We start from the raw sequence: 113,691 nt of genomic DNA, 5'->3' as shown, positions 1-113,691 counted from the left end.
GAGCGTTTCCAGTTCGGCTACTGGCACCTGGAGCCCATGGTGCTGTTGATCGAGGGCAGTTTCCTGCTGTTGATTGCCATCTACGCGTTTCTCAACGGTGTGTTCGGCATTATCAATGGTGGTCGCGAAATCGAATTGGGCCTGGTGATTATCTATGCGGCGGTATTTACCGTGGTTGAATTTGCCTACTTCTTCTATGTGCGCTACCGCAATCGTACGCTGAAGTCATCGCTGATTCAGTTCGACAACATCAGTTGGCTGGTGGACGCGATGCTCTCGGTCGGCTTGCTGATCAGCTTTCTCGCCGCGCTGTTGCTCAAGTCCCAGGGCTATGGCGAGTGGGCGGTGTATGTCGACCCGCTGATCCTGATTCTGCTGGCCCTGAGCATGCTGGCGCCGGCCTTCAAGATTCTGCGTCCGGCGCTGCGTGATGTGTTGGGGATTGCCCCGGATCAGTTGGCTGACAAGGTGCGTGAAGTGATGGATGCGGCCCAGGCCAAACATGGCTTCGAGGATTATATGTCCTACGTGCAAAAACACGGACGGGCGCGGTTTATCGAGATTCATGTGGTATTGCCGGCGGATTACCCGGTGGATAACGTCGCGCGTCTCGACGGACTGCGGGAAGAGATATCCACAGGCCTGGGTAAAGCCGATGCGGCGCGCTGGCTGACGATCAGCTTTACCGGTGACAGGAAGTGGATTGCCTGAAGGGCAGTTAGATCGAGGTGAGGCTATCGCGAGCAAGCCCGCTCCCCCACTTGAGCGCATTGCAACGTTGGAACTCGGTCGAATGTGGGAGCGGGCTTGCTCGCGATAGGGCCCTTGAGATCAGCCGAAATAATCCAGCAAACCCCGATAGCACGTCGCCAGGTGATACGGCGTGGTCGAGGGCATGTCCCACCGACTGACCTGGCCGCTGGCATCCAGGCACTCATTCCAGCCCTTGGCATGCAGGAAGCGCTGCTGCAACGCCAGCAATTGGCGTTGCAGCAGCGCTTCACTGCCAGGTCGCAAAGTCAACGCCCGCAGGTATTCGGCCTGGGCCCAGATTCGCTGGGTGCCGTCACGCACGACACCGTTCAGCGCCAACATGCCGCTGACCGCGCCACTGGTGTTATCCACACCCGTTTGTTCGGCGTAGGCAAATGCCCGGTTCAATGAGGCATGCAGCGGCGTGCCGCGCAGCACTGGCGACGACTCCAGCAAAAAGAACCATTCGAATTGGTGGCCTGGCTCGAACCAGTTATCCACGGCGCCCACGGGTTTTTCCATCATCACGCCATGCTGGCGGTCGATGAAGCGTTGCTGCATGACCGTCGCCAACGCCAGCAACGCCTGTTGCACGGCGGCGTCTGCGCGCACCGCGAGGGTGGCGAGGAAGCCTTCGGCCAGGTGCATCAACGGGTTTTGCAGCGGGCCTGACTTGAGGGATGACCAGTCGCGCTCCAACACCGCTTCATACAAACCGTCATCCGTGGCAAAACGCTTGGCGACCACCTCCAGGGCCGCATTCAACACGGATTCCACCAGCGGCTCGCGGACCTTGGCCCAGTAATGGGCGCAGGCGAAGATGATGAAGGCGTGGGTGTAGAGGTCTTTGCGTTTATCCAGCGGCTTGCCGTGAGGGTCGATGCTGTAGAACCAGCCTCCGTACTCGGCATCGTGGAAATGCTGCTGCAACGAGCGAAACAGCGCGGCCGCGCGTGCGTCGGCGAAGGCCTGGCCGGGTTCGCCGATCAGGCTGGCAAACAGGTACAACTGCCGCGCGCAGGCCATGGCGCGGTAGCGTTGCGGCGCCAGTGGCTGGTGATTGGCGTCCAGCGCCTCGTAAGGCAGCGCCAACTCGGCGTTCCACCCCGGGCCCTGCCAGAGCGGCACGACCAGGTCGTTGAAGTGCGTGAGCACAGCATTCAATTGAGGCTTGAGGGCAGAACTTGGAGCGATGGGCATCGGCTGGCGTCGTCACGGCAGGAGTGTTTGCCGCGCATGGTAGCAGATGAAGGGCCGTCACAAGTTGCAAGCTACAAGCGGCAAGTAAGAGCGATTGGGCTTTAACGTGCGGCTTGTAGCTTGCCGCTTTCAGCTGGCGAGCAACCACGCACCGGTCGCCGCCGAGGCGGCGCCGGCGATACGCACCAACGGCGCCGCGGCCGTCGGCAAGCATCGCACCACGGCATAACCCGTTGCGTGCAAGGCTGCGGTGGCGCCGACAAAACCGATGGCATACGTCCAGGGGCTGGACATGTCCGGGAGCTCCAGGCCATGCGCGACGCCATGGCACAGTGCAAACACGGCGGTTGCCGCCACAGCCAGCGCGACCGGTGGACGAATGGCCAAGGCTACCGCCAGGCCCAGGGCGAGTACCGACGCCGCAATCGCGCTTTCCAGGGCCGGCAATCCGAGGCCTTCAAAACCCAGCAAGCCGCCGATCAACATGCTGCCGACAAAGGTGCAGGGCAGGGCCCAGCGTGCCGCGCCTTGTTGCTGGGCGGCCCACAAGCCGACGGCAAGCATCGCCAGCAGGTGATCGAGACCGCCGAGCGGGTGACCGATGCCGGCCAGCAGGCCGTTGTCGCCGTGGCCCGGATGGGCAAAGGCCAGGGCCGGGGCGAGTAGCAGGGCGAGGGCGGCAAGCAGTTTGTTGAGGCTCATGAACAGGCTCCTTGAGGGTTGATCAGGCTGCGGTCAGCAGGCCTTGGCGTTCGATAAAGGCGACGATAGCGTCGAGACCGACCCCGGTTTTCTGGTTGCTGAAGACAAAAGGCTTGTCGCCGCGCATGCGTTGAGTGTCGCTGTTCATCAAGGCCAGCGAAGCGCCGACCAGCGGCGCGAGGTCGATCTTGTTGATCACCAGCAAATCGGATTTGCAGATCCCCGGCCCGCCCTTGCGTGGCAGCTTGTCGCCGGCCGACACATCGATCACATAGATCGTCAGGTCAGACAGCTCGGGGCTGAACGTGGCGGAAAGATTGTCACCCCCCGACTCCACCAGAATCAGGTCCAGGCCGGGAAAGCGTCGGTTCAGTTGATCCACCGCCTCCAGGTTGATGGACGCGTCCTCGCGAATCGCGGTGTGGGGGCAGCCTCCGGTTTCGACACCGATGATGCGTTCGGGCGCGAGGGCCTGGTTGCGTACCAGGAAGTCGGCATCTTCGCGGGTATAAATGTCGTTGGTGACCACCGCCAGGTTGTAGCGATCACGCAGGGCCAGGCACAGGGCCAGGGTCAGGGCGGTCTTGCCGGAGCCAACCGGCCCGCCGATGCCGACGCGCAAGGGTTGTGTGTTCATGGGTTTCTCCTAGGAACGAAACAGGCGGCTGTACTGGCGCTCATGGGCCATGCATGCCAGGGACAGGCCGAACGCGGCACTGCCGTAATGGTCGGGAGCGTGTTGGCCGGCTTGCCGCTGGGCTTGCTGGAGCACCGGCAACAACTCGCTGGTCAGGCGCTGGGCGGCTTGTTGCCCAAGGGGCAGGGTCTTCATCAGCACGGCCAATTGGTTTTCCAGCCAGCTCCAGAGCCAGGCGGCCAACGCATCGCCTGGGGTGATCGCCCAGGCGCGGGCGGCGAGCGCCCAGCCCAGGGCCAGATGCGGCTCGCTCACCTGTTCGAGAAATCCGCGGGCCGGCGCGTCGAGTTCCGGCAAGCCGTTGAGCAGTTGCTGCAGGGAATAGCCCATTTGCCGGCTTTCCTGAAACAGCTCGCGGGTCTCGCGGCTGGCGCGGTGTTCTTCACACAATAGGCGCAGGCGCGACCAGTCCTGATCGGCAGCGGCCTGGCAATGGGCGAGCAACTGCGGCGCTTCGAAACGCGCCAGATTGAGCAGCAATTGATCGCTGATCCAGCGTCGGGCGCTGGCCGGGTCACAAACACGCGCCTGTTCCACGGCCATCTCCAAGCCTTGGGAATAGCTGTAGCCGCCAATCGGCAATTGCGGACTGGCCAGCCGCAACAGCGCCCAGGCCGGGTTCACGGGCGCACGCCGAACTGGTGCAGTTTGGGTGGATAGTTGAAGTCTTCGTCGCCATGGCGCGAATGGTGATGACCACCACCGTAGGCGCCGTGTTCCGGCTGGAAGGGGGCTTCGATGGTTTCGGTGTGGGCGCCCAACTGCTCGAGCATGGCCTTGAGCACGTAGTCATCGAGCAGACGCAGCCAGCCGTCACCCACTTGCAGGGCGACATGCCGGTTACCCAAGTGATAGGCGGCGCGGGTCAATTCAAAGGCGCTGCTGCAAGTGACGTGCAGCAGGTGTTCAGGACGCGCACGGACCCGTACCACACGTCCGTCTTCGGCCTGCAGGAACTCACCATCGTGCAGCGGCGGCTGGCCGCGCTCCAGAAACAGACCAACGTCTTCACCCTCAGCACTGAAACAGCGCAGACGGCTTTTGCTGCGGGCTTCGAAATTCAGCAGCAGTTCAGCAGCCCAGAGGGTTTGAGGGGCGATTCGGCGGTGGATCACCAGCATCAGGAAGCTTCCAGCTATGAGCGATGGGCAAGCTAGAGCAAGGGGCTTGCCAATCACGCGTGGCGTAGGAAAAACCTGTAGGCAAACGTGCTGCGCCATCAAACGGGGCGCGTTGCTCTTCGACGATGATTCATATTGGTGCGCAAGACGGCCGACAAGCACCTTAATTGGGCGATTTTGCCCAGTGCGGCCAACGGTTTGCGTGAGGCGTCTGTCGGGTTTTTGCTGGGCGCTGGTTTAAAGATTTTCCCTACATGTATTAAAGATTTGGCGTTCATCTCGTTACATGCCGTTTCTCTAGGATTTCGCTCCGTGTTTAACCCGTTGCGATATCCATCATGCTCAAGTCATTTTTATCTTTACTCATTGTCAGCCTGTCGTTGATCACCCCTTCGAGTTGGGCCAACGTCATCCAGCGTCACTCGTCACTGACGCCCTTCAATGCGTCGTTGCAGGCGGTTCCCCAGCCGTCCATCGATAACGTCATCGACCGCGCTCACGCCTTGCTCGGCACGCCGTACCGCTGGGGCGGAACCTCGGTGGAGCAGGGTTTCGATTGCAGCGGCTTTCTGGTGTACCTGTTCAAGACCGAAGCCAATATCCTGATACCGCGCACCACGGCGGCGATGCACCGCTCAACCGCCGCGACGATCAAGCGCGACGCGCTGAAACCCGGCGATGCAGTGTTTTTCAAGGGCAATGGGCGCGGTCGGATCAACCATGTCGGCCTGTATATCGGCGAAGGCAAGTTCATTCATTCGCCGCGCACCGGCAAGAACATCCGCATCGATTCGTTGGCCAACAGCTACTGGAAAAAACACTACACCACCGCCAAGCGTTTTCACGCGGTGCGTTGAGTGCCTTACTCGGTACTGCCCAGGCCTTGCCAGTGTTTGAGGCCGATAAAGATGAACCGCAGTTGCTGGGTGATCTTCGCCTGAGGCGTGAGGTGCGGTGGCAAAGCTTCGGCGGGCGGGTCGATGATGTCGGGCAGGGTGGCGAACACGCTCTTGACGATCAGGTCCGCCATCACATGCAAGCCTTTGGCATCCAGATGCTGGAGCTTGGGCATCAAGGTCAGGTCGGCGGCGAGGTCCGAGGTGATGTTCTCGCGCAAGGTGGCGATGGCTTGGCGTACGGCCAGGCAGCCGCCGTATTGCTCGCGGGCCAGGAACAGGAATTGCGAACGGTTGGCGGCCACTACATCCAGAAAGATGCGTACCGAGGCGTCGATGATGCCGCCCATGACGAACTCATTGTGGCGTACCAGACGGATCGTGGCCCGGAAGGTCTGACCGACTTCACTGACCAGTGCCAGGCCCAGTTGATCCATATCGGCGAAGTGCCGGTAGAACCCGGTGGGTACAATGCCGGCGGTCTTGGCCACTTCGCGCAGGCTCAGGCTGCCAAACCCTCGGCCACACTCCATCAGATGGCGGGCTGCATCCATCAAGGCGAGGCGGGTCTGTTGCTTCTGTTCAGCGCGGGGCAGCATGGGCGGCGGGCTTTGTGGACAAGGACAGCGATGCACTCTAGCAAATCAGCTTTGTCGGCGTCGAACCTGAGACGCAGGCAGGAGTATTACGGATTACCCAAAGTCAAAGCCCGATCTCTGGGGATCGGGCTTTTTTTGGGCCAGCACAGGCTCAGCTCGCTGCTTGATGCATTTCATTCAGGCGGTCGGAACCCCCTTCGGCTACAGCATTGCGTTCCAGCAGACGGTCAGCACCACCTTCGGCTACGGCATTGCGTTCCAGCAAGCGGTCAGCACCGCCTTCGGCTACGGCATTACGTTCCAACAAACGGTCGGCACCGCCTTCAACCAGACCTTTCTGTTCCAGGCGATCGCGACCGCCTTCGGCGACGGCATTGCGTTCCAGCAGACGATCAGCACCGCCTTCAACCAGGCCTTTCTGTTCCAGGCGATCACGGCCACCTTCGGCAACCGTCTGGCTGGTGTGCGCAGCGTCAAACTTGACTTGGGGAATGGCCTGTTCGGACGCTGGCACGGCAAAAGCGCTGGTGGTCAGGACCGAAAGTGCAACACTGAGAAGTAATTGGCGTTTCATGATAGTTGCTCCTTGGGAGGGCGATAAAGTGGGTACGAAGCTAATGCTACTCTCGATATCTCGATATAAAAGTTCATAAACACAATGGTAATAATCAACAGAATTGATTGTTTGCCGCGAAGGCTCTAGCGCGAGGCTCTCAAGCACGCGCTTTTGCACCGTGGTGGGTATTTTCGCCACAGTTGTGGGTAACATCGGTGCGTCACACCGCAGGTAAATTGTCTGTCTGGTCAGGAAAATCGGATTTTCGCGGCTAATTCGGTATCGCGGTTAAACCCCCGGTGCGTTTGCCAGTCGTAGCCCTATAAGCTTTAGTTCTCAGATGTGTCGCCATGGGCGCGCATCGTCGTAATCAGGAGCCTCGTGCAATGACGCGCACCCGCAAAATTCTCGCCTGGAGCTGCGCCAGCTTCGCTCTGCTCATTGCTGTGGTGGTGCTGGTTCTGGTGTTTTTCGATTGGAATCGGATCAAGCCGCCGCTCAATGCCAAAGTCTCCGAAGAGCTGCATCGCCCGTTTGCCATCAATGGCGATTTGTCGGTGGCTTGGCAGCGCGAGCCTGAGGAGGGCGGGTGGCGAGCCTGGATTCCCTGGCCCCATGTGGTGGCCGAAGACCTGACCCTGGGCAACCCCGAGTGGTCGAAAAAGCCGCAGATGGTCACGCTCAAGCGCGTCGAATTGCGGATTTCCCCCTTGGCATTACTGGCCCAGCGTGTGGTGATCCCGCGTATCGACCTCACCGAACCACGTGCCGAACTGCAGCGCCTGGCCGACGGCCGCGCCAACTGGACCTTCCAGTTCGATCCGAAGGATCCGAACGCCGAACCGTCCAATTGGGCGGTGGACATCGGCGCCATCGGCTTTGACAAGGGCCACGTCACCCTTGACGACCAAACCCTCAAAACTCGTCTCGACGTCGTGATCGACCCGTTGGGCAAGCCGATTCCCTTTAATGAAATCGTTGGCGAAAGTGATGCCAAGAAGGCGCTGGAGAAGGGCTCGGTACCTCAGGATTACGCGTTCGATCTTAACGTCAGCGGCCAATACCACGGCCAGAAACTCGCCGGCAGCGGCAAGATCGGTGGGCTGCTGGCGCTGCAGGACGCCGCCAAACCCTTTCCGGTGCAAGCCCAGGTCAAGATTGCCGATACCCGCATCGCGGTAGCGGGCACTCTGACCGACCCCTTGAACCTCGGGGCCCTGGATGTGCGCCTCAAGCTATCCGGCAATAGCCTGGGCAACCTGTACCCATTGACCGGCGTGACCCTGCCGGACTCGCCGGCCTATTCCACCAACGGTCACCTGACCGCCAAGCTCCACGAGCCCGGCGGCGCGTCGTTCCGCTATGAGAACTTCAACGGCAAGATTGGCAACAGCGACATTCATGGCGACCTGGCCTATGTCGCCAGTCAGCCACGGCCCAAACTCAGCGGTGCGCTGGTCTCCAACCAATTGTTGATGGCCGACCTGGCGCCGCTGATCGGCGCGGACTCCAACGCCAAGCAAAAAGCACGTGGCGGCATGAGCAAGCAGCCGGCGACCAAGGTGCTGCCGGTGGAGGAGTTCCGCACCGAGCGCTGGCGCGACATGGACGCGGATGTCGAGTTCACGGGCAAGCGGATCGTCCACAGCGCCGAACTGCCGTTCACTGACCTCTACACGCACCTGGTGCTCAACGACGGCCAGTTGAGCCTCGAACCCCTGCGCTTCGGCGTGGCCGGTGGCAAGCTCGATGCGCAGATTCGCCTCGACGGGCGCATCACCCCGCTGGAGGGCCGGGCGAAACTGACGGCGCGCAATTTCAAGCTCAAGCAACTGTTCCCGACCTTTGAACCGATGAAAACCAGCTTCGGTGAACTCAACGGGGATGCCGATATCGCCGGCCGCGGCAATTCGGTCGCGGCGTTGCTGGGCACCGCGAATGGTGATCTGAAGATGTTGGTCAACGACGGCGCGATCAGCCGTGGACTGATGGAAATCGCCGGGTTGAACGTGGGTAACTATGTCGTCGGCAAGATATTTGGTGACGAGGAAGTGAAGATCAACTGCGCCGCGGCGGACTTCGGCATCAAGCGCGGCCTGGCCACCACCCGCCTGTTTGTCTTCGATACCGAGAACGCAATCATCTATGTCGACGGCACGGCCAACATGGCCAGTGAGCAACTGGACCTGACGATTACCCCTGAGTCCAAAGGCTTCCGTCTGTTTTCCCTGCGTTCACCGTTGTACGTGAACGGGCCGTTTATCAAGCCGAACGCGGGGGTCAAGGCGGTGCCATTGATGTTGCGGGGGGCGGGGATGGTCGCGTTGGGCGTGATCGTCGGGCCGGCGGCGGGGTTGTTGGCGCTGGTGGCGCCGAGTGGCGATGTACCGAACCAGTGCGTACCGCTGTTGCAGCAGATGAAGGAAGGCAAGGCGCCGAAAACGGTGAAAGGCTGACGTTGGCAAACGTAAAAAAGGCGGAGCCGGTAAACCCGCTCCGCCTTTTTGAACGGCTGATTACAGGCTTTCGAGGATGTCGGCCATGTCGTCGGCGTGTTCTTCTTCCTGGGCGAGAATGTCTTCAAAGATCCGGCGTGTGGTGGGGTCTTTGTCGCCGATGTACTGAATGATCTCACGGTAGCTGTCGACTGCGATCCGCTCGGCTACCAGGTCTTCGTAGACCATTTCCTTCAGGCTGTTGCCCGCCACGTATTGGGCGTGGGAGTTTCTCGACAGCAGATCCGGGTTGAACTCCGGCTCGCCGCCCAACTGCACGATACGTTCGGCCAGTTTGTCTGCGTGTTCGGCTTCCTGGGTGGCGTGCTCGAGGAACTCCTGGGCGGCAACGGCGGCTTTTATCCCGCTGGCCATGAAATAGTGACGCTTGTAGCGCAGGACGCAGACCAGCTCGGTGGCCAGCGATGCGTTGAGCAAGCGGATGATTTCTTCGCGGTCAGCCTCGTAGCCTTCGGTCACGGCACCGTTTTCGACGTTCTGGCGGGCGCGTGTGCGCAAGGTCGCAACGTCGGTCAAATTTGCTTCAGTCATCTCAATCTCCTGGTGCTAATCCGGTTTTGCTCCACGCTCTAACGGCGCGGTCGCTCCAGGTTGTGAGTGCTGCGCGAGGCAAAAAGTTTTATCGGATTTTGCTGCTGTGGCCGGACAGTCGCGCCTCTTCCCGCAGCCATTGGAAAAATGCCCTGACCGGCGGATGACGCTCGCGGCCCGGCACACACAGCGCGCTGTAGCCGGCGCCGTCGACACTGACCTGGGGCTTGTACGGCACCAGCAACCCGCTGGCCACGCTTTCCGAGACCAGGATATTGCTGGCCAGCACCAGGCCTTGGCCGGCAATCGCCGCTTGCAGCGCGTAGTGCTCCTCGTCGTATTCGCGCATGGGCCGGGATGGCAATAACCACTGCTCGCCAGCGCGTTCGCACCAGGCTTGCCAGCCGAGGGCGTAGAGCTTGGAGTTATGCCAGCGCACGCTGATCAGGGTCGGCGCCTGGGTGCTGGCCAGGGCCACTTGCTCGGGGGAACCGTAGACCGCGAAACACTCGTCGAACAAGCACAGGTTGTGCAGGTTCAGGTAGTCCTCGAGGCTGTAGCGAATCACCAGGTCAATGCTGGCGTCCTGCTGCAGGTCCACCACCTCGCATTGGGTGTCAAGGCGCACATTGATGTCCGGATGGGCGGCATAGAAACGTCCGAGCCGGGGCACCAGCCACAGCGCGGCGAAGGCTGGCGTGGTGGAGACCGTGAGATGGCCGGCGCTGCGCTGCGGGCGCAGGCTGTCGACGCTGTGGGCAACGTCGAGCAGCGCGCCATGCAGGCTGTGGAACAAGCGTTCACCGCAAGCGGTGAGGCGGACCTGACGCGGCAGTCGCTCGAACAAGGGCACTCCCAGCCAGGTTTCCAGCGAACGAATCTGATGGGAGACCGCGGTCGGCGTGACCGACAACTCTCTGGCGGCCGCCTTGAAGCTGAGCAGGCGCGACGCCGATTCAAAGGCACGCAGGGCGGTGAGGGGCAGCGAGGCAAACATTCAGGGCTCCATGGATGAATTGATATCATCCAAAGTAACTTTTGCTCATTTGTCGGACGGCCTCCAGGGCTCTAGTTTCTTGCCAAGGAAAGCCGACCAGCCAGGTCGTCTTAGTCTAGCCGTTGAAGGTGCTACAGATGAATAAAATGCTTGCTATCCATGGCAGCCCGCGTGGCGAACGCTCGCATTCGCGGCGTTTGGCAGAAGCCTTTCTCGAGGTTTGGCAAACCGCCAATCCTGATGCGCAGCTGACCCGCCGGGAAGTCGGACGTGCGTTCATTCCGCATGTCAGCGAAGCCTTTGTCGCGGCGAATTTTTACCCCGAACCCCAGGCGCGTCCCTTGGCCATGCAGGCGGATTTGCAATTGAGCGATGAGTTGGTCGGTGAGCTGATCGAGCACGATCTGCTGGTGTTTTCCACGCCGATGTACAACTTCGGGTTGCCCAGCGGCCTGAAGGCCTGGATTGACCATATCGTACGCATGGGGCTGACCTTCGACGTCACTCAGGACAGTCAGGGCATTGCCCAATACCAGCGCTTGCTGCAAGGCAAGAAAGCGCTGATCGTCACCAGCCGTGGCGGCAGCGGTTTTGGCCCGGGCGGCGAGTACGCGGCGATGAACCACGCGGACCCGCATCTGCGTACGGCGTTGGAGTTTATCGGGATTGACGACATCACGGTGATTGCCGCCGAGGGCGAAGAATCCGTCCCCGAAGCGTTTCGTCGTTCCAGCGATGAGGCCGAGCGCCAGTTGCGCGATCTGGCGCGCATGTTCTGAGGGCGCGCGTCATCAGTTAGTCATCGGGGTGTCATGTCGGTTTGTGGGTGGCTGGTCTAGGATGCAGCTGTCGATTCACTTTCAAGGACGTTCGCCCCATGCCGCAGTCGTTGGCTACACGTTACCCTCTGGTGCTGGTGCCGGGGATGCTTGGGTTTGTGCGGCTGCTGCTCTACCCGTACTGGTATGGCATCGTCCCGGCGTTGCGCGCGGGTGGGGCGCAGGTGTTTGCGGTGCAGGTGGCGCCGCTCAACGCCAGTGAGGTGCGCGGCGAGCAATTGTTGGCGCAGATCGAACGGATTCGTCGCGAGAGCGGTGCCGAGAAGGTCAACCTGATCGGGCATAGCCAGGGTTCGCTGAGCGCACGTTATGCGGCGGCCAAGCGCCCGGACTGGGTCGCGTCCGTGACCTCGGTGGCCGGGCCCAATCACGGTTCGGAGCTGGCGGACCATATCCACACCCATTACCCGGCTGACAGCGCCAAGGGGCGGATCATGAGTGCGTTGCTGCGGTTGATCGGGATCGTCATGGGCGTGCTGGAAACGGGGTATCGCGGGCCACGTTTTGCGGTCGATATCCATGCCTCCCATCACTCGCTGACCAGCGAAGGCGTGGCGCTGTTCAATCGCCAATACCCGCAAGGGTTGCCCGCCACGTGGGGCGGGCAGGGCGCCGAAGAGGTTGACGGCGTACGTTATTACTCCTGGTCCGGTACCTTGCAGCCGGGCAAGACGGATCGCGGCCGCAACCTGCTGGATGGCAGCCACCGCAGTTGTCGGCTGTTTGCCCGGACGTTTGTGCGGGAAAAGGGTCAATGCGACGGCATGGTCGGGCGCTACAGTTCGCACCTGGGCATGGTGATCCGCGACGACTATGCGCTGGACCATTTCGATATCGTCAACCAGTCACTCGGGCTGGTGGGCAAGGGCGCCGAACCTGTGCGCCTGTTCGTCGAACACGCGCAAAGACTCAAGGCCGCTGGCCTCTAGTCGCCGTTGTCGAGGGCCTCAGGTGGGGCTGCTTTTTGTGCCAATCGGCGTCGTCCAGCGTTCCGATAAAATGACTCCACCCAATGTCAGTAAGCCGCCGATCAAGTGATACCAGGCCAACTGCTCCTTGAGCACCACCGCCGCAATCAACGCGGTGATCAATGGCAGCAGGTTGAAAAACAAGGTCGTCCGGCTCGGTCCCAGGTGCTTGACCGAATGCATCCAGGCCAAAGGCGCGAGCATCGAGGCCAGCAGGCAGGCATACAGCACCAGGGCAATATTCGAACTGCCGAGGCCGACCTTCTCCGAGCTCAAAAACAGCGGGAACAGCACCACCACCGCGACCAATACCTGCAAATACAGAAGCACCAGCGGTGGCACGCGCAGTTGCCACTTTTTCAGCAGGGTGCTGTAGATCGCGTAGGCCAATGTGGCGACCAGCATCATGCCGTCACCCAGATTCAGCCCATGTTGCAGCAGGGCGCCAAGACTGCCGGAGGACACCACCACCAGCACGCCGACGAACGACAGCACCGCGCCGGCCAGCGCGCCGGCGGTCAGGCGCTGACCGAGGCTGATGATGGCGGCGGCCAGGACCATCAATGGCATCAGCGACAAGATAATGCCCATGTTGGTGGCGGTGGTCAGGGTCGCGGCGTAATACGCCAGGCTCTGGTAAACCGCCATGCCCAGTACGCCGAGGATGAATATCTTGCCCAGGTTCGGGCGAATCAGCGGCCAATTGGCAATGACCGGCTTGAACATGAACGGGGTAAAGAAGACGGCCGCCAGCAACCAGCGGTAAAAGCCGATTTCGGCGGGAAAGATCGCGCCCACCGCCAGTTTGTTGATCACGGTATTGCCCGCCCAGATAAAAATCGCCAGCAGCGGATAAGCGTATTGCATCGAAAAGAACCAGAAGCGTGAATGAGCGTTGATTATCCTTTGTCTGGAGCGAAGCTCATACTTCGATCCGGTGGTATCCAGGAAAAATGCACAAGAAACCCGTCAACCTGCGGATTTTCCCAGGCTGCCGGCCTCGGTGTCTGTGCGCTGCTCGGCGTTTATCGCGCTATTCCCGCGTCAGGCGGCAGTATCGAGGGGCGAATAAACGTAGTAGGTGAAGGCGTAACAGGCTTTGTCTACACTGCGCGTGAGGCCGTGCCCGTCGGCGCGGTAACAGGGAGAAAACTCCATGAAGATGCTGCGTATTCCGTTGTTGATGGTTGGCTTGTTGCTCTGCTCCCAAGGATTTGCGGCCACGGCCCAGCAAAACAAAATGACCACCTGCAACGCCGAAGCCTCCACCAAGAGCTTGAAAGGTGATGAGCGCAAAGCGTTCATGAAGACTTGCCTATCGGCCCCTGCGGCCAACGATGCCAAGGCCCTGAGCCCACAGCAGCAGAAAATGAAGGACTGCAATGCGTCGGCGAAGACCCAGGCGCTGACCGGCGATGCACGCAAGACCTTCATGAGCACATGCCTGAAGAAATAATAGCCCCGGACTACAGAAGGCTGCGACACTCGCGCACCGCTCCTCTTGTAGGAGCGAGCTTGCTCGCGAAAAACGCAAGGGCGCCGCGTCTCAGTCAGGATGCATGCGTTATCGTTTACGTTCTTCGCGAGCAAGCTTGCTCCTACAGCGTCCTTTAACGCCGTTCGTTTAGAGGCTGTATGCCAACGTTTTCTCAGCGTCATGTGTTGCTGCTGGCCAGTTACATCATCATTTTCGGCGGGTTGCTGCTGGTTTTGCCGTTAAAACTGCTGCCCAGCCTGTTGGCCGGCCTGTTGGTCTTTGAGCTGGTCAACATGCTTACCCCGCAATTGCAGCGGCTGATCGAAGGTCGGCGCGCGCGCTGGCTGGCCGTAGCCTTGCTGGGGACCTTGATCGTCAGCGTGTTGGCGTTGCTTTTCGCCGGCGCTATCAGCTTCCTGCTGCACGAGGCGGAAAACCCCGGCGCTTCCCTGGATAAATTCATGGGCGTGGTCGACCGCGCTCGCGGCCAGTTGCCGCCGTTTCTCGATGCTTACCTGCCGGCCAGCGCCGCCGAGTTCCGCGTGGCCATCGGCCAATGGCTGGGCAAGCACCTGAGCGAATTGCAACTGGTGGGCAAGGACGCGGCACACATGTTCGTGACCTTGCTGATCGGCATGGTGCTGGGCGCCATCATGGCGCTGCAACGTGTGCCTGATCTCACCCAGCGCAAGCCCCTGGCCGCCGTGTTGTTCGATCGCCTGCACCTGTTGGTTCAGGCCTTTCGCAACATCGTCTTCGCACAGATCAAAATCGCTGCCCTCAATACCGTGTTCACCGCCGTCTTTCTCGCGGTGGTGCTGCCGCTGTGCGGGATTCATTTACCGCTGACCAAGACGTTGATCGTCCTGACCTTCCTGCTGGGCCTGCTGCCGGTGATCGGCAACCTGATCTCCAATACCCTGATCACCATCGTCGCCCTGTCGCTGTCGATCTGGGTCGCGGTGGCGGCGTTGGGTTATCTGATCGTGATCCACAAGGTCGAGTACTTCCTCAACGCGCGCATCGTCGGTGGGCAGATCAGCGCCAAGTCGTGGGAGCTGTTGTTGGCGATGCTGGTGTTTGAAGCCGCATTCGGTCTGCCGGGCGTGGTGGCCGGGCCGATTTATTATGCGTACTTGAAGAGTGAGTTGAAGCTGGCGGGGATGGTGTAGGAGCGGGCTTGCCCTGTGGCGAGGGGGCTTGTCCCCCGTTGGGCTGCGCAGCAGCCCCAGTCAGGGGAGACGCGGTACATCAGGCTGTTCGCGGCGCCTGGTTTTAGGGCTGCTGCGCAGCCCAACGGGGGACAAGCCCCCTCGCCACAAAAGCGGATCAATTCGCTTCAGGTTCTTGACTGAATGGGATTGTGGCAAGCCCGCTCCTACAGAGTGTGGTTTCAGTAGCCGTAGCGTTTGCTGGCTTCGATTGCCAGGCCGCTGCCGATGCTGCCGAAGATGTTCCCCTCGACATGCCGCGCATTCGGCAACATCGCCGAAACGCTGTGGCGCAGCGCTGGAATACCGCTGGAACCACCGGTAAAAAACACCGTGTCCACCTGGGCCACGTCCACCGAGGCATCGTTGAGCAGTTGCGTCACGCTGTTGCGCACCCGCTCCAGCAGGTTGTCGATGGCGGACTCGAACAGCGCCCGGCTCAACTCCACACTCAAGCCCGGTTCAACCCGATCCAGCGGCACATGGCGGCTGTCGTCGTGGGTCAGCTGGATCTTGGTCTCCTCGACCTCCATCGCCAGCCAGTGCCCGGCGCGTTGCTCGATCAGTTTGAACAGACGGTCGATACCGCCGGTGTCCTCGATGTCATAGCGCATGCTGCCCAGGGCCAGTTGGGATTTTTGCGAGTAGACCGAGTTGATGGTGTGCCAGGTGGCCAGGTTCATGTGGTGGCTGGTGGGCATGTAGGCACCGCTTTTCATGCGGCTGCCGTAGCCGAACAACGGCATCATGCCTTGCAGGCTGAGCTGCTTGTCGAAGTCGGTGCCGCCGATATGCACACCGCCGGTGGCGAGGATGTCGGCATGGCGGTTGGCATGGGTGCGACGCTCAGGCGACAGGCGCACCAACGAGAAATCGGAGGTACCCCCACCGATGTCGACGATCAGTACCAGCTCTTCTTTTTCAATCGTGGATTCGTAGTCGAAGGCTGCGGCAATCGGTTCGTACTGGAAGGAGACTTCCTTGAAGCCGATCTTGCGGGCCACGTCCACCAGCGTATCTTCGGCCTCTTTGTCGGCCATCGGGTCGTCGTCGACGAAAAACACTGGGCGACCCAGCACCACTTCCTCGAACTCGCGACCGGCATTGGCTTCGGCGCGGCTCTTGAGCTGACCGATAAACAGCGCCAGCAAATCGGTGAACGGCATGGCCGTGCCCAGGACGCTGGTGTCGTGCTTGATCAGCTTGGAACCCAGCAGACTCTTGAGCGAGCGCATCAGGCGGCCTTCATACCCTTCCAGGTACTCGTGCAGCGCCAGGCGGCCGTAGACCGGGCGGCGTTCTTCAAAGTTGAAGAACACCACCGACGGCAGCGTGATCTTGTCGTCCTCCAGCGCGATAAGCGTTTCCATGCCGGGACGGATCCAGCCGACAGTGGAGTTGGACGTGCCGAAGTCGATTCCGCAGGCACGGGCTGGGGATGGGTTTTTCATGTCTATCGGGTTCCGGTTGAAAAACGGCCGCGCAGTGTATGTCAGTCGCGAGCAGATGCGTAGGTCAACCATCTGTTAAATACAGCGTACTTGTTACCTTGAAAGGTCAGCCATCTGCCCCCAAATCTTGTGCATACGATTGGTGGCTGTCGAAAGGACCGCGTTTGTCCTACAAGCCACCGATAATTTTCTGACGCTCCCTCGACCAGGCCCCGCATGCGCAAGCACGCTGGGCCGAAGACGGATGCGATCTCGATAACGGATGGTGATACTCCGATGGATTTCAAAGACTACTACAAGATTCTGGGGGTCGAGCCGACGGCGGACGATAAGGAAATCAAGGCCGCCTACCGCAAGCTCGCGCGTAAATATCACCCGGATGTCAGCAAGGAAAAAGACGCCGAAGCCAAGTTCAAGGATGCGTCCGAAGCTTATGAAGCGTTGAAAAGTGCCGACAAACGCGCCGAATACGATGAGCTGCGCAAGTACGGCCAGCACGGCCAACCGTTCCAGGGGCCGCCAGGTTGGCAGAGCCGTGGCGGTTTTGGCGGTAACCCGGGCACCGAGGATTTTTCGGACTTTTTCAGTTCGATTTTCGGTAACCGTGGCGACGCCTTCAGCGGCGGCCAACGCCGTAGCGCCGGGCGCAAGGGCCAGGACGTGGAGATGCAGCTGTCGGTGTTTCTGGAAGAGACGCTGTCGAACGAGTCCAAGCAGATCAACTTCCAGGTGCCGCAATACAACGCGGCGGGGCAACACGTCAGCAACACCACCAAGAGCCTGAATGTGAAGATTCCGGCCGGTGTGGCCGATGGCGAACGCATCCGCCTGAAGGGGCAGGGCGCGCCCGGCATCGGCGGTGGCGCCAATGGCGACCTGTACCTGATCATCCGCTTTGCCCCGCATCCGAAGTTCGAGGTGGAAGGCGAAAACCTGGTGATCACCTTGCCGCTGGCCCCGTGGGAACTGGCATTGGGCACGGAAGTGGCAGTGCCGACCCTGACCGGCAAGATCAACCTGAAGGTGCCCGCCGGCAGCCAGAACGGCCAGCGCATGCGCGCCAAGGGCCACGGTTTGATGAACAAGGCCGGGCAGCGTGGCTATCTGTTTGTGCAGCTCAAGGCGGTGATGCCTAAACACGCGGACGACGAGACCATCGCGCTGTGGCAGGCATTGGCGAAGAAGGCCAACTTCAATCCGCGCGAAAATTTCTGATGCTGCTCGAATGAACAGCCAGGGTTAGCGCAAGCCCGCCAGCACTAGAACGTACGAGGCAGCACCACGGTAAACGTGGTGCCGTCCGCTTCGGTGGACGTCACCTCAATGCTGCCTCGATGGGCCAATACCACTTCCTTGACGATAAACAGCCCCAGGCCGAGGCTGGTGGAGGTGCTGCCCAGTCCGTCATTGTTGCTGCGCACCAGCGGGTCGAACACGGTGTTCAGTGCGGCTTGGGGAATCGGCGCGCCGTAGTTGTGCATGCTCAGCACCACGCTGTCAGGCGTACCGTTGAGGGTCAGGGTCACTGCTTTGCTGTTGAGGCCGTGCTGCAACGCATTGCCAATCAAGTTCTGCAGTAGCTGCTCAAGACGTCCACGGTCCCATTGACCCCACATGTCGCCGTGGATGTGCAAGGTCGGATGGCAATCGGGACGACCCGCGCAGGCTTCATCGATGGCCGATTGCGCCGCGTCGGCAAGGTTCATGGGCTTCGGTTCGATGGGCAGGCTGCTGCCCAGTCGGCTGCGGACGAATTCCAACAGGTCGCTGACCATCGCGCCCATGTGCCGCGTACCGTTTTTGATATTGCCCACCAGGTTCAAGCCCTGGGTATCCAGTTGGGCCTTGCGCAGCAACATCTCGGTCGACATGTTCACCGCCTGCAACGGGGCGCGCAGATCGTGACCGAGAATGGCGAGGAATATGTCCCGCGAGCGATTGACCTGCTCGGCGTAGGCTGCTGTGGACTCGGCCAAGGCTTCATCAATGGCTTCGTTGAAGCGAATCATGTCCTGGAAGTACGTCAGTTGCGGTGAATCCAGGCTGTTGGCCCACAGACGAATCACACAGGCCCGCAGGTGGCGAAACTCGGCGGTCATTTGCACCAGGTCAAAACCCACCGTGTGGCGCAGCTCGCCATGGCTGGCGGCGGCCTTATCCAGGCTGGGGTTTTTCTCGGGGCCTTCGCCCTTGGCCTTGGCCGCTTGTTCGCTGGCGCTCTGGCGGGTGTTCATGTCCCGCGCGGCGGCCACCAGCATCGAATGCGCGTGGTCGCGCAACTGCGTGCGGTTCAAGGTGTCGGCGGCCGGGGTCAGCGTCTCGGCAAAGCGCTCCCACTCATCGACGATCTGTTCGGCATTGGCTGTGATGAAGTCGGATAGGCGCATGGCCGGGGCTACCTTGCAGGGCGACGGTGAGGAGCTGTGGCGCATCTTAGCGTCACGCGCACGTTCCTTCACTGATGAGGCGAAAATAGGCCGATGAACGGTTGAAATAGGTGGTTTTGCGCTTCATGAGGGAACGGCGCTCAATGCGTGCTGGATCTGAGAGCGCACCGCGCGTGCCCGCCCGACATCAGGGGTGGGCACGCGCGCCTCTGACTCAGGTGCGGAAGCGGCCGGTCAGTTCCGCCAGGTTCTTCGACAGGCTGGAAAGCTGCTGGCTGGCGTGCATGCTCTGGGCCGAGTTCTCGGCCGCCTCGTTGGACAGGTCGCGGATGTCGGAGATATTGCGGGCTATCTCCTCGGTAACGCTGCTCTGCTCTTCACAGGCGTTGGCGATCTGTGCGGCCATGTCGTTGATCCGCTGTATTGAACCGCCGGTGCCGCTGAGCACCTGATCCACGCTTGCGGCGCGCTCGACGCTGTCGCGGGCCTTGGTGCTGCCGACATGCATGGCTTGCACGGCCTTGGCGACACCGGACTGCAAGCGCTCGATGCGCACCTGGATGTCCTTGGTCGAATCCTGGGTGCGTGCCGCCAGCGCCCTGACTTCGTCGGCCACCACGGCAAAACCGCGGCCTTGCTCACCCGCCCGCGCCGCCTCGATGGCAGCGTTGAGCGCCAGCAGGTTGGTTTGCTCGGCAATGCCCCGAATTACCTCCAGTACCGCGCCGATGCTAGAGGTTTCCTGGGCCAATGCCTCGATGGTCCCCGAGGCGCTTTCCACCTCGTGGGCCAGTTGGCGGATTGATTCGATGGTGCTGTTGACGACCTCCGCGCCATCGCGGGACTGGCTGGTGGCTTGTTGGGCGGCATCCGAGGCGTTCAGCGCGTTATGCGCCACCTCATGCACGGCGGCGCTCATTTGGGTCGCCGCGGTGCTGACTTGATCCAGCGCCGCATGTTCGCTGCTGATCAACTGGTCATTGGTCGCCGCCATGCTGGCCATGGCGCGTGCCGCCGCATCCACCTCCCCAGTCACCCGGCCCACCTCGGCAATCAGCGGTTGCAGTTTGTCGAGGAAGCGGTTGAAAGCGCTGCCAAGCTGGCCCAATTCGTCAGCTGAACGCACCTCAAGACGGATCTTCAAATCACCATCGCCCTCGGCAATTTGCTCGACGCGACTGAGCAATCGACGCATGGGACGCAGCACGACCAGCGGCAGGGCAACCACCACCAGAATACAGCCAAGCAGCCCGATCAACAGAATGGCGCCCTGATGCATCCCGACTTCCCTGCCATTGTCGATCGCCGCGTCCCCCTCGCGATGCGACGCCTGGTCTTCCAGCTCGCCAAGCTTGTCAATGGAATCGCGCATGCTCTCGAACAGACGCTCACTGTCACCGAAACTCAGGGTGCTGGCCGCCTCCATGTCACCCACCGACAGTTCCATGACCCGCCGCGAAACCTGCTTCCACTTTGCAAAGGCGTCATTGAACTGACTGACCAGCGCCAGCGCCTCGGGCCCCGGCTGCAGGGCGGCATATTCTTGCACGCGGTCATAAGCCTGCTTGGTATTCTCCTCATGACTGGCGCTCAGCGCCGTCAGATGCTCGTCCGCGTGACCATCAAGCAGGCTGCGCTCGGCAACAAAAGCCTGGTAGAGATCGCGGTCGGCGTTGAGCAGCAGGCTGATGGCCGGCAAATATCGCTTGGTCAGCTGTGTACTGGACTCAGTCACCTGGTCAATGCCACGCATGCCCGACCAGCCCATCAGCACCAACAGCAGTGCCAGGAAAGCTATTGGCAGGGTGATTTTCCAGCGGAAGCCGAGATCGGCAAAGAACCGCGACATGGAGGCACTCCTTCTATGGGGGTTAACTTACCTATCGGCAGGCATGTCTTGAGCTATAGACCATTAGCCGAATTGATACAAAGGAGTGGTCGGCTTTATTGCCGGGCTTTGGCCTAGAACAAAAGCAGTGTTGGGCCTTCGGCAGTACATCCGCCGGTTCGAACCACAGTAGTAGGCCGTCGGCCTTGACTCGATACGTCTGCGGGTCGACCTCGATCTGCGGCAACCTGGCATCTGCCGTCGCCTGGCTGATAAAGGTCAGGCTGATGGCGAGGCAGCAACTATCTATCGCTGAACCAACCGTCGGACATGGTGTGCTAGCGCTCCACTCTTCAAGGAGAAAGACCATGTCCGAAAGCCCCACTCCCATCATCCCGGCGGCGGTGGCCCAGACACCACCGGCATCGCTCAGCATCCACGGTCCGTTTCTCGAAAAGGCTATTCCCGATTGGCTCATCAAGACCACGCCGCAACGTCGCACGGAACTGAAAACCGCCGATACACCCATACCGGACTGGTATCTGCGCGCCTCACCCTCGCAACGTACTGCCCTTCACGACAGCTGTGCCGCCAGCGTCAACGCCCAGACCCTTCTGGACAAGGCCATGGCGGACCTCCAAGACATCGACACTTATGCCAAACCGTTGCTGGTCAGTGCCTTGAAGGACCAGTTCAATGTTGAGTTAGATGTCGACGAGACTTACCTGGTACTGAGGAAACCACTGGAAGCAGGTATTTTCTCTATAGAAATTACCAGTTTCGAAGCCTTGAAGCTGCCACTGCTGCAAGCTGCCCTGCATAACTTCGAGGCGTCGGAATGTGAGCCTGACGCTTTCCATGTGACTTCAGGGTTCTCAAAAAAAAACGCCACATTGGGTACATTCGAGACCATTACCCCGGCATTGACGGTGGCTCAGTTCACCCAACTGTGCCGTTCGCTGGACATTGGCGCGAAGTATCAGGTTTACCTCAAAAGTCATGTGCAACCCGGCAATGCCGGGGCACACGAAGTGCTTCGGCACACGTTCAAGAATGCCCAGCAAACGGCCATGCGCATGGCCGCCGAAGTCGCGCTGTTGAAGCAGGATATCGCGCCTGGGGATTACAGCATGGTGTTGTCGGTCATCAATGGAAATGTCCAGCCGCTCCTGGACGGTAAGCGCGTCAGCCTCTGTGAGTTTGGCTTGATGGGGCTTCAGATGACCGGCTGCGTATTGTTCTCGGTCGGTGATTTATATGGCCGTTCCGATGAGTTGATTCTCTATATTCCCAATGATCCTCAATACCCCCTGAAACGCTACACCAGGGCTGAGATGACGGACCTTTTCAAGCGGCGTTTCACCGCCCACGATGTGCCTTTGCCCGACGATGGCAGCCCGACGGCTTACCAGCGATTTTTCAGCCAGTTCGTGGCTTATGCCGATCGCCCGTACTACTTCAAGCAGTTCACCCAGGATGGGCCGGTGCTGACGGTTGACCAGGCCCTGGATCAGTATGCGCCGTTACTCATTGAGTTGAGCCGCATTGATCCCTACTCGCTGCTTTACCTGCCCAACGAACTGCCGCCCCCGCAGGTGCCAAACCCTGATCCTTATCTGGCGCCCGGCGCCATGCTACGCAAAGGGGCAGGTATCGGCACCCGTAACCTGTGGGATTACCTGTTTGAACAGCATCGCGACAAGCTCATTGCCGACGCCCGCGCTCACGCGGTGCCCTCGGCGGATGTCGATGCCAAGGCACGCTCGGAAAAACTCGCCCGCTTGTTGAATATCGGCCTGTTGGTGTTGACCGGCGTTTCAATGTTTGTACCGGCGTTGGGTCAACTCATGGTAGGGGCGATGGTGGCCCAATTGCTGGTAGAGACCTGTGAGGCCGCACACGAGTGGAGTATGGGCGACCGCCAGGCAGCCAAGGCACACCTGATTGATGTGGCGCAAAACCTGGCTTTCATGGCCGTAATGGTCGGGGGCGGCAAAGTGCTGGGCCGATTGACAGCAGTCAAGGCCGAACCGGTGATCGAGGCGTTGGAGCCGGTCACCCTGTCCAATGGCGAGACGCGTTTGTGGAAACCCGATCTGAGCGGCTATGAAAGCCCCGTCAGCCTGGACCGCAGTAGCGGCCCCAATGCCCTGGGCCAATATGAGCTGGACGGCAAGACGTACATTCGCCAGGACGGCAAGGCTTACCAGCAAACCTACGATGAGACCCTCAAGTGTTGGCGTATCGAGCACCCGAGCTATCCGTGGGCCTACAAACCTCGGTTGTCTCACAACGGCGCCGGGGTTTGGCGTCATACGCTGGAGCGCCCACTGACATGGGACCGGTTGACGCTGTTGCGGCGTATGGGGCATGTGACGCAGATATTCGCGGATGAGCAATTACTGAGAATCGCTGACATCAGCGGCGTCAGCGACAATGTTTTGCGCAAGATGCACATGGACAGTTTGCCACCGCCTCCGGAATTGACGAACACCCTGCGCTTGTTTGAGGCTGACCAAGGCGTGGGTGAGGTCATCAATCAGATAGAAGGTGAGCAAGCGGTCGATGGTCGCTATCTGTACGTCCTGCCTTTGGTTGTCGATCTGCCACGCTGGCCGCTGGGGCGTGGACTGGAGGTATTTGAAAAGGCGGATTTGACGGGAGGCTCGCTCAAGTACGGCTCTGAACGCCAATTTGCTCCAGGAGCGGTCAAAGCGCCGGTCAGGATTTGTCGGGCTGATGTCATGAGTGGTGCATTGCCCGCGCGTATTTTGCAGGGGCTCGACGAGGCGGAAATTATTCATCTGCTCGGCGGCGAGCCCGCGCGGGTTAAAGCAACAAGGCCGGAAAATTTTCGCAAACAGATCGTCGACTTCGTCAAGACTCGCCAACCGGACGTATTCGAAAGTCTCTATAAAGGATCGGAGCCCAAGGCGCGCTTCGTCGCGCAAATGCAGCGTGTGACGCCAGGGCTCAGCGAGGCGGCCGCGGACGCCGTGCTGGCCCAGGCCAATAGCGAGGAATTCGAGCGGCTGGCGAGGAATTCGAGCGTTCCCTTGCGAATGTTGGAGCATGCTCGCTGGTATGCGCAACGCGGGCGACTGAGCAACGCGTATGCCGGCTTGCACTTGGACAACATGGCCTCGGTCGACAGCAAGCGGCTGGCGCTGCATGCCTTGCAAAAGTTGCCGGGGTGGTCGGATAGCGTGCGCCTGGAAGTGCGTGACACCAGCGGGGTATTGATCCACGGCATTGGCAGCGAGACGGCGCCGGTTCCCAACTACCTGGTCAAGAAAGGTCCGGTATACCAAGCGTTCGATGAGCTGGGCACAGCACTCGATAGCAACCCGCTACCCGGTGATAATTTTTTCCCTTCCCTCATGCATGTCTTGCCCGATGAAGCCCGCCAGGCATTGGGTGTTCCCGATATTAGCCAGCATGCTGAACTGCGCAGGGCGATTATCGACTATGCCAGCGCTCATCCCGGTGAGATGAGGCAAGTGCTTGAACAGCACGCGGCCCAAAAAAACATGAACACGTTGCCGATAAGGTTGAAAGACAAGCGCGTGGGTTATTACGCCAGTGGTCGCGGCCCAGACATGGAGGCTCCACTGGCGGCCCGCGTGCGGGCCGTCTACCCGGGGTTGACCGATCAACAGGCCAATAGCTACATCCTTGAGCTGCGCCGGACAGGTCAAACCGATGTACAGGTGTATGCCTATTTACAAGCCCGGTTGAGCGAGTGGCAAACACTGGTATCGACACTTGAGGCGTGGGTGTCAGACCGATCCCCAGCGCTGCAAGCCCATATTTTCGTACGTCGGGAGATTATGGACAGTCTCAAGACGTCGTGGCGAAATGCGCCCTTGGCCGACCAGGAACTCCGTTTCAGCCAGCTGAGTCTAGTCTCTGTCGACCCCTTGCCTCTCATTACCGCCGATTTCTCCCATGTGCGGGATTTGAAGCTGAACGTGCCAAATGCCGAGGCTTTTTTAGAGCGTTGCGCTTCTGTGGAAACACTTGAAGTCCAGGTGATGCAGGACAACACCGACAGGGTGTTCGAGTCATTGAAAAACCTGCGCAAACTGCGCGATTTGAACCTCTATACGCCGATAGCTGCGCAGTTGGTATCCAAGCTTAAGGTGCTGTCCAACCTTGAAGCGCTTACCCTCACATCCCCCGTAGGAGGGGGATGGCGCAGCGAGAGCCCGGTGTTGGATATTCGTGGTTTTAGCCGTTTGCGAAGGCTGCAAGTGAGCGACAGTCAGACAAGGCAGTGGCCAACAGGTGTGCTTGAGTTACCGCTGCTTGAGCGCTTGAATCTGCGCGCAACGGGCATCGATACCCTGCCTGCAGACCTCTACCCTGGGCATGATCGACTGTTGGCCGGCCTGTCGCTGGATTGGTCGAAAGTAGCGCGTGAGGACTTTAAACCCATTTATGAATACGTGCGCAATCGGCCTCGGCACTTGATTGATACGAGTGAAATGGTGAGGGAGTACTGCAAGGGCGAGCTTTTTCGCCTGGCCGAAATAGACCCCCAGTATTTCAATGCGCTGCATACCAATGTTGCCGAGTTATGGCCAGAGCCTCAGGCCAGGTTTGACGCCGTGGAAGCCTTGAGCGTGCAGCGCAGTGAGCTTGATCGACGGCTTGAACAGTGGTTGCGCACAACGTCGCAGCGATCATCCGAGGGCCGTTCCATGAGTACGGTTGCGTCTACCTTGAAAGTAAGTTGGTGTAGCGAGTTGGTCCGCCAATACGTTCCCCCGACGGATTTACCGTTGCATGTTTACAGTCTCTCGGGGCTAACACGAGATCCCTCGATGTTTGTTTTGTTCGGCCTGCAGCTAGACTCGTTACCGGAGTTACCTGCCGGTGTCTTCGCCCATGTGAAAACCTTGATCCTGAAACAGATAGGCGTGCCGGATCAACACTTGCAGCGCTTTGTCCTTGCTTTCAACGACATTCGAACGCTGGACCTGAGCAATGGCGAGCTGACCGCTATGCGCTTCAAATCGGACGAGCTGCCGGCGCTTGAGCATTTGAACCTGAGCCATAACCCCTTGACCGAGCTGGACGTGAGCCCAATGAGTCGACTCCACTCCCTGAGCGTGCGCGGAACACGGATTAAGGCGTGGCCGGTGGGCGCGGAGCATTTGCCGGAACCGATCTGGCTGGACTTGCGCGACACCCCTATCTCAACCTTGCCGCAGTCGGCACTGGACCGGGATCAGGTGCTGATTAATACCCACCTGGGCGGCACGCCCCTCAGCGTGCAAGCCAGAGCCGAGCTGGCGGCGGCACGCCAGCGATTCGAACAGACCCGGGGCCTGTCACCAGGCACTTTGGCCCGTTTTGCCCAAGATCGTGTGTTGGTCATCTTTCCCCCGACCGAAAGCGACTGTTTGAATATTCACCATCTGCTGCCGTTACTGCCTGCCGAAGTGTCGCGGGGCGCGCAGTCGTTGCAAACCCGCATGCGTCGTTTGCTCCCCGTGCTCAATGAGCATGAGGCGCGCCAGTGGCTTGAAAGAATGTACGCGCTGGGAATCCCGGATTTGCAACTGCATGCGCTTATCGATGGCTGGAACCAGACCTTCGAAGCGCTGACCCGTCGCTTGAATGATTGGTTACTCATTCGAGCGTTCAGGGAGGGCAACTGGGTGGTGTCGTCGCAGACTCGGCAAGCGGCAGCACTGCGCATCCTTGAATGCTGGCGCGAAGGGCTATTGACGACCGGCAGCCAGGCCAGTGCCGAACTCAATCTCACTGGCCTGCGATTGGGTGATCTGCCTGAACTGTCAGGCGCCTTTACTCATGTCGCCACCTTGGGGTTGAGGGGCGTCAGGCTAACCGAGCAGGGTTCCAATGACTTCCTGCGTGCTTTTCCCAATGTGCGCACGCTGGACCTTGGCGGTAATGCGCTGGAGGAGGCATTGCCTGACGCTATCGCAGACATGACTCACTTGCAGCACCTTGATTTGTCCTATACCAGCCTCACCGCATCCGAGGCTCTGTACCGCTCGCTGAGAGGCCTGCAGCATCTGCAAAGGTTGAACCTGGCCAACTGTGACCTGGAAAGCTTCCGGCTCGACGGGTTCAGACGACTTCAGAGCCTGGATCTACAAAACAATTGGCTGACGCAGTGGCCCGAGGGCGTGTGGCAGTCCGAGTCCCTGCTAAGGCTGAATCTGTCGGGTAATGACCTTGCCTCGATTCCACCCCAGGCGTTGGACGGAAGCCACGATCTCCTGATGTCGAACACCAATTTGTTTGACAACCGTGAGCTGTCGCGGGACTCACTTGAGCGGCTCAGGGGGTACGCAAATGAGCGGCACCTCGATCCGGTATTAGGGTTTACGCGCTCAGAGCTTGATGAGCTGATTAATGACTTTGGCGGTGATGAGGGCAATGACACCGAAAGCACCTTCTCCGATGAGGTCGTACCCGAAGGGCAGGGCGGACGTGGACACCTGTCGTTATGGCTGGAAAGCCTTGCTCCAGAAGCGCAAGCAGCCAGTCGGGTGCTATGGGCGCAATTGGAGAGTGAGCCGGGTCATGAGGCGCTTTTTCATTTGCTGAGGCGTTTGCAGGACACCGCGGAGTTCAGTTTTTCCCGCGCGGACCTGACACGAAGGGTCTGGGACGTGTTGAAAGCAGCGGGAAGCGATAGTGAACTGAGGCAAGTGCTGTTCCGGTTGTCAGACACCCATGGCACCTGTGTGGACGGGCGTATCCTGACGTTCAGTGGATTAGAGGTCAAAGTATTCGAATATAACGCTCTGCTTGAAGTCAATCCTGCTCATCTGGACCAGAAGGGTCCGGCTTTGTTGAAATTGTCCCGGCAGTTGTTTCGTTTGGGCGAGGTCGAAAAGCTGGCCAACAAAGACATCAGCGCGCAGGGGCGTCACGCGGATCCCGCGGAGGTGCGTCTGGAGTATCGACTCGGTCTCCAGGGGCTGCTGGACTTGCCGGGTCAGCCCGGGTACATGATGTATGGCAAGCCCATTACCGGAGTGCCCCTTATCAATGCATTCAAGGCCGTGAAGAGCGCGGAAGCCACCGATGCATTTTATGAAGACCTGATTACACGTGACTACTGGGTGGATTACCTCAAGGAGAAATACCCAAAGGAATTTACTGCATTGGAGCAAAACGCGGCGCAAAAGCATGAAAAACTTGAAAGTGATCATGCAACCTTCAGCGAGGCCTATAGCGAGGCCACTACCGTGCTGGAGGTTGAACTGACGACTGAGCGAAATAGAAAACTCCTTGAGTTGTCTCGTCAAGAGACCTCGTCACCTCCGCTCTCTGAGCGTGATCCGGACCAGCCAGGTACGTCCAAGGACCTGATGGGCGGGCGGTCCGGCTGATCATTGCCTGACATTGAGCTAGAACAAAAAGTAGCGTTGGGCCATCGGCAGCACCTCCGCCGGTTCGCACCACAGCAGTACGCCGTCGGCCTTGACTTGATAGGTCTGTGGGTCGACTTCGATCTGCGGCAGGTAGTCGTTGTGAATCAGGTCGGTTTTCTGCACGTCGCGGCAACCCTTGACCACCGCGATCTGCTTCTTCAAGCCCAGTGCTTGCGGCAAGCCGGCATCTGCCGCCGCCTGGCTGATAAAGGTCAGGCTGGTGGCGTGCAACGAACTGCCGAAGCTGGCGAACATCGGGCGGTAGTGCACCGGCTGCGGTGTCGGGATCGACGCGTTGGCATCCCCCATCAGGCTGGAAGCAATGGCGCCGCCCTTGAGAATCAGGGACGGCTTGATCCCGAAAAACGCCGGACGCCAGAGCACCAGGTCAGCCCACTTGCCGACTTCGATGGAACCCACCTCGTGACTGATCCCATGGGTGATCGCCGGGTTGATGGTGTATTTGGCGATGTAGCGCTTGGCGCGCAGGTTGTCGTTGTCCGCGTCGTCGCCTGCCAGCGGCCCGCGCTGTTTTTTCATCTTGTCGGCGGTCTGCCAGGTGCGTGTGATGACTTCGCCCACGCGGCCCATGGCCTGGCTGTCGGAGCTGATCATCGAGAACGCGCCAAGGTCGTGGAGGATGTCTTCGGCGGCAATGGTCTCGCGGCGGATGCGACTTTCGGCGAAGGCCACGTCTTCGGCGATGCTCGGGTCGAGGTGATGGCAAACCATCAACATGTCCAAGTGTTCGTCGATGGTGTTGCGCGTGAACGGCCGCGTCGGGTTGGTCGAACTGGGCAACACGTTGGCAAAACCGCAGGCCTTGATAATGTCCGGCGCGTGGCCACCACCGGCGCCTTCGGTGTGATAGGTGTGGATGGTGCGGCCTTTGAGCGCCGCCAGGGTGGTTTCGACGAAGCCGGACTCGTTGAGCGTATCGCTGTGGATTGCCACCTGCACGTCGTACGCGTCGGCCACGCTCAAACAGTTGTCGATACTCGCCGGTGTCGTGCCCCAGTCCTCATGCAGTTTCAAACCGATGGCCCCGGCCTTGACCTGTTCGATCAACGGTTCGGGCAGACTGGCGTTGCCCTTGCCGGTAAAACCGAGGTTCATCGGGAACGAATCGGCGGCTTGCAGCATCCGCGCCAGGTGCCAGGGCCCGGGGGTGCAGGTGGTGGCATTGGTACCGGTGGCCGGGCCGGTGCCGCCACCGATCATGGTGGTGACGCCGCTGGTCAATGCCTCTTCGATTTGCTGCGGGCAAATGAAATGCACATGGGAGTCGATGCCGCCGGCGGTGAGGATCATGCCTTCGCCGGCGATCACTTCGGTGCCGGCGCCGACAGCAATCGTCACGCCGGGCTGCATGTCGGGATTGCCGGCCTTGCCGATGGCGGCGATCCGACCGTTCTTCAGGCCCACGTCGGCCTTGACGATGCCCCAGTGATCAATGATCAACGCGTTGGTGATCAGGGTGTCGACGACTTCGGCGGCCAGCAGTTGGCTCTGGCCCTGGCCGTCACGAATCACCTTGCCGCCGCCGAATTTCACTTCTTCGCCGTAGATGGTGAAGTCTTTTTCCACTTCGACGAACAGCTCGGTGTCGGCCAGGCGGACCTTGTCGCCGACGGTTGGGCCGTACATGTCGGCGTAGGCTTGGCGACTGATTTTCATGGGGTTACCTTGAGAATAATGGGGTGAATGTGATTGCGCTTTCGCGAGCAAGCCCGCTCCCACATTGGGCATGTATTCACCCATCAAAACGTGGGAGCGGGCTTGCTCGCGAAGGGGCCCTAAAGGTCGCCCATGACGCGTCCCGCAAAGCCGAAAACCCGGCGCAATCCAGCCAGTTCGACAAGCTCGACTTCGCGACTTTGTCCGGGCTCGAACCGCACCGCCGTACCCGCTGGAATATTCAGGCGCATGCCGCGGCTCAGGGCGCGATCAAAGGTCAACGCGTCGTTGGTCTCGAAAAAGTGGTAATGCGAGCCGACCTGGATCGGGCGGTCACCGCTGTTGGCCACGCTCAGGCTGAGGGTGCGACGGCCGGCATTGAGTTCGATCTCGCCAGGCTGGATCCGGTATTCGCCAGGAATCATGCAGGTTGCCCCAAGGTCTTGAAGTAGATGGCGGTCGGGCTGTAGCGGCCGTCCGGGCTTTGGCAGTAGTCGGGCAGTTCGCCGATCTTGGTGTAGTGCAGTGACTGGTAGAAGGCCTCGGCGCCAGAGCCGGCCTCGGTGTCCAGGTACAACAGGCCGCGCTTGTGCTGGCGTGCGGCGAGTTCCAGGGTGTGCATCAATTGCTGGCCCAGGCCATGGCGGCGCGCCGTGCTGTGCACCAGCAGTTTCTGCACCTCGGCGCGGTTCAGGCCATTGGCTTTTTGGCACAACGCCAGTTGTACGCTGGCCAGCACCTGTTCATCGCGCACCACCACCCATAACAGCAGGCTGGCGTCTTCGAGGGCGCTATGGACGGTGTCGAAATAGGCACGGGCCTGGACCCCGTCGAGGTCGGCCATGAACCCCACTGATGCGCCGTGCTTCACGGCGTCCAGCAGCAGCTCGATCAAGCCCTGGCGATAGTGGAGAAAACTTTCTGCATTCACTCGACGCAAATGGGCGGCGCTCATCGGCATCACTCCTGGTGGGCGGCGGGCGGCTGTTCGCCGGGGTTAAGCAGCAGTTGCATGAAGGTCAGGTCGAGCCAGCGGCCGAACTTGGTGCCCACCTGGGGCATCTGCCCGGTGATGCTGAAACCCTGGCGTTGATGCAGGCGAATCGATGCCTGGTTGCCGCTTTCGATGGCGGCGACCATGACGTGTTTGTCGCAAGCCCTGGCCCGCTCGATCAGCATCTGCATCAGTTGCGGGCCCAGGCCTTTGCCGCGCTGGTCATTGCGCACGTACACCGAATGTTCGACGGTATGACGAAAGCCGTCGAACGGCCGCCAGTCACCGAACGAGGCGTAGCCGACCACCTGTTCGCCATCGACCGCCACCAGGATCGGATAGGCCTGTGCCTGGCGGGCATTGAACCAGGTCTGGCGATTGTCCAGGTCCACGGGCTGGTCATTCCAGATCGCGGTGGTATTGAGCACGGCATCGTTGTAGATATCGCGGATTGCCGGCAGATCGCCGTGTAGTGCGTCACGAATCAGCAAGGACATGGTCGGGCCTCAGGCGATGGGTTGGTGGACGGTCACCAGTTTGGTGCCGTCGGGGAAGGTGGCTTCGACCTGAATATCCGGGATCATTTCAGGGATGCCTTGCATCACTTGTTCGCGACTGAGCAGGGTGGTGCCGTAATGCATCAGGTCGGCCACGGTGCGACCGTCGCGAGCACCTTCCATCAGCGCCGAGGAAATGTAGGCAATGGTCTCCGGGTAGTTGAGCTTCACCCCGCGCGCCAAGCGGCGCTCGGCCACCAGGCCGGCGGTGAAGATCAGCAGCTTGTCTTTTTCCCGTGGGGTCAGGTCCATGGTTCAAGGTCCTTCAAAAAACGTTCATAAAAACACTGGAGATCCAATGTGGGAGCGGGCTTGCTCGCGAAAGCTGTGTGTCAGGCGATGCATCGTATTCGCGAGCAAGCCCGCTCCCACATGTGGATCTTCATGTGCTCCAGATTCTCGGTGATAGCGCTTCCCGGCCCAGTACGGCCGGGCGCAACAGGCGCCACAGATCGATCAGCCAACCCCGCGCCAGCAGTGTTTCGCTGGCCAGGCAACGTGCCACCAGCAGACCGGGTAATTGGCTCAGGTCGCCGCGCACCGCGTGAGGCAGCGAGCGACATTTTTCGAGCAGTTCGCTGTCGATTTCACCGCTCATCAGCAACGTGGCAAACACCGGCTGTCCATCCAGGCCAATCGGCGAGTCGAGCAAACCGTCGTTGCCGATAACGCGTTGGCGCTCATGCCAGAGCAACTGGCCGTCACGGCGGATATCCAGATGAGACTGAAAGTGCCCCAGGTCGAAACGCTCGCCGCTGGCCGGCCGGCCGAGCGCGACGATGTCCCAGTAAAACAGCCGGGCGTCGCCTTCAAGCTCGATGCGCGTGGTGAGTTCGGCCTGGGCGGCACTGAACACGATGGTTTCCTGAGGCAACCATTCCAGGGTGGCGCCAGCCTTGACGGTCAACGTCACCTGCTGATAGGCCGGGCCTGCCGCGCGATACCACTTGGCGGCGCCCGGGCTGGTCAACTGGGCCCAGGCGCCCCGGTCGAGGTGCGCGCTGATGTCCAGCCGATCGCCGCCGGCAATTCCGCCGGGCGGGTGCACGATGATGTGCTGGCACACCTCGGGGCCTTCGGCGTACAGGTGTTTTTGCACCCGCAACGGGCCCTTGTGGCGGCGTAGGACCGGACGCGTGGTCGCGTCAAACCGCGCGTAGCCGAGCGCCAGCTCGGCGTGCCAACTGGGGGTGAACAGGGCAGGAGAAACGGGCAGGTTCATGTTGAGTGCTTATCGTCAGGACGCCACAGATTAGATCGTTACGAGGCCGCGTACACCCTCGGCCTGCATATTTTCACCGCGACCTTGCTGGACGATTTCACCCCGCGACATCACCAGGTAGTGGTCAGCCAGTTCGGCGGCAAAATCGTAGAACTGCTCCACCAGCAGAATCGCCATGTCGCCGCGGTCGGCGAGCTGCTTGATCACCGCGCCGATCTCCTTGATCACTGACGGCTGAATGCCTTCGGTGGGTTCATCGAGAATCAGCAGGCGCGGGCGACTGGCCAAGGCACGGCCGATGGCCAACTGTTGTTGCTGACCGCCCGACAAGTCGCCGCCCCGGCGCTGCTTCATTTGCAGCAGCACCGGGAACAGTTCGTAGATAAACGCCGGAACTTGCTTGGCCTCGGAGCCGGGGAAGCGGGACAGGCCCATCAGCAGGTTTTCTTCCACGCTCAGGCGGCCAAAAATCTCGCGACCCTGTGGCACATAGGCGATACCCGCCTGAACCCGCTGGTGCGGCTTGAAGCCGGTAATGGCCTTGCCCTCCCACTTCACCGCGCCTTCCTTGGCCGGCAGCAGGCCCATCAGGCATTTGAGCAATGTAGTCTTGCCCACGCCGTTGCGCCCCAGCAGGCAGGTGACTTCGCCGACTTTCACGTCGAACGACAGGCCCCGCAGGATGTGGCTACCGCCGTAGTACTGATGCAGCTTGTCGACTTGCAGCATGTTCAAAACCTCCTCAAACCCCTGTAGGCGCGAGCCTGCTCGCGAAGAACCCGAGAGCGCCGCTGCATTCAGGATGCCCGCGTCATCGTTGACGATCTTCGCGAGCAAGCTCGCTCCTACAGAAAAGCCAAGCCAGCTCAGCGACCGAGATAAACCTCGATGACGCGCTCGTTTTCCTGCACCTGCTCCAGCGAGCCTTCCGCCAGCACGCTGCCCTGGTGCAACACTGTCACATGGTCGGCAATCGAGCCGACAAACCCCATGTCATGCTCCACCACCATCAGCGAGTGCTTGCCCGCCAGGCGCTTGAACAGCTCGGCGGTGAACTCGGTCTCGGCGTCGGTCATGCCGGCCACCGGTTCATCCAGCAGCAACAGTTGCGGGTCCTGCATCAGCAACATGCCGATTTCCAGGAACTGCTTCTGGCCGTGGGACAGCAAACCCGCCGGGCGCTGCACTGCTTCGGTGAGGCGGATGGTGTCCAGTACTTCGTCGATACGCTCTCGCTGCTCCCCGCTCAGGCGCGCGCGCAGGCTGGCCCACACCGACTTGTCAGTGTGCTGCGCCAGCTCCAGGTTTTCGAACACACTCAAGGCTTCGAATACCGTGGGTTTCTGGAACTTGCGGCCAATGCCGGCCTGGGCGATTTGCACTTCGCTCATGCTGGTCAGGTCCAGGGTTTCGCCAAACCAGGCGTTGCCATGGCTGGGGCGGGTCTTGCCGGTGATCACGTCCATCAGCGTGGTCTTGCCCGCGCCGTTGGGGCCGATGATGCAGCGCAATTCGCCGACGCCGATGTACAGGTTCAGATCGTTGAGGGCCTTGAAACCGTCGAAGCTGACGCTGATGTCTTCCAGGGTCAGGATCGTGCCGTGGCGCGTATTGAGCCCTTTGCCGGCGGCCTGGCCGAGGCCGATCGCGTCGCGACTGGTGCCCTGGTCACGGTTCGGCTCGATGATCGGTTCGAGCATGAATTCAGCGGTTGCCGTGACTCTCATTGTTCGCCCCTTTTCTTCAGCAGGCCGATGATGCCCTTGGGCAGATACAGGGTGACGATGATGAACAGCGCCCCGAGAAAGAACAGCCAGTATTCCGGGAAGGCCACGGTGAACCAGCTCTTCATGCCATTCACCACCCCCGCGCCGAGCAGCGGGCCGATCAGCGTGCCACGACCGCCCAGAGCGACCCACACGGCGGCTTCGATGGAGTTGGTCGGGGACATTTCGCTGGGGTTGATGATGCCGACTTGCGGCACATACAGCGCGCCTGCCAAGCCGCACAACACCGCGCTCAAGACCCACACAAACAGCTTGAAGCCGCGCGGGTCGTAGCCGCAGAACATCAGGCGATTCTCGGCATCGCGCAATGCGGTCAGCACGCGGCCGAACTTGCTTTGCGCCAGGCGCCAGCCGATATACAGGCTGGTCATCAGCAACAGCAGCGTGGCGAAAAACAGCACCGCTCGCGTTCCCGGTTCGGTGATGCCAAAGCCCAGAATGCTGCGAAAGTTGGTAAAGCCGTTGTTGCCGCCAAACCCGGTCTCGTTGCGAAAGAACAGCAGCATCCCGGCGAAGGTCAGGGCCTGGGTCATGATCGAGAAGTACACGCCCTTGATCCTTGACCGGAAGGCAAAGAAACCGAATACCAATGCCAGTAATCCCGGCGCCAATACCACCAGGCACAGTGCCCAGAGAAAGTGATTGGTGCCAACCCAGTACCACGGCAGTTCGGTCCATGACAGAAAGGTCATGAACGCCGGCAGCTCATCGCCGGAGGCCTGGCGCATCAGGTACATGCCCATCGCATAACCGCCGAGGGCGAAAAACAGGCCATGCCCCAAAGACAACATCCCGGCGTAACCCCAGACCAGGTCCAGCGCCAGGGCGACGATGGCGTAGCACAGAATCTTGCCCACCAGCGTCAGGGTGTAGGCCGAGACATGCAACGCATGCTCGGGCGGCAAGAGTGACAACAGTGGCAAGGCCAGCAGCAGGATCAGGAGCACCGCACCCACGGCGATCGTCACTGTCGGGCCGGCTTTCTGCGTGGCCGTAAGCATCAATGGCTGGTTCATCAGTCGATCACCCGTCCTTTCAGTGCGAAGAGTCCTTGCGGGCGTTTCTGGATAAACAGAATGATCAGCGCGAGGATCAGGATCTTGCCCAGCACGGCACCGATCTGCGGTTCAAGAATCTTGTTGGTGATGCCCAGGCCGAAGGCGGCCATGACGCTGCCGGCCAACTGGCCGACACCGCCGAGTACCACCACCAGGAACGAGTCGATGATGTAGCTCTGCCCCAGGTCCGGACCGACGTTGCCGATCTGACTCAGGGCCACCCCGCCCAAACCGGCAATGCCCGAGCCGAGGCCAAATGCGAGCATGTCGACGCGCCCGGTGGGCACGCCGCAGCACGCCGCCATGTTGCGGTTCTGGGTGACCGCGCGCACGTTCAGGCCCAGGCGGGTCTTGTTCAGCAGCAGCCAGGTCAGCACCACGACAAACAAGGCGAAGGCGATGATCACGATGCGGTTGTAGGGCAATACCAGGTTCGGCAGCACTTGAATCCCGCCCGACAGCCAGGCCGGGTTGGCCACTTCCACGTTCTGCGCACCGAACAGCAAGCGCACCAGCTGGATCAGCATCAGGCTGATGCCCCAGGTGGCGAGCAGGGTTTCCAGCGGACGGCCGTAGAGGTGACGAATCACCGTGCGCTCCAGGGCCATGCCGATCGCGGCGGTGACAAAGAACGCCACCGGCAGTGCGATCAGCGGGTAGAACTCGATGGCGTGCGGGGCGTAGCGTTGCATCAACAGTTGCACCACATAAGTGGCGTAGGCGCCGAGCATCAGCATCTCGCCGTGGGCCATGTTGATCACCCCGAGCAAGCCGAAGGTGATCGCCAGACCGAGTGCCGCCAGCAGTAGGATCGACCCCAGGGACATGCCGCTGAAGGCCTGGCCGAGGATCTCGCCGAGCATCAGCTTGCGCTCGACCTGGGCCAGGCTGGTTTCGGCGGCGGTGTGCACGCTGGCGTCGGTTTCCACGCCCGGTGCGAGCAAGGCTTCCAGGCGGGTGCGGGCCAATGGGTCGCCGGTGCCGCCGAGCAAACGTACGGCCGCCAAACGCACCGCCGGATCGGGATCGACCAGTTGCAGGTTGGCCAGGGCCAGGCTCAAGGCGGTATGGACATCCTCGTCGGTTTCGCGGGCGAGTTGCTGGTCGAGGAATTTCAGTTGCGCCGGGGTGGCGCTTTTTTGCAGTTGCCGCGCGGCGCCGAGGCGCACCTTGGGATCGGCGGCGAGCAGTTGCTGGCTGGCTTGAAGGTTGTTGATCAAGCCGCGCAAACGGTTGTTCAGGCGTACGGTCCGGGTTTCACCGTTGACGCTGACCTGGCCGTGTTGCAGGGCATCCGCCAATTCGATGCGCGCCGGGTCGGGCTGCGCGGCCCAGGCCTGCAACAGTTTGGCCTGTTGCATCGGGTTGGCGTTGATGAACTCTTCGGCGTCGCTGGCGTGTGCGGCCAGGGGCAGCAGGAGCAGCGCGGCGAGGATGAAGCGGTGGAGGGCAGTGGGCATAAACAAAGGTCCTGGTCATGTGCGGACTAGGTTTCTGTGGGAGCGGGCTTGCTCGCGATAGCGGTGTGTCAGTCAAGGCATCTGTAGCTGATCCAGCGCTATCGCGAGCAAGCCCGCTCCCACATTCAGACCGAGGCGGGCTTTAGTTACTTTTCACCGCATGATCGGGCTTCTTGTCATTCCCCGGGATGTAAGGGCTCCACGGCTGGGCACGGATCGGCCCGTCGGTTTGCCAGACCACCGAGAACTGACCGTCGGACTGGATCTCGCCAATCATCACCGGCTTGTGCAGGTGGTGGTTGGTCTTGTCCATGGTCAAGGTGTAGCCCGACGGCGCGGCGAAGGTCTGGCCGCCGAGCGCTTCGCGCACCTTGTCGACATCCGTGGACTTGGCTTTTTGCGCCGCTTGCGCCCACATATGAATGCCGACGTAAGTGGCCTCCATCGGGTCGTTGGTCACCGCTTTGTCGGCGCCCGGCAAGTTGTGTTTCTTGGCGTAGGCTTTCCAGTCCGCGACGAACTTGGCGTTCACCGGGTTCTCCACCGACTGGAAATAGTTCCAGGCGGCCAGGTTGCCCACCAGTGGCTTGGTGTCGATCCCGCGCAATTCTTCTTCGCCCACCGAGAAGGCAACGACAGGCACGTCGGTGGCTTTCAGGCCCTGGTTCGCCAGTTCCTTATAGAACGGCACGTTGGAGTCGCCGTTGACGGTGGAGACCACCGCGGTCTTGCCACCCGCAGAGAACTTTTTGATGTTGGCGACGATGGTCTGGTAATCGCTATGCCCGAACGGGGTGTAGACCTCTTCGATGTCCTTGTCGGCCACGCCTTTGGAATGCAGGAACGCGCGCAGAATCTTGTTGGTGGTGCGTGGGTACACATAGTCAGTGCCCAGCAGGAAGAAGCGCTTGGCGCTACCGCCGTCTTCGCTCATCAGGTATTCGACGGCCGGGATCGCCTGTTGGTTGGGCGCCGCACCGGTATAGAACACGTTGGGCGACATCTCTTCGCCTTCGTATTGCACTGGGTAGAACAGCAGGCCGTTGAGTTCCTCGAACACCGGCAACACCGATTTGCGTGACACCGAGGTCCAGCAGCCGAACACCACCGCGACTTTGTCCTGGGTCAGCAACTGCCGGCCTTTCTCGGCAAACAGCGGCCAGTTGGATGCCGGATCGACGACCACCGGCTCGAGCATCTTGCCGTTCACGCCGCCCTTGGCGTTGATCTCGTCGATGGTCATCAGGGCCATGTCTTTGAGCGACGTTTCGGAGATGGCCATGGTCCCGGACAGCGAGTGCAGGATGCCGACCTTGATGGTCTCGGCGGCCTGGACGGTCCAGGTCAAACCCATGGCGGCAATGGATGCCGACACAGTGAAAGCCTTGATCAAGCTACGACGCTTCATGATGCGATCTCCGCGAACTCAACATTGTTATGAGGGGGCAAGTCGAGGAGGTGATTGCAAGCGCTGTGCCGAGTCGGCAAAAGGCATGAAATGGTCGTTTAGCCTGTGGTCGGGCGCCCGTTGTGCACCATGAGCTGGCAGCTCGGGACGGCTGGTGCGCCCGTGTGCGCCACAACGGGGCGGATCAGCGCTTGCGCATCAAGCCGATAAAGAACAGCCCGCCGATGGCGGCAGTGGCGACACCGATTGGCAGGTCTTCCGGAGCAATCAAGGTGCGCGCAGCGACATCCACCCACACCAGGAACAGGCTGCCCAGCAGCACGCACGCCGGTAGCAAGCGCCGGTGTTCGGCGCCCACCAGGCGCCGGGCAATGTGCGGCACCATCAAGCCGACAAAACCGATCGAGCCACTGATGGACACCAGCACGCCGGTCATCAACGAGGCGATCAGAAATACCTTCAGCCGCACATTGCGCGCATTCAGGCCCAGGGTGACGGCAGTCTGCTCGCCGGCCATCAAGGCATTCAGCGGGCGCGCCATGCCCAATAGCAGCGCGAGCCCGAGCAACACCGTGGCGGTGGGAATTGCCAGCAGTTCCCAGCGCGCCAGCCCCAGCCCGCCGAGCATCCAGAACATCACCGCCGACGCCGCGCGATGATCGCCCATGAACAGCAGCAGGTTGGCCACCGCCATCATCACGAATGACACCGCCACGCCGCACAGCAGCAAGCGATCGCTTTCCAGGCGACCGTTGCGGCTGGCCACGGCCAGTACCACCAGCATACTGAGCATTGCGCCGATAAAGGCGGCAATCGGCAGGGTCAGCAAACCAATGATTTCCCCGACATGCAGCACCACGATCACCGCGCCCAGGGTGGCGCCGGAGGTTACGCCCAGCAGGTGCGGGTCGGCCAGCGGATTGCGTGTCACTGCCTGCAACACCGCGCCGATCAGCGCCAGCCCGGCGCCGACCAAGGCACCGAGCAGCATGCGGGGTACCCGAATCAGCCAGACGATATGTTCCTGGCCGACGGGCCAATTCACCTCACCGATACCCAGCACCTTGTGCAACAGGATCCGCCACACTACGTCCACCGGCACGTGTGCCGAGCCGAATCCCAGCGAGACCACGCAGGAGACCAGCAACAGGCCGCCAAGGGCAATCAGCAGAAGGGCGTAGCGCCGGTTGATCATTCGCCGTGGAATCCTTTGGCCAGGGTTTCAACCGCCAGCACGTTGTCGATGCCCGGTGTGGCTTGCACATAAGGGATGACGATAAAGCGTCGGTTTTTGATCGCATCCACCGATTGCAGCGCGGGGTTGTCGAGCAGGAACTGTTGTTTCTGCGCGGCGGTGATTTCGCTGTAGTCGACGATCACGATCACCTGGGGATTGCGCTCCACCACGGTTTCCCAGTTGACCCGGGTCCAGCTGGCGTCCACGTCATCGAGGATGTTGCGTCCCCCGGCGGCATCGATCAGGGCTTGCGGCATGCCCAGGCGACCGGACGTCATGGCGCGGTCTTCGCCGCTGTCGTAGAGGAATACCCGGGGTTTTTCGGCGGGCAGGGTTTTTTGCACCTCGGCCACCTGTTCCTGCATGTGCGCGATCAGTGCGTTGGCGCGGTCCTGCACATCGAAGATCTTGCCCAGGTTGCGCAGGTCGTTATAGGTGTCTTCCAGCGTGGCCGCCGGTCGCTGCATGACGAAGGCGCATGACTCGGTCAATTCGTAGACGTTGATACCCAGCGGCTGCAGGGTTTGCGGCGTAAGGTCGCCACCGACGCGCATGCCGTAGTCCCAGCCGGCGAAGAAGAAGTCGACATTGGCATTGAGCAGGGTTTCCACCGACGGGTACTTGCTGGCCAGCTCCGGCAAACCTTCGAGGATCCGTGCCATGTGCGGGGTGACCGCTTTCCAGCCGGTCACTCCGCTGTAGCCGACCATGCGCGGCTTGAGGCCCAGGGCGAGCATCATCTGGGTCATGTTGATATCGTGGCTGACCGCGTGTCTGGGGGCTTGCTTGAAGGTCACCACGCGGTTGCAGCTGTGGATCTTCAGCGGGTAATGCGTGGCTTCGGCGAACGCCTGGGTCGCACCGAACAACAGGGAGAGGCACAGCAGGGAACGCAGGATCATGATTGGGTTATCCAGGTGATTCGGGGGTAGCCTGACAATGGGTGCGTGTCGATCAGCGCTTCGACACCAAACACGTCGCGCAGCAGTTCGGCGGTCAACACCTCGTGGGGCGTGCCGCTGGCGACGATGCGCCCGTGGTTGATCACGTACAGGCGATCACAGAAGGCGGCGGCCAGGTTCAGGTCGTGGATGCTGGCGAGGGTGCCGATTTTCAAGCGCTTGACCAGCTTCAAGAGTTCCAGCTGATAGCGTGGGTCGAGGTGGTTGGTCGGCTCATCGAGGATCAGCAGTCGTGGTTGCTGCGCCAGGGCGCGGGCGAGGATCACACGCTGTTTTTCACCGCCCGAAAGGGTCGCGAACGCGTGGTCTTCAAAACCCAGCAGGCCGACCGAGTCGAGGGCCTGTTGGATCAGTTGCCGGTCTTCGAGGCTGTCACTGTCGAACAAACCTTTATGGGGCGTGCGACCCATGGCAACCACTTCATCGACCCGCAGGCCGAAGGCGTCGGGAAACTCTTGCAATACCACGGCGATGCGTTGGGCGCACCAGCGTGAAGATTGTTTCCATAGGTTCTGATGTTCGAGCAGCACCTCACCGTGCTCCGGTTTGCTGAAACGGTAGGCGCAGCGCAACAGGCTGGTCTTGCCACTGCCATTGGGGCCGATCAATCCGACGAACTCTCCCGCACCCACTTGCAGGCTGGCGTCACGCAGTTGGAACTGGTGATGACAGTGGCCGTGACCCAAAGGGGACCAGGCGAGGTGGGTGAGGTTGAGTGAGGTCATGCAGCGCTCATCAGAAGGTGTAGTCGGCGGTGACAAAGAACGAGCGTGGCTCGCCCAGTATCCATTGTTGGCCGCCATTGTATTGGCTGACGGCGTAGGTCCGGTCGAACAGATTATTCAATTGCAGGCCGAATGTCGTGTTGCGCATGGCTTTCCATGACAGCGTGGCGTCAACCACGGTGTAGCTGGGCAACGGTTGCTGGTTGGCGATGTCGGCATAACGCGCATCGACGTAACGCACCCCGGCGCCGGCGCGGAGGTCATCGGTCACGGTTTTGCTCAGCCACAGGTTGGCGGTGCACCGGGGCACATCGGCGGGGCGCTTGCCGTTGCGGGAAACCCGCTGATTGTCGATCACCTGCGAGAAGTCGTCGTACTGTGCGCGCACAATCGCCGCGTTGGCGCGCAGTTGCCAGGCGTGCGGCAGTTGCAGGTCCAGGCTGGCTTCCAGGCCGTTGGAGGATTGCTGACCGACTTGTTCCTTGATCTGCGCGGTGCCCGGCACGTCGATCAGCAGTTTCTTTTTGACGATGTGATAGGCCGCCAATGTCCATTCGCCGCGCTGCTCCCAGAACGTTTGCTTGAGGCCGATCTCGGTCTGCCTGGCCGTCGCCAGGTCGAACTGCTGCTGGCTCGGGCTCAGGGAAATCAAACCGCCGACGCCGTCGGTGCTGGTGGCGTACTGAGCGTAGACTGACGTGTCCGGCGTCACGGCAAATACCAGGCCGGCTTTCCAGTTATTGCCAGTCAGGGTCTTGTCGGTCTGGCTGGCGTTGGTCAGGTCATCGCGGTCCACCTGCACATAGTCACGGCGGACGCCGGTGACCAGCGACAGTTGCTCGGTCAGTTGCAGGCGGTTTTCGGCGAAGGCCGAAAACTGTTTGCTGGTGGTCTGGAATTGCGCCCGGTAGGCGTTGGCGCTTTCAAAAGGCGCCGGCGCCGGGTGCTGCGGATCGACGGGTTGGCCGCCTGCAAGCACATCGTTGAACGGCGAGTTGCTGTTGAGCTGGAAACGGATGCGGTTGTATTCCATGCCGCTCACGGTCTGGCTGTCGAGGCCGAACAGCCTGTGCTGGAAGGTGAAGGTCTGGCGATCACCGAGCTGTTCCTGATTGTGCTTGATGCCGTAGAAACCGCTGCGGGTCAATTGTCCGCCGCTGAAGTTGTAGTTTTCGGCGTTCTGCCAGCGGCGCTGGGCCTTGAGGTAATACAGCTCGTTGGTGGCGCTGAGCTGGTCGTTGATCTGCCATTCACTGGTCAGGCGTGTCCACTGGTCGTTGTAGTGTTGGGTGTCATTGCTGACGTTGTAGTTTTTGTCCCGCAGGCCTTTGTGCAACTGGCCATTGATCAGCGGCGTGCCGAAGTAGTTTTGCGGGCGCTGGTCGCCATAATCATGGGCCAGGGTGAAACTCAGGTTATCCGCGGCCTGCCAGCGCAGGGCGGCGCTGACAAAGTCGCTGGCCGACTCGCCACGGTCGATAAAGCCGTTGCTGCGCAGGCGGTTGAGGTTGAGGCGATAACTCAGGGCGTCGGTCAGCGAGCCGCCGCTGTCCAGCGCCTGTTGCTGACGATCATCGGAGCCGTAGCCGAGGCGGATGTGGTTTTCGATCTCGCCGTCGAAGGGCTTTTTCGCGACGCTGTTGATCACCGCGCCGGTGGCGCCTTCGCCATACAACACCGAGGCCGGACCGCGCAGCACGTCCACGCGGTCGATGGCCCAGGTGTCGACTGGAAATGTCGAGGTGCTCATGCCGGTGTACAGGCGATTGCCGTCGTATAACTGCATCACCGAACCCTGGCCGGTAAAGCCCCGTGCTTGCAGCGAGGTGCCGCCATCGCCCGGCGTGCCGGTGCGGCTGATACCGGTGGCGCGGGAAATCGCGTCCTGCACGCTGACGTCGCCGCGTTCACGGATCTGCGCGCCGCTCTGGATTTCGACACTGCCCGGGGTTTGCAGGGCGCTAAGCTTCAGACGGGAGCCGGCCGTGGTCGGCGTCTTCAGGTCGATAGCGGTATCGACTTGCGGAGCCGTAACGGGGCTGGTGGGCAAGGTCAACGCTTGGGCGCTGTCATGCAGCGCGAGCAGGCACAGGCCGGACGCAAGGTAATGGTTCATCGCACGATCAATCGCTTATTCAAGAAGGTGCTCGCCGCAAACGCGGCGAACAGGAACTGCAACAAGTGTTATAAAATAACACTTGTTGCGCGGGACATGAAAGCCCGCGCAAGGTTACACAGTGCCTCTATGCAGGGCATCTCGACCGTCTCATGAGGAAGGTGAGGTGGATTCACGTTGGCCGAACAGTCGTGAAAGCACCAAACGATCCACTACCCACACCAGTACCAGCGACAAGCCCACCAACGGGAAAATGATCGCCAGGCCAAGCATGATCGCCATCGCGGTTTTCCACTTCGGCAGATCATGGCGCAGCGGTGGAACGCCCAGGCCGCCCTGTGGCCGGCGCTTCCACCAGATCACCACACCGCTGACGGCGCTCAGCAAAATCATCAGGCAGACCAGCAGCACGATGATCTGATTGATCACGCCGAACATCTTGCCTTCGTGCAACATCACTCCGGTCTCGGTGGCTCGGGCGAGGTTGTTGTAGTGCTCCCAGCGCACGTCGGCGAGGACCTTGCCGGTGTATTGGTCGACATGCAGCGTCGCGTCGTTGCGTGGGTCGTTGGCAAATACGGAGAGGGTAAATACCCCTTCGGCGGTGGTCGGGAAGGTGATGCTGTAGCCCGGTTCAACCTGGCGTGCGCTGGCCAGGTCCACCAGTTGTTGCAGGCTGACGCGCGGCGCGGCGGGGCCGTGGCTTTTGCCGCCGTGCTGCATGTGCTCGGCATGCGCGCCGGAGATGGGCATCGGCGTGTTCTCCATGGCCCAGGGCACGGTCTGTTGCGTGGCGCTGTTCAGGCTGCGTGCCTGTTGGTCGGATTGCGGCACGTCATTCCACATCGCTGCCGGAAAGCGGTTCCACAGGTCAGCGTATTGCTTGCCCCAGAAGCCGGTCCAGGTCATGCCGCTGAGCAGCATCAACAGCAGGAATGCGGCGCCCCAGAACCCGATGACGGCATGCAGGTCACGCCACAGCAGGCGCCCGCGGCTGCCCAGGCGTGGCCATAAAATGCCCGCCGCCGAGCGGCCGCGCGGCCACCACAGATACAGGCCCGACACTACCAGCATCACGCCCCAGCCCGCGGCCAGCTCTACCAGGCGATCACCGAGCGTGCCGATCATCAGTTCGCCGTGCAGCGCGCGGGCGATGGCCTGCAGGTTGTTTTTTGCATCCTGCTCGCCAAGCACGGTACCGCGATACGGGTCGACAAATACGCTCAGCTCGCTGCCCGCACTCTGCATGACAAATTGCGCGCTGCTGCTGGCGTCCACCGGCGGCAGGTATTTGCTGATCGTGCCCTCGGGGTAGGCGGCCTTGGCCCGTTGCAGCAGTTCGTCGGCGCTCAGTACCTGTGCGGCCGGCTGCACGGTGAGCAGGTCGCCGTACATCAGCGGGTCGAGTTGGGGCTTGAACAGGTAGATGATGCCGGTAACGGCCAGCAGCACCATGAAGGGGGCGACGAATAGCCCGGCGTAGAAATGCCAGCGCCAGGCCAGGTTGTAGAACGAAATCTTTTGAGTGCTCATTAGGTGGTCCGCAAGGCTTTAGTTTTTTGTGTCAGTCAGGCCGCCATCGGGAGCAAGCCCCCTCCCACATTTGACGGTGTTCACAAATCAAAATGTGGGCGGGGGCTTGCTCCCGATGCTTTAGAAACTCATGTCGACTTTGGTCCAGAGCGTGCGCCCCGGTTCGTTGATGGCTTGCGGGTCATTGGCCGGATAGCCGAACCCGGCGTTGCCGGCCAGGTTCAAGTGCTCGGCGTAGGCTTTGCCGAACAGGTTGTCGATGCCGGTACTGACCTTGAAGTGCTGGTTGATGCGGTACGCCGCGTTCAGGGAGAACACGCCGAAGCCGCCGCTCTTGTCGAAGTCCTTGCCGACCACGTTGCCCTTGTTCTGGTCGATGCGGTTTTGCGCCGTAACCACGCGCCACAAGGCGCCGGCGCTCCAGTCGTCTGCGCTGTAGCTCAGGCCGAACCGTGCATCCAGCGGCGGCATCTGTGGCAGGGCCTTGCCGTCGCTGCTGTTTTTGCCCCAGGCATAAGCCAGGGTGGCGTCGGCCTTCCAGTTGGGCGTCAGTTTGTAGGCCGCGCCCAGTTCGCCGCCCATGATCCGCGCGTCGATGTTCTGCGCCTGGGAGGTCATGCCCATCATGCCTGGGGTGTAATTGAACAAAATATAGTCACGGACCTGGCCCACATAACCCGAGGCCCAGGCCTCCAGTTCAGCGGTCTTGTATTGCACACCGAAATCCAGTTGAGTGGTTTTTTCTGGCTTTACCGAATCGAAGGCGTTCACCGAGCCCGCAGGGCCGTTCTTGGGGGAGAACAGTTCCCAGTAGTCGGGGAAACGCTGCGCGTGGCCGAGTCCGGCGTAGAGCGTGGTCGGGCTGTCGGCCAGGTCGTGTTCATATCGCACGAAGCCGGACGGCAAAGTGTCGGCGCGGGTGTTGCCGGCTGTGGGGTTGGCGCGGCTCATCATCCCGGAGCCGGTACGCGGGCGGAAATCCTTGGCCGAGGCGCGATCCAGGCGGGCGCCGGTGATCAGCCGGTGATTGTCGGCGGCGTACCAGGTCAGTTCGCCAAACACGCCGTAGTTATGAAAGTCGGCGTCCTTGTCGCGCGGCAGGTTTTTGTAAGTGTCGACGCCCGCGCTACTGCGCTGGCGATGTTCGTTGGTCTGCGCGTCGATGCCGCCGATCAGTTGCACATCGGCCCAGCGCCAGGTCGCCTTGAGCCGTGCGCCGAGGGTGCGGCGGTCGACGTTGGAGGCCATCGGCCCGGCCATCATCCCGCTGCCCGACGGCGTGCGCAGGCTGTAGTTGTCCATCACGTGGTCGGCGTAGTTGTAGTAGACCTGCGCCTCGACCTTGTCCAGCACTTCGCCGAGGTTGGATTTTTCAAAGCGCAGACCGAGGCTTTCGCGCAGGAATTGCGAACCGTCCATGCCGCGTCCGGCGTAGCGGGCTTCGCCGTCGCCACGGCCGGCAGTCAGTTCCAGCAGGGTGTCGGCGTCTGGCGTCCAACCGAGGGCGACGTCACCGTTCCATTTGTCGTAGCGCGAGGCGACGGTGTCATTGTTGCCATCCTTGTAGTCGTCGGCGTGGGCCTGGTTACCGATCACCCGGATGTAGCCCAGCGAACCGCCGGCTGCGGCGTCCAGCACTTTGTCGAAACGCCCGTTGGAGCCGGCCAGAAGGCTTGCGTTGAGCCGTGTGCCCAACTCGCCGAACTGCTCCGGCTCGCGGTCGAACAGCACCGTGCCGGCCGAGGCACCGGGGCCCCACAGCACGGTTTGCGGGCCTTTGATCACCGTCAGTTTGTCGTAGGTCTCCGGTGAAATGTACGACGTGGGCGCGTCCATGCGGCCAGGGCAGGCGCCGAGCATCATGCTGCCATTGGTGAGGATATTCAGCCGCGAGCCGAACATGCCGCGCAGCACCGGGTCGCCGTTGGTCCCGCCGTTGCGCACCAGGGCAAAGCCGGGAATGGTCTTGAGGTAATCGCCACCATCGCTGGCCGGCACCGGTTGGCGCGGGTCCTTGGGGTGGGTGACAACCGTCAGCGGAGAGCTGGGGGCGACGGCGGTGATCACCGTCGGACTCAGTTCATTGGTGTGTTCGGCGTGTTCGTCGGCGTGGACGTGGGGAGTCAACAGCGCGCCACACAAAACGGCGAGCACGGGGGTACATCCCATACGGGTGTCAGCAGGAAACCTGGACATGAAAAATTCCATCAATCAGTCGTAAACAACACGGCCAGCAGCCTGCGGCTGTCTGTTTTAAGTCGGCCGTGCGCAGTTGTTTTGATCAATTGCCTACGAAAGGACGGGTGGGGCGCGGCTGCGGGCGCCGGGGAAGATGCTCTGCCGGGCATGACCCAGGCGCGGTGCGGGGATCAGGGCCGTGGCCGGCGGCGGGGCGCCAAGGGCCACGAACGAAACGCTGCCGGGCAAGGCCGGGCAACTGAACAACAGACTGCAATAGCCGCATTTTTCCCACAGCACGTGGTCGGTGGCGGGGGCTTTCTGGTGTTCGACAGGGTGCCGGGACGCGCCATGGCAGGTCTCGTCCATGGACATTTGCATGGACATGCCGGCGTGATGATTCATCGGCATCGCTTGGGAAATCAGCGGACCGATAAAGATCATCAGCATGGCGAACAGGCTGATCCAACTGCCGTGGGCAAGCCTTAGGGGCGTGCGGCGACGTGTGGCTGAGCTGTTGGCTGGAGCACCCATGAGCGGGGCGTGGCGGCTTGGTTACTGGGCGTGCTGATGCTCGTGGGTGTTCATCGAGGGCGCTTTTTGTACCGACACCTTCACCTCGACCGGGCCAGCTTTTTCGAAGTTCAGGGTCAGTGGGAACTGTTGGCCATCCTTGAGCACAGTGCGGTCTTTAAGGCCCAGCAACATGACGTGGTAGGCCATGGGCGCGAAGGTCAGGTCGCCGCCGGCCGGAACAGTCACGCTAGGCACCTGCTGCATTTTCATCAGGTCGCCCTGCATCACGTGCTCATGCAACTCGGCTTTTTCCGCCACTGGCGTATCGACACTGAGCAGGCGGTCTGCTGTCTCGCCCTGGTTGTGAATCACAAAGTAGGCGGCAACCGTCGGCGCATTGGGCGGCAGTTCCTGTGACCAGGGATCGCTGACCAACAGGTCGCCGGCGGTGTAGTCATCGGCATTGGCGGCACTGAAAACGGGCAGCAGCAATGCCGCCAGAAGCAGGGAAGATTTGAACATGGCAGTTCTCCGGAACGATTCAGACGCAGGTCGATTGCGAAGTGATCAAACCATTGGAGAGGCGCGAGGATTAAGGCTTGGCCATTGCTGGCGCGGGGTGGGGGATTGCCGCGTGGGGGGCGGCAGGCCAGGCACGACGTCAAGGCGTGTGACATACAACTGCGGCACATGCCCCGGCAGCGCCACCAACGGCGCCGAACCCGAGCAGCACCAGCAATGCTGCATGTTGGAATGTTCGTCCTGTTGCGGTTCCGACAGGTCCAGCTTGGCCAGGGACATCGCCACCAGCGGACTGCCGTTGGACGAACAGAAACTGCCCCAGAGTAAGGGGTCAGCAAGGTTCTTGCCGTGCTGCATCGCCCCGGCCATCGGCATGGCAAACGCGTTGAACAGCACTGCAAGGCAGGCAATCCAGGCAAATGCAAAGCGTTGACGGGCCATGGCGGATAATCCGTAGGGTTAAACGATCAGGTGGGTATTTAGCCTGATCGAGGTGGAGAAGTAAAAAGTGCCGGTGTGGTTTGGTGTCGCAGTGCTTTCAGAGTGTCGTGGCGTGTCACTTCAGGCCAAGGGCTTTCATGACCTTCATGATAGTCGCGAACTCGGGATTGCCAGTACTGGATAGAGCTTTATATAGGCTTTCTCGTCCCAGGCCTGTGCTACGCGCCACTTGAGTCATGCCTTGGGCTCGAGCAATTTCCTCGAAACAGGCGTCCAGGCAGCCATTTCCAGGGGGCTTCAGATGCTCTGCTGCATCGAAACAAGTTAAGCGTCTTGTACCGCTTTTTGTGGCGAGGGGGCTTGTCCCCGTTGGGCTGCGCAGCAGCCCTCAAACCAGCCGCCGAGGAGTGCCCCGATACGCCGCATTCTTCTTTATTGGGGCTGCTGCGCAGCCCGACGGGGGACAAGCCCCCTCGCCACAGGATCGATTTCCATCCACAGCGATATCGAACGCCCAGCGCTGAAATGGCTTCCTTCGAAGAATCCCAACTGAGTGCTGTCAACGCTCGGACAGCGCATCCAGGATTGCCTTGACCGTCAAAAACTCCCGATCCACCTCCGGCAACACCGGCCGCTGCAAGACCAGCACCGGCAACCCACGCTCGCGGGCCACCTCAAGCTTGGGTTCGGTGGCGCTGCTGCCGCTGTTCTTGCTGATCAACACATCAATCCGGCGTTGCTCGAACAAGGCGCGCTCGTCTTCGAGCAAAAACGGCCCACGGGCGCCGATCACCTCGCAGCGGGCATTGCCGGGATAAACATCCAGGGCGCGCAAGGTCCAGAACTGCCCGACGGGGATGTCGTCGAGGTGGTGCAGAGGCTCGCGGCCAAGGGTGAACAGCGGACGCTTGAAGGGTTTCAGCGCCGCCATCAACCCGGCCCAGTCGCTGACTTCGCGCCAGTCATCCGCGGCCTGCGGCTGCCATGCCGGCCGCCGCAGCGCCCAGCAGGGGATCGCGCACAGCTGCGCCGCACGGGCCGCGTTGGCACTGATTTGTGCGGCGTAGGGATGAGTCGCGTCGAGCAACAGGTCGATGCCTTTGTCGCGGATAAATTGCGCCAGGCCCTCGGCACCACCGTAGCCGCCCACATGAACCTGGCAGGTCAGGTCGGTGGGCACGCGGCCGACGCCGGCCAGGCTGTAGATGTGTTGCGGGCCCAGGGTGCGGGCGATGGCCAGGGCTTCGGTGACGCCGCCCAGCAGCAGGATGCGTTTCATTCGGGCTTGATCACCTCAAGCAGGGTGATGGGCAATGCCTGGCGCCAGGTGTCGAACTCGCCCAGCGGCTGGGCCTGGGCGACATGGATGCGGGTCAGCTCGCCGCCATGCCGGGTGCGCCAGTCCATCAAGGTCATTTCGCTTTGCAGAGTCACCGCATTGGCCACCAGCCGGCCGCCCGGTCGCAGGTGTTGCCAGCAGGTATCGAGCACGCCGTCGCGGGTCACGCCGCCGCCGATAAAGATCGCGTCCGGGGCTTCAAGCCCTGCAAGGGCCTGGGGCGCACTGCCGCGAATCAATTGCAGGCCGGGTACGCCGAGGGCATCGCGATTGTGTTCGATCAGTTGCTGGCGAGCGTCGTCGGCTTCAATCGCCAGGGCACGGCAACTGGGGTGTGCGCGCATCCATTCGATGCCGATCGAACCGCTGCCGGCGCCGACGTCCCACAGCAATTCACCGGGAGTCGGTGCGAGGCGCGCGAGCGTCATGGCGCGCACATCGCGCTTGGTCAGTTGGCCGTCGTGTTTGAACGCTGCGTCCGGCAGCCCGGCCAGACGCGACAGGCGCGCCGTGTTGGGGTGCGCGAGACACTCGATGGCCACCAGGTTCAAGGCTGCAATCGGCGGATCTTGCCACGCCTCGGCGACGCCATCGATGCGTCGCTCAGCGCCGCCGCCCAGGTGCTCAAACACACTCAAGCGGCTCGGGCCAAAGCCTCTGGAGCGCAACAACCCAGCGATCGCGGCCGGGCTCTGGCCATCGTTGCTGAGCACCAGCAACCGCACGCCGCTGGACAGATGCGCATTGAGCGCCGCCAGTGGGCGCGCAACGACGGACAGCGTCACCACTTCCTGCAACGGCCAGCCCAGGCGCGCCGCCGCCAGCGACACGGAAGAGGGCGCCGGCAGGATCAGCAATTCGTCGGCCGCGACTTGCCGCGCCAGGCTGGCGCCCACGCCGTAGAACATCGGGTCGCCGCTGGCCAATACACACAGCGGCTCGAAACGCCGTGCCAGCAGTGGTTCCAGGGAAAACGGGCTGGGCCACAGTTCGCGTTCGCCGCGAATGCACGTCGGCAACAAGTCCAGCTGGCGCTGGCCGCCAATGATCCGCGAGGCGCGCAACAGCGCATGCCGGGCATTTCTGCCCAGGCCCTTGAAGCCGTCTTCACCGATGCCTACTACCGTGAGCCAGGGCGACATATTGATTCCTTGAGCGACATCCGACGGTCAGGCTTTTCATGCGGTCGGACAAAGCAGGCATAATACCGCGCCTTTACCCGTGAACCGGTAGCCCCGTGAAACCACTGCCACAGTCCAATACATTGCGTCCCTCGGGTTGTCCGGGGTTGCTGCGTATTGTCCAGGCGCTGGACGGCGGGATTTGCCGGATCAAACTGGTCGGCGGCGCAATCCGTGCCGAACAAGCGCTAGCCGTGGCGGACGCGGCCCAACGCTACGCCGGCGGGGTGATCGAGGCGACTAACCGCGCCAACCTGCAGATTCGGGGTATCGGCCCTGAGCACGCTGGCCTGATCGCCGACCTGCTGGCTGCGGGTCTCGGACCGACTACCGCGGGTGGCGATGACGTACGCAACCTGATGCTCAGCCCCGGCGCCGGTATCGATCGCGAGCTGTTGTTCGACACCCGCCCGCTCGCGGAGCAGATTCTCGCGACGTTACAGTCCCACCCGCGCTTTCATGAGTTGTCGGCCAAGTTCGCCGTGCAACTGGATGGCGGCGAGGCGCTGGCGATGCTTGAACATCACCATGACCTGTGGCTGTCGGCCTATGAGGCTAAGGGTGAAGTGCTGCTGGCGTTCGGCCTGGCCGGCTGTCCTGGGCATGATCTGCCATTGGCCGCCGTGTCCCTGGCTCAAGGCTATGAGTTGGTGGTCGCGGTACTGGAGCTGTTTCTCGACCTGGCCCGGCCTGACCAGACCCGCATGCGCCATCTGTTGGCCGAGATGTCTGTGGATAACTTTATCGGGCGTCTGCACCGGCCGTTGCTGCCGGTCGAGGGTTATCGACGAGGTGACAACCCGGCAACGCTGCGCCTGGGAACTTATCCACAGCGTCGGCCAGATCAGTTCTACGTCGCAGCGCTCGCGCCCTTGGGGCGCCTGGATTCGACGATGCTCCAAGGGGCCGCGCACTTGGCGCTTGAACAGGGCGCCGGCACGCTGCGTTTCACGCCGTGGCAAGGCCTGTTGCTGCCCGACCTGACGGCGCAGAACGCCAGCCGCGTCTCCGAGGGCCTGGCCCGGTTGGGCTTTCTCTGCTCTGCCGACCAGGCGCTGACACGCATGATCGCCTGCACCGGCTCCAGCGGTTGCGCCAAGGCCCTGGCCGACACCAAGGCCGACGCCCTGTACCTGGCCAGGTTGCTCCAGGCTGATGCCCAAGGGCCCGAGGTGCATTTGTCGGGCTGCCCGCGCACCTGCGCTGCCGCTCACACCGCGCCTGTCACCTTGTTGGCAGTCAGTCCAGGGCATTACGACCTTTATTTTCGCGAGGCAGGCCAGCCGGGTTTCGGCCGCCTGCGCGCACGCACTCTTTCTATTGACGCGGCGGGCGCTCTGTTGCGCGCCTGCCCACGGAGCAACACCGATGATTGATTACATCCGCGACGGTCAGGAGATCTATCGCAACTCCTTTGCGATCATTCGCGCAGAGGCCAAGCTGGATCGCATCCCGGCCGACCTGGAAAAACTCGCGGTGCGGGTGATTCACGCCTGCGGCATGGTCGAGGCCATCGATGGTTTGCAGTTTTCCGAGGGGGCCGGCAAGGCCGGGCGGGCGGCGCTGGCCGCCGGTGCGCCGATCCTGTGCGATGCGCGGATGGTGTCCGAAGGGGTGACCCGTACGCGTCTGCCGGCCAATAACCCGGTGATCTGCACCTTGCGCGACGACAGCGTGCCCGCGCTCGCCCTGGAACTGGGCAATACCCGTTCCGCTGCCGCTTTGGAACTCTGGCGTCCGCACCTGGCAGGCAGCGTGGTGGTGATCGGTAACGCGCCCACTGCGTTGTTCTATCTGCTGGAAATGCTCGATGCCGGCGCGCCAAAACCCGCGCTGATCCTGGGCTTCCCAGTGGGGTTTGTCGGTGCCGCCGAATCGAAGGCGATGCTCGCCGCTGACAGTCGTGGTGTGCCGTTCGTGATCATGCAAGGCCGTCTGGGCGGCAGCGCCATGGCCGCCGCCGCCGTCAACGCGCTGGCTACGGAGATCGAATGATGGGGGCTCGTGGACGTTTGATTGGCCTGGGCGTCGGCCCCGGCGACCCCGAGTTGATCACGCTCAAGGCGCTGCGCTTGTTGCGCGAATCGCCGGTGGTGGCGTATTTCGTGGCCAAGGGCAAAAAGGGCAATGCGTTCGGCATTATCGAAGACCATTTGGTGCCCGAGCAGACGCTGATGCCGCTGGTCTATCCGGTGACCACCGAAGCGCTGCCAGCGCCACTGTCTTATGAACAAGTGATCAGCGATTTCTACGACGGCGCCAGCGTCGAAGTGGCGGCGCATCTGGATGCCGGTCGCGACGTGGCGGTGATCTGTGAGGGCGACCCGTTCTTCTACGGTTCCTACATGTACCTGCATGACCGTCTGGCCGAACGCTACGACGCGCACGTCATCCCTGGCGTGTGTTCGATGCTTGGCGGCGCCTCGGTACTGGGTGCGCCGCTGGTGTATCGCAATCAGAGCTTGTCGGTGCTGTCCGGGGTGTTGCCCCACGAGGAACTCAAGCGGCGCCTGGCGGATGCCGATGCGGCGGTGATCATGAAACTGGGGCGCAACTTCACCAAGGTGCGTCAGGTATTGCAAGAGTTGGGACTGGCCACGCGTGCGCTGTATGTCGAGCGCGCCACCATGGCCAATCAGAAAATCGTGCCGCTGGATCAGGTCGAGCCGATGTCCTCGCCGTATTTTTCGTTGATCATCGTTCCCGGTGAAAGGTGGCAAGGTTGAGGGCTCCCGCGCTTGTCATTCTGGGCCAGGGCAGCCTCGCCACCGCACGCACGATCCAGCAGATCTACCCGGATGCCTTGATCCACGGTTTGATCGGGCGGGTTGAAGGCGCTGATCAGGGCTATGCCGAATTCGGCGCCACGCTGCGCGAGTTGTACCGGCAGGGCACGCCCATCATCGCCCTGTGTGCTGCAGGTATTGTGATCCGCACGCTGGCGCCGTTGCTGCTGGAAAAAGGTGAAGAACCGGCGGTGCTGGCGGTGGCCGAAGACGGCAGCGCGGTCGTGCCGTTGCTCGGTGGCCTGGGTGGGGTGAACCGGATGGCGCGTGAAGTCGCCACGGCTTTGGGGACTGCCGCCGCCATTACCACCAGCGGCGAACTGCGTTTCGGCACCTGCCTGCTCAACCCGCCCAGTGGTTATCAGTTGGCTGACCTGACGTTGGGCAAGCGCTTCGTCTCGGACCTGTTGGCCGGTGAACCGGTCCGCATCGAAGGCGCCGCGCCCTGGCTGGATCAGGCCAATTTGCCGCAGGATCCGCAGGCGCGCCTGACGATTCATGTGGGCAATGCCGAGCGCGTACCGGCGGCCAATGAGTTGCTGATCTATCCGAAAAACGTCTGGGTGACGTGCCGGCCTGGGCCGGGGTTGGCGATGCGGATTCAGGAGGCTTTGCAGCAGGCGGCTATCGCGCAGCAATCCCTGGCGTGCCTGCTCGCGGATGAGGCCGATATGGCCTGTGAGCAACTGCATGCAGCCGCTCAGGCGTTGGCTGTTCCGCTGCGCTTTGCGGCGTTGGCGGGTGAGCCGCGTGCCGACATCGTGATCAACTCGTCGCTTGAACCCGTGGATCTGGCGCAAATCGGTCGCTGCCGTGGTCGTCTTGCCGTCATTGGCCTCGGCCCTGGCGCTGCCGAGCTGATGGTGCCTGCGGTCAAGGCCGAACTGGCGCGTTGCACCGATGTGCTGGGCTACGAAACTTACGTGCGCATGGCGGGGCCGTTTCGCGCTGATCAGGTCCAGCACTGCACTGACAATCGTGAAGAGATGCAGCGTGCCCGGCATGCCTTCGAACTGGCCGCCCAAGGGCGCTCCGTGGTGGTGGTGTCGTCCGGTGATCCGGGGGTCTTCGCGATGGCCGCTGCGGTACTCGAGGCATTGCACGAGTCCAGTGATCCGGCCTGGCAGCGCGTCGACCTGGAGATCCTGCCGGGCGTCTCGGCGTCCCTGGCCACGGCCGCCCAGGCGGGGGCGCCGCTGGGGCATGACTTCTGCGTGATGTCGCTGTCGGACAACCTCAAGCCCTGGTCGATCATCGAGAAACGCCTGGACCTGGCTGCCCAGGCCGACCTCGCGCTGGCGTTCTACAACCCGATCTCCCGTGCTCGCCCGTGGCAACTGGGGCGCGCCCTGGAGATCGTCGCGCAACACCGGACGCGTGCAACGCCGGTGGTGCTGGGGCGGGACATTGGTCGGCCGGGCCAGACGCTGCGTACCACCACCTTGGGTCAGTTGACCCCGGACCAGGTGGATATGCGCACCATGGTGTTGATTGGTTCGTCCACCACCTGCGCGTTCCCACGGGACGGTGGCGGTGAGTGGGTGTACACCCCGCGTTGGTATGGCGAAAAACCATCGTCGTGAAATCCCAGCGGCCCCGCAACGGGGCCGCTGAAGTCTGAAATCGCGTGTGCCTGACGCACGACAGATCGGTTTACCGGGCGCTTTTAACGACGGCGCGGCACGGATTTTTCTGTTCTCGTCGAGGAATGACACCGTACAGTTTGCTGTCTCTGCGCCATCCCCCGGGTTTACGCAGGCTTCACATGAGGGGGGATTTTTTCCCTGGCAGAATCACCTTTTACCTACTCCTGAAAAGCGCTGACGGGCGGACTAGTGTTGGCAGTAGACCCGTGTGGGTTTTCTGGAGAAGCAGTAATGGAGCGAATACATAAAGGATTCAAGGTGGCGAGAAAGAGCAAGCGGGCCGCGGCTTATACGTTGCCGTCAGCCGCTGGGCCGCGCCACGAGGTCGTCGATGGGGCCGATGATGACTTGAATGGGGCGGTGGTCAATAACAGCGTCTTCTCGTTTGGTGCGGGGATGAGCCGCCTCAACCGGGAGTACACCTGCAAAAGCTATTTGCTGGCCAGCAGCTATGTGAGCGATGTCTTGAAACTGGGGCGGGGCACGCAAGCCTGGTATGACGAGTTCATCAAGGTCATGACCGGTCTGGGTTGGTTGCCGATCCGCAGCAGCTTCGAGCGGGTCACGACCTCGAAGAAGGGGCTGAGCGTGCAAATGGCGGCGCTGAACATCATTGCCAGTCTCGTGGCATCGACGTCGCTGTCGGGACCGCTGACGATGGGACTGCCCAAGTTGGCGGCGGATGCCTTTGAGGCGTTGAAGCAGCATCCGCAATCCTTCGACCTGTTCCAGCGAAATATCACCACCCGTGAGGGCGGCGATTTCGGCCTGGCGTCCTGTTCCGAAATCGACGGAGAGGTGCTGATGGTGATGGTGACCTACAGCGCTCACGACGTCAGTAAAAAAGTCGCGGTGCCCTTTATCGAGTGGGACAGTTCGTCAGTCGAAGCCTTCAGTGGTAGAACCTGCCTGATGTTGAATCCGACGGTGGTCAACGAGGCGACGCTCACGCTGTTGCGTGAACGCGTGGGGGACAAGGTGTTACTGGCCATCGCGCAATACAGGATCTGATCGTGGTTACGGCACCAGGTAACCGCGTACCCCGGTAAAGATAATCTGCGCCGCCAGGGCGCAGACAAACAAGCCCATCAAGCGGCTGACAATTTGCAAGCCCTGGTCGCCGAGAATGCGTTCAATACGGTTGGACAGGTACAGCACCACGCCGACCGTCAGACTGGCCAGGGCAATACTCAGAATGGCGAGGAACTTGTCGTCCCAATGGGGTTGGCTGACGCCCATCACCAGCAGTGCTCCAATGGTGCCGGGGCCGACGGTCAGGGGAATGGTCAGCGGGACGATGGTCACGTCCTGTTGCACATTGTCGGTCTGTACCGCCGATTTGCCCTGGGCCATGGCCAGGGCCGAAATGAACAGCACGCTGCCAGCGCCGATGCGGAACGCATCCACAGTGATGCCGAACACGCTGAAAATCACTCGCCCGAACAGGTAGAGCAAAACGCTCGACACCAGGGTAGCCAGGGCTACTTTCCAGGCCAGGCGCCGCCGCTCCTTGCTGGAGTAGCCGCGGGTCAGGCTGATGAAACAGGACAAGACGAAGAAGGGGCTGTACAGCACCAGCATCTTCAAATAAACACTGAACAACACGTGGAGCATGGCAGGAGCTCACAGCGAAAGAGGGCGAGAGGGAGTTTATCAGGACTGTGGCGGGACGCTATCGGTGAAGCAATGCGGCCTGCCGTAGCGCGAGTGCGGGGGATCAAAAGAGGGGTATTTCAGCTCAGGAAGTAGGCGCCTCTTCCGGTTGTTCGCGGCGTGCGACCCAATACTCCACCAGCTCGCGCAGTTGCGACAATTCCACCGGCTTGGCCATGTGCCCGTCCATTCCCGCCTGGCGTGCGCGCTCCTTGTGTTCCGAGAGGATATGCGCGGTCAGCGCGACCACCGGGGTACGAATGCGCTGGTTGCTGACTTCCCAGACCCGCAATTGCTGGGTCGCGGAGAAACCATCGAGAATAGGCATTTCGCAGTCCATCAGCACCAGGTCGTAACGCTGGGTCTTCATCGCCTGTAATGCTTCCTCGCCATTGCTGGCGGTGTCCGGCTGCAGGTTGAGCTTGCCGAGCATGCCGCGAATGACTTTGGTCGAGATGCTGTTGTCTTCGGCCACCAGGATGCGGAAGTCGCTGGGCACCGTCACGCTGACAGGCGCGGCGGGTGGCGTCTGGCGCGGCGGGACAATGCCTTTGCTGCGCTGGGTCAGTTCGTCGGCCAGGGTGGTCTTGAGGGTATATCCCGCCACTGGCTTGGCGAGGATGCGCTTGATCCCGCAGTTGCGCGCGATGATCTTGCTCGGGGCGTTGCTGATGCCGGTGAGCATGATCAGAAGGATGTCGTGATTCAGGCTCGGGTCTTCCTTGATCTTCGCCGCCAGTTGCATGCCTGTCATGCCGGGCATGTTCTGGTCCAGCAGGACCACGTCGAAATAGTCGCGCAAGTGCGCCTTGGTCCGCAGCAGGGCCAAGGCCTCTTTGCCCGAAGGCACGGCGCTGACGTTCAAGCCCCAGGCGGTGCATTGTTGCACCAGCACTTTGCGGCAGGTGTCGTTGTCGTCCACCACCAGTACCCGCGCGTCGCGCAGCGGGCCGTCGAGGTCGTTGGTCGGGTGTTCCAGGCGTTCCGGGTCCAGGGGCAGGGTCAACCACAAGGTGCTGCCTTGTTGGCTGCCACTCTTGATGCCGAACTCACCGTTCATCAACAGGATCAGTTGACGCGCGATCACCAATCCCAGATGACCACTCAAGCGCGTGGCGGAGAGGAAGTTCTTGGTGTGCAATTCGCTGTGCAACAAGGCATCGCGCTCGGCAGCTTCCATCGGCACGCCACTGTCTTGCACGGCAATCCGCAGCCGCGGTTTGCTGCTGCGTTCATCCAGTGCCACGACGATCAGCACTTCGCCTTCGTCGGTCTTTTGCAGGGCGTTTTCCAACAGGCTCAGCAGCGTCTGGCGCAGGCGCGTCGGGTCGCCGCTGATGACGCGTGGCACCTGGGGCTGGATAAAACTGATCAATTCGACATTCTGCTGCTCGGCCTTGGCGCGGAAGATGCTCAGGCAGTCTTCGATCAAGGCGTTGAGATCGAACTGCACGTCATCCAGTTCAATCTGCCCGGATTCGAGTTTGGAGATGTCGAGGATCTCGTTGATCAGAGTCAGCAACTCGTTGCCGGCACTGTGGATGGTTTGCACATAGTCGCGCTGCTTGACCGACAAGGGCGTGCCCAGCAGCAGTTCGGTCATGCCCAGCACACCGTTCATGGGGGTGCGGATTTCATGGCTGATCTTCGCCAGGAACTCGGCTTTGGCGGCGATTTCGGCGTTGCTGGCGGCCAGGTCGCGACTGAGGCTGAAGCGGTCCTCGACGATGCTGCGCTGGCGTTCGCCCAAGGCCTGGCTCATCAGCAGGCCGCTGATGCAGATGACGCCGAGCAGGGTAACGATCAAGCCGTGGGGGGCGACCAGCGTCAGCCCCAGCAAGGCTGGCAGGATAATCAGCGTGCCGATGTTGAACACCACCATGGCGAGCATGAACAGCCGTGCCGGGCGATAGCCTTTCTGCCAGTGGTAGGCCGAGACAAACAGCATGCTCAAGCCGGCCAGGGCCACCAAGGCGTAGGTGATGATGTTCAGCGGCAGCGTATTGACGAACAGCAGCAACAACCCGGACAGGGTGATCAGCAGGATGTCTGCCATCAGCAACTTGTTCAGTGGGTGCGGACCCAGCGGGGCAAAGAAGCGATAAGCGAACATCAGCCCGCACGGCGCGGTCAGCAGCAACGCCAGATAGGCCCCAGGGGTTTGCACGGCCTGCCAGTTCGGCAGCCACGGGCCGAGCAGGTTGAGCAACAGCAGCAGGCTCAGCAGCAGCAACGCTTCGCAGGCCGCGAGCCACAGGCTGCTGCGGGAGCGATGATAGGCGTAGCGTGCGAGGTTATGCAGGATCAGCATCAACAGACAGCCGAACAGCAGTCCGTACACCAGCGTCTGGTTCTGACTGGCGGCGGCCATGACCGCTGGTTCCAGGGTGATATACGGGCGTAGCTCGTGCTCCGATACCAGGCGCACGTATACATCCAGCGGATGCTGGCTTTGCGGCAAAGGCAGCATGAAGTCACTGCTGGGCAATGGGCGTTCCGCCAGGGGCTGGCGGGCGCCGGTGTTCAATTGTTCCAGCAGGGTGTTGCCGTCCAGCACGTACAGGTTCAGATGCGCCAGGTCGGGAGCGAAGACCCGCAGCACTTGCTCGTGCTTGCCGGGTTGCAGCTTGAAACGTAGCCAGATCGCACTGTGGGGCTCGGACGCCGTGATCCGGTCCAGTTCGATGGGGCTGAATTGATTGGTGTAGCGAGGGGAGCGGATGTCGCTCAGTTGCAGGTCCGCCTGTTCATCAAGCAATACCGCCCAACCGCTGCCTTGCGCGGCGGCCTGGGCCGGAAGCAAGCAGAGCAGGGTCAGCAGACTGACTGTAAAACCTATGGCGATCCTGAGCCAGCGCACGGCGAAATCCCTTCGTAGGTTAATGCACGGGGTTAACTATGCGCGGGACCGCAACAGTAGGGCAAGGGCCGAAGACCCTTGCCTGACCGAACGGATAGCTGCTACTGATTTTCGCCTCGCTCGCGGGCAATGGCGCGGTAGCCGATGTCCTTGCGATAGAAGCAGCCCTGCCAATCGATTTCCGCCGCCAGCGTGTATGCCTGCTGCTGGGCAGCATCGACACTCGCGCCCATGGCCGTGGCGCACAGTACGCGACCACCCGCGGTAACGACCTTGCCGTCCTTGAGCGCGGTGCCAGCGTGGAACACTTTGCCTTCCAGTGCGGCCGCCGCGTCCAGGCCTTCAATCACCTCGCCCTTGGCGTAGTCGGCAGGATAACCGCCGGCCGCCAACACGATCCCGACGCTCGGCCGTGGATCCCATTGGGCTTCGACCTTATCCAGCGCTTGTGCCAGGGCGGCTTCCACCAACAGGACCAGGCTCGATTGCAGGCGCAACATCACTGGCTGGGTTTCCGGGTCGCCAAAGCGGCAGTTGAACTCGATGACTTTCGGGTTGCCGGCCTTGTCGATCATCAGGCCTGCGTACAGGAAGCCGGTATAGGTGTTGCCTTCGTCGGCCATGCCACGCACGGTCGGCCAGATCACCAGATCCATGACGCGCTGATGCACCTCGGCAGTCACCACCGGGGCCGGGGAATACGCACCCATGCCGCCGGTGTTCGGGCCGGTGTCGCCGTCGCCGACGCGCTTGTGGTCCTGGCTGGTGGCCATCGGCAGGACGTTCTTGCCGTCGACCATCACAATGAAGCTGGCTTCTTCGCCGTCGAGGAACTCTTCAATCACCACGCGGGAACCGGCGTCGCCGAAAGTGTTGCCGGCCAGCATGTCGCGCACGGCCTCTTCGGCTTCGCCAAGGGTCATGGCGACGATCACGCCCTTACCGGCGGCCAGGCCGTCGGCCTTGATCACGATCGGTGCGCCTTTTTCACGCAGGTAAGCCAGCGCAGGCTCGATCTCGGTGAAGTTCTGATAGTCGGCGGTCGGGATCTTGTGGCGAGCCAGGAAGTCTTTGGTGAAGGCTTTCGAACCTTCCAGCTGGGCTGCGCCTGCGGTGGGGCCGAAGCAATCCAGGCCACGGCTGCGGAACAGGTCCACGACCCCGGCCACCAGCGGCACTTCGGGGCCGACGATGGTCAGGGAAACGTTCTTTTCGGCGAAATCGGCCAGTTGTTCCAGGGCCAGGACGTCGATGGCGACGTTCTCGCACTTGGCTTCGATGGCGGTGCCGGCGTTGCCTGGGGCGACGAACACTTTCTGTACGCGTGGGTCTTGGGCGACTTTCCAGGCCAGGGCGTGTTCACGCCCACCGCTGCCAATGATCAAAACATTCATTTCAAAAACCTCTGAGAAACGCTGTGCTTCCTTGTAGGAGCGAGCTTGCTCGCGAAAAGCCTGAGACCGCTGCGGGGTGTCAGGCTTACCGCGTTACCGTTGACGATCTTCGCGAGCAAGCTCGCTCCTACAGTGGGGACGCGGTGCTGTTTAGTGACGGAAATGGCGCATGCCGGTAAAGACCATGGCGATGCCCGCTTCGTCTGCGGCGGCAATCACTTCGGCGTCACGCATCGAACCGCCTGGCTGGATCACCGCGGTGACACCCGCCTTGGCCGCATTGTCGAGGCCGTCGCGGAACGGGAAGAACGCGTCCGATGCCATCACCGAACCCTGGACTTGCAGGCCCGCGTGTTCCGCCTTGATCGCAGCGATCCGTGCGGAGTTCACGCGGCTCATCTGGCCGGCTCCGACCCCGATGGTCTGGCGATTCTTGGCATAGACGATGGCGTTGGACTTGACGTACTTGGCCACTTTCCAGGCGAAGATCAGGTCGTTGATTTCCTGCTCGGTCGGCGCACGTTTAGTCACGACCTTGAGGTCGCTGCTGCTGATCATGCCGATGTCGCGGCTCTGTACCAGCAAGCCGCCATTGACGCGCTTGTAGTCCCAGGCAACGGCACGTTCAGCCGACCACTCACCGCAGGCCAGCAGGCGCACGTTAGCCTTGGCCGCCACGATGGCGCGGGCCTCGGCGCTGACGGAAGGGGCGATGATCACCTCAACGAACTGACGCTCGACGATGGCCTTGGCGGTTTCAGCATCCAGCTCGCGGTTGAAGGCAATGATGCCGCCAAACGCCGATTCGGTATCGGTGGCGTAGGCCAGTTCATAGGCCTGGCGAATCCCGCCTTCGGCGTCCGGGCTCACGGCCACGCCGCACGGGTTGGCGTGCTTGACGATCACGCAGGCCGGCTTGACGAAGCTCTTCACGCATTCCAGTGCGGCGTCGGTGTCGGCCACGTTGTTGTACGACAGTTCCTTGCCTTGCAGTTGGGTCGCGGTGGCAATACCGACTTCGGCAGGCGTCGCTTCCACGTAGAACGCCGCGCTCTGGTGCGGGTTCTCGCCGTAGCGCATTTCCTGGGCCTTGATGAACTGGCTGTTGAAGGTGCGTGGGAACTGGCTGCGGCCTTCGGTGCTCAGGCTGTCGGCAGCCTGGTTCACGGTGCCCATGTAGTTGGCGATCATGCCGTCATAGGCGGCGGTGTGTTCAAAGGCCTTGAGCATCAGGTCAAAACGCTGGGCGTAGGTCAGGCCACCGGCTTTCAGGCTTTCCAGCACCTGGCCGTAGTCACTGGCGTTGACCACGATGGCCACGTCCTTGTGGTTCTTGGCTGCCGAGCGAACCATGGTCGGGCCGCCGATATCGATATTTTCGATAGCGCTCGGCAGGTCGCAGCCAGGCTTGGAGATCGTGGCCTCGAACGGGTAGAGATTGACGGCCACCAGGTCGATCGGCTTGATGCCGTGTTCGCTCATGATGGCGTCGTCGATACCGCGACGGCCGAGGATCCCGCCGTGGATTTTCGGATGCAGGGTCTTGACCCGACCGTCCATCATTTCTGCGAAACCGGTGTAGTCCGCGACTTCTACTGCGGCCACGCCGTTGTCCTGCAGCAATTTGAAGGTCCCGCCGGTGGAAAGGATTTCCACGCCCAGGGCTTCCAGCTCCCGGGCAAATTCGAGGATCCCGGTCTTGTCGGAAACACTGATCAAGGCGCGGCGGATCGGCAGGCGGGTAGTCTGGTCGGTCATCTCAATTTCCATCAAAAGCAAAGGAGTCAGCAAAAAAGGCGACCGGTTTTACGCGGGCGCCTTTCTGGTTTGATTGAATGCTTACAGCAAATCGTACTGCTTGAGTTTCTTGCGCAGCGTGCCACGGTTGAGCCCGAGCAGCTCGCTGGCCTTGGTCTGGTTGCCCTTGACGTAGTTCATCACGCTTTCGAGCAGGGGCGCCTCGACTTCGGATAGCACCAGGTTGTACACGTCCGTGACGGAAGCGCCCTCGAGGTGGGCGAAATAATTGTGCAGCGCCTTTTCGACACTCCCGCGAAGGGTCTGACCTTCTTCGCTCGGCGTGTTGAGGTGCTGTTTCAAATTGACGTTGTCGCTCACGGGTGCTGTTCCACTCACTAAAGTCTCGGTCATCATCGTCATGCGGCCACCCCTTGGCTCTTATAACGCTCGCAGAAGAACTCACGAACGTTGGCGCATTGTGCTTCCGTATCATCCAAACGATTGAAGTGGGCGCGAAACTCCTTGGCGCCCGGCAAGGTTGCGAGATACCAGCCGACATGCTTGCGAGCAATACGTACTCCCATCACGTCTCCATAGAAAGCGTGCAGTGCGGCCAGATGCTCAAGCAGAATACGTTCCACTTCGACCAATTCCGGTGCCGGCAGGATGTCGCCGGTACGCAGAAAATGCTCGATCTCACGAAAAATCCACGGCCGCCCCTGGGCTGCCCGGCCAATCAACAGGCCATCGGCACCGGTCGCATGCAGCACGCGCCGGGCTTTCTCGGCGGAGTCGATGTCGCCATTGGCAAAGACCGGAATCGACACCGCCTGCTTGATCGCGGCAATCGTGTCGTATTCGGCTTCACCGGTATAAAGATCGGCGCGGGTGCGGCCATGCACCGCCAGCGCTGTAATACCCGCCTGTTCGGCGATCTTCGCCACCGTCAGGCCATTCTTGTGCTCCCGGTCCCAACCGGTGCGGATCTTCAGGGTGACCGGCACATCGACTGCAGCGACAACGGCCTGCAGGATCTCGTTCACCAACTGCTCATCCTTCAACAGGGCGGAACCGGCGGCCTTGTTGCACACCTTTTTTGCCGGGCAACCCATGTTGATATCAATAATCTGCGCCCCCAGCTCGACGTTGGCGCGGGCCGCGTCCGCCAGCATTTGCGCGTCGCCACCGGCGATCTGTACCGAGCGGGGCTCGGGATCACCTTCGTGGATCATGCGCATCCGCGATTTGCGGGTGTTCCACAAACTCATGTCGCTGGTGACCATTTCCGAGACTACAAGCCCGGCGCCCAAACGTTTGCACAACTGACGAAAGGGCTGGTCGGTGACGCCCGCCATCGGGGCGAGAATCAAGCCATTGTTTAACGTGTATGGGCCGATGCGTACCGCCGACATAGGACTTCCCTGTTGTGGGGCCGGATCATTAGAGTTCGAAAAAGGGTTGGCATGATACCCGCTCTCGATGACTGGTTAAAGGCTGAATTGGATAAAATCTGAACAGCTGCTTTCTTATCGCCAGCGGTTAGGTCCTGGACCCTCGAGTCAGAAAGCCGCCGTCAAAGTTGCCCGCCTGGACCGATTCACTCGGGAGAGTGGAAGCTCAGGCTGTAGTTCACCGCCCTGTTACCCGGGTCGAGAATGTCCAGGGCGATGTGAATCGGCGTCTGGGACGGCATCTCGGTCTGTCCTGCCAGCTCTCCGCTGAGGTATTCGGCGGGTTTGAAGCGCCGGCTGGCAATCATCCGGCCGTTAAGGTCGGCGAAACGTAGCTCCAGCAGCGGGAACGGTTGGGAAAAGGTCGCTCGGTTATAGATGATTGCGTCCACTACCAAGGCGCCAGCGAACTCCGGATGGCTGCGCACCACCAGATTGCTGCTCTTGATATGCGCCACATCGACTCGCGAAGGCACCGTGCAGCCCAGTGTCGGGCACAGCTCCTGGAACCAGGGGCGGTAGTTGTCCTGGCGCGCCAGCTCGTCGAACTGATAGGCAATGTATTGCCCGGCCAGCGCCGCGGCCGCCAGCAACACCAGTGTCAGCCAGAGCAAACGGCGGCCCAGGCTGGCGGGGCGCTTGCCGGTGTAAAGGTGCAGCGGGTCGTCTTCCAGGCCTTGCAGCATTTCGTCATGGGCGCTGGTCGTGGCGCGAGGTCGCTTGCGGCCCGGTTGTGGCTCCTCCGGCTCGGCCTGCGGCGCGTCGGGTTCGGCGCTGATGGCTGGGGCGGGCGGCTCGATGTCGTCATCGAGGGGGTGGACATGGAACGGCGGCGCATCCTCCGGCTCAAGGCTGTCAAATGACATCGACGGTTCGGTGCGCTTTGGTTTTCCCGGGGGCACCGCCGCCAACTCGGGTGTAGCGTCGGCTGCGTCAAAGGGCTCGGCCGGTTCGTCAGGCCGATCGCTGAACAGGCTGGCCGCCCACCGTTCTTCTTCTGCCTTGGCCGTATCGCGGCTGGCGCTGAGCGCCTCGTCCTTTTGCCGGCGCTCAGAGCCAGGCTGACGCCGGTCGGCGTCCTGGGGCTGGGCGTGTTTAATCTCCCGGCGTTCCAGCCTGGCCAGCTCCTCATCCAGGTCCAGATTGTCCAGGTCGAGCACTTCGGCGTTCCATTGCTGTTGGCTGATGGCTCGCGGTGGCGCGTCGGCGGCTGGCGCTTCCTGGACCTGGGCCTCGGAGGCGTGGGCGCGCTGTTCCAACAGCTGCCGGGCCGCACTGAATACTTGCAGGCAGGAGCCGCAACGAACCACGCCGCGGGCCACGTTCAATTGAGCATGGTTGACGCGAAAACGCGTCTGGCAATGCGGGCACTGGGTGACGAAACTGTCGGTCATGCGGCCATCCGATTCATGCAAGCGCTCATTCTAACGCCGGCGTCCGCTGATGCGTACCCAGCCATCGCGGTTGGCGATAGGGTCCAATTGGAAATCCCGCGCATAGGCGGCGGCCACTTCTTCGCCCTGCTCGGCGAGGATCCCCGACAGCGCCAGGCGCCCACCCGGCTTGACCAGGTTGGACAATTGCGGCGCCAGGGCGACCAGTGGTCCGGCCAGAATGTTGGCGACCAGTACATCGGCCTGCACCTGAGGCAACTGCTCCGGCAGATACAACGGGAATTTGTCTTCGGCAATGTTATTGCGCCCGGCGTTGTCGCGGGACGCTTCCAGGGCTTGCACATCGATATCGGTGCCGACGGCTTCCTTGGCGCCCAGCAGCAGGGCGGCGATCGCGAGGATCCCCGAGCCGCAACCGAAATCGAGGACGTTGCAGTCCTTCAGGTCCTGACCGTCGAGCCATTCCAGGCACAGCGCGGTGGTCGGGTGGGTGCCGGTGCCGAACGCCAGGCCTGGGTCCAGCAGCAGGTTGACGGCGTCGGGCTCTGGCGCAGCGTGCCAGCTCGGGACGATCCACAGGCGCTGGCCAAAACGCATGGGCTGGAAATTGTCCATCCAACTGCGCTCCCAATCCTGGTCCTCGATCACTTCGCTGTGATGCTCAGGCAGCGGCCCGCCGGTCAGCAGCTCCATGTGGGCGAAGACGCTGTCGGCGTCGGTACCGTCTTCGAACAAGGCCAGCAGATGGGTGTGGGACCACAGGGGCGTGGTGTTCAGTTCCGGCTCGAAGATTGGCTGGTCTTCGGCGTCCATGAAAGTGACCGAGACCGCACCCACTTCGAGGAAAGCCTCTTCGTAGGTTTCGGCTTGTTCCGGGCTGATGGCGAGGCGGACTTGCAGCCAAGGCATGGCGGGCACCTTTGAAAAATGAGTGTGTGCAGCCATGTCCGGCCACGAAAGCGCGCCAGTTTACGCGAGAGCAAGACCTTGTGGCGAGGGGGCTTGTCTGTGGCGAGGGGGGCTTGTCCTGTGGCGAGGGGGCTTGTCCCCCGTTGGGCTGCGTAGCAGCCCCCAAACCTGTCACCCCAGTTGGGACTGAAGGACCGCAGTGATTTTTGGGGGGGGCTGCTGCGCAGCCCAACGGGGGACAAGCCCCCTCGCCACAGGGCAGGCCCCCCTTGCCACAGGACGAGCCCCCCCCTTGCCACATGAAAACGGGGATTCAGATAATGCTGGTCGCGGGGAAGCGCTTTGCCCTGAGCAATGAGTTCGACACCGCGGCTGTTGCAGATACAACAAAGCCGCCCGAAGGCGGCTTTGTTGGTCGGAGCACAAACTTACTGGTTGGCCAGCTTGTGTTCCAGGTAGTGGATGTTGACTCCACCTTCGCAGAAGCCTTCATCACGAACCAGATCCCGATGCAACGGAATGTTGGTCTTGATGCCGTCGACCACGATTTCGTCCAGGGCATTGCGCATACGGGCCATGGCCTCGTCGCGGGTTGCGCCCCACGTGATCAGCTTGCCGATCAGCGAGTCGTAGTTGGACGGGACCTTGTAGCCGCTGTACAGGTGCGAATCGACGCGAACGCCGTTGCCGCCCGGAGCATGAAAATGCTTGACCAGGCCTGGACTCGGGATAAAGGTTTTTGGATCTTCGGCGTTGATCCGGCACTCCAGGGAGTGGCCGTGCATCTTCACATCATCCTGGGTGAACGACAGTGTGTTGCCAGCGGCGATGCTCAGCATCTCCTTGACGATGTCGACGCCCGTGACCATTTCCGATACCGGGTGCTCTACCTGCACGCGAGTGTTCATCTCGATGAAGTAGAAGCGGCCATTCTCGTACAGGAACTCGAAAGTGCCGGCGCCACGGTAGTTGATGTCGATGCAGGCCTTGACGCAGCGCGCCAGCACTTCCTGGCGTGCATCTTCATCCAGGCCCGGTGCCGGGGCTTCTTCCAGGACCTTCTGGTGACGACGTTGCAGCGAGCAGTCGCGGTCGCCCAAGTGGATGGCGTGACCCTGGCCGTCGGACAATACCTGGACTTCCACGTGACGCGGGTTGGTCAGGTATTTTTCCAGGTAGACCATCGGGTTGCTGAACCAGGCGCCCGCTTCTTCGCGAGTCTGCTTGGCCGCTTCGATCAGGTCTTCTTCCTTGTGCACCACGCGCATGCCGCGACCACCGCCGCCGCCGGCGGCCTTGATGATCACCGGGTAGCCGACTTCGCGACCGATGCGCAGAGCGGTTTCCGGGTCTTCGGGCAGCGGGCCGTCGGAACCAGGAACCGTCGGCACACCCGCGGCGATCATCGCGGCCTTGGCCGATACCTTGTCGCCCATCAGGCGAATGGTGTCGGCTTTCGGGCCGATGAAGGCAAACCCGGATTTTTCCACCTGTTCGGCGAAATCGGCGTTTTCCGCGAGGAAGCCGTAGCCCGGGTGAATGCCGTCAGCACCGGTCACTTCGGCGGCGGCGATGATGTTCGAGACCTTCAGGTACGAGTTCGTGGCCAGTGGCGGGCCGATGCAGATGCTTTCGTCCGCCAGTTTCACGTGCATCAATTCGGTATCGGCCGTCGAGTAAACAGCGACGGTCTTGATGCCCTCTTCCTTACAGGCGCGCAGGATACGCAGCGCGATCTCGCCGCGGTTGGCGATCAGGACTTTTTGCAGTTTCTTCGCAGGTTTCAACATCGAAGGCGCTCCGCGGTTCAAACGATGGTGAACAGCGGCTGGTCGTACTCAACCGGCTGACCGTTTTCTACCAGAATGGATTCGATCACGCCGGCTTTTTCAGCGGTGATGTGGTTCATCATTTTCATCGCTTCAACGATGCAAATGGTGTCGCCGACTTTCACGGTCTTGCCCACTTCAACGAACGCTGGCGAGGTCGGTGCCGGGGTGCGGTAGAACGTACCGACCATTGGCGACTTGACCACGAAGCCGTTCAGCACAGGTTCGGCTGGCGCTGCAGGGGCAGCGGCAACAGGCGCGGCGGTCGGTGCGGCGACGGCGGGTGCCGGGGCCTGCATCTGTGGCGCGTAGAATTGCTGGGCCGGGGTTTTGCTGTGACGGCTGATCCGTACGGATTCCTCGCCTTCCTTGATCTCCAGCTCGTCGATACCGGATTCTTCCAGCAGTTCGATCAGTTTCTTAACTTTACGGATATCCATGAATCATCAACTCCCAAGGGTCGGTCAGGGGCGTATAGCCGGGGCTTCAAGTTGTTCCAGGGCGGCCTCCAGGGCCAGTCGGTAACCGCTGGCGCCAAGGCCGCAGATCACTCCTACCGCAACGTCGGAGAAGTAAGAGTGATGGCGGAAAGCTTCGCGTTTGTGCACGTTGGATAAATGCACTTCGATGAATGGGATGCTCACCGCCAGCAGCGCGTCACGTAATGCAACGCTGGTGTGCGTAAAAGCGGCGGGATTGATCAGGATAAAGTCCACGCCTTCGCTACGGGCAGCGTGAATGCGATCAATCAATTCATACTCGGCATTGCTTTGCAGGTAGAGCAAATGGTGGCCGGCTTCACGGGCTCGTCGTTCCAGATCGAGGTTGATCTGCTCGAGGGTCACTGCCCCATAGACGCCCGGTTCGCGGGTGCCGAGCAGGTTCAGGTTGGGTCCGTGCAGAACCAGTAAGGTCGCCATCGGCTGTTCCTTGTTATTGATTGAGGGACGGCAGAACCCGGCGACTATGCCGCAAAGCCTTTGTGACTGTCCAGTTCTCTGCAATAGCCAGCACGATGAGCGAGGATTGCGCAAAATTTGTGACTAGGCTGGAGGGTTTGGTCATGAGTCTGGGGGCGGGGGTTGGGACCGCAGTCCTCCTTGTAGGCGCGAGCTTGCTCGCGAAGAACCGCAACGCTGACGCGGAAAATCTGGCACCCCGAGGCGTTCTCGGGTTTTTCGCGAGCACGCTCGCTCCTACAGGGAGAGGGCGGCGTTGCTCGCGCTCTTCACAACATCCGAAATCGAATCAAACACGGAACGCCTGCACGGCAGTGTTGAGTTGCCCGCCAAGCACCAGCAAGTGCTCGCCCTGGCTGCGACCCTGGCCGATGCGCAGCAAATTATCCTCGCCCAACTGATGAATCCGCTCACTGTTATCCCGGATCTCACTGACCGCATCGCTCTGCTGGGCGGTGACATCGGCAATTCGCACGGCCGTCTCGGAAATGGTCTGTATCGCACCGACGATTTCATCCAGTGCGCCATCGGCTGCCTGGGCCTGCTGGGCGGTGGCTTCGGCGTGTTCGACTTGGGCGCGCATACCTTCCACCGATTGCCGGGCGGCGGTTTGCAGGCCGGCGATCAGGGTCTGGATTTCTGCGGTGGCGCCAGCGGTGCGCTGCGCCAGGGAACGGACTTCGTCGGCGACCACCGCGAACCCGCGTCCGGCTTCCCCGGCGCGGGCCGCTTCGATGGCGGCGTTCAGCGCCAACAAGTTGGTCTGATCGGCAATTGAGCGAATCACCGTCAGTACGCTACCGATCGTGGCGGACTCTTCGGCGAGTTGTTCAATCATCTGGGCGTTGCCCTGGACTTCGCCCACCAGCGCGTGCAGGCCGGTCAGGCTCAAGCCGATCACCCGCTGCCCCTGTTCCACGGCGTCGCCCGCGCTACGGCTGGCATCGGCTGCCTGGCTGGCGTCACCGGCAACTTGTTGAATGGTGGCCTCCAGCTCGCCCAGGGAGTCACGGATTTGCGCGGTGTCGCTGGCCTGGCGCTCAGCGCCCTGGTGCATGCTGTTGCTCAGATCGGCCAAGGCGCTGCTGCTGCCGGCCACTTGCTCGGCATTGCCGCGGATGGTGCCGACCAGATCCACCAGGTAGGCCCGCAGGCGATTGAGGGATTCCTCGATGTCGTGCAGTTCGCGATTGGTCTTGCCCAAGGCGATGTTTTGGCTGAAGTCGCCTTCGGCCCACGTGGACAGTGCCGGCGCCAGGTTGGTCAGGACCCTCGCCAGCCGGCGTTGCAGGGTATCGATCAGCAACGCGATCAGCAGGATCAGGCCAATCATCGCGCCCTGTATCAAGCGCACTTCGCCCTGGATCTGCCCGTGTTGAGCGCGCACCACCGGTTCCAACGTGGCGATGGCGTGTTGCACGGTATCGATTTTCAGGTGGGTGGCGGCCGCCAGCTCGGTGCGTTTCTGAATTTGCTCGCGAGTACGCGCAAGTTCAGCCGGGTAACGTGTCAGCAGGCTGTTGAGCTCGCGCTTGAGGTCAACGCCAGTGTCCTGGGCGAGGGTTTTTTCGCTGGTTTCCAGGCCCATCATCTCGGAGAAGTCGTCGCTGTTGGACTCGCTGCTGGCGGTGACGCCCAACAGGGGCAGTTGTTCAAGCAAGGCCGCCTGGTCGCGGATGTTGGCGAGTTCGCGTTCTACATCACCGGCCAGTTCGCTGCGCCCGCTGCTGACCAGCTTGTCCCGGGCCAGTGACAGCTTGGCCAGGTGCTGGGACGCCGCCAGCAGTGGCGGCAGATAGCGCGCTGCGTCAACGGAGTTGACGCCGATGGCGTACTGGCTCAGTTGTTCGAGATTGGCTCCCAGCTCGCGTTCGGCTTGCAACAGCAAACCTTGCGGGTCACCGGCCAATTTGCCGGCGGCCAGCAGGTCGGTCTTGCTGAAGCTGTCCAGGTCGAGAAGGCTGGGGCGCAGTTCTTGCGTCAGCTGCGGCGGCAACTCATCCAGTTGCAGTATCAGGCTTTCCACGCTCTGGCTGGCGCTGCTCAAGCGCAAGGCATCGCCGCTGGACAGGTAATCCTCGATATTGCTCGCGACCTGGTTCTGGAAGGCCTGGGACAGGCCCAGATAGCGCTCCATCAGTTGATAAGGTCGCTCCAGCGCGCGTTGTGACCACCAGAGCGTAGCGCCCAGGGCCAGGCAAACGGCAACCAGCAGGAGCGTGTTCAAATTCGTCAGCAGCTTCAGGCGCATGCGTGGTTTCAACCAACGGCAGAAAGATAAGTGCCTGAAGTTATTGCGTTTTCATTACAGCGTTATGACGGAGCGGGTGGAGTTCGATGAAAAGATGGCACTTTGCCTTGCGCTGTCCGAAGCCACCACTCGATTACGCCCCGCGTCCTTGGCACGGTACAGCGCTTCGTCGGCCTGGGCGGCCATCATCAGGCTGTCCGAGTCATCGCACAGTTCCACCACGCCGGCGCTGAACGTGCACCACAAATCCTGCGGCTGCGCCGGGTAGTGGATTTCGGCAAAGCGCCCACGGATTTCGTCGAGCACCTTGCAGGCCGCATCCAGGTCGGTGTCGGGCATGACAATGGCGAATTCTTCGCCGCCGTAACGCCCGATAAAGTCGGTCTTGCGCAGCCGCTGCTTGAGAAACAGCGCCAGACTCTTGATGACCCGGTCGCCCATGGGATGCCCGTGGCTGTCGTTGACGCGCTTGAAGTGATCAATGTCGAGCATCGCAAAGCTCAGTGGCTTGCTCTCGCGACGGGCGCGAAAGCTGCAGTCCTCCAGCAATTGCAGGATGTGCGTGTGGTTATACAGGCCGGTCAGGCTGTCGCGCACCATCCGCGCCTTGAGATGACGGGCGCGCGCCGCGCGATTGCGCACCGTGGTAATCAGGTGGCGGGGCTTGATCGGCTTGGTGAGGAAGTCGTCGCCGCCCTCGCTCATCGCATCCAACTGTTTGTCCAGGTCGTCTTCGGCCGACAGGTAAATGATCGGCACGCTGACATAACGGTCGTTGTGGCGAATGACTTTGGCCAGTTCGGTACCGGTACAGGCGGGCATGTACATATCGAGGATAATCAGGTCGGGCTGGAAATCCGCCAGTTCGGCCATGGCCTGAATCGGCTCGATCAGCGTCCGGGTGATAATTCCGGCACTGTTAAGCAAGCGTTCGGTGTGCATGGCCTGGGCACGGGAGTCATCGATAATCAGCACTTTATAAGGTTCGTACTGGGCGACGCAGGTCAGTACTTCGATCTTTTCCAGCAGGCTCGAGGCTTCCAGGGTACCCGTCAGGAATTCCTGACCGCCCGCTCGCACGGCGGCCAGGCGGGTCGGGGTGTCGGTCTCATGCAGACTGAAGAACAGTAGCGGCAGTTTCTGCTCCAGGCCTGTCTGGGCTTCGGCCGCCAGTTCCAGCCCTACGCCGGGGCCGCAGAAGTCCACATCCATGACGATCGCGGCGGGCAGGCGCTCGGTCATGCAGGCGCGGAAGGCCGCAAGGCTGTCGAGGGATTGTGCGCTCAGGCCGAAAAACTCCAGCTGCTTGGCCAGTCGCTCGGCGCGGTCGTGATCGGCCAGCATCACGTAGATCGGCTTGCGCATCGGCGGCAGGAGGGTTTGATCAAGGTGGTCGCCCTGACGCAACCCGGTGCGTGACAAGCGCTGCATCAAGCGGTTGAGTTCGCCGATCAGGTTGCTGCTCAGGCGGCCGCGGTTATCGTTCACCGCTTTGAGGGAGTCGATGATGTGCCGCGCCAGTTGACCGTGCTCGGCTTGTTCGAAGCGCTCGGCGAAACGCAACAGACGCAGGCTGGCTTCGCTGAGTTCGGACAAATCAGCGCTCGACCATTCGCTGCGCTGCAGGCGCTGCCAGATCTCGAGGATTTGACGTGCCTGATGGATTACGCGCTGGGCAAAATGGTGTTTGAGACGCTCACGGCTGGGATCTTCTGACTCGGTCATATCCTGACTACTAGGTGAGGGTGCATGCTGAGATCGACTGATGGCTCTATGCTAGCACCTCTTTAGATTTGCAAGGGTGTCATACGTCAATTAACTGCAAGGTCCCGCGTATTGATTGGCTGACTGGTAGGTCAAGTAGGCGCAAAAGCGTGCTTCCTTTATAGTTCAACTTCGCCTTCGCGCCACTCTGATTAAAAGCCCCGCACGCGCGGGCACGATGGGGTAGGGTTGTGGTCGTAGCTATTGAACTCAAGTGACTGAAAGGATATCCGCCATGCTGGACTGGAAAAACCGTGCAGGCAGCGCTCCGGGCCCAAGCCCTGCGCCGAAGTCAGCTCCCCGCAGTTATTTTCGCAATCTGCTGATGAGCCGGGCCCTGCTGACCCTGGTTGTCTTGTACCTGTTGGTCACCAGTGCCCTGGGTTGGTACTGGAGTTCCGAGCCTGATTTGTTTCCGGTCCAGCAGAACGCGCAAATCGCGGCTGAGAAAGAAGGCAAGAAAATGGTGCTGGGTTTCACCACGGTCGAAACCCTCAAGACGGTCGTGGGCACCTTGCTCGACAAGCCAGGCGGTTACATTTCCAACGACCGTTTCCCGCCAGGCCTGTGGATGGACAACATGCCGAGTTGGGAATACGGCGTATTGGTCCAGGTGCGTGACCTGACCCGTGCCCTGCGCAAGGACTTTGCCCGCTCCCAGTCGCAATCGGCGGAAGATGCCGACTTGGCCAAGGCCGAGCCGCGCTTTAACTTCGACAACAAGAGCTGGGTACTGCCGTCCAGCGAGTCGGAGTACCAGGAAGGCATCAATTCCCTGAGCCGCTATGAAGCGCGGCTGTCGGATCCCAATCAGAAAGGCGCATTGTTCTATGCGCGTGCCGACAACCTGAACAACTGGCTGGGGGATGTCGCCACCCGCCTGGGCTCATTGTCGCAACGCCTGTCGGCCAGCGTCGGCCGGGTCAAACTCAACACGTCCCTGAAAACCGAGACCCTGGCGCCGGGCCAGGTGCCGCAGGTCGACGAAGAAGTGGTGGAAACACCGTGGATGCAGATCGATAACGTGTTCTACGAAGCGCGCGGCCAGGCCTGGGCCTTGTCCCACCTGTTGCGTGCCATCGAAGTCGACTTCGCCGATGTGCTGGCCAAGAAGAACGCGACCGTCAGCGTGCGTCAGATCATTCGTGAACTGGAAGCCTCGCAGGAAACCCTGTGGAGTCCGATGATCCTCAATGGCAGCGGCTATGGCGTGTTGGCCAACCACTCGTTGGTCATGGCCAACTATATTTCCCGGGCCAACGCGGCGGTGATCGACTTGCGTCAACTGCTCAACCAGGGTTGATCGATGAGCGATAGCAGCAAAGAGGCCGCCCACCGCGCGGCCTCGGATGCCGAACACATCGCCTGGGTCGACGAGCAGGACAATTTGCTCGGTTCCCTGGTACGCGCCGACTTGCGCGAGCGTGGCCTGATCGGGCGCGGCACTTACATCATGTTGTTCAATGGTGCGGGTGAGCTGTGCGTGCATCGTCGCACCCTGAGCAAAGCCATCTATCCCGGCTACTGGGACGTGGCGGCGGGCGGGATGGTGGCGGCAGGCGAGACGTATGCTCAATCGGCGGCGCGGGAACTGGAAGAGGAACTGGGCGTCAGCGGCGTGGAGTTGACCGCCCACGATCACTTCTTTTTCGAGGACACCGATAACCGGCTCTGGTGCTCGGCGTTCTCGGCGGTGTGGGATGGGCCGCTGCGTTTGCAGCCCGAAGAGGTGCTGGAGGCGCGTTTCATGTCGATTGACGCGGTGCTCGAGGACATCCAGCAAAAGGACTATTGCCCCGACTCCCTGGCTGCGTTGAAACGCTATCTGGCCGCACGTCGCTAAACTTGCATGAAATGGCGCGATTTGGCTCTTAGCAAGGGCGCTTTTTGTGGTTACACTGCGCGACTTTTCAAGCCGAACCGCCGAAGATCCATGATCCCCGCGGTTCGGTTGCGCTGCCCCTGCCTGAGTGGGGCTTCGCGGTCAGTGACCGGTTGCAGGTCCTGATCAGTCTTTGTCCTCCCAAGAGGATTGCCGGTGGCCAAAAAAGCCGCATCCTTCGCCGCCCTTGGTGGCCTGGTATTCTCCACCGACGCAGGTCGTCATTGTCCGGACTGTCGCCAGCCCGTCGATGCCTGTACCTGCAAACAGACCCTGATTCCCGAAGGCGATGGCATTGCCCGCGTACGGCGCGAGAGCAAAGGCCGTGGCGGCAAGACGGTGACCACCATCAGCGGTGTGCCATTGGCTGGCGAACCGCTCAAGGAGTTGGCCACCACGCTGAAAAAGCGCTGTGGCACCGGAGGCGCCGTGAAAGACGGGGTCATCGAAATCCAGGGCGATCATGTCGAGTTGCTGTTGGGCGAGCTGATCAAGCTCGGTTACAAGGCCAAGAAGTCCGGCGGCTAGCAGCCTCTGTGAAACCCACCCCGATGACCGTGCGACTTATCGCCTGATTGTCGTCCCCATGGGTTTCACAGAGCCTGTTCCTGACCGGTGTCTAAACTCTGTCCTGCGAGTGGGGTCTACCTCCCTTGCAGGCAAATCGTCATTTTCACACTTTAGACTGCGCCAGCCTCTGACTTGGGTGGCGCTCTTCGACTTTATATAGGGGACTTCGATGTCCGTACGACGTACACGCAAAGACGATGGCAGCCAATGGACAGTTGCGGACAGCCGCAGTGTTTACGGGATTCGCCATTGGGGGGCCGGATATTTCGCGATCAATGATGCCGGTCGCGTTGAAGTCCGTCCGAACGGCCCGAACAGCACTCCCGTCGATTTGTATGAACAAGTCGACCAATTGCGCAAAAGTGGTCTGTCCCTGCCGCTGTTGGTGCGCTTCCCGGACATCCTGCAAGACCGCGTTCGCCAGTTGACCGGGGCTTTCGACGCGAATATCGAGCGCCTGGAATACCAGAGCAAATACACCGCGCTGTACCCGATCAAGGTCAACCAGCAGGAAGCGGTGATCGAAAACATTATCGCCACGCAAAACGTTTCCATTGGCCTGGAAGCCGGTTCCAAGCCGGAGCTGCTGGCCGTGCTGGCCCTGGCGCCGAAGGGCGGCACCATTGTTTGCAACGGTTACAAGGACCGCGAGTTCATCCGCCTGGCGCTGATGGGCCAGAAACTCGGTCACAACGTGTTTATCGTGATCGAGAAAGAATCCGAAGTCGCGCTGGTGATCGAAGAGGCGGCCAACCTCAAGGTCAAGCCACAGGTTGGCCTGCGGGTGCGCCTGTCGTCCCTGGCGTCGAGCAAATGGGCGGACACCGGCGGCGAAAAATCCAAGTTCGGCCTGTCGGCGGCACAGCTGTTGTCGGTGGTTGAGCGCTTCCGCGGCGCTGGCCTGGATCAGGGCATCCGCCTGCTGCACTTCCACATGGGCTCGCAGATCGCCAACCTGGCGGACTACCAGCACGGGTTCAAGGAAGCCATCCGTTACTACGGCGAACTGCGCAACCTCGGCCTGCCGGTGGATCACATCGACGTCGGTGGCGGCCTGGGCGTGGACTACGACGGTACTCACTCGCGTAACGCCAGCTCGATCAACTACGACATGGACGATTACGCCGGTGTCGTGGTGGGCATGCTCAAGGAATTCTGCGATGCCCAGGGCCTGCCGCACCCGCACATTTTTTCCGAGAGCGGTCGCTCCCTGACCGCCCACCACGCGATGCTGGTGGTGCAAGTCACCGACGTCGAGAAACACAACGATGACGTGCCGGTCATCGAAAACAAGGAAGCCCTGCCGGAAACCGTGCAGTGGCTGGTGGACCTGCTGGGCCCGACCGACATCGAAATGGTCACCGAGACCTACTGGCGCGCCACGCACTACATGAGTGATGTGGCTACCCAGTACGCCGATGGCAAGCTGACCCTGGCGGAAAAAGCCCTGGCGGAACAGTGCTACTTCGCCGTATGCCGTCGCTTGCACAACTCGTTGAAGGCGCGCCAGCGTTCCCATCGCCAGGTGCTGGACGAACTCAACGACAAGCTGGCCGACAAGTACATCTGCAACTTCTCGGTATTCCAGAGCCTGCCGGACACCTGGGCCATCGGCCAGGTGCTGCCGATCCTGCCGCTGCACCGTCTCGACGAAGAGCCGCTGCGTCGTGCGGTGCTGCAGGATCTGACTTGCGACTCCGACGGCAAGATCAAGCAGTACGTCGATGAGCAGAGCATCGAGACCAGCCTGCCGGTGCATGGCTTGAAGGACGGCGAGGACTACCTGCTGGGGATTTTCCTGGTGGGCGCTTACCAGGAAATCCTCGGTGACATGCACAACCTGTTCGGCGACACCGATTCGGTGAACATCTACCAGCGTGAAGATGGTTCGGTGTACAGCGCCGGCATCGAGACCCACGACACCATCGAAGACATGCTGCGATACGTGCACTTGTCGCCGGAGGAGTTGATGACGCACTACCGCGACAAGTGCGCCAGCGCGAAGATCAGCGCCAGCGAACGTACGCAGTTCCTTGATGCGTTGCGGTTGGGGCTGACCCGCTCGTCTTACCTGTCCTCATAAGGCAGGCAGAGATCCAGATTGTGGGAGCGGGCTTGCTCGCGATGGCGCTGGATCAGTCATCAGATTGATTGACTGACCCTCCGCCATCGCGAGCAAGCCCGCTCCCACATTTTTGGACTGCGCTCCTTCAGCTCGCGCCTAACCAAAGCCCCTGCCGATTCAGTCGCCATGCAATCGCCCACAGCGTCAGACTGCGAATCGCCATGAACAGCAGGAACGCTATCCACAGTCCGTGGTTACCCAGCCCCTGCAACGCCCACGCAAACGGCAGCACAATCAGCACCGTCAGCAGCATGCCGTTGCGCATTTCCCGTGCACGGGTGGCGCCGATAAACAGGCCGTCCAACAGATAGCTCCATACCGCAATCAGCGGCAGCACCGCGAGGTACGGCAGGTAAAGGTCGGCGGTCGCGCGCACGCTGGGGATATCGGTCTGCATGGCGATAAACAGATGACCCGCGAGGGTGAACAGCAACGCGAAACCGACACTGGCGAGCAGCGACCAACCGCCGGCCACCACCAGTGAGCGGCGCAGGGATTGGCGGTCACGGGCGCCGATGGCGTGGCCACACAAGGCTTCCACCGCGTGGGCCAGGCCGTCCAGGGCGTGGGCGGTCAGCAGCAGCCCATTGAGCAGCAGCGCATTCGCCGCCACCGTCGCATCGCCTAATCGGGCGCCTTGCACAGTGATCATGAAAAATACCGACTGCAACGCCAGGCTGCGGATAAAGATGTCACGGTTCACCGCCAATAACGGGCGCCAGCTTTGCCATGCCTTGAGCGCTGCCCAGGCGATATGCCCGGGATAGGCGCGCAGGGCTTTTTGCGTCATGGCCAGGCCGAGCAGGGCGCCGGTCCATTCGGCAATCACCGAGGCTCGCGCCGACCCGACGACGCCCCAGTCCAGGCCGAGCACAAACCACAGGTTCAGGACGATGTTCACCAGGTTGGTGGTCAACAGTATCGCCAGCGGTGCACGGGCGTTTTGTGTGCCGAGGAACCAGCCCACCAGCGCGTAGCTGGCGAGGGCGGCGGGTAGGCCGAACAGGCGCGTGTGGAAAAACTCGCGGGTCAGTTGGTTCAGTTCCGGCGACGGCTGCATCCAGTCCAGCACCACACCGCTCAGCGGGGCGCCGAGGGTGCCCAGTAGCATCGCCAGTCCGAGTGCGAGTAACAATCCTTGCAGCAGAATCTGGCGCAATGCGGCACCGTCACCACGTCCGGCGGCCTGCGCGGCAAAGCCGGTGGAGCCCATGCGCAGAAACCCCATGGCCCAGGCGAGGAAGGTATACAGACTGGCTCCCACGGCCACGGCACCCAGTTGATGGGCGTGAGGCAAATGGCCGATGACCATGCTGTCCACCAACGCCACCAGCGGTACGGAGATATTCGACAGAATCATCGGCGCGGCAAGCGCCCAGACCCGGCGATGGGTGGGGCGGTGGCGCCAGTCGGTGAGCAGGGCAGTCATTGGGGCTCCTTGGGGAGCGGTATTGTAACTGCGGTGATGCTGAGAGCCACCCCTCACCCTAACCCTCTCCCCAAAGGGGCGAGGGGACCGACCGAAGTGTGCTGATAAAATGGGCGACCGGTTAAACCGGGTCGATTTTTGGATTCAGTGCGAGTTTTCAGGTCGATCTAAAACGGCAATATCTCGCGGCCAGTCCTTTCTCCTCCTGGGGCGACGGTTAAACCGAGTCTACTTGTGGATTCAGTGCGAGTTTTCAGGTCAATGTAAAACGGCAATATCTCACGGCCAGTCCTTTCTCCTCCTGGGGCGACGGTTAAACCGAGTCTACTTTTGGATTCAGTGCGAGCGTTCAGGTCGATGTAGAACGGCAATATCTCACGGTCAGTTCCCTCGCCCCGTTGGGGAGAGGGTTAGGGTGAGGGGGCGGTCTTCAAGTGTTGCTCGGATCCAGGCACTCAGTCGACCGTTCAACCATCGTCTTGGCCCTACCGTTTTGCCTGAGCTGATATATAGTTCATTCCTCGCCTACACCAACAATGAGTGCCCCATGCTTAACAAAGGATTGTTCCTGGCCTGCGCGCTGGCCCTGCTGAGCGCCTGTGATTCTTCAGATAAACCGGCCGCTCCTGCCGCGCCTGCTGCGGTGACGGCGCCGCAACCGGTCAAGCCTGCGGTGGATGTGGCGGCCCTCAAGCAGCGGTATGCCGGCCGCGAGTTAAGCGTGGTGGACGTGTCTGAAGTCCAGCTGGATGGCGCCAGCAGCTTGTCGGTGAGCTTTTCGATTCCGCTGGATCCGGAGCAGAAGTTCGCCGACAAACTGCATCTGGTGGACAGCAAGTCCGGCAAGGTCGATGGCGCCTGGGAGCTCTCCGACAACCTGATGGAGCTGCGCCTGCGCCACCTCGAACCCCAGCGCAAACTGGTGCTGACGGTTGACCCCGGCCTGCGCGGGGTCAATGACGCCAAGCTCGCCACCGAGTACATCAGCCGCCTCGAAACCCGCGACCTGCAAGCCACTGTCGGCTTCGCCAGCCGTGGCACATTACTGCCGACCCGCTTGGCCGAAGGCCTGCCGGTGATCGCGCTGAATGTCGACAAGATCGACGTCGAGTTCTTCCGGATCAAGCCCGAGTCCCTGCCGGCGTTCCTCGCCCAGTGGGGCCGTAACACCAGTTTGCAAAGTTATGAATCCCGCGAACTGCTGCCGATGGCCGAGTTGGTGTATGGCGGCCGCTTCGACCTGAATCCGGCGCGCAACACCCGCGAAACCCTGCTGCTGCCGATCGCCGGCCTCAAGCAGTTACAGCAACCGGGCGTTTATCTGGCCGTGATGCGTGCCTCGGGCACCTACAACTACTCGCAACCGGCGACGCTGTTCACGCTCAGCGATATCGGCCTGTCGGTACACCGCTACGCGAACCGCCTGGATGTGTTCACCCAGGCGCTGGACGGCGGCAAGGCGCTGGACGGGGTCGATCTGGAAGTCCTCGACGCTGGAGGGCGTGTGCTCGCTCAGGGCCAGACCGGCAAGGGTGGCCATGTCGAGTTGCCGTTGCCGAAAAAAGCCCAGGTGTTGCTGGCCAAGCAGGGCGAACAAACCAGCCTGTTGCGCCTGGACAGCGCGGCGTTGGACCTGGCCGAGTTTGATATCGGCGGGCAACCCGCTCACCCGCTGCAGTTTTTCGTGTTCGGTCCGCGTGACCTGTACCGTCCCGGCGAAACCGTGCTGCTCAATGCCCTGTTGCGGGACAGCGACGGTAAGGCCGTCAAGCCGCAACCGGTGAGCGTCGAGGTACGCCGTCCAGATGAGCAGGTCAGTCGTAAGTTCGTGTGGGACGCGGATGCTTCGGGGCTTTATCAATATCAATTGCAACTGGCAGGCGAAGCACCGACCGGCCGCTGGCAACTGGTGTTCGACCTCGGCGACGGCAAGCCGCAGCTGTATGAGTTCCTCGTTGAGGACTTCTTGCCGGAACGCCTGGCCTTGGAACTCAAGGGCAGCGACGCCCCGCTCAAACCTGCCGACAACGCGACCATTCAGGTCAACGGCCGCTACCTGTACGGTGCGCCCGCGTCGGGTAATCGGATCAGTGGGCAAGTCTATGTGCGTCCGCTGCGCGAGGCGGTCAAAGGGTTGCCGGGGTATCAGTTCGGTTCTGTCACCGAAGAAGAATTGAGCCAGGATTTCGAACTCGACGAAAGCGTGCTCGACGCCAAGGGTGAAGCGCTGCTGACCCTGGAAAGTAAATGGGCCGAGGCCAAGTCGCCGTTGCAACTGATCGTCCAGGCCAGCCTGCAGGAGTCCGGCGGCCGGCCGATTACCCGACGCCTGGTGCAGCCGATATGGCCGGCCGAGCAATTGCCGGGCCTGCGCGGACTGTTCGACGGCCAGGAAACCAATGGCGATGGTCCCGCGGAATTTGAAGTGCTGCTGGCCGATCCGGCCGGCCAGAAACTCGCCGCCGACAACCTCAAAGTACGCTTGATTCGTGAGCGTCGCGATTACTACTGGAACTACTCGGACAACGATGGCTGGAGCTATCACTACAACGAGAAATTCCTCAACCTCGACGAGCAGAGCATCAATATCAAGGCTGGCGACACCGCCAAGGTCAGCTTTCAGGTGGAGTGGGGCCCTTATCGGGTCGAGGTCGAAGACCCGCAAACCGGCCTGATCAGCAGCGTGCGCTTCTGGGCCGGCTATCAGGCCCAGGACAATACCGAAGGTGGCGCGGTGCGCCCGGATCAGGTCAAGCTGGCGCTGGATAAACCGGCGTATGCCGATGGCGATACGGCTAACGTCACGGTTACTCCGCCGGCCGCCGGTAAGGGCTACCTGCTGGTGGAGTCCAGCGAAGGGCCGCTATGGTGGCAAGAAATCGACGTGCCGGCCGAGGGCAAAAGCTATGCGGTGAAGCTCGATCCGAAATGGTCGCGTCACGACCTGTATGTCAGCGCCCTGGTGATTCGTCCGGGCGAACGCAAAGCCAATGTCACCCCGAAACGCGCGGTCGGCCTGCTGCATCTGCCGCTGGATCGTACCCAGCGTAAATTGGATTTAAGCCTGAGCGCGCCAGAAAAAATGCGTCCCAAGCAGCCGCTGACGGTAAAAGTCGCCGCTAAAAACGCCGACGGCAGCCTACCGAAGCAGGTGCATGTGCTGGTGGCCGCGGTGGATGTGGGCATTCTCAATATCACCGAATACCCGACGCCGGACCCGTATTCCAGTCTGTTTGGTCGCAAGGCTTACGGCGTGGACCAGTTCGATATCTACGGTCAACTGATCGAAGCCGGACAGGGGCGTCTCGCGAGTCTGGCGTTTGGCGGTGATGCAGCATTGGCCAAGGGCGGCAAGCGCCCGGATACCAGTGTCACCATCGTTGCCTTGCAAAGCGCGCCGGTGAGGTTGAACGAGAAAGGCGAGGGCGAAATCAGCGTCAATATTCCCGATTTTAACGGCGAGCTGCGGTTGATGGCCCAGGCCTGGAGCGACGATCGCTACGGCATGGCCGAAGCCCGGACCGTGATCGCCGCGCCGCTGATTGCCGAGCTGTCGGCCCCGCGCTTCCTGGCCGGTGGCGACCAGACTGCGCTGGCGCTGGACCTGTCCAACCTGTCGGGCAAGGCCCAGAAGCTTGATGTGCAACTCAGCGCCGAAGGGCAACTGAGCTTGCTCGGCGAGGCCGCTCACAGCGTGCAGTTGGCCAAGGACCAGCGCACCACCTTGCACATCCCGGTGCGCGCGCTGGGCGGTTTTGGCCAGGGCAAGGTCAAGGTCAGTGTCAACGGCCTTGATCTGCCGGGCGAGAGCCTGCCGCCGTTCACCCGGGAGTGGACGCTGGGTGTGCGTCCAGCCTATCCGGCGCTGCTCAAGCATTACCGCGCGGTACTCAAGGATCAAACCTGGAGCCTGCCGGAAGCCGAGCTGGCGCTGTTTGAACCGGCCGGACGCGAGGCGCTGTTAAGCCTGTCGAGCCGTCCACCGTTGAACCTTGGCGAACAGATTCGTGCGCTCAAGGCGTATCCGTATGGCTGCCTGGAACAAACCGCCAGCGGCTTGTACCCATCGCTCTATGCTGACGCCGAAGTGCTGACCCGCCTCGGTCTCAAGGGTGAACCGGACGCCGAGCGCAAGCGCAAGATCGAACTGGGCATCGAGCGCCTGCTGGGCATGCAGCGCTACAACGGCAGCTTCGGTTTGTGGGGCGCCGATGGTTCGGAAGAGTATTGGTTGACGGCGTATGTCACCGACTTCCTGTTGCGGGCCCGTGACCAGGGTTTTGCCGTGCCGTCCGAAGCGCTGAAAAAAGCCAGCGAGCGCCTGCTGCGTTATGTGCAGGAGCGCAACCTGATCGAGGTCGACTACAGCGATGACGCCGATCACAGCCGTTTCGCCGTGCAGGCCTACGCCGGCATGGTGTTGGCCCGCAGTCAGCAGGCACCGCTGGGCGCCTTGCGCAGTTTGTTCGAGCGGCGTACCGATGCCCGCTCCGGGTTGCCGCTGGTGCAGTTGGCGATCGCCTTGCAGAAGATGGGCGATCAGCCGCGTGCCGATCAGGCCCTGGTTGCCGGCCTGGCGGTGAAGCGCAAAGCCAATGAGTGGCTGGCCGACTATGGCAGCCCATTGCGTGACCAGGCGATGATTCTGGCGCTGCTGGAAGAAAACGATCTGGCCAAGGGCGCGCGTGAAGAACGGTTGTTCGAGCTGTCCGACCAGATGGCTGCCAGTCAGTGGCTGTCGACCCAGGAGCGCAACTCGCTGTTTCTCGCCGGCCGTGGGCTGTTGAGCAAGCCGGAAACCAACTGGACCGCGCAATTGAGCAGCGGCGGCGAAACCCGCGAACTGAACAACGGTCAATCCGGCTTGAAGCTGGAAGGTGCATTGTTGGCATCCCCGTTGACCCTGAGTAATCCAGGCAGCGAACCGGTTTACCAGCAATTGAGCATTTCCGGTTATCCACTGCAGCCGCCGGCCGCCGGTGGTGAAAACCTCAGCATTCGCCGTGAATACCTCGGCATGAATGGCCAACCGCTGAATCTGCGCAACCTCAACAGCGGGGAGTTGGTGCTGGTGCACCTGGTCGTCAGCGCCAATAAACAGCGGGTGCCAGACGCCCTGGTGGTGGATTTGTTGCCCGCCGGCCTGGAGCTGGAAAACCAGAACCTGGCACAAAGCGCCGCCAGCCTGGAAAACGCCAGCAGTCAGGTCAAGGAATGGCGTGAGTCAATGCAGAACGCGTCGATCAAGCATCAGGAGTTTCGCGATGACCGTTACGTCGCGGCATTGAACCTTGACGGTTATGGCACCACGCACCTGCTGTACCTGGCCCGCGCGGTAACGCCGGGGACTTACCGGGTGCCGCCGCCGCAAGTCGAGTCGATGTACCGGCCGAACTGGCAGGCAGTGGGCGAAACCCCGGCGGATATGGTGATCAAAGGCCGCTGAACGCTCCACCTGTGGAAACCGGCTTTATCTTTATGTGGGAGCGGGCTTGCTCGCGATGGCGGTTTTTCAGCCGATATATTCGGCGACTGACACACCGCCATCGCGAGCAAGCCCGCTCCCACACAAGCCCGCCCGCCACAGGGTGTCTATTTAATGTACGACCCAACTGAGCAGCCACAGCCCGAGCATCAGCCAGATAATCCCCATGATGATCGACGCTCGCATAAAGGCGCGGATTGCCGAATACAGCAGCATCAAGCCGATGATCAAGGTGATGATGCTGATGATTGAGGTATCCATGCCCAAGGTGCGGGACAAGCCGTCAATAAAATTGCCGCCGGCATTTGTCAGTGCACCGAACAACCCACTGAGCCCGTCGACGATAAAACGAATGACCGAACCGAGTGCCTGGCCCAGCCAGTCAAAAAAGCTTTCTACCTGCATATGAGTGTCCTGATGAAGTGGTGGGCGTATCTGCCGGACCTGAGCCTTTGGCCGTCAATCCCGCGGGCGAGTTCCGTTGAAGCATAGAGGTTTGCCCGGTTGAATTTGCGATTAGTTGCACGCTGGTCCTTGGGTAGCCTGTTATGGGTGATGGCGCTGCTGTGGCTGGCTGACCGAATCTGGCCATTACCCCTGCCCAAGGACGACCTGGCCCGCGTGGTGTTGGCCGAGGACGGCACGCCATTGTGGCGTTTCGCCGATGCCGACGGGGTGTGGCGTTATCCGGTGCAAAGCCGCGAGGTCTCACCGTATTACCTCGATGCCTTGCTGACTTATGAAGACCGCTGGTTCTACCAGCATCCCGGCGTCAATCCGTTATCCCTGATGCGCGCCACCTGGCAGAACCTGACAGACGCCCGGGTGGTTTCCGGTGGCAGCACCTTGTCGATGCAAGTGGCGCGCTTGCTCGATCCTCATTCGCGCACCCTCCATGGCAAGTTGCGCCAACTGTGGCGCACGGCGCAGTTGGAGTGGTACCTGTCCAAAGAGCAAATCCTCAACCTGTACCTGAATCGGGCACCCTTCGGCGGTACGTTGCAGGGCGTGGCGGCGGCCAGTTGGGCGTATCTGGGAAAATCGCCGCACCACCTGACCCGGGCCGAGGCCGCCTTGCTCGCCGTATTGCCCCAGGCCCCGAGTCGCTTGCGCCCGGATCGTCATCCGCGGCGTGCCCAGGAGGCGCGAGACAAGGTACTGCGGCGGCTCGGCGAATTCCAGGTGTGGCCGCAGTCCGCCGTCGATGAAGCGCTTGAGGAGCCGCTGTTGCTGGCACCCCGCCAGGAACCCAGTCTTGCGCCGTTGCTGGCCCGTCGCCTGAACCGTCCCGACAGCCCGCCACTGATTCGCACCACCATTGATGCCAGCCTGCAACGCCGCCTGGAAGACTTGCTGCTGGGCTGGCGTGCGCGCTTGCCGGAACACACCTCGGCGGCCATTCTTGTGGTGGAAGAGGAAAGCATGGCGGTGCGTGCCTACCTGGGGTCGGTGGACATCAACGACGCCCGACGCTTTGGTCATGTCGACATGATCAGCGCCCTGCGTTCGCCGGGGTCGACGTTGAAGCCCTTTCTGTATGGCATGGCGCTGGACGCCGGGCTGATTCACTCCGAATCGCTGTTGCAGGACGTCCCCCGGCGATACGGCGATTATCGACCGGGCAACTTTTCCATGGGCTTTACTGGTGCGGTGCCGGCCAGCACTGCGTTGTCCAGCTCATTGAACCTTCCGGCCGTGCAGTTGCTGGAAGCCTACGGGCCGAAACGCTTTGCCGGCGAAATGCGCGTCGGTGGCATGCCGCTGGCGCTACCGCCGCTGGCTGAGCCGAACCTTGCGCTGATTCTCGGTGGCGCCGGTAGCCGGCTGGAGGAGTTGGTCAGTGGCTACAGCGCCTTTGCCCGGGATGGCAAGAGCGCCACGATCCGTTTGCAACCGCAGGATCTGCTCAGGGAGCGGCCGCTGTTGTCGCCGGGTTCTGCCTGGATTGTGCGACGCATCCTCAGCGGCCAGGCGCGGCCGGATCGCGATCCGCGGGCCGAGCTGGTACAGCGGCCGGTGCTGGCCTGGAAGACGGGCACCAGTTACGGCTTTCGTGATGCCTGGGCGATGGGGGTCGGGCCGCGTTATCTGATCGGCGTGTGGATCGGCCGACCCGACGGCACTCCGGTGCCGGGCCAGTTCGGCCTGGCATCGGCGGCGCCGTTGATGTTGCAGGTGCATGATGTGCTGACCAATCGCGACAGTCAGCGCGGTATCACGGCGCCGGTCAAACCGGTGCCGACGAATGTCGGGGTGGCCGCGATTTGCTGGCCGTTGGGCCAGCCGATGAGCCGCAGTGATTCGAATTGCCGCCGCCAGCGTTTTGCCTGGACGCTGGACAAGACCACGCCGCCGACCTTGCAGGCGCTGGACCAACCCTTGAGTGTCGGCCTGATGGAAAAAATCTGGGTCAATGCCAAGGGCTTGCGGGTTGCCGCCAACTGCCCGGGTGCGGTGTCCCGTGACATTGCGCTGTGGCCGGCGCCGCTGGAACCCTGGTTGCCCAGGATCGAACGTCGCGAGGCGCGGATTCCAGCGCCCGATTCCGCTTGCCCGCCACCGGCGTTGGCGGCGTCATCGCCGCTGTCGATCGTCGGTGTGCGTGAGGGCGACCAACTGCGGCTGCCGGCGTCGAGCTTGCAAGCATTACGTCTTGAACTGTCGGCCCTGGGCGGCAGCGGGCGGCGCTGGTGGTTCCTCAATGGTGCTCCGTTGGGCGACAGCGCTAATCAGGACAGTATCCACGCCAGTTTCGAGCACTTGGGGCGCTATCAACTGAGTGTGCTGGATGAGGCGGGGCAGACGGCCAGGGTTGAGTTCAGCGTGGTGGACTGAGTGGTGATTGTGGGAGCCTATCCGTTGCCGCGGCCAGGGCGTCGTAGGCGCGCGCTTGCTCGCGAAAAACCTGAGATCGCCTCGGGGTGCCATTCCAGGCTCTTTTCCAACGGTGACCCGCAAGACCATGAACCCCGCAGATTCACTTGCCATCCCCGCCTATCCGCCCGAAGCTATACGCCTTCAGGAGCCCCCCATGAACCTCGAACACCTTACCGAGCGTCTGCATCGCATTCGCGATAACAACAACTGGAAACAATTCCACAGCCCGAAAAACCTGGCGATGGCCGCCAGTGTCGAAATGGCCGAGCTGGTCGAAATTTTCCAGTGGCTGACCGAAGACCAGTCTCGACAATTACCTGCGGACAAGCTCGCCCATGCGGGCCAGGAAGTAGGCGACATCGTGCTTTATCTCCTGCTGCTGTGCAGCGAACTGGGGCTGGACATGGATCAAGTGGTTCGCGCCAAACTGGCCGACAGCGAACGGCGGTTTGCCCATGAGTGATCGTCATTTCGACCAGCTTGCGACGCGATTTGCCGAGAAAATCTACGGCGGTGCCAAGGGCGCGATTCGCCTCGCGGTGTTGCAGGCCGACTTGAGCGAAGCCTTGCCGGAGCGGCCGTTGCGGGTGCTGGATATCGGCGCCGGCCTCGGCCATATGTCGTTATGGCTGGCCGAGCGCGGTCATCAGGTGACCTTGGCCGAACCCGCCGCACCGATGCTTGAAGGCGCGCGCCAACGCTTTGCCGAAGCCGGTCAACAGGCCACATTTATCCAGGCACCCTGGCAGGAACTGCCGGGCCAGCTCACCGAGCCTTACGATCTGGTGTTGTGCCACGCCGTGTTGGAGTGGCTGGCGGAACCCCATGCGATCCTGCCGGTGTTGCACCACCTGACCGTGCCCGGTGGCTGGTTGTCCCTGGCTTTTTATAACCGCGATGCGCTGATTTACCGCAATCTGCTCAAGGGCCACTTCCGCAAAATGCGCACGAACGACATGGCCGGCGAAAAACAAAGCCTGACGCCGCAACAACCCCTCGACCCTCGGGCGTTGGCGGCGCAACTAGCCGGGCTGTGGCAGGTCGAAAGCCAGAGTGGGGTGCGGGTGTTCCACGACTACATGCCGCTGGAATTCCAGGCACGCGCCAGTTTGCCGGACGTGTTGGAGATGGAGCTGGCTCACCGTCGTCATCCAGGTTTTGTCGGGCTTGGACGTTATTTGCACTGGATCTGCCGTCCGGTTTAAACGGCCCAGTCTGCGGAGGTCGAAATGAAGCGCCATGTCGGATTTATCCTGCTCTGCCTTGGGCTTGCCGCCTGCCAGAGCAACAACCCTTATGTGGCGGCTTCCAGCCCCATGCCGCCGGCGCCTGCCCAGGCTGCCAGGACGTTCGATGCCAGCGCCTACCCGGCGCCGGTGCGCGACTATGGCGCCTACCGTAACTGGGCCTGGCGTAACGGCCAACTGCCGGCGGGCAGCGCTTGGGCCGACTCGGCGCAGATTGCCGAAGCGGTCAGCGGCGCCCTGGACCAGCGCGGCTTGCGCCCGTTGCATGATAACCGGGCGCCGGATCTGCTGGTCAGCGCTGATGTGCACCTCGAAAAGCGCCTGCGTCAGGTGCAGGACGATTACGGGTATGGCTACGGCGGCTACAACCGCTACGGTAACGGCTATGGCATGTACAACTCGGTGCCGATCGTGCGTACCTATGAAGTGCAGGTCGTGGTGGTACGGGTCAATCTGTTCGATGCCCGCAGCGGTCAGCCAGTGTGGAGTGCCAGCGCCGAAACCGGTAGCCAGGGCAGCCTGAGCGAACGCGGTGACGCCTTGCGACAGGCTGTGCAAAAAGCAATGACGGCGTATCCTCCCAGTTAACAACTATTCTCATCTCAGGCTCAGACTGCCTTTTGGAGAACCATCATGTTGCGTCGTCTCGCTTTGCTTGCTTTTGCCGTGCTGATCGGTGGCTGCCAGACCAGCCAGGTCAACCACGATTTTGACGCCAGCCGCGACTTTGGCGCCTACCGCAGTTGGAGCTGGAAAGAGCCCGCGCTGCAGTACCGGCCCGATGACCCCCGGATCCGCAGTGACCTCACCGAACAGCGCATCCGCCAGGCGGTTGCCGAGCAGCTCGATCAACGCGGTTTACGCGCCGCGCCCGCGGGGACCAAGGCCGATTTGAATGTGCAGGCCTACCTGATTGTCGAAGACCGCCAGCAACAAGTCAGCACCAACTACGGCGGCGCGTGGGGCGGGCCATGGAACGGTTATTGGGGCGCGCCGATGTACAACGAAACCCGCAATATCACCTACAAGGTCGCCACCCTCCAGATCGACTTGCTGGACGGCAAGGACGGCAAGCTGGTCTGGCGCGGCAGCGATGAGCAGATGATGAGCGGCACGCCTGACCCGCAGGACCGCGCAGCGGCCATCCGCGCGACTGTCAGCAAGGTGCTCTCCAACTATCCGCCGCGCTGAAAGCCCACGGCATCGGGTATATGCCGCTGATCAGTGGAAATTCGGGGTTTCAAGCAATCGGCTTCCACTGTCCAATCATGTGTTCGATATCGCCCGTTCCTTTCAATTGCCATTGACCGCTCGAGCCAGGAGGGCTGCATGACAAGATCACTTCACTGGGTAAACGAACCGGTTTCTTGAAGTCGACCTCAATCTCGACGTTGACGATCGGCAAATGTTCGTCGAGGGCCGCCAACGCGCGGGCCTTGCTCCACAGACCATGGGCGATGGCCTGAGGGAAACCGAACAGCTTGGCCGTCAGCGCGCTTAAATGAATCGGATTGTAATCCCCGGACACCCGTGCGTAACGGCGGCCGATGTCAGTGGGCACCTGCCACCGGAGCAGTTCGTTCAGCGGGTCGATGATCTGCAGGGGTTGATCCATCGACTCTCCCGCAAGCTTTGCCCCGCGACACAGCATGCGGCTCTCGCCTTCCCATAGCCGGCCGAGAGAATCGTCGAGCGTAGTTATCAGGTCAAAGGTCGCCCCTTTTGCATGGGGCTGCAGGTTTTGCGCGTGCACGCTGATCTGTACTTCGCTCACTGCACCCAGCGGGCGAAGAATGCGCATGCGATTACGCAGGTGCACCAGTCCCAGCAGCGGGAAAGGAAAGTTCTTGGCGGTCAATAATTGCAGTTGCAGGCCGAACGCCAGAATGTGCGGGTAGGTCGCCGGCAACATGGGGCCGTCGGCAAACCCGCAGACCTTGCGATAAGCCTCCACCGCCCTGGGATTGACGCGTGCCGGGCAACGCAGCCCGCAATCGGGCAGTGTCGTGCCACTGATGTTGCGTTTGAGGGCCGCACGCAGATACAGCGGCGGCAACGAAGGGCTGTTGTGCAATGTATGCCATTCCATGCTCAGGCTCCCAGCAGACTTTGTCCGCAGACCCGCAAGGCCTGACCGCTGATGGCGCCGGAGCCCGGTTGGCCGAGCCAGGCCACCGCTTCGGCGACGTCCTGCGGCAGGCCACCCTGACCCAACGAACTCATGCGCCGCCCTGCCTCGCGCAGGGCGAAAGGAATGTGTGCGGTCATCTGGGTCTCGATAAAACCGGGCGCCACGGCATTGATACTGATGCCGCGTTCGGCCAGCAGAGGTGCCCAGGCCTGGGCCAGGCCGATCAAGCCGGCCTTGCTCGCGGCGTAATTGGTTTGCCCGCGATTGCCGGCGATGCCGCTGATGGAGGCCAGCAACACCACGCGGCCGTTGTCGTGCAACGTGCCGCTGTCGAGCAGGGCTTTGGTCAGCACTTGGGGCGCGTTGAGATTGACCGCCAACACCGCGTCCCAATATTCAGGCGTCATGTTGGCCAGGGTCTTGTCCCGAGTGATGCCGGCATTGTGGACCACGATGTCGATACCGTCCGGCAACTGCTCGATAAGCTGCGCGGCGGCGTCTTCGGCGCAGATGTCCAGGGCAATGCCGCGCCCGCCCAAGCGCGCCGCCAATGCCTCAAGGTCTGCCTTGGCGGGCGGCACGTCCAACAATACGATCTGCGCGCCATCGCGGGCCAGGGTCTCGGCAATCGAGGCGCCAATGCCTCGCGCCGCACCCGTCACCAGCGCCTTGAGCCCGGCCAGCGGGCGTGTCCAGTCTTGAACGTGCGTCGCGCAGGCACTCAAGCGAATCACCTGGCCCGAGATGTACGCACTTTTGGGCGAAAGGAAAAACCGCAAGGCGCCTTCCAACTGGTCTTCGGCACCTTCGCCGACATACAACAATTGCAAGGTGCCGCCGTTGCGCAGCTCCTTGGCCAGCGAGCGACTGAAACCTTCAAGGGCGCGCTGGGCGCTGGCGCCGAACGGCTCATCAAGGCTTTCCGGAGCGCGTCCGAGGATCACCAGATGCGCGCTGTGATCGAGATTTTTCAGCAACGGCTGGAAGAATTCGCGCAATTGCTTGAGCTGGTCGGTGTGCTGAAGATGGCTGGCGTCGAACACGACGGCCTTGAGTTTGGGGCCATGCCCCGGAATCCACGCGGTGGCCTCCAAGGGTTCGGCACCGTAGCTGAAAATCGCCTCGGTGAGTTTGTTGGCAAATGGCAATACCTTGGCTGCCAGCGGGCCGCCGCCTAACAACAGGGCACCCTCGACAGGGCGCAGGCGGCCGGCTTGCCAGCGTTCCAGGTGTCCCGGCGACGGCAGGCCAATGGCGGCAACCAATCGCTGGCCGAGGCTTGAGTTGGCGAAGTCTATATAACGGTCAGACATGGAACGCTCTCCGGCTGCTGGGGTTCAAACGGTGGACCATCAATCGTTGAAAGTCGTTCGATTGAGCCTAGGCTAGGCTCAAGATTCCACCCACCACCTTCAGGGAGCTTTCCATGACTCAGTTGCGCCGTGTCGCGATCATCGGCGGTAATCGCATCCCCTTCGCCCGGTCCAATGGCCCGTACGCCACGGCCAGCAACCAGGCGATGCTGACCGCGGCCCTGGAAGGCCTGATCGAGCGCTACAACCTGCATGGCTTGCGCCTCGGTGAGGTGGCCGCCGGGGCGGTGCTCAAACATTCGCGGGATTTCAACCTGACTCGCGAATGTGTGCTGGGCTCGCGTTTGTCGCCGCAAACTCCGGCCTACGACATCCAACAGGCCTGCGGCACGGGTTTGGAAGCGGCGCTGCTGGTGGCCAACAAGATTGCCCTGGGACAAATCGAATGTGGGATTGCCGGCGGAGTCGACACCACGTCCGATGCGCCGATCGGCGTGAACGAGGGGCTGCGTAAACTTTTACTGAAAGCCAACCGCAGTAAATCCATGGCGGATAAATTAAAAGTCTTGTTACAACTTCGTCCCCAGCACCTCAAGCCCGAGCTGCCACGCAATGGTGAACCTCGCACCGGCCTGTCCATGGGGCAGCATTGCGAACTGATGGCACAGACTTGGCAGATCCCCCGCGCCGAACAGGACCAACTGGCGCTGGAAAGCCATCAGAAAATGGCCGCGTCCTACGCCGAGGGTTGGCACAACGATTTGCTCACGCCGTTTCTCGGTTTGACCCGCGACAACAACCTGCGCCCCGACCTCAGCCTGGAAAAACTCGCCAGTCTGAAACCGGCGTTTGAACGCAGTGAGAAGGGCACCTTGACCGCCGGCAACTCCACGCCGCTGACCGATGGCGCCTCCCTCGTGCTGCTGGGCAGCGAGGCTTGGGCCAGGGAGCGTGGCCTGCCGATCCTGGCCTATCTGCGTGACGGCGAAGCGGCGGCGGTGGATTTTGTCCACGGCGCCGAAGGCCTGCTGATGGCGCCGGTGTATGCCGTTCCACGCTTGTTGGCGAGAAATGGCCTAACGCTGCAGGACTTCGATTACTACGAGATTCACGAAGCATTCGCTGCCCAAGTGCTGTGTACGCTCAAGGCCTGGGAAGATGCCGAGTATTGCAAGACCCGTCTCGGGCTGGACGCCCCATTGGGGGCCATCGATCGTAGCCGCTTGAACGTCAAGGGCAGCTCCCTGGCGGCCGGGCATCCGTTCGCGGCCACCGGGGGGCGGATCATTGCCAATATGGCCAAGCTGTTGGACGCGGCGGGAGGGGGGCGCGGGTTGATCTCGATCTGCGCGGCCGGCGGCCAGGGCGTGACGGCAATTGTTGAGCGCTGATCTCGGCTATGATTGCCTCGCCCTTGCGGGGAATTGCCGGCAAAAGCGGTCTTGTCAGATAAATCTGGCATATTGGGCGCATTCTTGGATGGTCAAAGGTCGGTATCCTCTCCCAGCTGTGAGAGGATTGCCGTATAACGAGTGCCATACGCGTGTTTGGTAATAAAGGACCCACAATAAAAGCTGATGAAGACTCCTAAACGCATTGAACCCCTGATCGAGGACGGTCTGGTCGACGAAGTGCTGCGCCCACTCATGAGTGGTAAAGAAGCAGCTGTTTATGTGGTGCGCTGCGGCAACGAGCTACGTTGCGCCAAGGTCTACAAGGAGGCGAATAAACGAAGTTTTCGTCAGGCGTCCGAATACCAGGAAGGACGCAAGGTCCGTAACAGTCGACAAGCCCGGGCGATGGCCAAGGGCTCCAAGTTCGGCAAGAAAGAAACCGAAGACGCATGGCAGAACGCCGAAGTGGCGGCGCTGTTTCGTCTGGCGGGGGCCGGTGTACGAGTTCCTCAACCCTACGACTTCCTTGAAGGCGTGTTGTTGATGGAACTGGTGGCCGATGAATACGGTGACGCGGCGCCGCGTCTTAACGACGTGACCCTGGATGCGGATCAGGCCCGTGAATATCACGCCTTCCTGATTTCCCAGATCGTGCTGATGTTGTGTACGGGCCTGGTGCATGGTGACTTGTCCGAGTTCAACGTGCTGTTGACCCCGACGGGCCCGGTGATCATCGACCTGCCTCAAGCGGTGGATGCGGCGGGCAACAACCACGCGTTCAGCATGCTGGAGCGGGACGTGGGCAACATGGCCGCCTATTTCGGGCGTTTCGCGCCGGAATTGAAGCACACCAAGTACGCCAAGGAAATGTGGGCGCTTTACGAAGCGGGCACCTTGCACCCGGCCAGCCTCTTGACCGGCGAGTTTGACGAACCGGAAGAGTCGGCGGACGTCGGCGGTGTGATGCGTGAGATTGAAGCGGCGCGGCTGGATGAGGAACGGCGCCAGGCGATACGCGCGGCGGACGATGCGCCACCGGGCAAAACTGCGGAAGAACCGCCGCCGCCCTGGATGCAGTGATCTGCCTTCGGGGTGTTCAAGGCCAATCGGGTCAGCCTTGACTTGAGCGCCCCGTAGCCGCTGTCGAGTCCTGGCGCGGCTGCGTTAGCGCGCTTGCCGCGGACGCAGCCTTGCCAGGGATCCTCAACGACAACCGGCGCCAGAGGCCAATTCCTTGAGAATCGGGCAGTCTGGCCGGTGGTCGCCCTGACAGTTCTCGGCCAGTTCCTGCAAGGTATCGCGCAGTTGGGCCAATTCGCGGATTTTCTGATTCAGTTCATCGATGTGCTGGCGAGCCAACGCCTTGACGTCGGCGCTGGCCCGTTGCCGGTCCTGCCATAGTTCCAGCAGTTTACCGACCTCCTCCAGGGAGAAGCCCAGGTCTCGCGAGCGCTTGATAAACGCCAGGGTGTGCAAGTCGTCGGCGCCATACAGGCGATAACCACTGGCGCTGCGAAGGGCCGGCTTGAGCAGATTGATGGATTCGTAGTAGCGAATCATCTTGGCGCTCAAGCCGCTTTGACGGGCTGCTTGGCCGATGTTCATGAGCAATACTCCCGGAGACATTGGCCCTAGGATCAACCCTGACCTCGGGGGAAGGTCAAGGATTCAGATCAATGTTTCAGTAACCCAGCTTCGCCGACTTGAGGTACATCCCGTCGGCGCCCTGGGCGATGCGCAGCTTGCGCACGTCTCCGGCCTTCAAGGTGATTTCCTGGGCCTTGGGCGCCAGCATGCCCGGCAAGCATCCCGGGGCCTGGCCCGGCAGCAGCTTGAGACGCAGCGAGACCCGGCCTTCGGGGAAATTGAAGGAGGTGGCTTGCTCCTGAAACAGTCGCCCGGCCAATTGGTCGTTCACGTACAGGCCAATTTCGCAATTGGTCGGGACTTCCAGGCGCTCCCTGGAAATGATCAGTACCGCATAGTCTTCGGCGGCATGGGCCATCGGGGCAGCGGCGAACAGGCTCATCAGGCCGGCAAGGCCAAACAGCGACCAACGCATGGGGAATTCTCCGAGTTTTGAATCGTGGTTGCTTGCAGCTTGGCCGACGATGCCCACGAATACCAGCCCGGCCGAAGATTTCAGAACTTGACCTTGCCACCGTGGAAAGGTCAACACTGCCGGCTACGTTATCCAAGGAGCTACCCCATGCAAGTATTCAACGTTGAAGGAATGACCTGCGGCCACTGCGTCCGGGCCGTGACACAAGCGGTGCAGAACCGGGATCCAGCGGCCAGCGTACGCGTCGACCTGGCCGCCAAGGAAGTCGGCGTTGAAAGCCGACTGTCGCCACAGGAGGTGATCGACCTGATCGCTGAAGAAGGCTACAGCGCCAAACTCGGCTGATTTTGATAGTTAGCGACCTAACGTAATGTTCAAGGCTCCCAGGCGCGGCTAGACTATTGAGCTGCCGACTTACCTGGGTGCCTGATGAAACTTCGCATAATCCTGATTTTGGGGGCCTTGAGCGCATTTGCGCCCTTGGCGATCGACTTCTACCTGCCGGGGTTTCCGGCCATGGCCGTGGCATTCGGCACGGATGAAAAGCATATCCAGCTGACCCTGGCCGTGTACTTCGTTGGCCTGGCTATCGGGCAACTGATCTATGGGCCGCTGGCGGACCGCTTTGGCCGGCGTCTTCCGTTGTTGAGCGGCGTTACCTTGTTCACGCTGGCTTCTCTGGCCTGCGCCTATGCGCCGTCTCTGGAATGGCTGATCGGCGCGCGCTTCGTTCAGGCCCTGGGCGGCTGTGCGGGCATGGTGATTTCCCGTGCGGTGGTCAGTGATAAATGTGACGCGGTGGGCTCGGCCAAGGTGTTCTCGCAACTGATGCTGGTGGTCGGGCTCGCGCCAATACTGGCACCGATGCTGGGTGGGGTGATGGTCAACCTGTATGGCTGGCAGTCGATTTTCCTGGCGTTGACGCTCTTCAGCGTCGGCGCGGGCATTGCGGTGGCTGTCGGCCTGCCGGAAAGCCTGCCGGCCAATCAGCCTCGACAACCGTTATCCGGGGCGTTGCGCCAGTACGCTCGCTTGTTGGGGGACCGGGTATTTTTCGGTTATGCCTTGACCGGAGGCATTGCGATTGGCGGGATGTTTGCCTACATCGCCGGTTCGCCGTTTGTCTTTATCAAACTCTATGGGGTACCGGCCGAGCATTACGGTTGGCTGTTCGGCACCAACGCGGCGGGCTTCATCCTGGTCGCGCAGGTTAACGCGCGGTTGTTGTCCAAGCGTGGCCCGGCGTTTTTGCTGACTCGCACGGTGTGGGTGTATCTGGCGGCGGCGCTGGCGTTGCTGGCAGTCAGCGCGCTGCATACCGAGGCGTTGTGGCCGTTGATGCTGCCGCTGTTTTTTTGTATCGCCAGTTTGGGCTGCATCATGCCCAATACTTCGGCGTGCGCCATGAACGGGCAGGGCGCACGGGCCGGTAGCGCCTCGGCGTTACTGGGGTGCATTCAGTTTGGCATAGCGGCTGGCGCGGCGTCGTTGGTCGGCGTGCTGCACAATGGCACGGCCATGCCGATGGCGATGGTCATCAGCCTGTGCGGGGTGTTGGCGGTGATTGTGGCCATGTGGACCCGACGCCTGCAGCGTGAAAGAGCCTTGCAAGCGCCGGTCTGATCAGCGCATGTTCAGCCAGCAGCCCGCTGCTGGCTTTCGGGAAAGTGATGGGGAGCCTGGATGCGGCTTTGCAGGGTGTTGGCGAAGGCCCTGGCCTCGGCCTCGCTGCGAAAGGTAAAGGTGTTCCGGTCCAGGCGAACCTGCCATTTGCTGCCGTGGGATTTTGCTAACGCTTTTATCAGGATTTTCATTGCTGATGTCCTCACGTAAAAGATTGCGTGGCAAAGGCGGCCAATATAAACCCGAATGCGCTGATAAATATGACAAGGATCAAGTGTCTGACTAGCGGTGTCATCCGCTGCCTACTCAGATAGCGGATGCCCCTGACAGACCTGTTTGTCTAGAAGCCTTCCAGCACGATTTTGCCCTTGGCCTTGCCGCTTTCCAGCAATTCATGAGCCCGGCGCAGGTTATGTGCATTGATCACGCCGAAGTGCTCGCCCAACGTGGTTTTCAACGTGCCGGCGTCGATCAGTTCGGCCACGCGGTTGAGCAGGTTGTGCTGCTCGATCATGTCGGCGGTTTCAAACATCGAGCGGGTGTACATGAACTCCCAGTGCAATGACAGGCTCTTGCGCTTGAGCTTGCTGACATCCAGCGCTTTCGGGTCATCGATCAGCGCCAGTTTCCCCTGAGGCACCAGGGCCTCCACCAGTTGGTCCAGGTGATGATCGGTCTGGGTCAGGCTGGCGACGTGAGTCACCTGTGGCACGCCCGCGCGCTTCAATTCTTCACTCAGTGGCTGGTTGTGATCAATCACCAGGTCGGCGCCGAGGTCGTTGGTCCAGGTGCGGGTCTCGGGGCGTGAAGCGGTGCCGATGACCTTTAGCGCAGTAAGCTGCGCGGCCAATTGGGTCAGGATCGAACCCACGCCGCCGGCCGCGCCGACGATCAGCAGAGTTTGCCCTTCATCGTTCTTGCCTTCGCGCACTTGCAGGCGTTCGAAGAGTAACTCCCAGGCGGTGATGGCGGTCAGCGGCAACGCAGCCGCTTCGGCAAAACCCAGGCTCTTGGGCATATGGCCGACGATCCGCTCATCCACCGTGTGCAACTCGCTGTTGCCGCCCGGGCGCACCAGTGAGCCGGCGTAAAAGACTTTGTCGCCGGCCTTGAACAGTGTCACTTCACTGCCCACGGCCTTGACCACGCCGGCTACATCCCAGCCCAGTACTTTGGCCGTACCGTTTTCCGGGGCGACGTTCTGACGGACCTTGGTGTCCACCGGGTTGACCGAGATGGCTTTGACCTCCACCAGCAGGTCACGCGGGCCGGCGACCGGCTCCGGCAATTCGATGTCTTGCAGGGATTTGGGGTCGTGGATGGGCAGGGCGGCGTAGTAAGCAATGGCTTTCATGGTGAGTTCCAAAAATGAGCGGGACCGTGGAACGGGATGAGCAGATCATTGGCTATTTCTAATGAAGATAAAACCCGCTAAAAGCACAGTCTCTTTCAAAGAAATTTTGATAATTGGCCAGGATTAATCTTCATGCTGCGTTTTGATGATTTGCAGTTGTTTGTTCGGGCTGCCGATTTGGGCAGCCTGTCGGCGGCGGCCAGGGGCATGGACATGTCGGCGGCCGTGGCAAGCGCGGCGTTGAAACGCATCGAGCAGCAATTGGGCGCGCGCCTGCTGGCGCGGTCTACCCGGAGCCTGCGCCTGACGGCCGAAGGTGAGGGGTTTTTGCAATACGCGCGCGCCGCGTTGAGTCAGCTGGATGAAGGCCGACGCTTGCTGGCCAGCCGGCAAGATCACGTCAGCGGTGTGCTGCAACTCTCGGCGCCTTCGGATTTCGGGCGTAATGTGTTGTTGCCCTGGTTGGATGAATTCCAGCGCGAGCATCCTCAATTGGCTGTGCGGCTGCTGCTGGGTGACCGCATCGCCGATCTGTTTCGCCAGCCTGTGGACATCGCCTTGCGCTACGGTGAACCCGAGGACTCCAGCCTGATTGCCTTACCCGTGGCCCCTCACAATCAGCGCGTGCTGTGTGCTGCGCCCAGCTACCTGGCGCGGCATGGCGAGCCGCGTCAGTTGGCGCAGTTGGCCCAGCATAATTGCCTGCTCTATATGCTCGGCAGCCGGGTGCATGATCATTGGGGTTTTCACGATGGCCGCCGGGAAGTCAGCCTGACCGTGACGGGCGATCGTTTCAGCGATGATGCCGATGTGGTCCGACGTTGGGCGGTGGCCGGTGCCGGCATCGCCTACAAGTCCTGGCTGGATGTCAGTGAGGATGTGCTGGCGGGGCGCTTGCGTGTGATCCTGCCGGAACTGCGGGGGGAGCGTACGCCCCTCAATCTGTTGTGCGCTCACCGTGCTCAGTTGAGTAAACCGATCAACCTTTTGCGGGAAATGCTCGTGGCCCGTTGTGCGAAATTGACTGAGCAGTTCTCGGAGCGATGGAGCCCTAGGCAATAACCGCGGAATACGGAGAAATTTCACTCAGCTTCTGTCTACGATTTGGCTGTGGGACGTCAGGGAAAACGGAGTTTGCGCACCTATACTTTCGAGCGACGAGCAGCAGACGAATGATTCAACAGGGAGTGAATAATGGAACAGGCACCTTGCATCAGCCAGATTGCCACACTGCTGGCCGACCCCAAGCGCATCGCGATGATGTGGCCGTTAATGGACGGTTCGGCCAAGCCTGCCGAAGAACTGGCCACGCTGGCAGGCTTATCACCGTCTTCGGCCAATGCCCACTTGGCCCGGTTGGCGACCGGCGGCTTGCTGCGGGTGGAAGTCCGTGGGCGTAAACGCTTATTTCGTGTGGCCGCACCCGATGTGAGCGCTGCGGTCGAGGCCCTTGCCAGCACCACGGCCGCCAGCGCCGCGCGCAGTGCGCCTTTGCGGGCGGTGGAGGCCTTGGCTGCCCCCGCGTCAATGCGCCAGGCCCGGCTGTGCCACGGCCATTTGGCTGGCGAACTGGCGGTCGCGCTTTATCAACGGATGCGCCTGGCCAGATGGATCGATTGCCATGAGCAACGGATCAATGTCACGCCCTTGGGCGCACGCAATCTGGCGAGTCATGGGATTTATACCCAGGCGCTGGCTCAGTACTGCAAGACGTCCATCACCTGCGATTGCTTTGACTGGAGCGAGCAGCAGCCCCATCTGGGTGGAGCATTGGGCGCGGGGCTGCTGCAATTGTTCATGCAGTCGGGCTGGTTGCAGGTCATCAATGAATCCAAGGCGCTCCAGATCACCGAGACAGGGCGAGTGGAAATAGCCAGGTTGGCGCTGACGCCGGAGGCCTGCGCCAGCTAGCGTCGTTCAGGGTTTTAATCAGGTCGCATCCAGCGAATACCCCGCCGGGCGATGCCGCACACTCGCTGAGGGGATTTTCCACACGAGGGGCAGAGCATGGGCATTCAAGGCTATAGCGCGGCAGAGCGACTGGAACGGTTACCCATCAGTGGTTATCACCGGGTCATTTTTATCATCATTGCCCTGGCGTTTTTCTTCGACTCCATGGATTTGGCGATGATGACGTTCCTGCTGGGATCGATCAAAGCCGAATTTGGCTTAAGTACCGCCCAGGCCGGCTTATTGGCCAGTTCGAGTTTCTTCGGCATGGTGGTGGGCGCATCGCTATCAGGGATGTTGGCTGACCGCTTCGGACGCAAGCCGGTGTTCCAATGGAGCATCGTGTTGTGGGGCGTCGCCAGCTACCTGTGTTCCACGGCGCAGACGGTGGAAATGCTGACGTTGTTTCGTATTCTGTTGGGGATTGGCATGGGCATGGAGTTCCCGATTGCCCAATCGATGCTTTCGGAACTGATACCGGCCAAGCGCCGTGGACGCTACATCGCCTTGATGGACGGCTTTTGGCCGCTCGGGTTTGTCGCGGCGGGGGTGCTGTCCTATTTCCTGCTGCCGGTGATTGGCTGGCGCGACATTTTCCTGGTGCTGGCGGTGCCGGCGGTGTTTGTCCTGGCGATTCGTTTCTTTATTCCCGAATCGCCGCGTTGGTTGGAGCAGGCCGGACATGCGCAAGCGGCGGATAAGGTGCTGCAGGGCATCGAGCAACGGGTGCAGAGCGCGTTAGGGAACGTTCCGTTGCCGCCACCGGTGCGTTTACCGCGGGTGGATATCGTGCCGGGGACTTTTTTCTCGGCGTTCCGGCAATTGTGGTCAACGCAGTACCGCCAGCGCACGATGATGATCTGGAGCGTGTGGTTCTTTGCCTTGCTCGGTTTTTACGGGCTCACGTCGTGGCTGAGTGCCCTGTTGCAGCAATCGGGTTTCGCCGTGACCCAGTCGGTGTACTACACCGTGATCATTTCCCTGGGCGGGATTCCCGGCTTCCTGATGGCGGCCTGGCTGGTGGAACGCTGGGGGCGCAAACCGGTGTGCATCGTGACCTTGCTCGGCGGCGGGGTGATGGCGTTTCTGTATGGGCAGAGCGCGGTTTTTGGTGGCAACGTCGGCCTGCTGATCGGCACGGGCCTGCTGATGCAGTTCTTTCTGTTTGGCATGTGGGCGGTGCTTTACACCTATACGCCGGAGCTGTATCCGACGTCGGCGCGGGCTACCGGTTCGGGCTTTGCTTCGGCGGTGGGTCGCGTAGGCTCGTTGCTCGGGCCGTTGGTCACGGGGCTGCTGTTTCCGATTACCGGACAGGGTGGGGTGTTTGCCTTGGGCGCGTTGTGTTTTGCGGTGGCGGCGGGGGTGGTCTGGGTGTTCGGAATGGAGACGAAGGGCAAGACGCTGGAGGAGTTGAGCGAGGTCTGAAGGGCGGTGCTGACCACCCGTGGGAACCGGGTATTCCCGGTTCCCACGTTGGAGTGTTTGCGTCAGTGGTCGTCGATTATGGCTTGACCAGTCGCGCATCCAAACTGTTTTGCGCCAGGCGCTGGGCCTGATCCTGGGTCATGCCCAGCGAGGTGTACAGCGCATGGAAGTTCTCGGTGACATAACCACCGAAGTACGCCGGGTCATCCGAGTTAACCGTGACCTTCACTCCCCGCTCAAGCATGTCGAGGATATTGTGCTGGGACATGTCATCGAACACGCAAAGCTTGGTGTTGGACAACGGGCAGACGGTCAACGGGATCTGCTCGTCGATGATCCGTTGCATCAAGCGTTCGTCTTCGATAGCGCGCACACCATGGTCGATACGCTGGATCTTCAGCAGGTCGATGGCTTCCCAGATGTATTCCGGTGGACCTTCTTCGCCGGCGTGAGCCACGGTCAGGAAGCCTTCGCCGCGCGCGCGGTCGAACACACGCTGAAACTTGCTGGGTGGGTGACCCATCTCCGAACTGTCCAGGCCCACGGCAACAAACGCGTCGCGGAACGGTAGCGCCTGGTCGAGGGTTTTTTCGGCTTCTTCCTCGCTCAAGTGGCGCAGGAAGCTGAGGATCAGGCCACTGCTGATGCCCAGTTGTTGTTCGCCATCCTTGAGCGCCGCGGCGATACCGTTGAGCACGACTTCGAAGGGAATGCCCCGGTCGGTATGGGTTTGCGGGTCGAAGAAGGGTTCGGTATGGATCACGTTCTGCGCCTTGCAGCGCAGCAGGTAGGCCCAGGTCAGGTCGTAGAAGTCCTGGGAGGTGCGCAACACATCGGCACCTTTGTAGTAGAGGTCAAGAAACTCTTGCAGATTGTTGAAGGCATAGGCCTTGCGCAGGGTTTCGACGTCGTTCCACGGCAGCGCGATCTTGTTGCGTTCGGCCAGGGCGAACAGCAACTCTGGTTCCAGGGAACCCTCGAGGTGCAAGTGCAGTTCAGCTTTTGGCAGGGCGTTGAGCCAATCGTACATGTTCAAATTCTCATCAGGTGCAATGGCGGCATTCTACAGGCCAAGGCCAAAATAATCGGCAAAACCTGACCGAGCGGTAAGCATTCTTCATGCCTGCAGTAATCATCGATTGAACTAAGGTGTAACGAAACGTTAGCGACGTGGTGCAGTCTGTACCCCATCAACGACTGATTCGCTGCTCGAAAAGGCCTTTAATGCTCACATCCCTCAAGCAAGAAAAATTCATGCTGCTGGCGCTGATTGCGGCCATCGCGGCCTATGTGCTGGAACACCCGTTGCTGCACAGCGGACAGATGATCGCGCTATTCGGTGGCATGGTGCTGATCGGCTTTATCGTCATGGCTTCGATGCGGGTAGCCCATCATGCGGAGGTGCTGGCAGAAAAAGTCGGCGATCCCTACGGCACCATGATCCTGACCCTCGCGGCGGTGTTGGTGGAAGTGGTGATCCTGGCCATCATGATGAGTAACGAGGCGTCTCCCACCTTGGTCCGCGATACCATCTATTCGGCCGTGATGTTGGACATCAACGGAATCCTCGGCCTGGCCGCGCTGATGGGGGGCATCAAGCACGGCGAGCAATCCTATAACGATGATTCGGCGCGAACCTACAGCGTGATGATTCTCACGGCCATGGGCGTGTCGATGGTGGTGCCGGAATTTATCCCCGAGGCGGACTGGAAAATCTACTCGGCCTTCACCATCGGTGCGATGGTGGTGTTGTACACCTTGTTCCTGCGTATGCAGGTCGGGCCTCACAGTTACTTCTTCAGTTACAGTTATCCGGAAAAACGTCGCAAGCAATTGCCGCCGGGAGAAGCCTCGCCCGTCAACCTGACGTTCTCCATCGCGACGCTGGTATTCGGCGTGGTGGTGATTGGCGCATTGGCCGAGGTGATGTCCAAGACCCTGGATCTTGGCCTTGAAGGCACGGGCGCACCTCCCGTGATTACGGCAATCCTGGTGGCAGCCATTTCCGCGGCACCGGAGATCTTGACCGCATTGCGCGCAGCCTTGGCCAACCGCATGCAATCGGTGGTCAATATCGCCCTGGGTGCATCGCTATCGACGGTAATCCTGACCGTGCCGGTGATGGAAGCGATGGCGCTGTACACCGGCCAGCCGTTTCAGATGGCAATGACCCCGGTGCAAACGGTGATGGTGTTCATCACGCTGATTGTCTGCGCGATCAACCTCAACGATGGCGAAACCAACGCCATCGAAGGGATGACCCATTTTGTGCTGTTTGCGACCTTTATCATGTTGTCGCTGCTGGGGTTGTAGCCTTAGCCTGCGATCAACTCCCGCGCCGCCTGGCTGTGATCGGCAATCAGGCCTTGAAGGTCCAGGCCTTCGACCTGCCCGTCGATCACTCGCCATTGACCGCCGACCATCACGCGATCGGCCCGATCGGCGCCGCACAGCAGCAGGGCCGACAGTGGATCGTGGCTGCCGGAGAAGCGCAGTTCATCGAGCTTGAATAGGGCCAGGTCGGCCTGTTTGCCCACTGCCAACTCGCCGATGTCGCTGCGGCCGAGCAATGTTGCCGAGCCCTGGGTTGCCCAGCCGAGTACCCCTTCAGGGGTGATTTTCTCGGCTCCGTAACGCAAGCGCTGGATGTACAAGGCCTGGCGGGCTTCGAGGATCATATTGGAGGCGTCGTTGGAGGCGGAGCCGTCCACCCCCAGCCCGAGGGGGGCGCCGGCGGCGATCAGGTCGAGGCTCGGACAAATGCCCGAGGCCAGGCGCATGTTGGAACTCGGGCAATGGCAGATGCCGGTACCGGCCGCGCCCAGACGGGCAATCTCCTCAGGGTTGAAGTGGATGCCGTGGGCCAGCCAGGTGCGAGGACCGAGCCAGCCGACGCTGTCCAGATAGTCCACGGTGCGCAAGCCAAAGCGTTGCAGGCAGAAGTCTTCTTCGTCGAGGGTTTCCGCCAGGTGCGTGTGCAGGCGTACATCGAGGCTGTTGGCCAGCTCGGCGCTGGCGCTCATGATTTGCGGCGTCACCGAAAACGGTGAGCACGGCGCCAGGGCAATCTGGATCCGCGCGCCATCGCCACGTTCATGATACCGGGCGATCAGGCGCTGGCTGTCTTCGAGGATGACTTCGCCCTGCTGCACCGTCTGTTGCGGCGGAAGTCCGCCGTCAGCTTCACCCAGGCTCATGGAACCACGGGTCAGCATGGCGCGCATGCCCAGTTCACGGACACTTTCGACTTGTACATCGATGGCGTTTTCCAGGCCATCGGGAAACAAGTAGTGATGGTCCGCCGCGGTGGTGCAACCCGAGAGCAGCAACTCGGCCAACGCAACCTTGCTGGCGAGCGCGAGCTTCTCGGGTGTCAGCCGCGCCCAGACCGGATACAAGGTTTTCAACCACGGGAATAAGGGCTGGTTGACCACCGGCGCCCAGGCGCGGGTCAGGGTTTGATAGAAGTGGTGGTGAGTGTTGATCAGTCCGGGAAGGACGACATGCTCGCGGGCATCGAAGACCTGTCCACAGGCGGTGGCCGGTTGTTGCCCGAGGGCAAGGACTTCGACGATCACGCCATCCTGTAGCACCAGGCCGCCTCGGGCATCGAGGGCATTGGCGGTGAAAATCGCGAGAGGGTTTTTCAACCAGATACGGGTCGCAGGCATTGGCCGGCTCCTCTGAATGATGGGTTCAGGTTTGCCAGCTCAGTGTTGCCCTGTCTGCTGATCCAGGGTCGCCGGTGAGGGCGAACGCGCAGTTTACGTGTAGTCCAAAGCCGGGTCTATCACCGGCAATCGGTGATAGATCCGCAGGATGCTTACCAGGGAATAGTCTCGCCCTTGTAATTCACAAAGTGATGACCGCCTTTGCCAGTGTAGGCGTTCACTTGGGCAATCAAACCGCGCACACTGGTCTGCACGTCCAGGTCGGCGCCTTCGCCGCCCATATCGGTCTTGACCCAGCCCGGATGCAGCGACAATACCGTTAACTTCTGCTCGCCCAATTGCGTGACAAAGGTGTTGGTCATGGAGTTGAGCGCAGCCTTGCTGGCTTTGTACAGCGCAAGCTCCGGCGCATCGGGCATGGTCACGCTGCCCAGCACTGAACTCATGAACGCCAGCACGCCGCTGTCTTTGCGAATCAGCGGGGCAAAGCGCTGTGCCAGGTTGATCGGTGCCACCGCGTTGGTGAAAAACAGTTGGCCCACTTCGGCCAGGGTTGCATGCCCTGGGGCCTGATTTTCCGGGCCCTTGACGCCGGCGTTGACGAACAGCAGGTCGAACGTCTGGGTCTTCAGAAGCTGGCTCAGGGCAATCACGGCCTGCTGATCATCCATGTCCAGTTGTTCGATGCTTACCGGACCGAGGGCTTTCAAGGCATCGGCCTTGTGCGGATCACGGACTGTGGCGGTGACTTGCCAGCCATCCGCCAGCAGACGTTCGACCAGACCAAGGCCCAGGCCTCGAGAGGCGCCGATGATCAGCGCGGTTTTTGGCGTAGACATGAGTAGCTTCCTTCGTGGTGCAGGTTCAAGGGTTCAGTGGACAACGTTGTCCGAGTCGTTGCTGCAACTCCAGGCGCAGTTGGCCAAGTTCGCGGATGCGGGTGTCGATCAGCATGAGCTTGTCTTGCAACAACTGGGTGACTGCGCTGTCAGGGTCGGGAGCATGCCAGAGAGCGGCGACGCTGCTGCCGATTTCACCGAGGCTGAAGCCTAGGCGTTGCGCGGTCTTGATGTACAGCACCAGTTGCAGCATCTCTGCCGGGTAGTGGCGATAACCGTTGGCGCTGCGTTGCGCGGCAATCAGTCCGCGCTGCTCGTAGAAACGCAAGGTATCGCGGCTGACGCCACTGGCTTGAGCCAATTCGCCGATGCGCATGGAGTGAACTCGATAAGGCTTGACCTTGGAGCATACTCCAGGCTTTACCTTGCTGGCTTCTTGAATCGAAGGAGCCTGCCGTTATGTGGTCCACCGAGCACTATCGCCAACTGGTACGAGCCAGTGGCTGGTATGACTTGATCGTAACCGCTGCGTTTGTCACGCCGTGGGGTTTTTTACTGTTGCACGGCGCTTTGTCGAATGTCAGCCAGACCTTCAATTTGCCGGGGGAGCTGCCACCTTTTGCGCCGATTCATCTGCTGATGGCTAACCTGCTGGGGTCGATTGTCTGCGTTTGGGCGGTGCTGCGGATCCGTGACCCGCAACGGGTTTTTGGGCGCTACGACGCAGTGGGCCGACTATTGTTTGCTACCTGGCAGCTCTATGCATTGTTAAATGGAGTGTCCTCGATACTGGTGGTGATTCTGGTATTTGAGGTGCTCTGGGCAATTGCGCAATTCTGGCCGGTTCAATTGGATAAAAAATGAACAGCAGCCTCAACGCCCGGTGACAAAAAGGTTACAGGCGAGTGTGCTCAGGTTATCCACAGGCAGATGCACAGTCGCTGTGGGTAGTTTCAGCGTTGCAGGCGAATTCGTCCGCGACTCAGGTCTGCCAGTAGCGTCTGCAAGGTGTCGATCTGGGCTTCACCCAGCGCGAGTTGAAGCTCCACGCCGTTGGCGGTGAAGGTTTCCTCTACCACCAAGCCGTGCAGTTCGGCGACACGCAGTTTGACCAAGGGCAGTTCAGCGAAGCTGCACGCGCAGGTGAGTGGCACGCGACTGATCAATTCGATCCGCTCGGCGTTTTGCAGGCATTTATTCGCGCCACCACCGTAGGCACGGGCGAGGCCACCGGTACCCAGTTGAATGCCGCCGTACCAGCGGATCACCAGCACCACGACTTGGTCGAAGTCTTGGGCTTCGATGGCCGCCAGGATCGGTCGCCCTGCGGTGCCGCCGGGTTCTCCGTCATCATTACTGCGGTATTGCCCACCCAGCTTCCAGGCCCAGCAATTGTGCGTGGCGTTCAGGTCGCTGTGCTGCTCGATGAACGCCTGGGCGTCTTGGGGGCAGGTGATGGGGGCGGCGAGGGTGATGAAGCGGCTTTTGCGAATTTCTTCGCGAAACTCGCAAAGGCCGATAAGCGTAAAAGGCATGAGTGACTTCGTTTAGAGGGCGGGCTTGATGCCGCAGCCTTTGAGAATGATGTGGATAAGGTTGGTGCCGGCGTCTTCCATATCGTGTTTGGTCAGCTTGGTGCGACCGGTAACGCGACAGATCTGCGTGGCGAAGTCAGCGTAATGCTGGGTGCTGCCCCAGAGCAGGAAGATCAGGTGGACCGGGTCGACGGGGTCCATTTTGCCCGCATCGATCCAGGCTTGGAACACGGCCGCGCGGCCGCTGAACCAGGCGCGGTAGTCCTGGCTGAAGTATTCGGTGAGGCACTCTCCGCCGCTGATGATCTCCATGGCGAAGATCCGCGAGGCTTGTGGCTGACGTCGGGAAAACTCCATTTTGGCGCGGATGTAGCGCGTCAGCGCTTCGGCAGGATCATCCTCGGCGGTCAGCGTGTTGAAGGCGCTGTCCCACAGCTCGATGATGTTGCTGAGTACCGCAACATAGAGCCCCAGCTTGTTGGTGAAGTAGTAGTGCAGGTTGGCCTTCGGCAGTCCGGCGCTCGTTGCGATGGTATTCATGCTGGTGCCTTTGTAGCCATGACGGGCGAACTCGTCTTCGGCGGCCTGGATGATCGCTTGTTGGTTCTTTTGCCGAATGCGGCTTGCAGGTTTTCCAGCGTGGTTACTGTGGGCAGGAACGTCGAGGCTCATGGAGGTTTCCGTGCAGATCGATGAATGCGGCTGATGCACAGATAACCCACCCACAAGCCCCAGACAAGTCCCGATACGATAAAAGCCTCAAAGCGGTTTCAGCGTTTCGCGGACCGGGTCGCCGCCGCGCTGTTTGCCCAGAACGCCGGACGGCAACACGACCTCACTAGCAGAGGGCCTGCGGATCTGGATAAAAGCTCCTGCACCCGCGACTCTCAACGGTCAATAAGGCCGTACGCGGTCAGGTCCCATGCAGAACCGAGGCTCAGGCCGCAGAGGTCATGATTCTCGGGTCTGGCGAAAAACTATTCAGTTGCTGAGTTTGCGCGCGGCCCGTATCAGCGGGTTGCGGCCAGGCTGTCGAGAAAACTTTCCAGCACCAAATGAGGACGACGACCTTTGCGCGTGACCGAAGCGAGGCTTAAATCATAAAAGCGCGCCGCAGGTTTCAAGGCACGCAATCGGCCTTGTTGCACCCACAGGCTGGCGTAGTGATCGGGCAGATAACCGATATAGCGCCCGGTCAGGATCAGGAATGCCATGCCTTCACGGTCGGATGCGCTGGCGGTGCAATTAAGGGCTTGATAATGCGCCTGGATGTCGGCCGGCAGGCGAAAGGTCGGCGCGATGGCGTCCTGTTGATTGATGCGTGGGTCATCCAGTTGCTTGTCATCGGCATAGAACAGTGGATGACCGACCGCGCAGTAGAGCAGCGAACGTTCGCTATACAGCGGTTGATATTCGAGACCCGACAACGCGCTGGCCTGAGGCACCACGCCGACGTGCAGGCGTCCGTCGAGCACGCCTTGCTCGACCTCATTGGGGGCGATCATGCGAATCTGGATTTGTACGTCAGGGCCGCGTTCTTTCAGTTGTGCCAAGGCGTGGGTAATGCGCATGTGAGGAAGTGTGACCAGGTTATCGGTGAGGCCGATGATCAGTTCCCCGCGCAGGTGTTGATGCAGGCCATTGACCTCGGTGCGGAAACTTTCCAACGCACTTAATAGTTGCAGCACTGACTGGTACACCTCACGACCTTCCTCGGTCAGCGAAAACCCCGCGCGTCCGCGCTGGCACAAACGCAAGCCCAGGCGTTGCTCGAGATCACTCATCTGCTGGCTGATGGCCGAACGACCAATGCCCAGCACCGTTTCCGCCGCCGAGAAGCCGCCGCACTCCACCACGCTGCGAAAGATACGCAGCAAGCGAATATCGAAGTCGCTGACTTGGGCCAGGGGATCGGGGCGACGGCTGCTCATAGTTTAGTGGGGGCCTGACTGAAGGTTAGAAAAGTTGGATTTCACAGACTTTATCCCCATGGCAATTTAGCTGCAAGAACGCTTTTCAATCCCGACGCTGCCTTCTGCCCTGCGAGGTTTTGCTGATGAACATGCCCGAAAACGCCCGGTCCTCCCTGGCCAGCCAATTGAAGCTGGACGCCCATTGGATGCCTTACACCGCTAACCGCAACTTTCAGCGCGACCCGCGTCTGATTGTTGGGGCCGAAGGCAGTTGGTTGATCGATGACAAAGGACGCCGGGTCTATGACTCGCTATCGGGCCTGTGGACCTGCGGTGCCGGGCATACACGCAAGGAAATCCAGGACGCGGTGGCCAAGCAACTCGGTACGCTGGATTACTCGCCAGGCTTTCAATACGGTCATCCGCTGTCGTTCCAGTTGGCCGAAAAAATCACCGACCTGACGCCTGGCAACCTTAATCATGTGTTCTTCACTGACTCCGGTTCCGAGTGCGCCGATACGGCGGTGAAGATGGTGCGCGGCTACTGGCGCCTGAAAGGCCAGGCGACCAAGACCAAGATGATTGGCCGCGCCCGTGGTTACCACGGGGTGAATATCGCCGGTACGAGCCTTGGCGGTGTCAACGGCAATCGCAAGCTGTTTGGTCAGGCGATGATGGATGTCGATCACCTGCCGCACACCTTGCTGGCGAGCAATGCATTCTCCCGGGGGATGCCGGAGCAGGGCGGGATCGCCTTGGCCGATGAGCTGCTCAAGCTGATTGAGCTGCATGACGCTTCCAACATCGCGGCGGTGTTTGTCGAGCCTATGGCCGGTTCTGCTGGCGTATTGGTCCCCCCTCAGGGCTACCTCAAGCGTCTGCGTGAGATTTGTGATCAACACAATATTCTGTTGGTGTTCGACGAAGTGATCACCGGTTTCGGGCGTACCGGTTCGATGTTTGGCGCTGACAGCTTCGGTGTGACGCCGGACCTGATGTGCATTGCCAAGCAAGTCACCAACGGTGCGATCCCGATGGGTGCGGTGATTGCCAGCAGCGAGATTTATCAGACCTTCATGAACCAGGCGACGCCGGAGTACGCAGTGGAATTCCCACACGGCTACACCTACTCGGCACACCCGGTAGCGTGCGCCGCTGGCCTGGCGGCATTGGATCTGTTGCAGAAGGAAAACCTGGTGCAGAGCGTGGCCGAAGTCGCGCCGCACTTCGAGAACGCGTTGCACGGCTTGAAGGGCGGCAAGAACATCATCGACATCCGCAACTATGGCCTGGCCGGTGCGATCCAGATTGCCCCGCGTGACGGTGATGCCATCGTGCGTCCATTCGAGGCCGGGATGGCGTTATGGAAAGCCGGGTTCTACGTGCGTTTCGGCGGTGACACCTTGCAGTTCGGCCCAACCTTCAACAGCAAGCCGCAGGATCTGGATCGCTTGTTCGATGCGGTCGGTGAAGTGCTGAACAAGATCGACTGATTTCTCCTTCTATATAGAACACACATCGGGCGCGGCGAGTGTCGCGCCTGTGGACAACTTTCAGGAGCCCTGCATGAGCCTTATCCAGCATTTGATCAACGGCGAATTGGTGACCGACAGCGGTCGTAGCGCCGACGTGTACAACCCGTCCACCGGCAAAGTGATTCACCAGGTGCCGCTGGCCAGCCGCGAAACCATTCAGACTGCGATCGACTCGGCCAAGGCCGCGTTTCCGGCGTGGCGCAATACACCACCGGCCAAGCGCGCCCAGGTGATGTTCCGTTTCAAGCAATTGCTGGAGCAGAACGAGGCGCGTATCTCGCAATTGATCAGCGAAGAACACGGCAAGACGCTGGAAGACGCGGCCGGCGAGCTGAAGCGCGGGATCGAGAACGTTGAGTACGCGTGCTCGGCGCCGGAAATTCTTAAAGGCGAATACAGTCGCAACGTCGGCCCGAATATTGATGCCTGGTCGGATTTCCAGCCTTTGGGCGTGGTGGCCGGTATCACGCCGTTCAACTTCCCGGCCATGGTGCCGCTGTGGATGTATCCGTTGGCGATCGTCTGCGGTAACTGTTTCATTCTCAAGCCATCGGAACGCGACCCGAGTTCGACACTGCTGATCGCACAGCTGTTGCAAGAAGCCGGTTTGCCTAAGGGTGTACTGAGCGTGGTGCATGGCGATAAAGGCGCGGTGGACGCGTTGATCGAGGCGCCGGAAGTCAAGGCATTGAGTTTTGTAGGTTCGACGCCGATTGCCGAGTACATCTATTCCGAAGCCACCAAGCGCGGCAAGCGCGTTCAGGCATTGGGCGGGGCGAAAAACCATGCGGTGCTGATGCCGGATGCGGACCTGGACAATGCAGTCAGTGCCCTGATGGGCGCGGCGTATGGTTCGTGCGGCGAGCGTTGCATGGCAATCTCCGTGGCGGTGTGTGTTGGCGATCAGGTTGCCGACGCGCTGGTTGCCAAGTTGGTGCCGCAGATCAAGGCCCTGAAGATCGGCGCGGGAACTTCCTGCGGGCTGGACATGGGGCCGCTGGTGACAGGTCAGGCTCGGGATAAGGTCAGTGGCTATATAGAAGACGGTGTCTCCTCCGGTGCCGAGCTGGTGGTTGACGGTCGCGGACTGAGCATTGACGGCCATGAAGAAGGCTTCTTCCTCGGGGGAAGCCTGTTTGACCGCGTGACTCCCGAGATGCGTATCTATAAGGAGGAGATCTTCGGGCCGGTGCTGTGCGTGGTGCGGGTGAATAGCCTGGAAGCCGCGATGCAACTGATCAATGATCACGAATATGGCAATGGCACCTGCATCTTTACCCGTGACGGGGAAGCGGCGCGCCTGTTCTGTGACGAAATTGAAGTGGGCATGGTCGGCGTCAACGTGCCGTTGCCGGTGCCGGTTGCCTATCACAGCTTTGGTGGTTGGAAGCGTTCACTGTTTGGTGATTTGCACGCGTATGGGCCGGATGGGGTGCGTTTCTACACCCGTCGCAAGGCGATTACCCAGCGTTGGCCGCAGCGAGCCAGTCATGAAGCGTCGCAGTTCGCCTTTCCCAGCTTGTAAGTAGACGGTAAAAGGCCGGCCCCTTTGGGCCGGCCTTTGCGTTTTTGGGGCTTTTTTGACTGTTGTGACAGTTTTGTGAAAATAGAGGTTGACGGCAGAATCTGGAC

Annotated in this window: 99 protein-coding genes and 2 pseudogenes (1 of these 101 only partly in view); 35 read left to right on the top strand and 66 right to left on the bottom strand. The window is 61.2% G+C overall.

From position 1 onward, the window contains the following. Window positions 1-711, top strand: partial view of a cation diffusion facilitator family transporter gene (locus tag AC6CIA_RS09105; RefSeq protein ID WP_498311599.1) — the 3' portion only. It extends 195 nt beyond the left edge of the window; the window shows 711 of its 906 coding nt (coding positions 196-906); its start codon lies beyond the left edge, outside the window; the stop codon is at window positions 709-711. Window positions 712-831: 120 nt separating this feature from the next. On the opposite strand, the gene AC6CIA_RS09100 is transcribed toward AC6CIA_RS09105, so the two are convergent. The 5 genes from AC6CIA_RS09100 to ureE all read right to left on the bottom strand — a co-directional run bounded on the left by AC6CIA_RS09100 (window position 832) and on the right by ureE (window position 4,473). Next, window positions 832-1,953: an AGE family epimerase/isomerase gene (locus tag AC6CIA_RS09100; RefSeq protein ID WP_498311598.1), complete on the bottom strand. Its 1,122-nt coding sequence runs from the start codon at window positions 1,951-1,953 to the stop codon at window positions 832-834. Window positions 1,954-2,082: 129 nt separating this feature from the next. After that, the gene (locus tag AC6CIA_RS09095; RefSeq protein ID WP_498311597.1) at window positions 2,083-2,655 is read right to left on the bottom strand and encodes a HupE/UreJ family protein; all 573 of its coding nucleotides are present in this window, start codon (window positions 2,653-2,655) and stop codon (window positions 2,083-2,085) included. A gap of 22 nt (window positions 2,656-2,677) precedes the next feature. Continuing rightward, window positions 2,678-3,292: an urease accessory protein UreG gene (gene ureG / locus AC6CIA_RS09090; protein ID WP_498311596.1), complete on the bottom strand. Its 615-nt coding sequence runs from the start codon at window positions 3,290-3,292 to the stop codon at window positions 2,678-2,680. Window positions 3,293-3,301: 9 nt separating this feature from the next. After that, window positions 3,302-3,976 (bottom strand): urease accessory protein UreF, encoded by a 675-nt coding sequence (locus AC6CIA_RS09085; protein ID WP_498311595.1) that lies wholly within the window; start codon window positions 3,974-3,976, stop codon window positions 3,302-3,304. Further along, window positions 3,973-4,473 carry an urease accessory protein UreE gene (gene ureE / locus AC6CIA_RS09080; protein WP_498311594.1) on the bottom strand — a complete coding sequence of 167 codons (501 nt, stop codon included), beginning with the start codon at window positions 4,471-4,473 and terminating at the stop codon, window positions 3,973-3,975. Before ureE ends, AC6CIA_RS09085 begins: the two co-directional genes overlap by 4 nt. 338 nt (window positions 4,474-4,811) lie before the next feature. On the opposite strand from ureE, the gene AC6CIA_RS09075 reads away from it, so the two are divergent. Continuing rightward, window positions 4,812-5,330 (top strand): C40 family peptidase, encoded by a 519-nt coding sequence (locus tag AC6CIA_RS09075; RefSeq protein ID WP_498311593.1) that lies wholly within the window; start codon window positions 4,812-4,814, stop codon window positions 5,328-5,330. A gap of 5 nt (window positions 5,331-5,335) precedes the next feature. Here AC6CIA_RS09075 and AC6CIA_RS09070 read toward each other — a convergent pair whose 3' ends face one another. Both AC6CIA_RS09070 and AC6CIA_RS09065 read right to left on the bottom strand, forming a co-directional pair. Beyond that, window positions 5,336-5,968, bottom strand: coding sequence for a TetR family transcriptional regulator (locus AC6CIA_RS09070; RefSeq protein ID WP_498311592.1), 633 nt, complete (start codon window positions 5,966-5,968; stop codon window positions 5,336-5,338). 151 nt (window positions 5,969-6,119) lie between these two features. Further along, window positions 6,120-6,542, bottom strand: a complete 423-nt coding sequence (locus tag AC6CIA_RS09065; RefSeq protein ID WP_498311591.1) for a hypothetical protein — start codon at window positions 6,540-6,542, stop codon at window positions 6,120-6,122. 368 nt (window positions 6,543-6,910) lie between these two features. Between AC6CIA_RS09065 and AC6CIA_RS09060 the strand changes: the two genes are divergently transcribed. Beyond that, window positions 6,911-8,980 (top strand): AsmA family protein, encoded by a 2,070-nt coding sequence (locus AC6CIA_RS09060; RefSeq protein ID WP_498311590.1) that lies wholly within the window; start codon window positions 6,911-6,913, stop codon window positions 8,978-8,980. A gap of 60 nt (window positions 8,981-9,040) precedes the next feature. On the opposite strand, the gene AC6CIA_RS09055 is transcribed toward AC6CIA_RS09060, so the two are convergent. Together AC6CIA_RS09055 and AC6CIA_RS09050 are read right to left on the bottom strand one after the other, a co-directional pair. Beyond that, window positions 9,041-9,571 (bottom strand): ferritin-like domain-containing protein, encoded by a 531-nt coding sequence (locus tag AC6CIA_RS09055; RefSeq protein ID WP_339531800.1) that lies wholly within the window; start codon window positions 9,569-9,571, stop codon window positions 9,041-9,043. 88 nt (window positions 9,572-9,659) lie between these two features. Beyond that, a complete protein-coding gene (locus tag AC6CIA_RS09050; RefSeq protein ID WP_498311589.1) occupies window positions 9,660-10,568 on the bottom strand; it encodes a LysR substrate-binding domain-containing protein in 909 nt (302 codons plus the stop codon). 137 nt (window positions 10,569-10,705) lie between these two features. Here AC6CIA_RS09050 and AC6CIA_RS09045 point away from each other — a divergent pair, with 137 nt between their 5' ends. After that, on the top strand, window positions 10,706-11,347 hold the full coding sequence (locus AC6CIA_RS09045; RefSeq protein WP_498311588.1) for an FMN-dependent NADH-azoreductase: 642 nt from the start codon (window positions 10,706-10,708) through the stop codon (window positions 11,345-11,347). A 98-nt stretch (window positions 11,348-11,445) separates the two neighbouring features. Continuing rightward, window positions 11,446-12,336, top strand: coding sequence for an esterase/lipase family protein (locus AC6CIA_RS09040; protein ID WP_498311587.1), 891 nt, complete (start codon window positions 11,446-11,448; stop codon window positions 12,334-12,336). 18 nt (window positions 12,337-12,354) lie between these two features. Here AC6CIA_RS09040 and AC6CIA_RS09035 read toward each other — a convergent pair whose 3' ends face one another. Next, on the bottom strand, window positions 12,355-13,242 hold the full coding sequence (locus tag AC6CIA_RS09035; protein WP_498311586.1) for a DMT family transporter: 888 nt from the start codon (window positions 13,240-13,242) through the stop codon (window positions 12,355-12,357). 289 nt (window positions 13,243-13,531) lie between these two features. On the opposite strand from AC6CIA_RS09035, the gene AC6CIA_RS09030 reads away from it, so the two are divergent. Continuing rightward, window positions 13,532-13,831: a PsiF family protein gene (locus AC6CIA_RS09030; protein WP_498311585.1), complete on the top strand. Its 300-nt coding sequence runs from the start codon at window positions 13,532-13,534 to the stop codon at window positions 13,829-13,831. A gap of 179 nt (window positions 13,832-14,010) precedes the next feature. Further along, window positions 14,011-15,024 (top strand): AI-2E family transporter, encoded by a 1,014-nt coding sequence (locus tag AC6CIA_RS09025; RefSeq protein WP_339531794.1) that lies wholly within the window; start codon window positions 14,011-14,013, stop codon window positions 15,022-15,024. 221 nt (window positions 15,025-15,245) lie between these two features. Here AC6CIA_RS09025 and AC6CIA_RS09020 read toward each other — a convergent pair whose 3' ends face one another. Further along, window positions 15,246-16,514: an Hsp70 family protein gene (locus tag AC6CIA_RS09020; protein ID WP_498311584.1), complete on the bottom strand. Its 1,269-nt coding sequence runs from the start codon at window positions 16,512-16,514 to the stop codon at window positions 15,246-15,248. A gap of 276 nt (window positions 16,515-16,790) precedes the next feature. On the opposite strand from AC6CIA_RS09020, the gene AC6CIA_RS09015 reads away from it, so the two are divergent. Then, window positions 16,791-17,729, top strand: coding sequence for a DnaJ C-terminal domain-containing protein (locus tag AC6CIA_RS09015; RefSeq protein WP_498311583.1), 939 nt, complete (start codon window positions 16,791-16,793; stop codon window positions 17,727-17,729). 44 nt (window positions 17,730-17,773) lie between these two features. Here the strand turns inward: AC6CIA_RS09015 and AC6CIA_RS09010 are convergent, their stop codons facing one another. The 4 genes and pseudogenes from AC6CIA_RS09010 to ureC (AC6CIA_RS08995) all read right to left on the bottom strand — a co-directional run. Then, window positions 17,774-18,901 (bottom strand): sensor histidine kinase, encoded by a 1,128-nt coding sequence (locus AC6CIA_RS09010; RefSeq protein WP_498311582.1) that lies wholly within the window; start codon window positions 18,899-18,901, stop codon window positions 17,774-17,776. A 214-nt stretch (window positions 18,902-19,115) separates the two neighbouring features. Beyond that, the gene (locus AC6CIA_RS09005) at window positions 19,116-19,895 is read right to left on the bottom strand and encodes a methyl-accepting chemotaxis protein (RefSeq protein WP_498311780.1); all 780 of its coding nucleotides are present in this window, start codon (window positions 19,893-19,895) and stop codon (window positions 19,116-19,118) included. Window positions 19,896-19,973: 78 nt separating this feature from the next. Then, window positions 19,974-20,750: pseudogene (locus tag AC6CIA_RS09000) on the bottom strand (MCP four helix bundle domain-containing protein); the annotation flags it as partial. Window positions 20,751-20,871: 121 nt separating this feature from the next. After that, a pseudogene (ureC, locus tag AC6CIA_RS08995) lies at window positions 20,872-21,090 on the bottom strand (urease subunit alpha); the annotation flags it as partial. Here ureC (AC6CIA_RS08995) and AC6CIA_RS08990 point away from each other — a divergent pair. Further along, a complete protein-coding gene (locus AC6CIA_RS08990) occupies window positions 21,017-28,105 on the top strand; it encodes an NEL-type E3 ubiquitin ligase domain-containing protein (protein WP_498311779.1) in 7,089 nt (2,362 codons plus the stop codon). The pseudogene ureC (AC6CIA_RS08995) and the gene AC6CIA_RS08990 sit on opposite strands and share 74 nt — an antisense overlap. Before the next feature lie 18 nt (window positions 28,106-28,123). On the opposite strand, the gene ureC (AC6CIA_RS08985) is transcribed toward AC6CIA_RS08990, so the two are convergent. From ureC (AC6CIA_RS08985) to cbiE, 23 genes are all read right to left on the bottom strand, one after another. After that, entirely contained in the window at window positions 28,124-29,824 is a 1,701-nt protein-coding gene (gene ureC / locus AC6CIA_RS08985) for an urease subunit alpha (protein WP_498311580.1), read from the bottom strand. A gap of 119 nt (window positions 29,825-29,943) precedes the next feature. Beyond that, complete coding sequence (locus AC6CIA_RS08980) at window positions 29,944-30,249, bottom strand: urease subunit beta (protein WP_339531788.1); 306 nt, start codon at window positions 30,247-30,249, stop codon at window positions 29,944-29,946. Continuing rightward, window positions 30,246-30,779, bottom strand: coding sequence for a GNAT family N-acetyltransferase (locus AC6CIA_RS08975; protein ID WP_498311579.1), 534 nt, complete (start codon window positions 30,777-30,779; stop codon window positions 30,246-30,248). Before AC6CIA_RS08975 ends, AC6CIA_RS08980 begins: the two co-directional genes overlap by 4 nt. Window positions 30,780-30,784: 5 nt before the next feature. Then, a complete protein-coding gene (locus AC6CIA_RS08970; protein ID WP_498311578.1) occupies window positions 30,785-31,315 on the bottom strand; it encodes a GNAT family N-acetyltransferase in 531 nt (176 codons plus the stop codon). Between the two features lie 9 nt (window positions 31,316-31,324). Next, on the bottom strand, window positions 31,325-31,627 hold the full coding sequence (gene ureA, locus AC6CIA_RS08965) for an urease subunit gamma (RefSeq protein ID WP_339531785.1): 303 nt from the start codon (window positions 31,625-31,627) through the stop codon (window positions 31,325-31,327). Window positions 31,628-31,757: 130 nt separating this feature from the next. Beyond that, on the bottom strand, window positions 31,758-32,597 hold the full coding sequence (locus AC6CIA_RS08960) for an urease accessory protein UreD (protein ID WP_498311577.1): 840 nt from the start codon (window positions 32,595-32,597) through the stop codon (window positions 31,758-31,760). A gap of 30 nt (window positions 32,598-32,627) precedes the next feature. After that, entirely contained in the window at window positions 32,628-33,326 is a 699-nt protein-coding gene (gene urtE / locus AC6CIA_RS08955) for an urea ABC transporter ATP-binding subunit UrtE (protein ID WP_498311778.1), read from the bottom strand. A gap of 137 nt (window positions 33,327-33,463) precedes the next feature. Next, the gene (gene urtD, locus AC6CIA_RS08950) at window positions 33,464-34,324 is read right to left on the bottom strand and encodes an urea ABC transporter ATP-binding protein UrtD (protein ID WP_498311575.1); all 861 of its coding nucleotides are present in this window, start codon (window positions 34,322-34,324) and stop codon (window positions 33,464-33,466) included. After that, window positions 34,321-35,400, bottom strand: coding sequence for an urea ABC transporter permease subunit UrtC (gene urtC / locus AC6CIA_RS08945; RefSeq protein WP_498311574.1), 1,080 nt, complete (start codon window positions 35,398-35,400; stop codon window positions 34,321-34,323). The genes urtD and urtC overlap by 4 nt, the downstream gene beginning before the upstream one ends. Continuing rightward, complete coding sequence (gene urtB, locus AC6CIA_RS08940; RefSeq protein ID WP_498311573.1) at window positions 35,400-36,902, bottom strand: urea ABC transporter permease subunit UrtB; 1,503 nt, start codon at window positions 36,900-36,902, stop codon at window positions 35,400-35,402. The genes urtC and urtB overlap by 1 nt, the downstream gene beginning before the upstream one ends. Window positions 36,903-37,044: 142 nt before the next feature. Next, a complete protein-coding gene (urtA, locus tag AC6CIA_RS08935) occupies window positions 37,045-38,310 on the bottom strand; it encodes an urea ABC transporter substrate-binding protein (protein ID WP_498311572.1) in 1,266 nt (421 codons plus the stop codon). A 184-nt stretch (window positions 38,311-38,494) separates the two neighbouring features. Then, window positions 38,495-39,505 carry a FecCD family ABC transporter permease gene (locus AC6CIA_RS08930; protein ID WP_498311571.1) on the bottom strand — a complete coding sequence of 337 codons (1,011 nt, stop codon included), beginning with the start codon at window positions 39,503-39,505 and terminating at the stop codon, window positions 38,495-38,497. Further along, on the bottom strand, window positions 39,502-40,449 hold the full coding sequence (locus AC6CIA_RS08925; protein WP_498311570.1) for an ABC transporter substrate-binding protein: 948 nt from the start codon (window positions 40,447-40,449) through the stop codon (window positions 39,502-39,504). Before AC6CIA_RS08925 ends, AC6CIA_RS08930 begins: the two co-directional genes overlap by 4 nt. Further along, window positions 40,446-41,234, bottom strand: coding sequence for an ABC transporter ATP-binding protein (locus AC6CIA_RS08920; protein ID WP_498311569.1), 789 nt, complete (start codon window positions 41,232-41,234; stop codon window positions 40,446-40,448). Before AC6CIA_RS08920 ends, AC6CIA_RS08925 begins: the two co-directional genes overlap by 4 nt. 10 nt (window positions 41,235-41,244) lie before the next feature. Continuing rightward, window positions 41,245-43,350 carry a TonB-dependent receptor gene (locus AC6CIA_RS08915; protein WP_498311568.1) on the bottom strand — a complete coding sequence of 702 codons (2,106 nt, stop codon included), beginning with the start codon at window positions 43,348-43,350 and terminating at the stop codon, window positions 41,245-41,247. Between the two features lie 150 nt (window positions 43,351-43,500). After that, window positions 43,501-44,883 (bottom strand): PepSY-associated TM helix domain-containing protein, encoded by a 1,383-nt coding sequence (locus tag AC6CIA_RS08910; RefSeq protein ID WP_498311567.1) that lies wholly within the window; start codon window positions 44,881-44,883, stop codon window positions 43,501-43,503. Between the two features lie 120 nt (window positions 44,884-45,003). Then, the gene (locus AC6CIA_RS08905) at window positions 45,004-47,079 is read right to left on the bottom strand and encodes a TonB-dependent copper receptor (RefSeq protein WP_498311566.1); all 2,076 of its coding nucleotides are present in this window, start codon (window positions 47,077-47,079) and stop codon (window positions 45,004-45,006) included. A 93-nt stretch (window positions 47,080-47,172) separates the two neighbouring features. Continuing rightward, window positions 47,173-47,595, bottom strand: a complete 423-nt coding sequence (locus AC6CIA_RS08900; RefSeq protein ID WP_498311565.1) for a DUF2946 domain-containing protein — start codon at window positions 47,593-47,595, stop codon at window positions 47,173-47,175. Between the two features lie 21 nt (window positions 47,596-47,616). After that, on the bottom strand, window positions 47,617-48,099 hold the full coding sequence (locus AC6CIA_RS08895) for a copper chaperone PCu(A)C (RefSeq protein WP_339531772.1): 483 nt from the start codon (window positions 48,097-48,099) through the stop codon (window positions 47,617-47,619). 45 nt (window positions 48,100-48,144) lie between these two features. Further along, window positions 48,145-48,540 carry a DUF2946 domain-containing protein gene (locus AC6CIA_RS08890; protein WP_498311564.1) on the bottom strand — a complete coding sequence of 132 codons (396 nt, stop codon included), beginning with the start codon at window positions 48,538-48,540 and terminating at the stop codon, window positions 48,145-48,147. A gap of 115 nt (window positions 48,541-48,655) precedes the next feature. Next, window positions 48,656-48,922 (bottom strand): addiction module antidote protein, encoded by a 267-nt coding sequence (locus AC6CIA_RS08885; protein ID WP_498311777.1) that lies wholly within the window; start codon window positions 48,920-48,922, stop codon window positions 48,656-48,658. Between the two features lie 177 nt (window positions 48,923-49,099). After that, window positions 49,100-49,819 (bottom strand): cobalt-precorrin-6A reductase, encoded by a 720-nt coding sequence (locus tag AC6CIA_RS08880; RefSeq protein WP_498311562.1) that lies wholly within the window; start codon window positions 49,817-49,819, stop codon window positions 49,100-49,102. Continuing rightward, window positions 49,816-51,021, bottom strand: coding sequence for a precorrin-6y C5,15-methyltransferase (decarboxylating) subunit CbiE (gene cbiE / locus AC6CIA_RS08875; protein WP_498311561.1), 1,206 nt, complete (start codon window positions 51,019-51,021; stop codon window positions 49,816-49,818). Before cbiE ends, AC6CIA_RS08880 begins: the two co-directional genes overlap by 4 nt. Before the next feature lie 95 nt (window positions 51,022-51,116). On the opposite strand from cbiE, the gene cobG reads away from it, so the two are divergent. From cobG to AC6CIA_RS08850, 5 genes are all read left to right on the top strand, one after another. Next, complete coding sequence (cobG, locus tag AC6CIA_RS08870) at window positions 51,117-52,436, top strand: precorrin-3B synthase (RefSeq protein WP_498311560.1); 1,320 nt, start codon at window positions 51,117-51,119, stop codon at window positions 52,434-52,436. Further along, window positions 52,429-53,055, top strand: a complete 627-nt coding sequence (locus AC6CIA_RS08865) for a precorrin-8X methylmutase (protein ID WP_339531767.1) — start codon at window positions 52,429-52,431, stop codon at window positions 53,053-53,055. The genes cobG and AC6CIA_RS08865 overlap by 8 nt, the downstream gene beginning before the upstream one ends. Continuing rightward, window positions 53,052-53,786: a precorrin-2 C(20)-methyltransferase gene (locus AC6CIA_RS08860; RefSeq protein WP_498311559.1), complete on the top strand. Its 735-nt coding sequence runs from the start codon at window positions 53,052-53,054 to the stop codon at window positions 53,784-53,786. The genes AC6CIA_RS08865 and AC6CIA_RS08860 overlap by 4 nt, the downstream gene beginning before the upstream one ends. After that, window positions 53,783-55,429, top strand: a complete 1,647-nt coding sequence (gene cobJ / locus AC6CIA_RS08855; protein ID WP_498311558.1) for a precorrin-3B C(17)-methyltransferase — start codon at window positions 53,783-53,785, stop codon at window positions 55,427-55,429. The genes AC6CIA_RS08860 and cobJ overlap by 4 nt, the downstream gene beginning before the upstream one ends. Before the next feature lie 294 nt (window positions 55,430-55,723). Next, complete coding sequence (locus AC6CIA_RS08850; RefSeq protein ID WP_498311557.1) at window positions 55,724-56,503, top strand: hypothetical protein; 780 nt, start codon at window positions 55,724-55,726, stop codon at window positions 56,501-56,503. 6 nt (window positions 56,504-56,509) lie between these two features. Here the strand turns inward: AC6CIA_RS08850 and AC6CIA_RS08845 are convergent, their stop codons facing one another. The 13 genes from AC6CIA_RS08845 to AC6CIA_RS08785 all read right to left on the bottom strand — a co-directional run bounded on the left by AC6CIA_RS08845 (window position 56,510) and on the right by AC6CIA_RS08785 (window position 73,657). Next, on the bottom strand, window positions 56,510-57,106 hold the full coding sequence (locus AC6CIA_RS08845; protein WP_084380937.1) for a MarC family protein: 597 nt from the start codon (window positions 57,104-57,106) through the stop codon (window positions 56,510-56,512). A 124-nt stretch (window positions 57,107-57,230) separates the two neighbouring features. Then, window positions 57,231-60,005, bottom strand: coding sequence for a hybrid sensor histidine kinase/response regulator (locus AC6CIA_RS08840; RefSeq protein ID WP_498311556.1), 2,775 nt, complete (start codon window positions 60,003-60,005; stop codon window positions 57,231-57,233). 101 nt (window positions 60,006-60,106) lie between these two features. After that, on the bottom strand, window positions 60,107-61,399 hold the full coding sequence (gene purD, locus AC6CIA_RS08835) for a phosphoribosylamine--glycine ligase (protein WP_498311555.1): 1,293 nt from the start codon (window positions 61,397-61,399) through the stop codon (window positions 60,107-60,109). A 150-nt stretch (window positions 61,400-61,549) separates the two neighbouring features. Continuing rightward, entirely contained in the window at window positions 61,550-63,157 is a 1,608-nt protein-coding gene (gene purH / locus AC6CIA_RS08830) for a bifunctional phosphoribosylaminoimidazolecarboxamide formyltransferase/IMP cyclohydrolase (protein WP_339531761.1), read from the bottom strand. Between the two features lie 81 nt (window positions 63,158-63,238). Continuing rightward, complete coding sequence (fis, locus tag AC6CIA_RS08825) at window positions 63,239-63,559, bottom strand: DNA-binding transcriptional regulator Fis (protein ID WP_003221275.1); 321 nt, start codon at window positions 63,557-63,559, stop codon at window positions 63,239-63,241. Then, on the bottom strand, window positions 63,556-64,551 hold the full coding sequence (dusB, locus tag AC6CIA_RS08820; RefSeq protein WP_498311554.1) for a tRNA dihydrouridine synthase DusB: 996 nt from the start codon (window positions 64,549-64,551) through the stop codon (window positions 63,556-63,558). Before dusB ends, fis begins: the two co-directional genes overlap by 4 nt. A gap of 185 nt (window positions 64,552-64,736) precedes the next feature. After that, the gene (locus AC6CIA_RS08815) at window positions 64,737-65,984 is read right to left on the bottom strand and encodes a DUF3426 domain-containing protein (RefSeq protein ID WP_498311553.1); all 1,248 of its coding nucleotides are present in this window, start codon (window positions 65,982-65,984) and stop codon (window positions 64,737-64,739) included. A gap of 30 nt (window positions 65,985-66,014) precedes the next feature. Next, a complete protein-coding gene (gene prmA / locus AC6CIA_RS08810) occupies window positions 66,015-66,893 on the bottom strand; it encodes a 50S ribosomal protein L11 methyltransferase (RefSeq protein WP_498311552.1) in 879 nt (292 codons plus the stop codon). Between the two features lie 428 nt (window positions 66,894-67,321). Continuing rightward, window positions 67,322-68,683, bottom strand: a complete 1,362-nt coding sequence (gene accC / locus AC6CIA_RS08805; protein ID WP_498311551.1) for an acetyl-CoA carboxylase biotin carboxylase subunit — start codon at window positions 68,681-68,683, stop codon at window positions 67,322-67,324. Between the two features lie 17 nt (window positions 68,684-68,700). Beyond that, window positions 68,701-69,162 (bottom strand): acetyl-CoA carboxylase biotin carboxyl carrier protein, encoded by a 462-nt coding sequence (gene accB, locus AC6CIA_RS08800; RefSeq protein ID WP_498311550.1) that lies wholly within the window; start codon window positions 69,160-69,162, stop codon window positions 68,701-68,703. A gap of 24 nt (window positions 69,163-69,186) precedes the next feature. Continuing rightward, on the bottom strand, window positions 69,187-69,642 hold the full coding sequence (gene aroQ, locus AC6CIA_RS08795) for a type II 3-dehydroquinate dehydratase (RefSeq protein WP_339531755.1): 456 nt from the start codon (window positions 69,640-69,642) through the stop codon (window positions 69,187-69,189). Window positions 69,643-69,970: 328 nt separating this feature from the next. Continuing rightward, complete coding sequence (locus AC6CIA_RS08790) at window positions 69,971-70,738, bottom strand: methyl-accepting chemotaxis protein (RefSeq protein WP_498311776.1); 768 nt, start codon at window positions 70,736-70,738, stop codon at window positions 69,971-69,973. A gap of 1,248 nt (window positions 70,739-71,986) precedes the next feature. Next, complete coding sequence (locus tag AC6CIA_RS08785) at window positions 71,987-73,657, bottom strand: diguanylate cyclase (protein ID WP_498311549.1); 1,671 nt, start codon at window positions 73,655-73,657, stop codon at window positions 71,987-71,989. A gap of 274 nt (window positions 73,658-73,931) precedes the next feature. On the opposite strand from AC6CIA_RS08785, the gene AC6CIA_RS08780 reads away from it, so the two are divergent. From AC6CIA_RS08780 to speA, 4 genes are all read left to right on the top strand, one after another. After that, window positions 73,932-74,999, top strand: coding sequence for a DUF2333 family protein (locus AC6CIA_RS08780; RefSeq protein ID WP_339531752.1), 1,068 nt, complete (start codon window positions 73,932-73,934; stop codon window positions 74,997-74,999). A gap of 3 nt (window positions 75,000-75,002) precedes the next feature. After that, entirely contained in the window at window positions 75,003-75,539 is a 537-nt protein-coding gene (locus tag AC6CIA_RS08775; protein WP_498311548.1) for an NUDIX hydrolase, read from the top strand. A 195-nt stretch (window positions 75,540-75,734) separates the two neighbouring features. Continuing rightward, window positions 75,735-76,106, top strand: coding sequence for a translation initiation factor Sui1 (locus AC6CIA_RS08770; protein ID WP_339531751.1), 372 nt, complete (start codon window positions 75,735-75,737; stop codon window positions 76,104-76,106). 211 nt (window positions 76,107-76,317) lie between these two features. After that, on the top strand, window positions 76,318-78,231 hold the full coding sequence (speA, locus tag AC6CIA_RS08765) for an arginine decarboxylase (protein WP_339531750.1): 1,914 nt from the start codon (window positions 76,318-76,320) through the stop codon (window positions 78,229-78,231). 127 nt (window positions 78,232-78,358) lie between these two features. On the opposite strand, the gene AC6CIA_RS08760 is transcribed toward speA, so the two are convergent. Next, the gene (locus tag AC6CIA_RS08760; protein WP_498311547.1) at window positions 78,359-79,702 is read right to left on the bottom strand and encodes an MATE family efflux transporter; all 1,344 of its coding nucleotides are present in this window, start codon (window positions 79,700-79,702) and stop codon (window positions 78,359-78,361) included. Window positions 79,703-80,249: 547 nt separating this feature from the next. Between AC6CIA_RS08760 and AC6CIA_RS08755 the strand changes: the two genes are divergently transcribed. Next, on the top strand, window positions 80,250-85,148 hold the full coding sequence (locus AC6CIA_RS08755; protein WP_498311546.1) for an alpha-2-macroglobulin family protein: 4,899 nt from the start codon (window positions 80,250-80,252) through the stop codon (window positions 85,146-85,148). Between the two features lie 150 nt (window positions 85,149-85,298). On the opposite strand, the gene AC6CIA_RS08750 is transcribed toward AC6CIA_RS08755, so the two are convergent. Then, a complete protein-coding gene (locus AC6CIA_RS08750) occupies window positions 85,299-85,592 on the bottom strand; it encodes a hypothetical protein (protein ID WP_339531747.1) in 294 nt (97 codons plus the stop codon). Between the two features lie 99 nt (window positions 85,593-85,691). On the opposite strand from AC6CIA_RS08750, the gene pbpC reads away from it, so the two are divergent. The 5 genes from pbpC (at window position 85,692) to AC6CIA_RS08725 (ending at window position 90,502) form a co-directional block, all read left to right on the top strand. Continuing rightward, entirely contained in the window at window positions 85,692-88,022 is a 2,331-nt protein-coding gene (gene pbpC, locus AC6CIA_RS08745; protein WP_498311545.1) for a peptidoglycan glycosyltransferase PbpC, read from the top strand. Between the two features lie 196 nt (window positions 88,023-88,218). After that, window positions 88,219-88,527: a MazG-like family protein gene (locus AC6CIA_RS08740; RefSeq protein ID WP_084381765.1), complete on the top strand. Its 309-nt coding sequence runs from the start codon at window positions 88,219-88,221 to the stop codon at window positions 88,525-88,527. Beyond that, complete coding sequence (locus AC6CIA_RS08735) at window positions 88,520-89,269, top strand: methyltransferase domain-containing protein (RefSeq protein ID WP_498311544.1); 750 nt, start codon at window positions 88,520-88,522, stop codon at window positions 89,267-89,269. The genes AC6CIA_RS08740 and AC6CIA_RS08735 overlap by 8 nt, the downstream gene beginning before the upstream one ends. Before the next feature lie 24 nt (window positions 89,270-89,293). Continuing rightward, entirely contained in the window at window positions 89,294-89,899 is a 606-nt protein-coding gene (locus AC6CIA_RS08730; protein WP_498311543.1) for a DUF4136 domain-containing protein, read from the top strand. 45 nt (window positions 89,900-89,944) lie between these two features. Next, window positions 89,945-90,502 (top strand): DUF4136 domain-containing protein, encoded by a 558-nt coding sequence (locus tag AC6CIA_RS08725; protein ID WP_498311542.1) that lies wholly within the window; start codon window positions 89,945-89,947, stop codon window positions 90,500-90,502. 49 nt (window positions 90,503-90,551) lie between these two features. On the opposite strand, the gene AC6CIA_RS08720 is transcribed toward AC6CIA_RS08725, so the two are convergent. Next, on the bottom strand, window positions 90,552-91,400 hold the full coding sequence (locus tag AC6CIA_RS08720; RefSeq protein WP_498311541.1) for a MaoC family dehydratase: 849 nt from the start codon (window positions 91,398-91,400) through the stop codon (window positions 90,552-90,554). A gap of 2 nt (window positions 91,401-91,402) precedes the next feature. Beyond that, window positions 91,403-92,755 (bottom strand): 3-oxoacyl-ACP reductase, encoded by a 1,353-nt coding sequence (locus tag AC6CIA_RS08715; RefSeq protein ID WP_498311540.1) that lies wholly within the window; start codon window positions 92,753-92,755, stop codon window positions 91,403-91,405. A 113-nt stretch (window positions 92,756-92,868) separates the two neighbouring features. Between AC6CIA_RS08715 and AC6CIA_RS08710 the strand changes: the two genes are divergently transcribed. Both AC6CIA_RS08710 and AC6CIA_RS08705 read left to right on the top strand, forming a co-directional pair. Continuing rightward, window positions 92,869-94,146 (top strand): acetyl-CoA C-acetyltransferase, encoded by a 1,278-nt coding sequence (locus AC6CIA_RS08710; protein WP_498311539.1) that lies wholly within the window; start codon window positions 92,869-92,871, stop codon window positions 94,144-94,146. A 186-nt stretch (window positions 94,147-94,332) separates the two neighbouring features. Next, the gene (locus AC6CIA_RS08705) at window positions 94,333-95,229 is read left to right on the top strand and encodes a PA4780 family RIO1-like protein kinase (RefSeq protein WP_339531739.1); all 897 of its coding nucleotides are present in this window, start codon (window positions 94,333-94,335) and stop codon (window positions 95,227-95,229) included. A gap of 123 nt (window positions 95,230-95,352) precedes the next feature. On the opposite strand, the gene cueR is transcribed toward AC6CIA_RS08705, so the two are convergent. Together cueR and AC6CIA_RS08695 are read right to left on the bottom strand one after the other, a co-directional pair. Then, a complete protein-coding gene (gene cueR, locus AC6CIA_RS08700) occupies window positions 95,353-95,754 on the bottom strand; it encodes a Cu(I)-responsive transcriptional regulator (RefSeq protein ID WP_498311538.1) in 402 nt (133 codons plus the stop codon). Window positions 95,755-95,830: 76 nt separating this feature from the next. After that, window positions 95,831-96,211 carry a hypothetical protein gene (locus AC6CIA_RS08695; RefSeq protein ID WP_498311537.1) on the bottom strand — a complete coding sequence of 127 codons (381 nt, stop codon included), beginning with the start codon at window positions 96,209-96,211 and terminating at the stop codon, window positions 95,831-95,833. Between the two features lie 147 nt (window positions 96,212-96,358). Between AC6CIA_RS08695 and AC6CIA_RS08690 the strand changes: the two genes are divergently transcribed. Both AC6CIA_RS08690 and AC6CIA_RS08685 read left to right on the top strand, forming a co-directional pair. Further along, a complete protein-coding gene (locus AC6CIA_RS08690; RefSeq protein ID WP_339531737.1) occupies window positions 96,359-96,556 on the top strand; it encodes a heavy-metal-associated domain-containing protein in 198 nt (65 codons plus the stop codon). An 84-nt stretch (window positions 96,557-96,640) separates the two neighbouring features. Then, window positions 96,641-97,834: a multidrug effflux MFS transporter gene (locus AC6CIA_RS08685; RefSeq protein WP_498311536.1), complete on the top strand. Its 1,194-nt coding sequence runs from the start codon at window positions 96,641-96,643 to the stop codon at window positions 97,832-97,834. Window positions 97,835-97,845: 11 nt separating this feature from the next. On the opposite strand, the gene AC6CIA_RS08680 is transcribed toward AC6CIA_RS08685, so the two are convergent. Then, entirely contained in the window at window positions 97,846-98,025 is a 180-nt protein-coding gene (locus AC6CIA_RS08680) for a hypothetical protein (RefSeq protein ID WP_498311535.1), read from the bottom strand. Window positions 98,026-98,174: 149 nt separating this feature from the next. After that, a complete protein-coding gene (locus tag AC6CIA_RS08675) occupies window positions 98,175-99,188 on the bottom strand; it encodes a zinc-binding alcohol dehydrogenase family protein (RefSeq protein WP_498311534.1) in 1,014 nt (337 codons plus the stop codon). Window positions 99,189-99,320: 132 nt separating this feature from the next. Between AC6CIA_RS08675 and vimR the strand changes: the two genes are divergently transcribed. The 3 genes from vimR (at window position 99,321) to AC6CIA_RS08660 (ending at window position 102,566) form a co-directional block, all read left to right on the top strand. Further along, window positions 99,321-100,250 carry a transcription regulator VimR gene (gene vimR / locus AC6CIA_RS08670; protein ID WP_498311533.1) on the top strand — a complete coding sequence of 310 codons (930 nt, stop codon included), beginning with the start codon at window positions 99,321-99,323 and terminating at the stop codon, window positions 100,248-100,250. Between the two features lie 132 nt (window positions 100,251-100,382). Beyond that, on the top strand, window positions 100,383-101,099 hold the full coding sequence (locus tag AC6CIA_RS08665; protein WP_498311532.1) for an ArsR/SmtB family transcription factor: 717 nt from the start codon (window positions 100,383-100,385) through the stop codon (window positions 101,097-101,099). Between the two features lie 96 nt (window positions 101,100-101,195). Beyond that, window positions 101,196-102,566 carry an MFS transporter gene (locus AC6CIA_RS08660; protein ID WP_498311531.1) on the top strand — a complete coding sequence of 457 codons (1,371 nt, stop codon included), beginning with the start codon at window positions 101,196-101,198 and terminating at the stop codon, window positions 102,564-102,566. A gap of 76 nt (window positions 102,567-102,642) precedes the next feature. Here AC6CIA_RS08660 and AC6CIA_RS08655 read toward each other — a convergent pair whose 3' ends face one another. Further along, window positions 102,643-103,596: an adenosine deaminase gene (locus AC6CIA_RS08655; protein ID WP_084381749.1), complete on the bottom strand. Its 954-nt coding sequence runs from the start codon at window positions 103,594-103,596 to the stop codon at window positions 102,643-102,645. A gap of 194 nt (window positions 103,597-103,790) precedes the next feature. Between AC6CIA_RS08655 and AC6CIA_RS08650 the strand changes: the two genes are divergently transcribed. Beyond that, window positions 103,791-104,879 carry a calcium:cation antiporter gene (locus tag AC6CIA_RS08650; RefSeq protein WP_498311530.1) on the top strand — a complete coding sequence of 363 codons (1,089 nt, stop codon included), beginning with the start codon at window positions 103,791-103,793 and terminating at the stop codon, window positions 104,877-104,879. A gap of 2 nt (window positions 104,880-104,881) precedes the next feature. On the opposite strand, the gene AC6CIA_RS08645 is transcribed toward AC6CIA_RS08650, so the two are convergent. The 3 genes from AC6CIA_RS08645 to AC6CIA_RS08635 form a co-directional block, all read right to left on the bottom strand. After that, entirely contained in the window at window positions 104,882-106,237 is a 1,356-nt protein-coding gene (locus AC6CIA_RS08645; protein ID WP_498311529.1) for an 8-oxoguanine deaminase, read from the bottom strand. Between the two features lie 152 nt (window positions 106,238-106,389). After that, window positions 106,390-107,076 (bottom strand): SDR family oxidoreductase, encoded by a 687-nt coding sequence (locus tag AC6CIA_RS08640; protein ID WP_498311528.1) that lies wholly within the window; start codon window positions 107,074-107,076, stop codon window positions 106,390-106,392. Window positions 107,077-107,101: 25 nt separating this feature from the next. After that, a complete protein-coding gene (locus AC6CIA_RS08635) occupies window positions 107,102-107,452 on the bottom strand; it encodes a MerR family transcriptional regulator (RefSeq protein WP_498311527.1) in 351 nt (116 codons plus the stop codon). Between the two features lie 83 nt (window positions 107,453-107,535). Between AC6CIA_RS08635 and AC6CIA_RS08630 the strand changes: the two genes are divergently transcribed. Continuing rightward, complete coding sequence (locus tag AC6CIA_RS08630) at window positions 107,536-107,940, top strand: hypothetical protein (RefSeq protein ID WP_498311526.1); 405 nt, start codon at window positions 107,536-107,538, stop codon at window positions 107,938-107,940. Between the two features lie 89 nt (window positions 107,941-108,029). Here AC6CIA_RS08630 and AC6CIA_RS08625 read toward each other — a convergent pair whose 3' ends face one another. The 3 genes from AC6CIA_RS08625 to AC6CIA_RS08615 all read right to left on the bottom strand — a co-directional run bounded on the left by AC6CIA_RS08625 (window position 108,030) and on the right by AC6CIA_RS08615 (window position 110,542). Further along, complete coding sequence (locus tag AC6CIA_RS08625; RefSeq protein WP_498311525.1) at window positions 108,030-108,611, bottom strand: IMPACT family protein; 582 nt, start codon at window positions 108,609-108,611, stop codon at window positions 108,030-108,032. 12 nt (window positions 108,612-108,623) lie between these two features. Continuing rightward, window positions 108,624-109,283, bottom strand: a complete 660-nt coding sequence (locus AC6CIA_RS08620; protein ID WP_498311524.1) for a TetR/AcrR family transcriptional regulator — start codon at window positions 109,281-109,283, stop codon at window positions 108,624-108,626. A 338-nt stretch (window positions 109,284-109,621) separates the two neighbouring features. Further along, window positions 109,622-110,542 (bottom strand): LysR family transcriptional regulator, encoded by a 921-nt coding sequence (locus AC6CIA_RS08615; RefSeq protein ID WP_498311523.1) that lies wholly within the window; start codon window positions 110,540-110,542, stop codon window positions 109,622-109,624. 125 nt (window positions 110,543-110,667) lie between these two features. Here AC6CIA_RS08615 and aptA point away from each other — a divergent pair, with 125 nt between their 5' ends. Both aptA and AC6CIA_RS08605 read left to right on the top strand, forming a co-directional pair. Continuing rightward, window positions 110,668-112,017, top strand: a complete 1,350-nt coding sequence (gene aptA / locus AC6CIA_RS08610) for an omega-aminotransferase AptA (protein ID WP_498311522.1) — start codon at window positions 110,668-110,670, stop codon at window positions 112,015-112,017. 73 nt (window positions 112,018-112,090) lie between these two features. Beyond that, a complete protein-coding gene (locus AC6CIA_RS08605) occupies window positions 112,091-113,584 on the top strand; it encodes a CoA-acylating methylmalonate-semialdehyde dehydrogenase (RefSeq protein WP_498311521.1) in 1,494 nt (497 codons plus the stop codon). Window positions 113,585-113,691: the final 107 nt, after the last annotated feature.

This window comes from Pseudomonas sp. GQ91 (assembly GCF_059758795.1).
The sequence above is the reverse complement of the archived record's forward strand: the minus strand, read 5'-3'. Positions and strand labels throughout refer to the sequence as shown.

Excerpts from the sequence above, each read along its gene's own strand:
- AC6CIA_RS08675 (WP_498311534.1), bottom strand. The coding sequence starts at position 99,188 with ATGAAAGCCATTGCTTACTACGCCGCCCTGCCCATCCACGACCCCAAA.
- AC6CIA_RS08725 (WP_498311542.1), top strand. The coding sequence starts at position 89,945 with ATGTTGCGTCGTCTCGCTTTGCTTGCTTTTGCCGTGCTGATCGGTGGC.
- prmA (WP_498311552.1), bottom strand. The coding sequence starts at position 66,893 with ATGCCTTGGCTGCAAGTCCGCCTCGCCATCAGCCCGGAACAAGCCGAA.
- AC6CIA_RS08695 (WP_498311537.1), bottom strand. The coding sequence starts at position 96,211 with ATGCGTTGGTCGCTGTTTGGCCTTGCCGGCCTGATGAGCCTGTTCGCC.
- AC6CIA_RS09015 (WP_498311583.1), top strand. The coding sequence starts at position 16,791 with ATGGATTTCAAAGACTACTACAAGATTCTGGGGGTCGAGCCGACGGCG.
- AC6CIA_RS08720 (WP_498311541.1), bottom strand. The coding sequence starts at position 91,400 with ATGGAATGGCATACATTGCACAACAGCCCTTCGTTGCCGCCGCTGTAT.
- accB (WP_498311550.1), bottom strand. The coding sequence starts at position 69,162 with ATGGATATCCGTAAAGTTAAGAAACTGATCGAACTGCTGGAAGAATCC.
- AC6CIA_RS08680 (WP_498311535.1), bottom strand. The coding sequence starts at position 98,025 with ATGAAAATCCTGATAAAAGCGTTAGCAAAATCCCACGGCAGCAAATGG.
- AC6CIA_RS08905 (WP_498311566.1), bottom strand. The coding sequence starts at position 47,079 with ATGTCCAGGTTTCCTGCTGACACCCGTATGGGATGTACCCCCGTGCTC.
- AC6CIA_RS08775 (WP_498311548.1), top strand. The coding sequence starts at position 75,003 with ATGAGCGATAGCAGCAAAGAGGCCGCCCACCGCGCGGCCTCGGATGCC.
- AC6CIA_RS08865 (WP_339531767.1), top strand. The coding sequence starts at position 52,429 with ATGATTGATTACATCCGCGACGGTCAGGAGATCTATCGCAACTCCTTT.
- AC6CIA_RS08635 (WP_498311527.1), bottom strand. The coding sequence starts at position 107,452 with ATGCGCATCGGCGAATTGGCTCAAGCCAGTGGCGTCAGCCGCGATACC.
- speA (WP_339531750.1), top strand. The coding sequence starts at position 76,318 with ATGTCCGTACGACGTACACGCAAAGACGATGGCAGCCAATGGACAGTT.
- AC6CIA_RS08605 (WP_498311521.1), top strand. The coding sequence starts at position 112,091 with ATGAGCCTTATCCAGCATTTGATCAACGGCGAATTGGTGACCGACAGC.
- accC (WP_498311551.1), bottom strand. The coding sequence starts at position 68,683 with ATGTTGAAACCTGCGAAGAAACTGCAAAAAGTCCTGATCGCCAACCGC.
- AC6CIA_RS09055 (WP_339531800.1), bottom strand. The coding sequence starts at position 9,571 with ATGACTGAAGCAAATTTGACCGACGTTGCGACCTTGCGCACACGCGCC.
- ureE (WP_498311594.1), bottom strand. The coding sequence starts at position 4,473 with ATGCTGGTGATCCACCGCCGAATCGCCCCTCAAACCCTCTGGGCTGCT.
- AC6CIA_RS09005 (WP_498311780.1), bottom strand. The coding sequence starts at position 19,895 with ATGGCGGCGACCAATGACCAGTTGATCAGCAGCGAACATGCGGCGCTG.
- AC6CIA_RS08880 (WP_498311562.1), bottom strand. The coding sequence starts at position 49,819 with ATGAAACGCATCCTGCTGCTGGGCGGCGTCACCGAAGCCCTGGCCATC.
- AC6CIA_RS09030 (WP_498311585.1), top strand. The coding sequence starts at position 13,532 with ATGAAGATGCTGCGTATTCCGTTGTTGATGGTTGGCTTGTTGCTCTGC.
- AC6CIA_RS09095 (WP_498311597.1), bottom strand. The coding sequence starts at position 2,655 with ATGAGCCTCAACAAACTGCTTGCCGCCCTCGCCCTGCTACTCGCCCCG.
- cueR (WP_498311538.1), bottom strand. The coding sequence starts at position 95,754 with ATGAACATCGGCCAAGCAGCCCGTCAAAGCGGCTTGAGCGCCAAGATG.
- AC6CIA_RS08735 (WP_498311544.1), top strand. The coding sequence starts at position 88,520 with ATGAGTGATCGTCATTTCGACCAGCTTGCGACGCGATTTGCCGAGAAA.
- AC6CIA_RS08960 (WP_498311577.1), bottom strand. The coding sequence starts at position 32,597 with ATGAACCTGCCCGTTTCTCCTGCCCTGTTCACCCCCAGTTGGCACGCC.
- AC6CIA_RS08915 (WP_498311568.1), bottom strand. The coding sequence starts at position 43,350 with ATGAACCATTACCTTGCGTCCGGCCTGTGCCTGCTCGCGCTGCATGAC.
- AC6CIA_RS09065 (WP_498311591.1), bottom strand. The coding sequence starts at position 6,542 with ATGAAACGCCAATTACTTCTCAGTGTTGCACTTTCGGTCCTGACCACC.
- AC6CIA_RS08990 (WP_498311779.1), top strand. The coding sequence starts at position 21,017 with ATGGCGAGGCAGCAACTATCTATCGCTGAACCAACCGTCGGACATGGT.
- AC6CIA_RS08715 (WP_498311540.1), bottom strand. The coding sequence starts at position 92,755 with ATGTCTGACCGTTATATAGACTTCGCCAACTCAAGCCTCGGCCAGCGA.
- ureC (WP_498311580.1), bottom strand. The coding sequence starts at position 29,824 with ATGAAAATCAGTCGCCAAGCCTACGCCGACATGTACGGCCCAACCGTC.
- AC6CIA_RS09100 (WP_498311598.1), bottom strand. The coding sequence starts at position 1,953 with ATGCCCATCGCTCCAAGTTCTGCCCTCAAGCCTCAATTGAATGCTGTG.
- AC6CIA_RS08710 (WP_498311539.1), top strand. The coding sequence starts at position 92,869 with ATGACTCAGTTGCGCCGTGTCGCGATCATCGGCGGTAATCGCATCCCC.
- urtC (WP_498311574.1), bottom strand. The coding sequence starts at position 35,400 with ATGAACCAGCCATTGATGCTTACGGCCACGCAGAAAGCCGGCCCGACA.
- AC6CIA_RS08910 (WP_498311567.1), bottom strand. The coding sequence starts at position 44,883 with ATGAGCACTCAAAAGATTTCGTTCTACAACCTGGCCTGGCGCTGGCAT.
- AC6CIA_RS08845 (WP_084380937.1), bottom strand. The coding sequence starts at position 57,106 with ATGCTCCACGTGTTGTTCAGTGTTTATTTGAAGATGCTGGTGCTGTAC.
- AC6CIA_RS09010 (WP_498311582.1), bottom strand. The coding sequence starts at position 18,901 with ATGCGCCTATCCGACTTCATCACAGCCAATGCCGAACAGATCGTCGAT.
- AC6CIA_RS08925 (WP_498311570.1), bottom strand. The coding sequence starts at position 40,449 with ATGATCCTGCGTTCCCTGCTGTGCCTCTCCCTGTTGTTCGGTGCGACC.
- AC6CIA_RS08730 (WP_498311543.1), top strand. The coding sequence starts at position 89,294 with ATGAAGCGCCATGTCGGATTTATCCTGCTCTGCCTTGGGCTTGCCGCC.
- AC6CIA_RS08660 (WP_498311531.1), top strand. The coding sequence starts at position 101,196 with ATGGGCATTCAAGGCTATAGCGCGGCAGAGCGACTGGAACGGTTACCC.
- AC6CIA_RS08750 (WP_339531747.1), bottom strand. The coding sequence starts at position 85,592 with ATGCAGGTAGAAAGCTTTTTTGACTGGCTGGGCCAGGCACTCGGTTCG.
- AC6CIA_RS08690 (WP_339531737.1), top strand. The coding sequence starts at position 96,359 with ATGCAAGTATTCAACGTTGAAGGAATGACCTGCGGCCACTGCGTCCGG.
- AC6CIA_RS08970 (WP_498311578.1), bottom strand. The coding sequence starts at position 31,315 with ATGTCCTTGCTGATTCGTGACGCACTACACGGCGATCTGCCGGCAATC.
- AC6CIA_RS08615 (WP_498311523.1), bottom strand. The coding sequence starts at position 110,542 with ATGAGCAGCCGTCGCCCCGATCCCCTGGCCCAAGTCAGCGACTTCGAT.
- urtD (WP_498311575.1), bottom strand. The coding sequence starts at position 34,324 with ATGAGAGTCACGGCAACCGCTGAATTCATGCTCGAACCGATCATCGAG.
- ureG (WP_498311596.1), bottom strand. The coding sequence starts at position 3,292 with ATGAACACACAACCCTTGCGCGTCGGCATCGGCGGGCCGGTTGGCTCC.
- AC6CIA_RS09050 (WP_498311589.1), bottom strand. The coding sequence starts at position 10,568 with ATGTTTGCCTCGCTGCCCCTCACCGCCCTGCGTGCCTTTGAATCGGCG.
- urtE (WP_498311778.1), bottom strand. The coding sequence starts at position 33,326 with ATGCTGCAAGTCGACAAGCTGCATCAGTACTACGGCGGTAGCCACATC.
- aptA (WP_498311522.1), top strand. The coding sequence starts at position 110,668 with ATGAACATGCCCGAAAACGCCCGGTCCTCCCTGGCCAGCCAATTGAAG.
- AC6CIA_RS08640 (WP_498311528.1), bottom strand. The coding sequence starts at position 107,076 with ATGTCTACGCCAAAAACCGCGCTGATCATCGGCGCCTCTCGAGGCCTG.
- AC6CIA_RS08815 (WP_498311553.1), bottom strand. The coding sequence starts at position 65,984 with ATGACCGACAGTTTCGTCACCCAGTGCCCGCATTGCCAGACGCGTTTT.
- ureA (WP_339531785.1), bottom strand. The coding sequence starts at position 31,627 with ATGGACCTGACCCCACGGGAAAAAGACAAGCTGCTGATCTTCACCGCC.
- dusB (WP_498311554.1), bottom strand. The coding sequence starts at position 64,551 with ATGTCGGCGGTACGCATCGGCCCATACACGTTAAACAATGGCTTGATT.
- cbiE (WP_498311561.1), bottom strand. The coding sequence starts at position 51,021 with ATGTCGCCCTGGCTCACGGTAGTAGGCATCGGTGAAGACGGCTTCAAG.
- fis (WP_003221275.1), bottom strand. The coding sequence starts at position 63,559 with ATGACGATGATGACCGAGACTTTAGTGAGTGGAACAGCACCCGTGAGC.
- AC6CIA_RS08620 (WP_498311524.1), bottom strand. The coding sequence starts at position 109,283 with ATGAGCCTCGACGTTCCTGCCCACAGTAACCACGCTGGAAAACCTGCA.
- AC6CIA_RS08780 (WP_339531752.1), top strand. The coding sequence starts at position 73,932 with ATGCTGGACTGGAAAAACCGTGCAGGCAGCGCTCCGGGCCCAAGCCCT.
- urtA (WP_498311572.1), bottom strand. The coding sequence starts at position 38,310 with ATGAAGCGTCGTAGCTTGATCAAGGCTTTCACTGTGTCGGCATCCATT.
- purH (WP_339531761.1), bottom strand. The coding sequence starts at position 63,157 with ATGACCGACCAGACTACCCGCCTGCCGATCCGCCGCGCCTTGATCAGT.
- AC6CIA_RS08625 (WP_498311525.1), bottom strand. The coding sequence starts at position 108,611 with ATGCCTTTTACGCTTATCGGCCTTTGCGAGTTTCGCGAAGAAATTCGC.
- AC6CIA_RS08650 (WP_498311530.1), top strand. The coding sequence starts at position 103,791 with ATGCTCACATCCCTCAAGCAAGAAAAATTCATGCTGCTGGCGCTGATT.
- aroQ (WP_339531755.1), bottom strand. The coding sequence starts at position 69,642 with ATGGCGACCTTACTGGTTCTGCACGGACCCAACCTGAACCTGCTCGGC.
- urtB (WP_498311573.1), bottom strand. The coding sequence starts at position 36,902 with ATGCCCACTGCCCTCCACCGCTTCATCCTCGCCGCGCTGCTCCTGCTG.
- AC6CIA_RS08665 (WP_498311532.1), top strand. The coding sequence starts at position 100,383 with ATGGAACAGGCACCTTGCATCAGCCAGATTGCCACACTGCTGGCCGAC.
- AC6CIA_RS09025 (WP_339531794.1), top strand. The coding sequence starts at position 14,011 with ATGCCAACGTTTTCTCAGCGTCATGTGTTGCTGCTGGCCAGTTACATC.
- AC6CIA_RS08850 (WP_498311557.1), top strand. The coding sequence starts at position 55,724 with ATGGAGCGAATACATAAAGGATTCAAGGTGGCGAGAAAGAGCAAGCGG.
- AC6CIA_RS08980 (WP_339531788.1), bottom strand. The coding sequence starts at position 30,249 with ATGATTCCTGGCGAATACCGGATCCAGCCTGGCGAGATCGAACTCAAT.
- AC6CIA_RS08705 (WP_339531739.1), top strand. The coding sequence starts at position 94,333 with ATGAAGACTCCTAAACGCATTGAACCCCTGATCGAGGACGGTCTGGTC.
- AC6CIA_RS08900 (WP_498311565.1), bottom strand. The coding sequence starts at position 47,595 with ATGGGTGCTCCAGCCAACAGCTCAGCCACACGTCGCCGCACGCCCCTA.
- AC6CIA_RS08740 (WP_084381765.1), top strand. The coding sequence starts at position 88,219 with ATGAACCTCGAACACCTTACCGAGCGTCTGCATCGCATTCGCGATAAC.
- AC6CIA_RS08760 (WP_498311547.1), bottom strand. The coding sequence starts at position 79,702 with ATGACTGCCCTGCTCACCGACTGGCGCCACCGCCCCACCCATCGCCGG.
- AC6CIA_RS08755 (WP_498311546.1), top strand. The coding sequence starts at position 80,250 with ATGCTTAACAAAGGATTGTTCCTGGCCTGCGCGCTGGCCCTGCTGAGC.
- AC6CIA_RS08630 (WP_498311526.1), top strand. The coding sequence starts at position 107,536 with ATGTGGTCCACCGAGCACTATCGCCAACTGGTACGAGCCAGTGGCTGG.
- AC6CIA_RS08860 (WP_498311559.1), top strand. The coding sequence starts at position 53,052 with ATGATGGGGGCTCGTGGACGTTTGATTGGCCTGGGCGTCGGCCCCGGC.
- AC6CIA_RS08685 (WP_498311536.1), top strand. The coding sequence starts at position 96,641 with ATGAAACTTCGCATAATCCTGATTTTGGGGGCCTTGAGCGCATTTGCG.
- AC6CIA_RS08645 (WP_498311529.1), bottom strand. The coding sequence starts at position 106,237 with ATGCCTGCGACCCGTATCTGGTTGAAAAACCCTCTCGCGATTTTCACC.
- AC6CIA_RS08920 (WP_498311569.1), bottom strand. The coding sequence starts at position 41,234 with ATGACCTCACTCAACCTCACCCACCTCGCCTGGTCCCCTTTGGGTCAC.
- AC6CIA_RS08655 (WP_084381749.1), bottom strand. The coding sequence starts at position 103,596 with ATGTACGATTGGCTCAACGCCCTGCCAAAAGCTGAACTGCACTTGCAC.
- AC6CIA_RS08785 (WP_498311549.1), bottom strand. The coding sequence starts at position 73,657 with ATGACCGAGTCAGAAGATCCCAGCCGTGAGCGTCTCAAACACCATTTT.
- AC6CIA_RS09040 (WP_498311587.1), top strand. The coding sequence starts at position 11,446 with ATGCCGCAGTCGTTGGCTACACGTTACCCTCTGGTGCTGGTGCCGGGG.
- AC6CIA_RS08890 (WP_498311564.1), bottom strand. The coding sequence starts at position 48,540 with ATGGCCCGTCAACGCTTTGCATTTGCCTGGATTGCCTGCCTTGCAGTG.
- purD (WP_498311555.1), bottom strand. The coding sequence starts at position 61,399 with ATGAATGTTTTGATCATTGGCAGCGGTGGGCGTGAACACGCCCTGGCC.
- AC6CIA_RS09075 (WP_498311593.1), top strand. The coding sequence starts at position 4,812 with ATGCTCAAGTCATTTTTATCTTTACTCATTGTCAGCCTGTCGTTGATC.
- AC6CIA_RS09070 (WP_498311592.1), bottom strand. The coding sequence starts at position 5,968 with ATGCTGCCCCGCGCTGAACAGAAGCAACAGACCCGCCTCGCCTTGATG.
- AC6CIA_RS09045 (WP_498311588.1), top strand. The coding sequence starts at position 10,706 with ATGAATAAAATGCTTGCTATCCATGGCAGCCCGCGTGGCGAACGCTCG.
- AC6CIA_RS08790 (WP_498311776.1), bottom strand. The coding sequence starts at position 70,738 with ATGCACCAGGGCGCTGAGCGCCAGGCCAGCGACACCGCGCAAATCCGT.
- AC6CIA_RS08895 (WP_339531772.1), bottom strand. The coding sequence starts at position 48,099 with ATGTTCAAATCTTCCCTGCTTCTGGCGGCATTGCTGCTGCCCGTTTTC.
- AC6CIA_RS08930 (WP_498311571.1), bottom strand. The coding sequence starts at position 39,505 with ATGATCAACCGGCGCTACGCCCTTCTGCTGATTGCCCTTGGCGGCCTG.
- vimR (WP_498311533.1), top strand. The coding sequence starts at position 99,321 with ATGCTGCGTTTTGATGATTTGCAGTTGTTTGTTCGGGCTGCCGATTTG.
- AC6CIA_RS09020 (WP_498311584.1), bottom strand. The coding sequence starts at position 16,514 with ATGAAAAACCCATCCCCAGCCCGTGCCTGCGGAATCGACTTCGGCACG.
- AC6CIA_RS09035 (WP_498311586.1), bottom strand. The coding sequence starts at position 13,242 with ATGCAATACGCTTATCCGCTGCTGGCGATTTTTATCTGGGCGGGCAAT.
- AC6CIA_RS08975 (WP_498311579.1), bottom strand. The coding sequence starts at position 30,779 with ATGAGCGCCGCCCATTTGCGTCGAGTGAATGCAGAAAGTTTTCTCCAC.
- AC6CIA_RS09060 (WP_498311590.1), top strand. The coding sequence starts at position 6,911 with ATGACGCGCACCCGCAAAATTCTCGCCTGGAGCTGCGCCAGCTTCGCT.